The organism is Stenotrophomonas sp. LC732 (assembly GCF_052446685.1).
GTDB classification, from domain to species: Bacteria; Pseudomonadota; Gammaproteobacteria; order Xanthomonadales; family Xanthomonadaceae; genus Stenotrophomonas; species Stenotrophomonas muris.
Window position 1 is genome coordinate 4,497,018 of record NZ_CP199214.1, and the last position, 113,979, is coordinate 4,610,996.

Annotated in this window: 97 protein-coding genes and 3 pseudogenes (1 of these 100 cut by a window edge); 58 read left to right on the top strand and 42 right to left on the bottom strand. The window is 66.3% G+C overall.

Annotated features, from left to right (window positions below; genetic code table 11):
* Positions 1–38 precede the first annotated feature (38 nt).
* Genes yidC through rpmH form a run of 3 tightly spaced genes read right to left on the bottom strand, consistent with a single transcriptional unit; the run spans position 39 to position 2,394 of the window.
* The gene (gene yidC / locus ACT6SE_RS21135; protein ID WP_014648955.1) at positions 39–1,754 is read right to left on the bottom strand and encodes a membrane protein insertase YidC; all 1,716 of its coding nucleotides are present in this window, start codon (positions 1,752–1,754) and stop codon (positions 39–41) included.
* Complete coding sequence (gene rnpA, locus ACT6SE_RS21140) at positions 1,754–2,248, bottom strand: ribonuclease P protein component (protein WP_080053031.1); 495 nt, start codon at positions 2,246–2,248, stop codon at positions 1,754–1,756. The genes yidC and rnpA overlap by 1 nt, the downstream gene beginning before the upstream one ends.
* Before the next feature lie 5 nt (positions 2,249–2,253).
* A complete protein-coding gene (rpmH, locus tag ACT6SE_RS21145; RefSeq protein ID WP_005411729.1) occupies positions 2,254–2,394 on the bottom strand; it encodes a 50S ribosomal protein L34 in 141 nt (46 codons plus the stop codon).
* Between the two features lie 255 nt (positions 2,395–2,649).
* On the opposite strand from rpmH, the gene dnaA reads away from it, so the two are divergent.
* From dnaA to ACT6SE_RS21225, 16 genes are all read left to right on the top strand, one after another.
* Positions 2,650–3,981: a chromosomal replication initiator protein DnaA gene (gene dnaA / locus ACT6SE_RS21150; RefSeq protein WP_014645405.1), complete on the top strand. Its 1,332-nt coding sequence runs from the start codon at positions 2,650–2,652 to the stop codon at positions 3,979–3,981.
* A 275-nt stretch (positions 3,982–4,256) separates the two neighbouring features.
* The gene (gene dnaN, locus ACT6SE_RS21155; protein WP_005411731.1) at positions 4,257–5,357 is read left to right on the top strand and encodes a DNA polymerase III subunit beta; all 1,101 of its coding nucleotides are present in this window, start codon (positions 4,257–4,259) and stop codon (positions 5,355–5,357) included.
* Positions 5,358–6,348: 991 nt separating this feature from the next.
* Complete coding sequence (recF, locus tag ACT6SE_RS21160) at positions 6,349–7,443, top strand: DNA replication/repair protein RecF (RefSeq protein ID WP_046433401.1); 1,095 nt, start codon at positions 6,349–6,351, stop codon at positions 7,441–7,443.
* Positions 7,444–7,555: 112 nt separating this feature from the next.
* Positions 7,556–10,015, top strand: a complete 2,460-nt coding sequence (gyrB, locus tag ACT6SE_RS21165) for a DNA topoisomerase (ATP-hydrolyzing) subunit B (RefSeq protein ID WP_014645407.1) — start codon at positions 7,556–7,558, stop codon at positions 10,013–10,015.
* A gap of 67 nt (positions 10,016–10,082) precedes the next feature.
* The gene (locus tag ACT6SE_RS21170) at positions 10,083–10,931 is read left to right on the top strand and encodes a CPBP family intramembrane glutamic endopeptidase (RefSeq protein ID WP_046433405.1); all 849 of its coding nucleotides are present in this window, start codon (positions 10,083–10,085) and stop codon (positions 10,929–10,931) included.
* Positions 10,932–11,002: 71 nt separating this feature from the next.
* Positions 11,003–11,809, top strand: coding sequence for a M48 family metallopeptidase (locus ACT6SE_RS21175; protein WP_014645409.1), 807 nt, complete (start codon positions 11,003–11,005; stop codon positions 11,807–11,809).
* 132 nt (positions 11,810–11,941) lie between these two features.
* A complete protein-coding gene (locus tag ACT6SE_RS21180) occupies positions 11,942–13,135 on the top strand; it encodes a tetratricopeptide repeat protein (RefSeq protein WP_014035419.1) in 1,194 nt (397 codons plus the stop codon).
* A gap of 143 nt (positions 13,136–13,278) precedes the next feature.
* Positions 13,279–13,938 (top strand): energy transducer TonB, encoded by a 660-nt coding sequence (locus ACT6SE_RS21185; protein WP_444811053.1) that lies wholly within the window; start codon positions 13,279–13,281, stop codon positions 13,936–13,938.
* Between the two features lie 94 nt (positions 13,939–14,032).
* Complete coding sequence (gene exbB, locus ACT6SE_RS21190) at positions 14,033–14,794, top strand: TonB-system energizer ExbB (RefSeq protein WP_005411738.1); 762 nt, start codon at positions 14,033–14,035, stop codon at positions 14,792–14,794.
* A gap of 61 nt (positions 14,795–14,855) precedes the next feature.
* The gene (locus tag ACT6SE_RS21195) at positions 14,856–15,281 is read left to right on the top strand and encodes an ExbD/TolR family protein (protein WP_005421196.1); all 426 of its coding nucleotides are present in this window, start codon (positions 14,856–14,858) and stop codon (positions 15,279–15,281) included.
* A gap of 3 nt (positions 15,282–15,284) precedes the next feature.
* A complete protein-coding gene (locus ACT6SE_RS21200; RefSeq protein WP_005411740.1) occupies positions 15,285–15,698 on the top strand; it encodes an ExbD/TolR family protein in 414 nt (137 codons plus the stop codon).
* Between the two features lie 173 nt (positions 15,699–15,871).
* On the top strand, positions 15,872–17,332 hold the full coding sequence (gene cls / locus ACT6SE_RS21205; protein ID WP_032957944.1) for a cardiolipin synthase: 1,461 nt from the start codon (positions 15,872–15,874) through the stop codon (positions 17,330–17,332).
* A gap of 40 nt (positions 17,333–17,372) precedes the next feature.
* Positions 17,373–17,642, top strand: coding sequence for a hypothetical protein (locus ACT6SE_RS21210; protein WP_014645412.1), 270 nt, complete (start codon positions 17,373–17,375; stop codon positions 17,640–17,642).
* 9 nt (positions 17,643–17,651) lie between these two features.
* Complete coding sequence (locus ACT6SE_RS21215; RefSeq protein ID WP_014645413.1) at positions 17,652–18,395, top strand: pyridoxine 5'-phosphate synthase; 744 nt, start codon at positions 17,652–17,654, stop codon at positions 18,393–18,395.
* 142 nt (positions 18,396–18,537) lie between these two features.
* Positions 18,538–19,629, top strand: a complete 1,092-nt coding sequence (locus ACT6SE_RS21220; protein WP_088375546.1) for a PA0069 family radical SAM protein — start codon at positions 18,538–18,540, stop codon at positions 19,627–19,629.
* A 57-nt stretch (positions 19,630–19,686) separates the two neighbouring features.
* Positions 19,687–20,292 carry a hypothetical protein gene (locus ACT6SE_RS21225; RefSeq protein WP_229653730.1) on the top strand — a complete coding sequence of 202 codons (606 nt, stop codon included), beginning with the start codon at positions 19,687–19,689 and terminating at the stop codon, positions 20,290–20,292.
* 129 nt (positions 20,293–20,421) lie between these two features.
* Here ACT6SE_RS21225 and ACT6SE_RS21230 read toward each other — a convergent pair.
* Positions 20,422–21,563 (bottom strand): IS3-like element ISStma9 family transposase gene (locus ACT6SE_RS21230; RefSeq protein ID WP_087944428.1). Its coding sequence is split into 2 segments (ribosomal slippage): positions 20,422–21,326 and positions 21,326–21,563, totalling 1,143 coding nucleotides; the frame shifts between segments, so codons are not numbered across the junction.
* Between the two features lie 90 nt (positions 21,564–21,653).
* Here ACT6SE_RS21230 and ACT6SE_RS21235 point away from each other — a divergent pair.
* A complete protein-coding gene (locus ACT6SE_RS21235; protein ID WP_046427592.1) occupies positions 21,654–21,857 on the top strand; it encodes a hypothetical protein in 204 nt (67 codons plus the stop codon).
* Positions 21,858–22,064: 207 nt separating this feature from the next.
* Positions 22,065–22,583 (top strand): hypothetical protein, encoded by a 519-nt coding sequence (locus ACT6SE_RS21240; protein WP_141098666.1) that lies wholly within the window; start codon positions 22,065–22,067, stop codon positions 22,581–22,583.
* Between the two features lie 96 nt (positions 22,584–22,679).
* On the opposite strand, the gene ACT6SE_RS21245 is transcribed toward ACT6SE_RS21240, so the two are convergent.
* The 3 genes from ACT6SE_RS21245 to ACT6SE_RS21255 form a co-directional block, all read right to left on the bottom strand.
* Positions 22,680–23,390: a 2OG-Fe(II) oxygenase gene (locus ACT6SE_RS21245; RefSeq protein ID WP_014645415.1), complete on the bottom strand. Its 711-nt coding sequence runs from the start codon at positions 23,388–23,390 to the stop codon at positions 22,680–22,682.
* 108 nt (positions 23,391–23,498) lie between these two features.
* Positions 23,499–24,515 carry a class 1 fructose-bisphosphatase gene (locus ACT6SE_RS21250; protein WP_014035428.1) on the bottom strand — a complete coding sequence of 339 codons (1,017 nt, stop codon included), beginning with the start codon at positions 24,513–24,515 and terminating at the stop codon, positions 23,499–23,501.
* 259 nt (positions 24,516–24,774) lie between these two features.
* Complete coding sequence (locus tag ACT6SE_RS21255; protein ID WP_014645417.1) at positions 24,775–25,977, bottom strand: amino acid aminotransferase; 1,203 nt, start codon at positions 25,975–25,977, stop codon at positions 24,775–24,777.
* A 171-nt stretch (positions 25,978–26,148) separates the two neighbouring features.
* On the opposite strand from ACT6SE_RS21255, the gene ACT6SE_RS21260 reads away from it, so the two are divergent.
* Positions 26,149–28,242 (top strand): TonB-dependent receptor family protein, encoded by a 2,094-nt coding sequence (locus ACT6SE_RS21260; RefSeq protein ID WP_046427606.1) that lies wholly within the window; start codon positions 26,149–26,151, stop codon positions 28,240–28,242.
* A gap of 79 nt (positions 28,243–28,321) precedes the next feature.
* On the opposite strand, the gene ACT6SE_RS21265 is transcribed toward ACT6SE_RS21260, so the two are convergent.
* Positions 28,322–28,666 carry a hypothetical protein gene (locus ACT6SE_RS21265; RefSeq protein WP_046427608.1) on the bottom strand — a complete coding sequence of 115 codons (345 nt, stop codon included), beginning with the start codon at positions 28,664–28,666 and terminating at the stop codon, positions 28,322–28,324.
* A 145-nt stretch (positions 28,667–28,811) separates the two neighbouring features.
* On the opposite strand from ACT6SE_RS21265, the gene ACT6SE_RS21270 reads away from it, so the two are divergent.
* From ACT6SE_RS21270 to ligD, 3 genes are all read left to right on the top strand, one after another.
* Positions 28,812–29,210 (top strand): hypothetical protein, encoded by a 399-nt coding sequence (locus ACT6SE_RS21270; protein WP_014035432.1) that lies wholly within the window; start codon positions 28,812–28,814, stop codon positions 29,208–29,210.
* A gap of 164 nt (positions 29,211–29,374) precedes the next feature.
* Positions 29,375–30,295, top strand: a complete 921-nt coding sequence (gene ku / locus ACT6SE_RS21275) for a non-homologous end joining protein Ku (RefSeq protein ID WP_046427615.1) — start codon at positions 29,375–29,377, stop codon at positions 30,293–30,295.
* Positions 30,296–30,298: 3 nt separating this feature from the next.
* The gene (ligD, locus tag ACT6SE_RS21280) at positions 30,299–32,791 is read left to right on the top strand and encodes a DNA ligase D (RefSeq protein ID WP_046427617.1); all 2,493 of its coding nucleotides are present in this window, start codon (positions 30,299–30,301) and stop codon (positions 32,789–32,791) included.
* Positions 32,792–32,866: 75 nt separating this feature from the next.
* Here the strand turns inward: ligD and ACT6SE_RS21285 are convergent, their stop codons facing one another.
* The 4 genes from ACT6SE_RS21285 to ACT6SE_RS21300 form a co-directional block, all read right to left on the bottom strand.
* On the bottom strand, positions 32,867–33,259 hold the full coding sequence (locus tag ACT6SE_RS21285) for a hypothetical protein (protein ID WP_014645422.1): 393 nt from the start codon (positions 33,257–33,259) through the stop codon (positions 32,867–32,869).
* 127 nt (positions 33,260–33,386) lie between these two features.
* Positions 33,387–34,415 carry an alcohol dehydrogenase AdhP gene (gene adhP / locus ACT6SE_RS21290; RefSeq protein ID WP_014645423.1) on the bottom strand — a complete coding sequence of 343 codons (1,029 nt, stop codon included), beginning with the start codon at positions 34,413–34,415 and terminating at the stop codon, positions 33,387–33,389.
* 96 nt (positions 34,416–34,511) lie between these two features.
* Positions 34,512–35,150 (bottom strand): bifunctional 4-hydroxy-2-oxoglutarate aldolase/2-dehydro-3-deoxy-phosphogluconate aldolase, encoded by a 639-nt coding sequence (eda, locus tag ACT6SE_RS21295; RefSeq protein WP_046427620.1) that lies wholly within the window; start codon positions 35,148–35,150, stop codon positions 34,512–34,514.
* A gap of 117 nt (positions 35,151–35,267) precedes the next feature.
* Positions 35,268–35,858, bottom strand: a complete 591-nt coding sequence (locus tag ACT6SE_RS21300) for a cysteine dioxygenase family protein (protein ID WP_046427623.1) — start codon at positions 35,856–35,858, stop codon at positions 35,268–35,270.
* A gap of 240 nt (positions 35,859–36,098) precedes the next feature.
* Here ACT6SE_RS21300 and ACT6SE_RS21305 point away from each other — a divergent pair, with 240 nt between their 5' ends.
* Positions 36,099–37,154: a LacI family DNA-binding transcriptional regulator gene (locus tag ACT6SE_RS21305; protein WP_041862907.1), complete on the top strand. Its 1,056-nt coding sequence runs from the start codon at positions 36,099–36,101 to the stop codon at positions 37,152–37,154.
* Between the two features lie 106 nt (positions 37,155–37,260).
* Here ACT6SE_RS21305 and phhA read toward each other — a convergent pair whose 3' ends face one another.
* Positions 37,261–38,154 carry a phenylalanine 4-monooxygenase gene (phhA, locus tag ACT6SE_RS21310; protein ID WP_032958411.1) on the bottom strand — a complete coding sequence of 298 codons (894 nt, stop codon included), beginning with the start codon at positions 38,152–38,154 and terminating at the stop codon, positions 37,261–37,263.
* A 125-nt stretch (positions 38,155–38,279) separates the two neighbouring features.
* On the opposite strand from phhA, the gene ACT6SE_RS21315 reads away from it, so the two are divergent.
* A complete protein-coding gene (locus ACT6SE_RS21315; RefSeq protein WP_014645428.1) occupies positions 38,280–38,765 on the top strand; it encodes an Lrp/AsnC family transcriptional regulator in 486 nt (161 codons plus the stop codon).
* Between the two features lie 39 nt (positions 38,766–38,804).
* Here ACT6SE_RS21315 and ACT6SE_RS21320 read toward each other — a convergent pair whose 3' ends face one another.
* Complete coding sequence (locus tag ACT6SE_RS21320) at positions 38,805–39,797, bottom strand: patatin-like phospholipase family protein (RefSeq protein WP_032958418.1); 993 nt, start codon at positions 39,795–39,797, stop codon at positions 38,805–38,807.
* Between the two features lie 204 nt (positions 39,798–40,001).
* Positions 40,002–41,021: a TIGR00266 family protein gene (locus ACT6SE_RS21325; protein WP_046427635.1), complete on the bottom strand. Its 1,020-nt coding sequence runs from the start codon at positions 41,019–41,021 to the stop codon at positions 40,002–40,004.
* 157 nt (positions 41,022–41,178) lie between these two features.
* On the opposite strand from ACT6SE_RS21325, the gene ACT6SE_RS21330 reads away from it, so the two are divergent.
* Positions 41,179–43,449, top strand: a complete 2,271-nt coding sequence (locus ACT6SE_RS21330; RefSeq protein WP_046427638.1) for a TonB-dependent receptor — start codon at positions 41,179–41,181, stop codon at positions 43,447–43,449.
* A 171-nt stretch (positions 43,450–43,620) separates the two neighbouring features.
* Here the strand turns inward: ACT6SE_RS21330 and ACT6SE_RS21335 are convergent, their stop codons facing one another.
* Positions 43,621–44,460 carry an acid phosphatase gene (locus ACT6SE_RS21335; protein ID WP_014645432.1) on the bottom strand — a complete coding sequence of 280 codons (840 nt, stop codon included), beginning with the start codon at positions 44,458–44,460 and terminating at the stop codon, positions 43,621–43,623.
* A 258-nt stretch (positions 44,461–44,718) separates the two neighbouring features.
* Here ACT6SE_RS21335 and ACT6SE_RS21340 point away from each other — a divergent pair, with 258 nt between their 5' ends.
* Positions 44,719–45,597 (top strand): hypothetical protein, encoded by an 879-nt coding sequence (locus tag ACT6SE_RS21340; protein ID WP_014645433.1) that lies wholly within the window; start codon positions 44,719–44,721, stop codon positions 45,595–45,597.
* A gap of 11 nt (positions 45,598–45,608) precedes the next feature.
* Positions 45,609–46,811: a DUF4785 domain-containing protein gene (locus ACT6SE_RS21345; RefSeq protein ID WP_046427650.1), complete on the top strand. Its 1,203-nt coding sequence runs from the start codon at positions 45,609–45,611 to the stop codon at positions 46,809–46,811.
* A gap of 130 nt (positions 46,812–46,941) precedes the next feature.
* Here ACT6SE_RS21345 and ACT6SE_RS21350 read toward each other — a convergent pair whose 3' ends face one another.
* Positions 46,942–47,763: an ABC transporter ATP-binding protein gene (locus ACT6SE_RS21350; RefSeq protein ID WP_032962356.1), complete on the bottom strand. Its 822-nt coding sequence runs from the start codon at positions 47,761–47,763 to the stop codon at positions 46,942–46,944.
* A 151-nt stretch (positions 47,764–47,914) separates the two neighbouring features.
* Between ACT6SE_RS21350 and ACT6SE_RS21355 the strand changes: the two genes are divergently transcribed.
* The 5 genes from ACT6SE_RS21355 to ACT6SE_RS21375 all read left to right on the top strand — a co-directional run bounded on the left by ACT6SE_RS21355 (position 47,915) and on the right by ACT6SE_RS21375 (position 53,062).
* Positions 47,915–49,117: a DesA family fatty acid desaturase gene (locus ACT6SE_RS21355; protein ID WP_046427644.1), complete on the top strand. Its 1,203-nt coding sequence runs from the start codon at positions 47,915–47,917 to the stop codon at positions 49,115–49,117.
* Positions 49,114–49,446, top strand: a complete 333-nt coding sequence (locus ACT6SE_RS21360) for an EF-hand domain-containing protein (RefSeq protein WP_014645437.1) — start codon at positions 49,114–49,116, stop codon at positions 49,444–49,446. Before ACT6SE_RS21355 ends, ACT6SE_RS21360 begins: the two co-directional genes overlap by 4 nt.
* A 198-nt stretch (positions 49,447–49,644) precedes the next feature.
* Positions 49,645–50,463: a hypothetical protein gene (locus ACT6SE_RS21365; protein WP_032962360.1), complete on the top strand. Its 819-nt coding sequence runs from the start codon at positions 49,645–49,647 to the stop codon at positions 50,461–50,463.
* Positions 50,464–50,539: 76 nt separating this feature from the next.
* Positions 50,540–51,352: a bifunctional DNA-formamidopyrimidine glycosylase/DNA-(apurinic or apyrimidinic site) lyase gene (gene mutM, locus ACT6SE_RS21370; RefSeq protein ID WP_014645439.1), complete on the top strand. Its 813-nt coding sequence runs from the start codon at positions 50,540–50,542 to the stop codon at positions 51,350–51,352.
* A 105-nt stretch (positions 51,353–51,457) separates the two neighbouring features.
* Positions 51,458–53,062: a glucan biosynthesis protein gene (locus tag ACT6SE_RS21375; protein WP_046427647.1), complete on the top strand. Its 1,605-nt coding sequence runs from the start codon at positions 51,458–51,460 to the stop codon at positions 53,060–53,062.
* A gap of 525 nt (positions 53,063–53,587) precedes the next feature.
* Here the strand turns inward: ACT6SE_RS21375 and ACT6SE_RS21380 are convergent.
* The 3 genes from ACT6SE_RS21380 to ACT6SE_RS21390 form a co-directional block, all read right to left on the bottom strand.
* Positions 53,588–54,208: a thymidine kinase gene (locus tag ACT6SE_RS21380; RefSeq protein ID WP_046427657.1), complete on the bottom strand. Its 621-nt coding sequence runs from the start codon at positions 54,206–54,208 to the stop codon at positions 53,588–53,590.
* 9 nt (positions 54,209–54,217) lie between these two features.
* Entirely contained in the window at positions 54,218–54,787 is a 570-nt protein-coding gene (locus tag ACT6SE_RS21385) for a hypothetical protein (RefSeq protein ID WP_014645442.1), read from the bottom strand.
* Between the two features lie 198 nt (positions 54,788–54,985).
* Positions 54,986–55,657 (bottom strand): SEL1-like repeat protein, encoded by a 672-nt coding sequence (locus tag ACT6SE_RS21390; protein ID WP_046427660.1) that lies wholly within the window; start codon positions 55,655–55,657, stop codon positions 54,986–54,988.
* A 99-nt stretch (positions 55,658–55,756) separates the two neighbouring features.
* Here ACT6SE_RS21390 and ACT6SE_RS21395 point away from each other — a divergent pair, with 99 nt between their 5' ends.
* On the top strand, positions 55,757–57,733 hold the full coding sequence (locus tag ACT6SE_RS21395) for a UvrD-helicase domain-containing protein (protein ID WP_046427669.1): 1,977 nt from the start codon (positions 55,757–55,759) through the stop codon (positions 57,731–57,733).
* A gap of 532 nt (positions 57,734–58,265) precedes the next feature.
* Here ACT6SE_RS21395 and ACT6SE_RS21400 read toward each other — a convergent pair.
* Both ACT6SE_RS21400 and ACT6SE_RS21405 read right to left on the bottom strand, forming a co-directional pair.
* Entirely contained in the window at positions 58,266–58,622 is a 357-nt protein-coding gene (locus tag ACT6SE_RS21400; protein WP_014645445.1) for a hypothetical protein, read from the bottom strand.
* A gap of 504 nt (positions 58,623–59,126) precedes the next feature.
* Positions 59,127–59,510 (bottom strand): annotated as a pseudogene (locus ACT6SE_RS21405) (hypothetical protein); the annotation flags it as partial.
* Positions 59,511–60,014: 504 nt separating this feature from the next.
* Here ACT6SE_RS21405 and ACT6SE_RS21410 point away from each other — a divergent pair.
* From ACT6SE_RS21410 to ACT6SE_RS21430, 5 genes are all read left to right on the top strand, one after another.
* Positions 60,015–62,651 carry an RHS repeat domain-containing protein gene (locus ACT6SE_RS21410; RefSeq protein ID WP_052728142.1) on the top strand — a complete coding sequence of 879 codons (2,637 nt, stop codon included), beginning with the start codon at positions 60,015–60,017 and terminating at the stop codon, positions 62,649–62,651.
* A gap of 22 nt (positions 62,652–62,673) precedes the next feature.
* Entirely contained in the window at positions 62,674–64,029 is a 1,356-nt protein-coding gene (locus tag ACT6SE_RS21415; protein ID WP_444811054.1) for a hypothetical protein, read from the top strand.
* A gap of 60 nt (positions 64,030–64,089) precedes the next feature.
* Positions 64,090–65,231, top strand: a protein-coding gene (locus tag ACT6SE_RS21420; RefSeq protein ID WP_087944428.1) for an IS3-like element ISStma9 family transposase whose coding sequence is annotated in 2 segments (ribosomal slippage) — positions 64,090–64,327 and positions 64,327–65,231 — 1,143 coding nt in all. Because the reading frame shifts where the segments join, the coding sequence is not laid out codon by codon here.
* Positions 65,232–65,262: 31 nt separating this feature from the next.
* Positions 65,263–67,443, top strand: coding sequence for an RHS repeat-associated core domain-containing protein (locus ACT6SE_RS21425; RefSeq protein ID WP_444811055.1), 2,181 nt, complete (start codon positions 65,263–65,265; stop codon positions 67,441–67,443).
* Positions 67,440–68,027: a hypothetical protein gene (locus ACT6SE_RS21430; protein ID WP_046427663.1), complete on the top strand. Its 588-nt coding sequence runs from the start codon at positions 67,440–67,442 to the stop codon at positions 68,025–68,027. The genes ACT6SE_RS21425 and ACT6SE_RS21430 overlap by 4 nt, the downstream gene beginning before the upstream one ends.
* Positions 68,028–68,084: 57 nt before the next feature.
* Here ACT6SE_RS21430 and ACT6SE_RS21435 read toward each other — a convergent pair.
* Positions 68,085–68,516: pseudogene (locus ACT6SE_RS21435) on the bottom strand (transposase); the annotation flags it as partial.
* Between the two features lie 64 nt (positions 68,517–68,580).
* On the opposite strand from ACT6SE_RS21435, the gene ACT6SE_RS21440 reads away from it, so the two are divergent.
* Both ACT6SE_RS21440 and ACT6SE_RS21445 read left to right on the top strand, forming a co-directional pair.
* The gene (locus ACT6SE_RS21440; RefSeq protein ID WP_414616842.1) at positions 68,581–68,769 is read left to right on the top strand and encodes a hypothetical protein; all 189 of its coding nucleotides are present in this window, start codon (positions 68,581–68,583) and stop codon (positions 68,767–68,769) included.
* Positions 68,766–69,332 carry a DUF4304 domain-containing protein gene (locus ACT6SE_RS21445; protein WP_080052954.1) on the top strand — a complete coding sequence of 189 codons (567 nt, stop codon included), beginning with the start codon at positions 68,766–68,768 and terminating at the stop codon, positions 69,330–69,332. Before ACT6SE_RS21440 ends, ACT6SE_RS21445 begins: the two co-directional genes overlap by 4 nt.
* A gap of 123 nt (positions 69,333–69,455) precedes the next feature.
* On the opposite strand, the pseudogene ACT6SE_RS21450 reads toward ACT6SE_RS21445, so the two are convergent.
* A pseudogene (locus ACT6SE_RS21450) lies at positions 69,456–69,859 on the bottom strand (transposase); the annotation flags it as partial.
* 240 nt (positions 69,860–70,099) lie between these two features.
* Between ACT6SE_RS21450 and ACT6SE_RS21455 the strand changes: the two are divergent.
* Positions 70,100–70,624 carry a GNAT family N-acetyltransferase gene (locus ACT6SE_RS21455; protein WP_046427708.1) on the top strand — a complete coding sequence of 175 codons (525 nt, stop codon included), beginning with the start codon at positions 70,100–70,102 and terminating at the stop codon, positions 70,622–70,624.
* A 131-nt stretch (positions 70,625–70,755) separates the two neighbouring features.
* On the opposite strand, the gene ACT6SE_RS21460 is transcribed toward ACT6SE_RS21455, so the two are convergent.
* Positions 70,756–71,406, bottom strand: coding sequence for a YceH family protein (locus ACT6SE_RS21460; protein WP_046427683.1), 651 nt, complete (start codon positions 71,404–71,406; stop codon positions 70,756–70,758).
* A 101-nt stretch (positions 71,407–71,507) separates the two neighbouring features.
* Here ACT6SE_RS21460 and ACT6SE_RS21465 point away from each other — a divergent pair, with 101 nt between their 5' ends.
* The 5 genes from ACT6SE_RS21465 (at position 71,508) to plsB (ending at position 78,100) form a co-directional block, all read left to right on the top strand.
* Positions 71,508–72,431 (top strand): 5'-nucleotidase, lipoprotein e(P4) family, encoded by a 924-nt coding sequence (locus ACT6SE_RS21465; protein WP_032962372.1) that lies wholly within the window; start codon positions 71,508–71,510, stop codon positions 72,429–72,431.
* Positions 72,428–73,153: an orotidine-5'-phosphate decarboxylase gene (gene pyrF / locus ACT6SE_RS21470; protein ID WP_032962374.1), complete on the top strand. Its 726-nt coding sequence runs from the start codon at positions 72,428–72,430 to the stop codon at positions 73,151–73,153. The genes ACT6SE_RS21465 and pyrF overlap by 4 nt, the downstream gene beginning before the upstream one ends.
* A gap of 218 nt (positions 73,154–73,371) precedes the next feature.
* Positions 73,372–74,193, top strand: a complete 822-nt coding sequence (locus ACT6SE_RS21475; RefSeq protein WP_046427686.1) for a S1 family peptidase — start codon at positions 73,372–73,374, stop codon at positions 74,191–74,193.
* Positions 74,194–74,510: 317 nt separating this feature from the next.
* A complete protein-coding gene (locus tag ACT6SE_RS21480; RefSeq protein ID WP_046427689.1) occupies positions 74,511–75,464 on the top strand; it encodes a hypothetical protein in 954 nt (317 codons plus the stop codon).
* Complete coding sequence (plsB, locus tag ACT6SE_RS21485; protein WP_032962379.1) at positions 75,464–78,100, top strand: glycerol-3-phosphate 1-O-acyltransferase PlsB; 2,637 nt, start codon at positions 75,464–75,466, stop codon at positions 78,098–78,100. Before ACT6SE_RS21480 ends, plsB begins: the two co-directional genes overlap by 1 nt.
* A gap of 100 nt (positions 78,101–78,200) precedes the next feature.
* Here plsB and ACT6SE_RS21490 read toward each other — a convergent pair whose 3' ends face one another.
* A complete protein-coding gene (locus ACT6SE_RS21490; RefSeq protein WP_032962381.1) occupies positions 78,201–78,404 on the bottom strand; it encodes a YdcH family protein in 204 nt (67 codons plus the stop codon).
* Positions 78,405–78,495: 91 nt separating this feature from the next.
* Between ACT6SE_RS21490 and ttcA the strand changes: the two genes are divergently transcribed.
* Genes ttcA through ACT6SE_RS21505 form a run of 3 tightly spaced genes read left to right on the top strand, consistent with a single transcriptional unit; the run spans position 78,496 to position 81,197 of the window.
* Positions 78,496–79,416 carry a tRNA 2-thiocytidine(32) synthetase TtcA gene (ttcA, locus tag ACT6SE_RS21495; protein ID WP_032962383.1) on the top strand — a complete coding sequence of 307 codons (921 nt, stop codon included), beginning with the start codon at positions 78,496–78,498 and terminating at the stop codon, positions 79,414–79,416.
* 36 nt (positions 79,417–79,452) lie between these two features.
* On the top strand, positions 79,453–80,358 hold the full coding sequence (locus ACT6SE_RS21500) for a recombination-associated protein RdgC (protein WP_005411825.1): 906 nt from the start codon (positions 79,453–79,455) through the stop codon (positions 80,356–80,358).
* Positions 80,359–80,417: 59 nt separating this feature from the next.
* Positions 80,418–81,197 (top strand): M48 family metallopeptidase, encoded by a 780-nt coding sequence (locus ACT6SE_RS21505; RefSeq protein WP_032962385.1) that lies wholly within the window; start codon positions 80,418–80,420, stop codon positions 81,195–81,197.
* 325 nt (positions 81,198–81,522) lie between these two features.
* Here the strand turns inward: ACT6SE_RS21505 and ACT6SE_RS21510 are convergent, their stop codons facing one another.
* Positions 81,523–82,389 carry a methylglyoxal synthase gene (locus ACT6SE_RS21510; protein ID WP_014035467.1) on the bottom strand — a complete coding sequence of 289 codons (867 nt, stop codon included), beginning with the start codon at positions 82,387–82,389 and terminating at the stop codon, positions 81,523–81,525.
* A gap of 166 nt (positions 82,390–82,555) precedes the next feature.
* Here ACT6SE_RS21510 and ACT6SE_RS21515 point away from each other — a divergent pair, with 166 nt between their 5' ends.
* Positions 82,556–84,964, top strand: coding sequence for an ATP-binding protein (locus tag ACT6SE_RS21515; protein ID WP_046427697.1), 2,409 nt, complete (start codon positions 82,556–82,558; stop codon positions 84,962–84,964).
* Here the strand turns inward: ACT6SE_RS21515 and ACT6SE_RS21520 are convergent.
* The 3 genes from ACT6SE_RS21520 to ACT6SE_RS21530 all read right to left on the bottom strand — a co-directional run bounded on the left by ACT6SE_RS21520 (position 84,950) and on the right by ACT6SE_RS21530 (position 91,474).
* Positions 84,950–86,395, bottom strand: coding sequence for an FAD-dependent oxidoreductase (locus ACT6SE_RS21520; protein WP_032962391.1), 1,446 nt, complete (start codon positions 86,393–86,395; stop codon positions 84,950–84,952). The two genes, ACT6SE_RS21515 and ACT6SE_RS21520, sit on opposite strands and share 15 nt — an antisense overlap.
* A 61-nt stretch (positions 86,396–86,456) precedes the next feature.
* The gene (gltB, locus tag ACT6SE_RS21525; RefSeq protein ID WP_444811056.1) at positions 86,457–90,911 is read right to left on the bottom strand and encodes a glutamate synthase large subunit; all 4,455 of its coding nucleotides are present in this window, start codon (positions 90,909–90,911) and stop codon (positions 86,457–86,459) included.
* 173 nt (positions 90,912–91,084) lie between these two features.
* Positions 91,085–91,474, bottom strand: coding sequence for an I78 family peptidase inhibitor (locus tag ACT6SE_RS21530; RefSeq protein ID WP_014035471.1), 390 nt, complete (start codon positions 91,472–91,474; stop codon positions 91,085–91,087).
* Between the two features lie 111 nt (positions 91,475–91,585).
* On the opposite strand from ACT6SE_RS21530, the gene ACT6SE_RS21535 reads away from it, so the two are divergent.
* A complete protein-coding gene (locus tag ACT6SE_RS21535; protein WP_046427701.1) occupies positions 91,586–92,644 on the top strand; it encodes a DNA topoisomerase IB in 1,059 nt (352 codons plus the stop codon).
* On the opposite strand, the gene ACT6SE_RS21540 is transcribed toward ACT6SE_RS21535, so the two are convergent.
* A complete protein-coding gene (locus tag ACT6SE_RS21540) occupies positions 92,632–92,940 on the bottom strand; it encodes a hypothetical protein (RefSeq protein ID WP_014645461.1) in 309 nt (102 codons plus the stop codon). The genes ACT6SE_RS21535 and ACT6SE_RS21540 overlap by 13 nt on opposite strands.
* 218 nt (positions 92,941–93,158) lie before the next feature.
* On the opposite strand from ACT6SE_RS21540, the gene ACT6SE_RS21545 reads away from it, so the two are divergent.
* From ACT6SE_RS21545 to ACT6SE_RS21555, 3 genes are all read left to right on the top strand, one after another.
* Complete coding sequence (locus ACT6SE_RS21545) at positions 93,159–94,265, top strand: SDR family oxidoreductase (RefSeq protein ID WP_014645462.1); 1,107 nt, start codon at positions 93,159–93,161, stop codon at positions 94,263–94,265.
* 116 nt (positions 94,266–94,381) lie between these two features.
* Positions 94,382–95,797 (top strand): XVIPCD domain-containing protein, encoded by a 1,416-nt coding sequence (locus ACT6SE_RS21550; protein ID WP_014645463.1) that lies wholly within the window; start codon positions 94,382–94,384, stop codon positions 95,795–95,797.
* 3 nt (positions 95,798–95,800) lie between these two features.
* Complete coding sequence (locus tag ACT6SE_RS21555) at positions 95,801–96,613, top strand: hypothetical protein (protein ID WP_032957595.1); 813 nt, start codon at positions 95,801–95,803, stop codon at positions 96,611–96,613.
* Here the strand turns inward: ACT6SE_RS21555 and ACT6SE_RS21560 are convergent.
* On the bottom strand, positions 96,548–97,669 hold the full coding sequence (locus ACT6SE_RS21560; protein WP_046427774.1) for a serine hydrolase domain-containing protein: 1,122 nt from the start codon (positions 97,667–97,669) through the stop codon (positions 96,548–96,550). The two genes, ACT6SE_RS21555 and ACT6SE_RS21560, sit on opposite strands and share 66 nt — an antisense overlap.
* A gap of 191 nt (positions 97,670–97,860) precedes the next feature.
* Between ACT6SE_RS21560 and ACT6SE_RS21565 the strand changes: the two genes are divergently transcribed.
* The gene (locus tag ACT6SE_RS21565) at positions 97,861–98,247 is read left to right on the top strand and encodes a BlaI/MecI/CopY family transcriptional regulator (RefSeq protein ID WP_014645465.1); all 387 of its coding nucleotides are present in this window, start codon (positions 97,861–97,863) and stop codon (positions 98,245–98,247) included.
* Positions 98,248–98,250: 3 nt separating this feature from the next.
* Positions 98,251–100,251, top strand: coding sequence for a M56 family metallopeptidase (locus ACT6SE_RS21570; protein WP_046427723.1), 2,001 nt, complete (start codon positions 98,251–98,253; stop codon positions 100,249–100,251).
* Between the two features lie 66 nt (positions 100,252–100,317).
* On the opposite strand, the gene ACT6SE_RS21575 is transcribed toward ACT6SE_RS21570, so the two are convergent.
* The 3 genes from ACT6SE_RS21575 to ACT6SE_RS21585 form a co-directional block, all read right to left on the bottom strand.
* A complete protein-coding gene (locus ACT6SE_RS21575) occupies positions 100,318–100,632 on the bottom strand; it encodes an I78 family peptidase inhibitor (RefSeq protein WP_046427725.1) in 315 nt (104 codons plus the stop codon).
* 78 nt (positions 100,633–100,710) lie between these two features.
* Entirely contained in the window at positions 100,711–101,733 is a 1,023-nt protein-coding gene (locus ACT6SE_RS21580) for a ribonuclease H-like domain-containing protein (RefSeq protein ID WP_014645467.1), read from the bottom strand.
* A complete protein-coding gene (locus tag ACT6SE_RS21585; RefSeq protein ID WP_046427727.1) occupies positions 101,730–104,219 on the bottom strand; it encodes a DEAD/DEAH box helicase in 2,490 nt (829 codons plus the stop codon). Before ACT6SE_RS21585 ends, ACT6SE_RS21580 begins: the two co-directional genes overlap by 4 nt.
* A gap of 212 nt (positions 104,220–104,431) precedes the next feature.
* Here ACT6SE_RS21585 and ACT6SE_RS21590 point away from each other — a divergent pair, with 212 nt between their 5' ends.
* Both ACT6SE_RS21590 and ACT6SE_RS21595 read left to right on the top strand, forming a co-directional pair.
* On the top strand, positions 104,432–104,950 hold the full coding sequence (locus tag ACT6SE_RS21590) for a hypothetical protein (protein WP_041862924.1): 519 nt from the start codon (positions 104,432–104,434) through the stop codon (positions 104,948–104,950).
* Positions 104,951–104,990: 40 nt separating this feature from the next.
* Entirely contained in the window at positions 104,991–105,665 is a 675-nt protein-coding gene (locus ACT6SE_RS21595; protein WP_046427731.1) for a hypothetical protein, read from the top strand.
* Between the two features lie 59 nt (positions 105,666–105,724).
* Here ACT6SE_RS21595 and ACT6SE_RS21600 read toward each other — a convergent pair whose 3' ends face one another.
* The 7 genes in view from ACT6SE_RS21600 to ACT6SE_RS21630 are tightly spaced (at most 16 nt apart) and all read right to left on the bottom strand, a layout consistent with a single transcriptional unit that may run on beyond the window.
* Positions 105,725–107,533 carry a hypothetical protein gene (locus ACT6SE_RS21600; protein WP_046427734.1) on the bottom strand — a complete coding sequence of 603 codons (1,809 nt, stop codon included), beginning with the start codon at positions 107,531–107,533 and terminating at the stop codon, positions 105,725–105,727.
* On the bottom strand, positions 107,530–109,698 hold the full coding sequence (locus ACT6SE_RS21605; RefSeq protein WP_046427737.1) for a hypothetical protein: 2,169 nt from the start codon (positions 109,696–109,698) through the stop codon (positions 107,530–107,532). The genes ACT6SE_RS21600 and ACT6SE_RS21605 overlap by 4 nt, the downstream gene beginning before the upstream one ends.
* Entirely contained in the window at positions 109,695–110,816 is a 1,122-nt protein-coding gene (locus tag ACT6SE_RS21610; protein ID WP_046427739.1) for a BatA domain-containing protein, read from the bottom strand. Before ACT6SE_RS21610 ends, ACT6SE_RS21605 begins: the two co-directional genes overlap by 4 nt.
* Positions 110,813–111,709, bottom strand: a complete 897-nt coding sequence (locus ACT6SE_RS21615) for a DUF58 domain-containing protein (protein WP_046427741.1) — start codon at positions 111,707–111,709, stop codon at positions 110,813–110,815. Before ACT6SE_RS21615 ends, ACT6SE_RS21610 begins: the two co-directional genes overlap by 4 nt.
* Positions 111,710–111,716: 7 nt before the next feature.
* The gene (locus tag ACT6SE_RS21620; protein ID WP_014645475.1) at positions 111,717–112,700 is read right to left on the bottom strand and encodes an AAA family ATPase; all 984 of its coding nucleotides are present in this window, start codon (positions 112,698–112,700) and stop codon (positions 111,717–111,719) included.
* Between the two features lie 16 nt (positions 112,701–112,716).
* Entirely contained in the window at positions 112,717–113,424 is a 708-nt protein-coding gene (locus ACT6SE_RS21625) for a DUF4159 domain-containing protein (protein WP_005411842.1), read from the bottom strand.
* A protein-coding gene (locus ACT6SE_RS21630; protein WP_014645476.1) for a TldD/PmbA family protein crosses the window boundary here: on the bottom strand, positions 113,424–113,979 show its end. The gene runs 779 nt beyond the window's last position; 556 of the gene's 1,335 nt are visible here — the last part of the coding sequence; its start codon lies off the right edge, out of view; its stop codon occupies positions 113,424–113,426. The genes ACT6SE_RS21625 and ACT6SE_RS21630 overlap by 1 nt, the downstream gene beginning before the upstream one ends.

Sequence of the window (113,979 nt, forward strand, 5' to 3'; positions counted from 1 at the left end):
TTTGCTGGGGTCAGCCGGCCAGCGGCCGGCTCTACCGATTACTTCTTCTTGACCGGGGCCGGAGCGGTGGTGGCCGCAACCGGCTCGCCGCCATGGCGCTTGGTCATCCACCACTGCTGCAGCAGGCCCAGGCCGCCGTTGACCACCCAGTACAGGACCAGGCCGGACGGCATGAAGGCCATCATGACGCCGAACACCAGCGGCATGAACTGCATCATCTTCTGCTGCATCGGGTCCATGCCCGGTGCCGGGGTCAGCTTCTGGGTGAACCACATCACTGCCACGTTGATGACCGGCAGGATGAAGTACGGATCGCGTGCGGTCAGGTCCTGGATCCAGCCGAACCAGGGCGCCTGGCGCAGTTCGACCGATTCCACCAGCACCCAGTACAGGGCGAAGAAGATCGGCATCTGGATGAGGATCGGCAGGCAGCCGCCCATCGGATTGATCTTTTCCTTCTTGTACAGCTCCATCATCGCGGTCTGGAACTTCTGGCGGTCATCGCCATAGCGTTCCTTCAGCTGCGCGATGCGCGGCTGGAAGCGGCGCATCTTGGCACCGCTCTTGTACTGGGTCGCCGACAGCGGGTACAGCACCAGCTTCAGCAGCACCACCAGGCCGACGATCGCCCAGCCCCAGTTGCCGACCAGCTTGTGCACCTGGTTCAGCACCCAGAACAGGCCCTGGCCGATCACCGCCATCATCGAGAAGCGGCTGTAGTCGACCACGCGGTCCAGGCCCGGCACGTCTTCCTTGGCGATCAGGTTGACCAGCTTCGGGCCGACCCACAGGCGGGCCTCGGTGCTGGTGGACTGGCCCGGGGCCACGGTGAAGGCCGGGCCACGCGCTTCAATCAGGTCACGACCGGCCACCTGCGACAGCACGTAGTGCGCGGTCTGGTCCTTCTGCGGGATCCAGGCGGTGAAGAAGTGGTGCTGCAGCATCGCCAGCCAGCCGCCGGTGATGTTCTGGTTCAGTGCGCCGTCGTCCAGGTAATCCTTGAACGCACGACGCTGGTACTTCTTGTCGTTGTCGTACCAGGTGGCGCCGTTGAAGCTGAACGAATCCGGGTTGGTCATGCTCCGCGACAGGATGGTCGGGGTGCGGTCCAGGGTGCGGTAGACGTAGCCGTTCCACGGTGCGGCGCCGGCATTGCTGACTTCGTCCTTGAAGCGCACGGCGTACTCGTTGCGCGAGACGGTCAGGGTGCGCTTGATGGTCACGCCGTTGTCGGCGGTCCACACGAACGGGATCTGCAGTTCGTTCTGGCCCTTGGCCAGCACGAAGTCCTTGGTATCACCGACCAGCTTGAAGCCGTCAGCGCCGGGAACCGGGGTGTTCTTGTCTTCGCTGGCCCAGCCACTGATCGCGCTGTACGGATGCGCGGGGTCTTCGGTCAGCAGGCGAACCGGCGGGCTGCCTTCGTCCTTGGTCTGCGGGAACTGCAGCAGCTCGGCATCGAGCACACGGCCGCCGTCCAGTACCAGGCGCAGCACGTCGGTGGTGACGGTCACGCGCTGGCTGGCCGGGGTGGCGCTGGCCTGGGCCTGCACAGCGGCCTGGCCCGGCGCACCCGGGACCTGCGCGCTGGGGATGCTGCCCGGGGTCGCGCCCGGAACACTCTGTGCAGCAGCCGGGGCCGACGTGGTCGTCGGTGCCGGGGTCGGAGCAGCCTTTTCACGGCTCCACTCCATCCACAGCAGCACGGCCACCATCAGCCAGGCAAAAATGAGGAATACGCGGGTCTGGTTCATCAGCGGACAGGCTCGGCGGGGCCGGGACGCGATGCCGGCTCGGTCAAAGAAGGAGTTGCGATGCCATCAGGCGGCGGCATTGTGCCGTCCACGCCCGGCGCGGGCAATGCACGCAGGCGACGCAGCAGGCGCAGGAAGGCCTGGCGGATCTCGTCGTTGCTGGCGGAACGCGCAGCACTACGCGCCACGACGACGAAGTCGCCTGGCTGGATTTCGGTACGTGTCTGACGCAGGATGTCGCGCAGGACGCGCTTGATCCGGTTACGCCCCACGGCGTTCGGATCAACCTTGCGGGAAACCGCCAGACCCAGCCTGGCCGGCCGGTCAGCCGGCAGCCAGTGCAGGGTCATCAGCGGATCGGACACACGGCGGGCGCCGTTGAAGACCGTTGAATATTCGGCACGCGTGCGAACCCGCGCAGAGCGAGGGAATCGCTTGCGCGGGTCTGCAGTATTCACTGTCGAAGGGATTGCGTCTGCCGCGGGGTGCGGCATGGCAATCAGGCGCTCAGGACTTTGCGGCCCTTGGCGCGGCGACGCGACAGGATCTTGCGGCCGTCAGCGGTCTTCATACGGGCACGGAAGCCGTGGTCGCGCTTACGCTTGAGGTTGCTGGGCTGGTAGGTGCGCTTCGTGGCCATTGGGGGCCTCTCGTATGAATGGGACGGAAAGAACCGGAAATTCTAGAGAGGTACCCTACCCCGCGTCAACCCCTGGCAGCTACGCGAATTCACCGGGCTGTGCAATAGCTGTGGATGTTTTTGTGAATAAGTAGGGGACAAGCATTCCGAAGGCGGGCGCTCGGTGGTAGTCTGAGCCATCCATTTCCCCCCTTTCCGGCCTGTGTTTGGGCGCCTTGTCGCGTCCATGCCCCGGCCACCGGACGATTATTGCTGATGGATGCCTGGTCCCGTAGTCTCGAGCGCCTCGAAGCGGAGTTCCCGCCGGAAGACGTTCATACCTGGTTGAAGCCGCTGCAGGCCGATCTGCGCGTGGACAGCCTGGTGCTGTATGCACCGAATGCCTTCATCGTCGACCAGGTCCGCGAGCTGTACCTGGCCCGGATCCGCGAGCTGCTGGCGCATTTCGCCGGTTTCAGCGACGTTTTTCTTGAAATCGGCTCGCGCCCGCGCCCTGTGGAGGCGCAGAACGCGCCGGTTTCCACGCCGTCGGCGCATGTGTCCAGCGAACCGCAGGTGCCCTTCGCCGGCAATCTGGACAGCCACTACACGTTCGCCAACTTCGTCGAAGGCCGCAGCAACCAGCTGGGCCTGGCCGCCGCCTTCCAGGCAGCGCAGAAGCCGGGCGACCGGGCGCACAACCCGCTGCTGCTGTACGGAGGCACGGGCCTGGGCAAGACCCACCTGATGTTCGCCGCCGGCAACGCCATGCGCCAGGCCAATCCAGGTGCAAAGGTGTTGTACCTGCGTTCGGAACAGTTCTTCAGCGCGATGATCCGGGCCCTGCAGGAAAAGACCATGGATCAGTTCAAGCGCCAGTTCCAGCAGGTGGATGCGCTGCTGATCGATGACATCCAGTTCTTCGCCGGCAAGGACCGCACCCAGGAAGAGTTCTTCCACACCTTCAACGCGTTGTTCGATGGCAAGCAGCAGATCATCCTGACCTGCGACCGCTATCCGCGCGAAGTCGAGGGCCTGGAAGCGCGCCTGAAGTCGCGGCTTGCCTGGGGCCTGTCGGTCGCGATCGAACCGCCGGACTTCGAGACCCGCGCCGCGATCGTGCTGGCCAAGGCGCGCGAACGCGGTGCCGAGATTCCCGATGATGTTGCGTTCCTGATCGCCAAGAAGATGCGCTCCAACGTGCGCGACCTCGAGGGCGCGCTGAATACCCTGACCGCCCGCGCCAACTTCACCGGCCGCGCGATCACCACCGAATTCGCCCAGGAAACCCTGCGTGACCTGCTGCGCGCCCAGCAGCAGGCGATCAGCATTCCCAACATCCAGAAAACCGTTGCCGACTACTACGGCCTGCAGATCAAGGATCTGCTGTCGAAGCGTCGGACCCGCTCGCTGGCCCGTCCCCGCCAGGTCGCCATGGCCCTGACCAAGGAACTGACCGAGCACAGCCTGCCCGAGATCGGCGACGCCTTTGCCGGTCGCGATCACACCACGGTGCTGCATGCCTGCCGCCAGATCCGGACCCTGATGGAGACCGACGGCAAGCTCCGTGAGGACTGGGACAAGCTGATCCGGAAGCTGAGCGAATGATGCACGGATGCCGATGAGGCGTCATCGCACAAAACGGTGCAGAATCCGGTAGCAAGCGCGGGACACGTTGTGGATAAAAATGCCGTTTGAAATCGCGCCAGATTTATCCACAGCTTTCCCCACCCCCTGGGGGTCGGTAATGCAGAGGGTTTCGAGGTCTGAAATACCTTTAATTACAAAGACTTAGCATTGTTTTCCAGCGATTCTGTCTCTACCAGCACCACCAAGCTTTTGATTTATTCCACATTTTTTAAAGCATAGGGGCACGGAACCACATGCGTTTCACACTGCAGCGCGAAGCCTTTCTCAAGCCGTTGGCACAGGTCGTCAACGTGGTCGAACGCCGCCAGACCCTTCCGGTTCTGGCCAATTTCCTGGTCCAGGTGCAGAACGGCCAGCTGTCGCTGACCGGTACCGACCTGGAAGTGGAGATGGTGTCGCGGATCGCGGTTGAAGATGCCCAGGACGGCGAAACCACCATTCCCGCCCGCAAGCTGTTCGAGATCATCCGCGCCCTGCCCGACGGCAGCCGGATCACCGTCTCGCAGACCGGAGACAAGATCACCGTGCAGGCCGGTCGCAGCCGTTTCACCCTGGCCACGCTGCCTTCGAACGACTTCCCGTCGGTGGATGAAGTGGAAGCCACCGAGCGCGTAGCCATCGGTGAGGCGACCCTGAAGGAGCTGATCGAGCGCACCGCGTTCGCGATGGCCCAGCAGGACGTGCGCTACTACCTCAACGGCCTGCTGTTCGACCTGCGCGGCGATGCCCTGCGTACCGTTGCCACCGACGGCCACCGCCTGGCGCTGTGTGAAACCGATCTGGCCAAGCCCAGCGGGTCCAAGCGCCAGATCATCGTGCCGCGCAAGGGTGTGACCGAACTGCAGCGACTGCTGGAAAGCGGCGATCGCGAGATCGAGCTGGAAGTCGGCCGCAGCCACGTGCGCGTCAAGCGCGACGATGTCACCTTTACCTCGAAGCTGATCGACGGCCGCTTCCCGGACTACGAAGCGGTGATTCCGATCGGTGCCGATCGTGAAGTGAAGGTTGATCGCGAAGCGCTGCGAGCCTCGCTTCAGCGCGCCGCGATCCTGTCCAACGAGAAGTACCGCGGCATCCGCGTGGAAGTCTCGCCGGGCAACCTGAAGATCAGCGCGCACAACCCGGAACAGGAAGAAGCCCAGGAAGAGATCGAAGCCGATACCACGGTCAGCGATCTGGCCATTGGCTTCAACGTGAACTACCTGCTGGATGCTCTCTCCGCCCTGCGCGATGAGGAAGTCATCATCCAGCTGCGCGATTCCAACTCCTCGGCGCTTGTACGTGAGTCCAGCAGCGAGAAGTCGCGCCACGTGGTGATGCCGCTGCGTCTCTGACAGCTGCTGTTCCACGTGGAACCGAACGACGCCCGGGATCTTCCCGGGCGTTTTTTTTGCAGGTTCCACGTGGAGCATCGAGAAGACGCAGTTCTCCGGACGACGTCACTTCCGTCGATAGGCTCGGTTGAAATCCGTTGCCTTTCCGGGATGTTCGTCTCGATCGTTGAAAACAGGATCGCTGGATCGTAGCAATGACGAGTCGCGATTGATCGAAAGTCCAGGTGCAGGAACCGATACTCGTCGCCTGTCCCCAGATCTGGCCAGACAGGGACCGATGATCCTGCATCGCGGCGCGATGGACTTCCCTCTGCAAACGCCGCTGTCCACAGGGAAGATTCGATGCAGATTGGGGCAAGCCTAGCTTCTAAATCTGGGTATAAATCTAAAGCATGGTGGTGATGGTAGAGCCAGATCTCGTGGAAAAACACCTTATCTGACTGATTTAAAAGAAATTTATGCACCTGAAACCCCCTGTATATCGGCCTCCCAGCCTGGGGGGGAACCTGTGGATAGTTTTGAAGGCATGGCAAAAGGGCTTTTTTATCCACAGATTGCCCATACCTTGTGTATAAGTCATACAGGGCAGCTGTGGACAGCGTGGAACGATCGGTCTGAATTCTTTGAAATCTGTGGAACCGCCCAGGGCATGGGACCGTAGATTTCAAGGAATCTGCAGGTTCATCCGCTGGTACTCGCCGGCGACGAGGCAAGCGCTGTCCACGGCATCGCCTGAAATCGGCGAAATCCAAGGCTCACACCCCCGCTACCCTTCGCAGAATCGAAGGATTTCCGGGCTTGCCGAGACCCGCATCTGCTGGGATGAGGAAACAGCGCCACGTGGAACCAGCGGTCAGGGCGCAGGCAGACCTGCGGTAACTGCTCCATAGCTGGCCGGATAGCTGGCCGGGCACGTCCGGCTTGACCGATGCAGTAAGCTGATGAATTCCCTGCCCCTCTGCCGCCCCGTGCGGATGGTCTTTCGCGCCCCATGCTTATCCGCCGCCTCGCCCTGCACCAACTGCGTCGCTTCAATGCGGTGGAGCTGTCGCCCCAGCCGGGATTGAACCTGCTGACCGGCGACAACGGTGCCGGCAAGACCAGCGTGCTCGAGGCCCTGCACCTGATGGCCTATGGGCGCAGCTTCCGTGGTCGTGTCCGCGATGGATTGGTGCGCCAGGGCCAGGAAGCGCTGGAAATCTTCGTGGAATGGGACGAACAACGTGCCAATCACCCGCCGCACCGCCGAAAGGCCGGCCTGCGGCACAGTGGCCAGGATTGGAAGGGGCGCCTGGACGGCGAAGACGTGGCCCAGCTCGGCAATCTGTGCGCAGCGCTTGCGGTAGTCACATTCGAGCCAGGCAGCCATGCGTTGGTCAGCGGTGGTGGTGAACCTCGCCGCCGATTCCTCGATTGGGGCTTGTTCCACGTGGAACCTGATTTCCTGTCCCTGTGGCGCCGGTATTCGCGGGCACTGAAACAGCGCAATGCCCTGCTCAAGCAAGGTGGCCCGTCGCGGATGCTGGATACCTGGGATCACGAACTGGCTGAAGCCGGCGAACCGTTGACCAGCCGTCGGCAGCACTACCTGGAGCGTCTGCAGCAGCGCACCGTGGCGCTGGCTTCCAGCCTGGCCCCGCAGCTCGGCATCCAGGCGCTGGAACTCAGCCCGGGCTGGCGTCGGCACGAGCTCCCTCTGGCCGATGCGCTGCTTCTGGCCCGGGAACGTGACCGCCAGGCCGGATACACCTCGGTCGGTCCGCACCGGGCAGACTGGAGCGTGGATTTCCACAGCATTCCGGGTCGCGATGCGCTGTCCCGCGGCCAGGCCAAGCTGACGGCATTGGCCTGCCTGCTGGCGCAGGCCGAGGACTACGCGGAACAGCGCGGCGAATGGCCGGTGATCGCATTGGACGATCTGGGCTCGGAGCTGGATCGCACCCACCAGACGCGGGTTCTGCAGCGCCTGCTCGGTGGGCCGGCGCAGATCTTCATCACCGCCACCGAAACGCCGGCGGCGCTGCAGGAACTGACCCACATCGCCCGGTTCCACGTGGAACATGCACAGATCGTGGCTGTGCCATAGTGGGCACACCAGGGCCGCTCGACCCCGGCTGGTATAATTCGGGTTGAAATCCTTTCATTCTCGGCGCATCGCTCCAAGCGGTGGCCGACCTGCGGAGCCTACGGCAAGCGCAATGAGCGACGAACAGAACACCCCGGCAAACAACGGCAATTACGACGCCAACAGCATCACCGCCCTGGAAGGCCTGGAGGCTGTCCGCAAGCGACCCGGCATGTACATCGGCGACGTGCATGACGGCACCGGTCTGCACCACATGGTGTTCGAGGTTGTCGACAACTCGATCGACGAAGCCCTGGCTGGCCACGCCGATCACGTTGCAGTGACGATCCATGCTGACGGCTCGGTCTCGGTGTCCGACAACGGTCGCGGCATTCCGACCGGCAAGCACGAGCAGATGAGCGCCAAGCTCGGTCGCGAAGTGTCGGCCGCCGAAGTGGTGATGACCGTCCTGCACGCAGGCGGCAAGTTCGACGACAACAGCTACAAGGTGTCCGGCGGCCTGCACGGCGTCGGCGTCAGCGTGGTCAACGCGCTGTCGCAGAAGCTGCTGGTGGACGTGTTCCAGAACGGCTTCCACTACCAGCAGGAATTCAGCAACGGCGCCGCCGTGACCGCGCTGGCCAAGCTGGAAACCACCACCAAGCGCGGCACCACCGTGCGCTTCTGGCCGTCGACGGTCGCCTTCCACGACAACGTGGAATTCCACTACGACATCCTGGCTCGCCGCCTGCGCGAGCTGTCGTTCCTGAACTCCGGCGTCAAGATCGTCCTTGCCGACGAACGTGGCGATGGCCGTCGTGATGACTTCCACTACGAAGGCGGCATCCGCAGCTTCGTGGAGCATCTGGCCCAGCTGAAGACCCCGCTGCACCCGAACGTCATCTCGGTCACCGGCGAGCACAACGGCATCGTCGTGGATGTGGCGTTGCAGTGGACCGACTCCTACCAGGAGACGATGTACTGCTTCACCAACAACATTCCGCAGAAGGACGGCGGCACCCACCTTGCCGGCTTCCGCGGTGCGCTGACCCGTGTGCTCAACAACTACATCGAGCAGAACGGCATCGCCAAGCAGGCCAAGATCAACCTGACCGGCGATGACATGCGCGAAGGCATGATCGCGGTGCTGTCGGTGAAGGTGCCGGACCCGAGCTTCTCCAGCCAGACCAAGGAAAAGCTGGTCAGCTCCGACGTGCGCCCGGCGGTGGAAAACGCCTTCGGCGCGCGCCTGGAAGAGTTCCTGCAGGAAAACCCGAACGAAGCCAAGGCGATCGCCGGCAAGATCGTCGACGCTGCGCGTGCACGCGAAGCGGCGCGCAAGGCCCGCGACCTGACGCGCCGCAAGGGCGCGCTGGATATCGCCGGCCTGCCGGGCAAGCTGGCCGACTGCCAGGAAAAGGACCCGGCGCTGTCCGAACTGTTCATCGTCGAGGGTGACTCGGCAGGTGGCTCGGCCAAGCAGGGCCGCAACCGCAAGAACCAGGCGGTGCTGCCGCTGCGCGGCAAGATCCTCAACGTGGAACGCGCACGCTTCGACCGCATGCTGTCCTCCGACCAGGTGGGTACGCTGATCACGGCCTTGGGCACCGGCATCGGCCGTGACGAGTACAACCCGGACAAGCTGCGGTACCACAAGATCATCATCATGACCGACGCCGACGTCGACGGCGCCCATATCCGCACCCTGCTGCTGACCTTCTTCTACCGTCAGATGCCGGAGCTGATCGAGCGCGGTTACGTCTACATCGGCCTGCCGCCGCTGTACAAGATCAAGCAGGGCAAGCAGGAGCTGTACCTGAAGGACGACCCGGCGCTGGACAGTTACCTGGCCAGCAGTGCGGTGGAAAACGCCGCGCTGGTGCCGGCCACCGGCGAACCGGGCATCGAAGGCCTGGCGCTGGAAAAGCTGCTGCTGGCCTATGCCGCCGCGCTCGATTCCATCGAACGCAATGCCCACCGCTATGACCGCAACCTGCTCGAAGCGCTGGTCGATTTCGTGCCGATGGACATGGACAGCCTGCGCAATGCGGGCGAAGGCGAAGGCCTGGATGCGCTGGCCAAGCGCCTCAACCAGGGCAGCCTGGGCAGCCCGCGTTTCAGCCTGGAACTGCAGGAGGCCAACGAGGAGCGCCCCGCCGCCGTGCTGGTGACCCGTCGCCACATGGGCGAGGAGCACATCCAGGTGCTGCCGCTGTCGGCGTTCGAAAGTGGCGAACTGCGTGCGATCCACCAGGCCTCCAAGCTGCTGCACGGGCTGGTGCGCGAAGGTGCAACGATTTCCCGCGGCGCCAAGTCGATCGAAGTCGACAGCTTCGCGAAGGCGCAGAACTGGCTGCTCGAGGAGGCCAAGCGCGGCCGCCAGATCCAGCGATTCAAGGGTCTGGGTGAAATGAATCCGGAGCAGTTGTGGGATACCACGGTGAACCCGGAGACCCGTCGCCTGCTGCAGGTGCGCATCGAGGATGCGGTCGCTGCCGACCAGATCTTCAGCACCCTGATGGGCGATGTGGTCGAACCGCGTCGTGACTTCATCGAAGACAATGCGCTGAAGGTCGCCAACCTGGATATCTGACACAATCGGGACCTGGCCGGTGCGCGGGGAGCTGCACCGGCCTTCGTCCCTTGAACGCAGGTACCTGATGTCCGCATCCGCCCCGGTCTCCGCCGCTCCGCCTCCGGTTCCGCCGCCGTCTACCCCGCCGCGCGCCGTGGCACCGTTGGCAGGTTTCTTCATCGACCTGGGCATCGCCGCCGTCACCCTGGTCGGCCTGAGCATGGTCACCGGACTGTTCTGGGGCTTCTACCGTGCGATCGTGGTCAGCCGCGCCAACGTCGCGGCCAATGGCGGTGCACTCACACCTGACAGCGCCGGCGCGGCAGTGGGCCAGCCCGGGGCCCTGGCCCAGATCCTGATGGCCCTGATCGCCACCGGTGGTGCCGCGCTGCTGCTGTACTTCTGGCGGCGCCCGGCGAACGCCGGCGAACGCCTGGCCTCGCGACAGGCGCTGCAGCGTCCTTCCACCTGGGGCTGGACCCTGCTGGTGGCCACGCTGATCGTGGTTGGCAGCAACGGCGTCGCCTTCCTTTCCAAGCAGTTCGGCATCGAGCCGGTGCCGACCAACGTGGAACTGATGCAGAGCGCGATCGCGCGCTTCCCGTTGTTCCTGGTGCTGTTTGCGGTCGTCCTCGCCCCCGCCTACGAAGAGCTGCTGTTCCGTCGTGTCCTGTTCGGGCGCCTGTGGCAGGCCGGCCGCCCCTGGCTGGGCCTCATCCTCAGCAGCCTGGCGTTCGCCCTGGTCCATGAAGTGCCCGGTGTCAGCAAGAACTCGCTGCTGGGCATGGCGCAGCTGTGGCTGGTCTACGGCGGCATGGGTGCCGCCTTCTGCTGGCTGTACCGCCGCACCGGCACCCTGTGGGCGGCGATCACGGCGCATGCGCTGAACAACGCGGTGGCGCTCGCCGCAATGGTGTTCCTGGGGTCAACGTAACGCCGTGCCCGCTTGACGAAAGATTAAGCAGGTACGCTACACACTGCGCACATGAACACGGGGGCGGACCCATGAAACAACTGCTGCTGGCTCTAGTCATCACCACCGTGGTCAGTGCCTGTGCGACCACCACCTCGCCAACCGGAAGACGGCAGATGGTGGGCGGCGTATCGCAGGCACAGCTTGACCAGCTCGGCGCGCAGGCGTTTGCCGAGACCAAGCAGAAAGAGAAGATCAGCACCGATGGCCGCCAGAACGGCTACGTGCAGTGCGTGGTCAACGCGTTGGTCGCGCAGTTGCCGCCTCAGTACCGTGGCGTACGGTGGGAGACCGCCGTGTTCGTCGACAAGGAACCGAACGCCTTTGCCCTGCCCGGCGGAAAAGTGGGCGTGAACACCGGCATTTTCACCGTCGCCAAGAACCAGGACCAGTTGGCTGCCGTGATCGGCCATGAGATCGGCCATGTCATCGCGCGTCACCACGAAGAACGCATCACCCGGCAGATGGGCGCGCAGACCGGCCTGGCCGTGCTGGGCGCGCTGGCCGGTGCCGCCTATGGCGATGGCGCCGCCAGCACGGTCAACCAACTGGGTGGGATGGGCGCGCAGGCGGCCTTCCTGCTGCCGGGTTCGCGCACGCAGGAAAGCGAGGCAGACGTGATTGGCCAGCGGCTGATGGCGCAGGCTGGATTCAACCCGGCCCAGGCCGTGGACCTGTGGCAGAACATGATGGCCGCCAGCGGCGGTCGCAGCCCGCAATGGCTGTCCACCCACCCCGATCCGGCCAACCGGATCCAGGAGCTGCGACGTGATGCACCGGGCCTGACGCCGGTCTACCAGCAGGCGCAGGCGGCCGGGCTGCGGCCAAAGTGCGGATGAGTGCGCAGTTCTATGCTGTATTGCAGCACATAAAACGATTTCTCACGCCATCTGTTTCTGATACGTTTGGCGGCTCAGATTTTTCTGACAGTCCGACTTTGCCGCTATCCGGCGGTTCGATCGAGGTGAACGATGATTTTCCGTAACCACAAAGCTGTGCTTTCCGTCCTCGTCGCGACCGCCCTGACCGGCGCCGTGGTCACCGATGCCTTTGCGCAGTCCTCGCGTTCCTCCGACCGTGGCAGCCGCGGCGGTAGCAGCAAGCAGGCCAAGGCCGAACCGCTGTACCCGAATGCGACCCGCCAGGAGCCGACCGCCAAGGCCTCGGCCAAGATGGGCAGCAAGCTGCAGAAAATGATCGACAGCTACAACAAGGAAAAGTTCCCGGAGACGCGCGAACAGGCTGACGCGATCCTGGCCGACAGCGCTTCCAACGAGTACGACAAGTCGCTGGCCGCGCAGCTGGCCTCGCAGGCCGCCTACCAGACCGACGACGTGCCGGGCGCCATCGCGTATCTGAAGCAGGTGATCCAGTTCAACGGCCTGGACAACAACGGCCACTTCCAGTCGATGCTGATGCTGGGCCAGCTGCAGCTGCAGGAAGACAAGACCGCCGAAGGCCTGGCCACCCTGGACAAGTACTTCGCAGAGAGCAAGTCGACCAAGCCGGAAGAGCTGATCGCCAAGGGCCAGGCGCTGTACCAGCTGGAGCGCTACCAGGAAGCGATCCCGGTGCTGAAGCAGGCCATCGCCGGCGCCGCCGAGCCGAAGGACAACTGGAACCAGCTGCTGATGGCGGCCCTGTCCGAAGCCGGCCAGACCGGTGAGGCCGTGCAGGCCGCAGAAGCGCTGGCGGCCAAGAACCCGACGGACAAGAAGGCCCAGCTGAATCTGGCCAACATGTACATGCAGGCTGACCAGATGCCGAAGGCCGCCGCGGTGATGGACAAGCTGCGCAGCAGCGGCCAGCTCACCGAAGAGCGCGAGTACAAGCAGCTGTACTCGATCTATGCCAACACCGAGAACAAGGAAAAGGACGTCATCGCGGTCATCAACGAAGGGTTGCAGAAGGGCATCCTGAAGCCGGATTACCAGGTCTACCTGGCGCTGGCCCAGTCCTACTACTACTCCGACCAGGTGCCGCAGGCGATCGATGCGTGGCAGAAGGCTGCCCCGCTCTCCAAGGACGGTGAGACCTACCTGAACCTGGCACGCGTCCTGCATGCCGAAGGTCGCGTCCCCGAGGCCAAGCAGGCCGCCCAGCAGGCGCTGGCGAAGGGCGTGAAGAACCAGGCGGATGCCAAAAAAATCATCAACCTGAAGTAAGTAGGAATAACGCCTGAATGCCTGCTCAGTTGATGCGCAGGCGCTCAGGATTGGTATAAGCTTGGAGGTTCCTGCGGTGTCATGCACCGCTGATCAGGGATCCCGCCCCCGGGATTCCGGCCCCACTATTGAGCTCTTGGCGCATGACGGAACAACTAGTCGTTCACCGGTACGAACAACCCGATGACAAGGGGCTGAGCTGGCCTCGCATCGTCGGCATCGCGTTTGTAATTGCCCTGCATCTGGCCGCCTTCATGATGCTCCTCATTCCCGCCGTGGCTCCCAAGGCCGTCGCGGAGAAGGAGCGCAACGTCATGGTGACCATCGTCGACGCGCCGCCGCCGCCCCCACCGCCGCCGCCGCCGCAGGATACTCCGCCACCGCCGGTGAAGAATCTGTCGCCGCCGAAGCCGTCGCCCGTACCGCCGCCGCCGCAGGCGCCGGTCGTGGACGTGCCGGAGCCGCGCCCGAACGATATCGTCACCCCGCCGTCGCCCCCGTCGCCGCCGGCTCCGCCGACCTCGATCGAGGCCAGCGTGGACATCTCGTCGAAGGCCATGAATCCGCCGCGCTATCCGCCGGCCGCCTTCCGCGCGGGCATCCAGGGCGAAGTGATCCTGATCATTGATGTCGATGCCAACGGCAACGTCACCAATGTCACGGTGGAAAAGTCCAGCCGTAACCGCGACCTGGACCGTGCTGCGATGGAAGCAGCTCGCAAGTGGCGCTTCAACGCCGCTGAATCTGGCGGTAAGAAGGCGGCAGGTCGCGTTCGCGTCCCGGTCAACTTTGCGCTGAACTGATGCGTCCGGGTGGCCCTCCGGCCACCCCCGCTCCCGGTTCGATTGTTTAGCTTAGCTACACCCTTTATCACCACACACAACAAAGGTAAGCGTCATGCTGCAGGAAATTTTCATCGCCGCTGCTGCCGGGGGCAATCCGTCCAACGCCCTGTCGCAGATGGGCTTCGAGCACCTGATCCACGAAATGACCACCAAGCCGGGTGATTTCGCGGTTTCCTGGGTCGTGCTGCTGACCCTGATCGCCATGTCGGCCATGTCCTGGTACTGGACCGTCATCAACATCTTCCGTGCCACCCGCCTGAAGAGCGCCGCTGACCGCGTCGTCAGCCTGTTCTGGGACACCCCGAACGCGCAGGACGCCATCCGTGCGATGGAAGAGCAGCCGGCTTCGGAGCCGTTCTCGAAGATCGCCCTGGACGCTGCCCAGGCCGCTGCCCACCACCAGCGCGCTGAAGGCGGTGCTACCGGCGGCGTCGGTGAGAACCTGAGCCGTTCGGAGTTCGTCGACCGCGCTCTGCGCCAGGCCGTCACCCGCGAAAGCAACAAGCTGCAGTCGGGCATGACCCTGCTGGCCACCGTCGGCGCGACCGCTCCGTTCGTCGGTCTGCTGGGTACCGTGTGGGGCATCTACGGCGCGCTGATCAAGATCGGTGCCACCGGCTCCGCTTCGATCGACGCCGTTGCCGGCCCGGTGGGTGAAGCGCTGATCATGACCGCGATCGGTCTGTTCGTCGCAATCCCGGCCGTGTTCGCCTTCAACTTCTTCAGCAAGATCAACAGCGCGACCATCAGCAAGTTCGATACCTTCGCGCACGACCTGCACGACTTCTTCGCCACCGGTTCGCGCGTCCGCTAATTGCGGCGCGCGTCACCCAGCGACGAAGTAAGTAGTCACCAAGATCTAGACGGAGCCCGTTATGGCTTTCAGTAGTGGTAACAGCGGCGGCCCCATGGCCGACATCAACGTTACGCCCCTCGTGGACGTGATGCTGGTGCTGCTGATCATCTTCATCATCACGGCGCCCCTGATGTCCCACAAGGTCAAGGTGGATCTGCCGGAAGCCAACCTGATCCAGAAGCCGGAAGATGCTGAAAAGCGTCCGAACCCGATCACGCTGGCAGTCAAGGAAGACGGCTCGATCTACTGGAACGACGAAGAAATCAACAAGCAGACTCTCGAGTCCCGCTTGGCGACCGCCGCACAGCAGACCCCGCAGCCGCCGCTGAACCTGCGTGGTGACCGCACCACCAAGATGCGCGTCATCAACGACCTGACCAAGGTCGCGCAGGAACAGGGCATGCTGGACGTCGGCTTCGTTGCGACCAAAGAAAAGGGGCAATAAGCCATGGCATTCAGTAGTGGTGGTGGCAAGGGCCCCATGGCAGACATCAACGTCACGCCCCTCGTGGACGTGATGCTGGTTCTGCTGATCATCTTCATCGTGACCGCGCCGATCATGACGTACCCGATCGCCGTGGACCTGCCGCAGCGCGTGCTCAACCCACCGCCGCAGCTGGTCGAACCGCCGCCGCCGATCGAATTGAAGATCGACGCCAGCAACCAGGTCTCGTGGAACAACAGCCCGATCAATACCAGCGAGCTGCAGCAGCGGATGGAGCAGGAGGTCCAGCGTGACCCGACCAACCAGCCGGAACTGCGCATCGACGCCAGCCCGGATTCCGAGTACGACGTGATGGCCAAGGTTCTGGCCGCCGCGAAGAATGCTCAGATGAAGAAGATCGGATTTGTGCAGCAGTAAACGCTACACCGCAATACAACAGTCATGACGCGACTGCAGACGCCCCTGGAAACAGGGGCGTTTTTTTGTGTTCTCGTCGTGGCGCACGGGTTGGGCTCAGATCCCTTTTCCTGAGGAAAGGGATCTGAGCCCATCCGACCCCATCCGGCAGCAGGCGCCGCTATGATCGGCGGATGCTCGCCCTCTTCGACTCCCTGCGCCATTGGCTCGACGGCATCGCCCACCTCGGCACGATCCTGGCGGTGGCCTACCTGCTCTACCTGTTCGCGCTGGCGGGCTGGATCATGCTGCAGAAGCGCGAGCCGGTGGCCACGCTGAGCTGGATCCTTTCGCTGGCACTGCTGCCCTACCTCGGGCTCTTCATCTACTACCTGCTGGGGCCGCAGAAGGTGAAGCGGCAACGGCTGCGTCGTGGCCGTGCACGCTCGGGCATGGAGCACTACAGCGATGTCTGCCCGCCCGATTCGGACTGCACCGAGCTGGCCAAGGTTGCCCAGGCCACCACCGGACTGGCGCCCAGCAGTGCCACCGAGGTGACCTGGCTGGTCGACGGCGCAGCCACCTATGCCGCGCTGCTCGACGCGATCGCGCAGGCGCGCGACCACGTGCACCTGGAGTACTACATCTTCAACCCCGACCATGCCGGCACCGCACTGCGCGATGCCCTGGTCGAACGTGCGCAGGCCGGTGTGCAGGTGCGCCTGCTGCTGGATGCGGTGGGCTCTTCCGCCCTGCCCCGGCGCTTCCTGCAGCCACTGCTGGACGCCGGCGGCGAAGCGATCTGGTTCCATCCGCGACAGCTGCTGAAGCCGTTCAAGCGCCCGTGGCTGAACCTGCGCACCCACCGCAAGCTGGTGATCGTCGACGGTCGCCTCGCCTTCACCGGCGGCATCAACATCACTGACGAGGAAGACGAGAGCCGCAGGCCCGACGCTTATCGCGACCTGCACATGCGTATCCGCGGCCACGTGGTGCGCAGCCTGCAGCTGGTGTTCGCCGAGGACTGGCTCTATGCCAGTGGCCAGGACCACTCGCGTTTCGACATCGCCCGCCTGTGGCCGGCCGACATGCCGCTGCGTGCGGATGGACCGATCAGCGCCCAGGTGCTGGTGTCCGGGCCCGACTCGGGCTGGGAGACCATCCACCGCCTGCACGTGGCGGCGATCCAGGAAGCACACGAGCGCGTGTGGCTGGTGACGCCCTATTTCGTGCCCGGTGAAGCAGCGAGGATGGCGCTGACTTCGGCCGCGCTGGGCGGCCTGGACGTGCGCCTGCTGGTGCCGAAGATGAGCGACTCCTGGTTCGTCACCCAGGCCGCACGGTCCTACTTCGACGAACTGCTGCACGCGGGCGTGAAGATCTACGAGTACGGCCCGCGCATGCTGCATACCAAGGCGTTCATCGCCGACGACGATGTCTGCATCGTCGGCAGCGCCAACTTCGACCACCGCAGCTTCCGGCTGAACTTCGAACTGTCGATGATGATCAGCGACCGTGACCGCGTCGCTGCACTGGCCGAACTGCTGCAGGGCGAATTCGACCGTTCCACGCGGGTGCACGACCAGGCCGGCCGCTCGCTGTGGCTGCACCGCCTGCCCGAGGCCTTCGCCCGGCTGGCCTCGCCGCTGCTCTGACGCAGCGCTACACTGCGGCGATCATCCGGGGAGCCCGACTATGTACTGGTTGTACCTGCTGCTGGCGCTGGGCTGCTTTGCCTTCGCCCTGAAGACCCCGAGCGCGGGGTTGATGACCCTGTGCCTGCTGGCGGCGCTCGGCTTCCTGCTGGCCTGGGTGCGCGGCCGCTACGTGGCCCGCTTCGGTGACCTGCAGCGCGACCCGGCCACGCTGATCGATGCCGAGGAGCTGCGCCGCCTGCGCGAACAGGCCCAGGCCCGCCGCACTGACGACCACAACGACCACGACCCGTCCCCTCTTTCCAAGTAGTTCCGTTCCATGACCCAGCTCAGCGTCAACGTCAACAAGATCGCCGTCCTGCGCAATTCGCGCGGCGGCGCCGAACCGGACGTGGTGCGTGCCGCCCAGGCCTGCCTGGATGCCGGCGCGCATGGCATCACCGTGCATCCACGGCCGGACCGCCGGCATATCACCGCCGAGGACGTGCTGGCCCTGTCCACGCTGACCCGCGCGCGTGGCGTTGAATTCAACATCGAAGGCAACCCGTTCGCGCCGCCGCGCGAGGGCTACCCGGGGCTGCTGCCGCTGTGCGAACAGACCCGTCCGGCGCAGGCCACCCTGGTCCCCGATGATGACGGCCAGATCACCTCCGACCACGGTTTCGACTTCGAACGAGATGCCGAGCGCCTGCGTCCGCTGGTGGCTGCGCTGAAGGCCATGGGGTGTCGGGTCAGCCTGTTTGTTGACGCGGGCAACCCATTGCTGGAGCAGGCAGCTGAGGTGGGGGCGGACCGCATCGAGCTGTATACCGGGCCCTATGCAGAGGCGCATGCGGCGGGCGATGCCGATGCGATGCTGGCGCTGTTCGCCACTGCTGCCCGACGAGCGCAGGCCGTCGGCCTGGGTGTCAATGCTGGCCACGACCTGTCGCAGGACAACCTGCGCGACTTCCTGGCCCACGTGCCGGAGGTGCTGGAGGTGTCGATCGGTCACGCGCTGATCGGCGAGGCACTGTATGACGGGCTGGATGCCACCGTGCGCGGGTACCTGGCGCTGCTTTGATGCATTGCAGCCGAGCGTAGGCTCGGCTCCACAAGGTCTCTGCATCAACTGTAGAGCCGAGTCCATGCTCGGCTCAGCCTCGCCCTGAACCCTTCAGGCGGCCGTCGCAGCCATTGAGACGGCCACGACGTACCCTGCCGCAATGGGTATTGTGATCAAGGGCCGAGGTTCCACGTCCCACCTTGCCGGGCGCTTTGAAAGCACCGTCAGCGAGGCGGTGGACGACGGCTGGGCGGTCGACGAAAGCGAAGAATTCCTCGCCCCGCGCCTGCGCACCGAAGTACGCGCCGAAACCGCGCGCAGCATCATCACCCGCAACAACTCGCCCGACGTCGGCTTCAGTCAATCGGTGAATCCCTACCGCGGTTGCGAGCACGGCTGCTCGTACTGCTTCGCCCGCCCTTCGCATGCCTATCTGAACCTGTCGCCGGGGCTGGACTTCGAGACCAAGCTGTTCGCCAAGACCAATGCGCCGCAGCTGCTGCGCAAGGAACTGTCGAAACCGGGCTATGTGCCGCAGCCGATCGCACTGGGCATCAACACCGATGCGTACCAGCCGATCGAACGCAAGTTCAAGCTGACCCGCCAGCTGATTGAAGTGATGCTGGAGACCCGGCATCCGTTCTCGCTGATCACCAAGAACGCGCTGGTCGAGCGCGACATCGATCTGCTCGCGCCGCTGGCCGCGGAGAACCTGGTCAGCGTGCACTTCTCGGTGACCTCGCTGGACCCGCATCTTTCCGCGAAGCTGGAACCGCGTGCATCAGCGCCACATGCACGGCTGCGCGCGATGAAGCGCCTGCATGACGCCGGCATTCCGGTCGGTGTGATGGTGGCGCCGGTGATTCCCTGGATCAACGACAGCGAGCTGGAAGCCGTGCTGGAGGCTGCGCACGGCGCAGGTGCGAGCACCGCCGGTTACGTGCTGCTGCGCCTGCCGCTGGAAGTGGCATCGCTGTTCCGCGACTGGCTGGATACGCACCATCCCGATCGCGCTGCGCACGTGATGAGCACCATCCAGCAGCTGCGCGGCGGCAAGGACTACGACAGCCAGTTCGGCACGCGTATGCGTGGCCAGGGCGTGTATGCCGATCTGTTGAACAACCGGTTCAAGCTGGCACGCAAGCGTCTGGGCTTCAATGCACAGAACAGCCATTGGCCGAAGCTGGATTGCAGCCGGTTCCAGAAGCCGCTGCCGCCGAAGAAGGAGTCGCCGCAGGGCAGTCTGTTCTAGGGCTCTGGACCGCAGCGCGATCCACCGGTAACAATCCACACCCTGCCGCATCGCCTGGTGTTGTACACGATGAAATGCAGTCACTGCTTCCGTGCCAGTGGTCTTCTTCTCTGCCTTGCGACCCTGCAAGTCCAGGCCCGCGCCCTGCACGAATGCATCGTCGTTCCGCAGGCCGCGGTCGTCACTGAAATGCCGGCTGGCCTGGACGAGTTCGAACAACGTTTGTGGACAGCAAATGCAGGTCAGGTGGTCAGCAAGGGCACCGACACCCTTCTTCTGCTTCGCCTGTTCTCGGAATCACCGGGCGTGATGGATTCCCAAGAGTTCACCAAGGTCACCGGCACCCTGTCTGGATACACTCCGTCCTCTGAAGGGATTCCGGCCGTGCTCGGCGCACGCCTGAGCAGTGGCAGCGCGGGCTTCGCGCACAAGGGAGACTACTGGTTGTCCGATTCAGCGGATATCGAACTACATCGGCCGCACAAGGGCGACAGTCGGATCGAAGTCAAAGTGACGGCTGTTGGATGGAACAGCTATCGAAAGGAGGACCGTTCCTTCTATCTCCAGTTCACCTGTCAACTCGAGGAGATCCCCGTCGAGAAGCTCAGTGCCTGGCAAGGCGGCAACGGCAACCTCTTGGGATCCTTTGGACCTGCCAGATAATCGAGCGGATCAACCTTTACCCAATACTGGCTTATTTCGATGTATCTGGAACAATGCGATAACTGAAATGAAGATCATCCACCGGCTCGGCATCGCGTTCTGAATCGCCCAGGGTTTTCTAGACAGTCGTCAGCCGTTTAGTGCGTACTGCTTCTCGAACTCTACCGGGGACAGCCCGTCGTTGGAACTGTGCCGCCGTTTTGGGTTGTAGAACATCTCGATGTACTGGAAGACGTCGGCCCGTGCCTCGTCGTGATTGCTGTAGATCCTCCGCTTAATACGCTCCCGCTTCAGTAGCTGGAAGAAGCTCTCCATCGCTGCGTTGTCATGGCAGTTTCCTCGTCGACTCATGCTGCACACGATGTCGTGCTCGCGCAGGAAGCTCTGCCAGTCTTCGCTGGTGAACTGGGTTCCCTGGTCGGAGTGAAGCAGAAGCCCGGGGCTTGGCTTGCGCCGCCACACTGCAGCCAATAGCGCCTGCAAAACCAGGTCCGTATGTTGAGTTGGTCGGGTTGCCCATCCAACGACCTGACGCGAAAACAGATCAAGCACTACCGCCAAGTACAGGAAGCCGTCGTACGTGCGGATGTAGGTGATGTCCGTGACCCACGCGCGATTTGGCTCACTGACTTTGAAGCCGCGAGCCAGAACGTTCTTGGCGACTGATCCAACAGGGCCGCTCAATGGGCGTGGTCGCCGACCGTAGCCGACCATTGCCCGCAGCCCCTCGCTCTTCATCAAGCGTGCCACGCGATGACGACTACACGTCTCGCCAAGCTCGCGCAGATCTGTGGTCACTTTGCGGTGGCCATACACAGAGCCGCTTTCCAGCCAGCTGTGCTTGATTAGGCCGAGCAACCGCTGATCGTCCTTGTCGCGAGCGCTTGCCGGCTCTTTTAGCCAGGCGTAGTAGCCACTGCGATGGACGCCAAGCATCCGACACATCGCCGCGAGGCCGAACTCATCTGCGTGTTGCTTCATGAAGGCGTACTTTGCTCTTACCCCTTTGCAAAGTACGCGGCGGCTTTTTTTAGGATGTCTCGCTCTTCAGTGACCCTGCGTAGCTCAGCCTTGAGGCGGCGCACTTCCGCGTTCTGGTCCTGCTCGACACGCCGGCCAACATCGCCTTTGCCTTGTTGCCGCTTCCAGCCGTAAAGACTATGGATCGACACGCCCAGTCGCTCGGCAACCTCCGCTACCGGACGGCCGTACTCAACGATCTGTCGGACCGCCTCGATCTTGAACTCATCGGTGTACCGCTTCGTGCTCATAACCACCTCCGCCTAAGCCATAGTTTATGGCTGCGAGGTGTCTACGGAACCCTGGGCGATTCAGTTTGTGCGATCGCGATCTGGAGAGTGATGAAGATTCTACTTTGGGTACCTGTTGGTTTATTTGCTTTGCTGTCATTGAGAGCAATCGCGTTCGTCGCCTATCAAGGGCTAAATGGAACTGCCTTCGAGGAAGAGGAAATCATTGTCGCGGGGATCGGATTGGTCTGCGGCTGGATCGCCTGGGTCATGCACAAGACCTTGATCAGGCCAGGTAGGAAGCCGAGACCCTGATTCTGAGCCGGTGGTTCCGGGCGAGCTGGTCGGTGTCGACCGCCGTGGTTACGACGCGAGCGATATAAAAAATTCGCACCGTACAAGTAGATGTTTCTGGGGAGCGCGACTGTGCGAACGAGATTGTTGATTGCGCTTGTTCTAGGCTTGAGCTGCAGCGCGTGCGCGTCGCTGCTTCCTGGTAGCCATAAGATCAGCGCCTTCTACGTGTCTAACGCCAACTCTGATGTGACCGGCTGCGAAAGGTCTGACTACAGGGAAATTTCACTTGCGTGCCATCGGATTGTTGATGGCGACAATGTCGTAGTGGCATTGCGCGAGTACACAGCGACCAAGATTGAGAATGAAAGATACAGGAAGCTGACATTGATCCTTCCCCCGAATCTGGCGGAGGGCGATGTCTTCAGTTTGACGGAGGGTGATATCAGGGCGTTCTACAGCACTGGCCTTAGCCTGAGACCTGGCAGCACTGGATGCTACGGAAAGGCCGTTTCAGGCAGCGTCGAAATCCTCAGGAAATCCAATGATCTGATGCAGCTTCGCATCAACGCGCGCTTTGATCTCGATAGCCCCGCGGGCTGGAAGGACCACTGCAAGATGCGCGAGCTCAGCTATGAACTGAATGCCATCCGGAGACCGCTGGGTCAGGTGGGCGCCTGGGAAGGCGTGCACGCCCCTGGAGATTCTCTTATCAGCGAGGGCAGCCCGAGTAGCGGATTGCCTTAGGAGATAGCACCAACTGCCCGCACGACAGCACAGGATCTCGGGGGCCCGCTTCTTGATCCGGACAAGATGCTGAGAACATCGAGTGACCAGTTTGCTTCACCCTCCTCCAAACAACTTCTGCGCACTCTGGAACAGGATCCAACTGGTCGCGATGAACTTGTCGCCGCCCTGTGGCCGATTCCCGCGATGGGTGTGGGTGAACGCCGTCGGGGCGATCAACAGGCTGCCGGTACGTGGCGCGATCTTGCGGCCCTGGAACATGAACTCGGTTTCGCCCTCTTCGAATTCGTCGTTGAGGTACAGCGTCCACAGCACATGCCGGTGCAGGGTCTCGGCCTGCGCATCCTTCGGGTACAGCTCGCAGTGCCAGTACGGGTAGCCGCCCTCGCCCGCCGCATACCACTGCAGGTTGATCGCACCCGGGCGCAGGCAGGTGCGGGCCAGGTCGGCCAGCTGCTGCTGCGGCATGTCGGGGAAGTCCTCGGCAGACAGGCGTCGCGGTTGGCCGTTGCTGTCCTGGATCTGCAACATCAGTGGGGCGATCAACGCCTGTGGATAACGGCGTAGATAAGTCAGCAGGCCGTTGAACACCGCAATCTGCAGCTGCTGATCAACATCCCGCCAGCCGTCCAGGCCACTGATGCGCAGATCCTTGCTGTGCTTGAGTTCCGGGAACACGCCACTGCCCACCGCACCGGGCAGCAGGCCACGCGTCGCACGCATGCGCTCGACGATCGCCGCGCAGACCTCGCTGGGGACGGCGTTGTGGATGACTTCGATGAAATCGACCGGGCCCTGCTCGTGCATGCGTGCATTCCTTAGGCGGCAACGGCTTGATGGTGCCGTTTGCCGCCCTCGGTGTCACCCCACGGTCATGTCATCGATCTGCCATGACCGCTGTCAGGCGATCGGTTGTCAGCCCTGTGCGTCGTCGTGTGCGTGGTGGTAGCGCACGGCCTCGGCCACTTCCTCGCGCGAACCGAGGAACACCGGCACGCGCTGGTGCAGCTGGTCGGGCTGGATGTCGAGGATGCGCTCGCGGCCGGTCCAGGCGGCACCGCCGGCCTGCTCGACCAGCAGGCCCATCGGGTTGGCTTCGTACATCAGGCGCAGCTTGCCGGCCTTGGACGGGTCCTTCTTGTCCCACGGGTAGATGAAGATGCCGCCGCGGGTAAGGATGCGATGCACGTCGGCCACCATGCTGGCGATCCAGCGCATGTTGAAGTTCTTGCCGCGCGCGCCTTCCTTGCCTGCCAGCAGGTCGCCGACGTAGGCCTGCATCGGCGCTTCCCAGTGGCGCTGGTTGGACATGTTGATCGCGAATTCCTGGGTGGCCGCCGGGATCTGCATGTTCTCGGTGGTCAGCACGAACTCGCCCTTCTCGCGGTCCAGGGTGAAGGCGTGGGTGCCATGGCCGACGGTCAGCACCAGCTGGGTGCTGGGCCCGTAGATGCAGTAGCCGGCGGCGATCTGCTTGCTGCCCGGCTGCAGGAAGGCGTCGTCGCCCGGCAGCTCGACATTGGTCGGGCAGCGCAGCACGGAGAAGATGGTGCCGACGGAGACGTTGACGTCGATGTTGGAGCTGCCATCGAGGGGATCGAACAGCAGCAGGAAATCACCGCGGGGATAGATGTCCGGCACCGGCTGGCTGTGGTCCATTTCCTCCGAGGCGCAGGCGGCGAGGTGGCCACCCCAGGCGTTGGCTTCGAGCAGGATCTCGTTGCTGATGACGTCGAGCTTCTTCTGCGCTTCACCCTGCACGTTGCCGGTACCGGCGTCGCCGAGCACGCCACCGAGGGCGCCCTTGCTGACGGCGATGGAGATGCTGGTGCAGGCGCGGGCGACGACCGCGATCAGCTGGCGCAGGTCGGCATTGATGCGGCCGGCGTGCTGTTCCTGGATCAGGAAGCGGGTCAACGAAGTACGGGACATGAGCGGGCAGGTCTCGGCAGCGGGAAAACGCCTATTGTCGCCCGTCTGGCGGGGGCGTGCGTGAGCGCGGGAAGGCGTAATCGTTTCCAGATGCGTTGCGCTCGTGGCGCCTTCCTTCTGTAGAGCCGAGCCCGCGCTCGGCTGCTCTTCGTCCTTCATGCCGCACAAGCCGAGCGTAGGCTCGGCTCTACAGAGACCAGGGCGCAAAAAACAAAGGCGCCTTTCGGCGCCTTTGTCCTCAAGCTACTGGAGCGTTGCTTCAGCCCTTGGCGACGGTGGCCACGGCCTTGGCGACGTATTCAAGGTTGTTCTGGTTCAGCGCGGCCACGCAGATACGGCCGGTGCCGACGGCGTAGATGCCGAACTCGTCGCGCAGGCGCTCGACCTGCTCACGGCTCAGGCCGGAGTAGGAGAACATGCCGGCCTGCTCGTTGATGAAACCGAACTGCGGTGCACCGGCAGCGGCCAGCTTCTCGACCAGGCCGTGGCGCAGGGCGTGGATGCGCTCGCGCATCTCGGTCAGCTCCTGCTCCCACATCGCACGCAGTTCCGGGTTGGTCAGCACGCCGGCCACCAGTGCAGCGCCGTGGGTGGATGGGCTGGAGTAGATGGTGCGGATCACGCGCTTGACCTGCGATTGCACGGCCTTGGCGTCAGCGGCGGTCGGCGCCACCATCGACAGCGCACCCACGCGCTCGCCATACAGCGAGAACGACTTGGAGTACGAGTTGGCGACGATGAAGCTGTCGATGCCAGCTTCGGCGATGATGCGCACCGCTGCGCCGTCCTGCTCGATGCCCTTGTCGAAGCCCTGGTAGGCCATGTCGATGAAGGGGAACAGCTGCTTGTCCTTCAGCAGTTGCGCGACCTGCTTCCACTGGGTGACCGTGAGGTCAGCGCCGGTGGGGTTGTGGCAGCAGGCGTGCAGCAGCACCACGGTGCCGGCTTCCAGCTTGCCCAGGTCGGCCAGCATGCCGTCGAAATCGACGCCATGGGTGCCCGGGTCGAAGTAGGTGTAATCCAGCACCTCGAAACCGGCGGCGCTGAACACCGCACGGTGGTTTTCCCAGCTCGGGTTGCTCAGCGCAACGGTGGCGTGCGGCAGCAGCTTCTTCAGCACGTCGGCGCCGACGCGCAGCGCACCGCTGCCACCAACGGTCTGCGCGGTGGTCACGCGGCCGGCGGCCAGCAGCGGCGAATCCTTGCCGAACACCAGCTCACGCGTCGCCTGCGTGTACGCCGGCAGGCCATCGATCGGCAGGTAGCCGCGCGGTTTGGCTTCAGCGGCGAGCTGCTGCTCGATCTGCTTGACGGCGCGCAGCAGCGGAATGCGGCCGCTCTCGTCGTAGTAGATGCCCACACCCAGGTTGACCTTGGTCGGGCGGCTGTCGGCGTTGTACGCCTCGGTCAGGCCCAGGATCGGGTCGCCTGGGACCAGTTCCACGTTTGCAAAGAAGGACACGGCGGTACTCGTTCGGTAGACGGAAAGGGGGAGGAAGTGCGCTACGCGGTCCGCGGCTTTTCGGCCGGAAACAGCCCATCGTAACAAAGCCTGCCGGGGCTGGCCGCCGCCATCGTCATCCGCGGCCCCGTACCATGGCGTGCGTTGCCGCCCGATCCATCAACCTGAATCATGAATCCCGCCGCACGACGCCGTTGCCTGCCGCTGTCCGCCCTGCTGCTGTCGCCTTGGACGGCGGTGGCCGAGCCTGCGCCCACCGCCCTGCCTGCGGTGCAGGTACAGGCCGCCCGGGTGCCGGGCATCGATCCGTTCGCGCTGCCGGCCAGCCAGGACACGGTCTGGATCGACGCCAGCCGCGCGGGCACCGGTGCGCAGCTGTCTGAGGCGTTGGCCGGGGTCCCCGGACTGCTGGCACGTGACCGGCAGAACTTCGCCCAGGACACGCAGCTGTCGATTCGTGGCTTCGGCGCACGCTCGACCTTCGGCGTGCGCGGGGTGCGGGTGCTGATCGACGGCGTGCCGGCCACCATGCCTGACGGCCAGGGCCAGCTGTCGCATGCCAGCCTGTTGGGCGCCGAGCGCATCGAGGTGCTGCGCGGGCCGTTCTCGGCGCTGTACGGCAATTCCTCCGGCGGCGTGCTGCAGGTCTGGAGCGCGCAGGGCCAGGCTGGTGACCCGTGGCGGTTGCGCGTGAATGCCGGCGCCGACAACGCCCTCAGTGTCGGCGCACAGCTCAAGGGTGCCGGCCCAGCGCTGGACTACAACATCGCGGCCAACCACTTCCGCACCGATGGCTGGCGGGACCACAGCCGTGCGCGCCGCGAATCGCTCAACGCACGCATTGGTGGTGATCTGGGCGGTGGGCGGCTGGAGCTGCTGCTCAATGCGCTGGATGCCCCCGATGCGCAGGATCCGCTGGGCCTGAGCCGTGCCCAGGTGGCGGCTGATCCGCGCCAGGCCACGGCAGTCGCGCACCAGTACAACACCCGCAAATCGGTGCGCCAGCAGCAGGCTGGCCTGCGCTGGACCCGGGAGACCGGGGCACAGCGCTGGCAATTGATGGGCTATGCCGGCCAACGCACGGTGACCCAATACCTGCCGATTCCGCCGGCACCCCAGACCAACAGCCCGCTGCATGCCGGCGGCGTGATCGATCTGCAGGGCAGGTATGGCGGGCTGGACGCGCGCTGGGGCTGGCACGGCGACCTCGCCGGCCGGCCGCTGGACCTGGTGGCCGGGCTCAGCGCCGACCGCCAGCGCCAGCACCGCACCGGCTACGAGAACTTCGTGGGCAGCGCCCTCGGGGTGCGCGGGCGCCTGCGCCGTGACCAGATCGATACCGTGCAGAACGTGGACCAGTTCGCCCAGGCCTGGTGGCAATGGAGTCCGCGCTGGTCGCTGCTGGCCGGGGTGCGCCACAGCGCGGTGCGTTTCGACTCGGACGATCGCTACATCACCACCCGCAACCCGGATGACAGTGGCCACCGGCGCTACCAGGCGACCACGCCGGTGGCAGGCGTCAGCTTCGAGGCCAGCCCGCAGTGGCGCCTGCATGCCGCCGTGGGGCGTGGATTCGAGACCCCCACCTTCAACGAGCTGGGGTATCGCGCCGATGGTCAGGCGGGTCTGGCGCTGGATCTGGCGGCCGCCCGCAGCCGCAGCCTGGAGCTAGGCAGCAAGTGGCACGCACAGGATGGAACCCAGCTCGATGTCAGCCTGTTCCGTGCAGATACCGACGATGAGCTGGCAGTTGCCAGCAACATCGGCGGTCGCAGCACCTATCGCAACATCGGCCGCACCCGCCGCCAGGGTGTGGAACTGCAGTATCGCCAGCCGCTGGCCGAGCAGCTGGAGCTGCAGCTGGCGTGGACCTGGCTGCAGGCGCAGGCGCGTTCGCCGTACCTCACCTCCAACACCCTGGTTGCCGCCGGCAGCCGCCTGCCCGGGGTACCGCGCCAGCAGGCCTCTGCCCGGCTGCAATGGTCGCCCGGCCAGTGGCAGTGGGCGCTGGAGGCCTCCGCCAGCAGTGATACCGTAGTCAACGACGTGGCGACCGAACGCGCGCCCGGCTTCGCCCTGCTGCATCTGGAAGGCGGCCGTCGCTGGGCCCTGCCGGGTGGCGAGCTGCGCGCCTTCGCCCGGATGGAGAACGTGCTGGACCAGGCCTACATAGGCTCGGTGATCGTCAACGATGGCAACGGGCGCTTCTACGAACCGGGACCGGGACGGCGGGCCAACGTCGGCCTGCAATGGTCGTGGCGTTGAAGGGGTAGTGCCGGCCGCTGGCCGGCATCGCGCCGTGCAGGACGTCAGGAGGTTGCCGGCCAGCGGCCGGCACTACCCGTCAGTCGGGGGCCTTGGCTGGCACGAACGGCGATGTCGGGTCGCTGGCCGGGAAGGTCTCCTCCAGCGCTTCGTCCTGGTTGTCGCTGGCGCGCTGCTTGCGTTCGCGGCGCTTGAGCGGGCTTTCCTGGCCACCGCGATGGCGGTCACCGCCATCCTTGCGGTCCTGCGCCGCCTGTTCAGCCTCGTGCTTCACCGGCAGATGGTCGCTCCCGTGCTCGGCATCGAAGAACGGTGCGCCGGTGCCACGGTAGTCGGCGTTGTCGGCATCGCGTTTGCCGCGCTGCTCGCCCGGAATGGGCGGGTGGATTGCGCGCAGCGGGTCGCGGGAGGTCTCTCGGCTCATGGTCTGGCTACCTGCGCTCGGGGTTCCCACTACACCGCGACGCAGGTAAAGCCGCCGCGAACCTGGCGTCATGAACATCTCGCTCACCCGCTGGTAACGGCACCGCGCGTATTCCTGCCCACCCGCCCCGCTGCAGGAGCCGGCCATGCCCCGTCTTGAACGACCCGCACCGTCCGTGTTCAACGCCCTGCTCGATCCGCTCGGCCAACGTACCGCGCAGCGCCGCACGCGCCGCCATGAGGATCCGCAGGCGGTGGCCCAGGACTATCTGCAGTACATGCTCAGTGACTACGAGGAACGTCGCGGGCAAAGTCATCGCAACTGGCGTGACCTGTGCCCGGTCTATGCCTTCGCGTTGACCACCCATGCTGCCGACTGGCCGCGCGGTGACGCTGCCGATACCTGCGAGGAATTGGCCGAGCACTGGGAACAGATGCGCGGGCAGTCGCGGCTGGGCTGGTCGCAGGCGCGACCGGTGGTGGAGGACGCCTGGCGCGCGCTGGACCATATTCCGGCGGCGGCGGTGAGGCCGTTGCTGCAGTAGTGCCGGCCGCTGGCCGGCAACCCCAGGACACTTGAGGCCGCGAGCTCTGCCGGCCGGCGGCCGGCACTATCGCACCTGCGTGGAACCCACGTGCACGGTATCGACACGGGTGGTTTACACCGCCCATCTGAAGCTGGGTGCCCTGCCCCATCAGAGGTGCGTCCATGGCCCGCCCGATCTGGACCGGTACGCTGTCCTTCGGACTGCTCAATGTGCCGGTGTCGCTGATGTCCGGCGAACGCAAGGTTGACCTGCAGTTCCGCATGCTCGACTCGCGCGATCGCAAGCCGATCCGTTTCGAAAGGGTCAACGCCGACACCGGCGAGGAAGTGCCCTGGAAGGACATCGTCAAAGCCTATGAGTACGACAAGGGCAGTTATGTTGTGCTGGAGGAAGGCGACATCCGCTCGGCGGCGCCGGAAAGCCACGAAGCGGTGGAGGTGGAATCCTTCGTGGACGCAGCGCAGATCGACCCGCGCTACTACGAGAAGCCGTACCTGCTGGTGCCCGGCAAGAAGGCCGAAAAGGGCTACGTGCTCCTGCGCGAAACGCTGCGCAGTACCGGCAAGGTAGGCATTGCCCGGGTGGTGGTGCGCACGCGCGAGTACCTGTGTGCGGTGATGCCGCATGCGGACGCGCTGGTGCTGATGATCCTGCGCTATCCGCAGGAACTGGTGGATCCCGAGGACTACAAGCTGCCTGCCGGCAAGCTGTCCGACTACCGCATCACCAGCAAGGAAACGGCGATGGCCGAGCAGTTGATCGAGTCGATGTCCGGCGATTGGGACCCATCGCACTACCACGATGAATTCCGCGAGCGCCTGCAGCAGGTGCTGAACAAGCGCATCAAGTCCAAGGGCGGCACCACGCGGCTGGAAGATGAGCCCGCACCACACGAGGATGCGACAACGAACGTTGTCGACTTCATGGCGTTGCTGCAGAAGAGCCTGGATGCGAACAAGCGCACGCCGGCGAAGAAGGCCGCAACGCGCAAGGCAGCTGCAAAGTCGACGGTGAAGAAGGCCGCAAAGAAGACAACGAAGAAGGCTGCGAAGAAGGCCGCACCACGGCGCAAGGCAGGTTGAACCATGTCGCTGCACCAGTACCGGCGCAAGCGCCGGCTTGGCGGAGGCACAGGGCAGACGCCGGAGCCTGACGACACACCCGCACGCGGTGATCCGCAGCGGCGGCCAACCTTCGTCATCCAGCTGCATCATGCCAGTTCGCGCCACTATGACTTCCGCCTTGAGATGGACGGCGTGCTGAAGAGCTGGGCGGTGCCGAAAGGTCCTTCGCTTCGCGTCGGCGAGAAGCGGCTGGCCGTGGAAGTGGAAGATCACCCGTTGTCCTACGCTGGCTTCGAGGGCGACATTCCCGAAGGCCACTACGGCGCGGGGCACGTGGAGGTGTTCGATCAGGGCACCTGGGCCTGCGAAGGCGATCCACTGCAGGCGCTGGCAGCTGGAAAGATCGACTTCGTACTGCATGGACAACGCCTGGCCGGTGGCTGGAAGCTGGTGCGCACGGTAATGAAGGGACGCCAGGTGCAGTGGCTGCTGATCAAGCGCGACGACGAGCAGGCGCGCGATGCCGAAGCAGACGATCTGCTGGACGCGCACGTGCCCAAGCGCGCATCCACCGTGATGAAGCGCACTGGGGGGAAGGCAGGGCGTGCTGTGCCCGCCGCACGCACGGCTACCCGCAAGGCCGATGCACGCTGGCATGCGCGCGCGCTGAAACTGGACGGCGCACGTGACACGCCCTACCCGCATGGGTTCAAACCGCAATTGACCGATCATCGCGACAGCGCGCCGGACGGCGCGCGTTGGCTGCACGAGATCAAGTGGGACGGCTATCGCCTGCTGGCCGATCTGCACGACGGCGAGGTGAAGCTCCGCTCCCGCAATGGCCTGGATTGGACCGATGACTTCCCCGAGGTCGTGCAGGCCGTGCAGGCGCTGCCGGTGCGCGATGCGCGCCTGGACGGTGAGCTGGTGGTGCTGGACAAGGAAGGGCGCAGCGATTTCGCAGCGTTGCAGCGCGTGATCGATGGAAGCTCGAAGCAACCGCTGCGCTACATCGTGTTCGATCTTCCGGGTGTGGCCAACGCGGACATCAGTCGTGCGCCATTGCTGGAACGCAAAGCGCTGCTGAAGGATCTCATCGGACCGGTGCCCGGCATCCTGGCCTTCAGCGAACATGTGATCGACCAGGGCCCGCAGGCGTTCGATGCCAGTGGCCAGGCCGGATTCGAAGGCATCGTCAGCAAGCAGGTGGATGCCCCGTACGTGAATACCCGCGCGCGCAGCTGGGTGAAGGTGAAGCACGAAGACACCGACGAGTTCGTGATTGTCGGCTACACGGCCCCCAGGGGCTCGCGGGTGGGTTTCGGATCATTGTTGCTGGCAACGCCGGACAAGGAGGGTCTGCGCTATGTGGGCCGCGTCGGTACCGGCTTCGACGACGAGAACCTGCGCGCGCTGCTCAAGGCATTGCAGCCACTGGCAGTAAAGACGCCCGTGCTGCAGCTTCCGGCGCATGTGCCGTTCCGCGCCGCCAGCGTGCGCTGGGTGAAGCCGGTGACGGTGGCGGAAGTGGCGTTCCGTGGCTGGGGCAAGGAAGGCCTGCTGCGCCAGGCCAGTTTCAAGCGGCTGCGCAGCGACAAGCAGAAGGAGGACCTGGGAATGAGCAACGCAACAGCAGTTGCTGAAGCCGGGGGTGAGGTCCAGATCACGCATCCGGAGCGGGTGGTGTTTCCCAGTCAGGGACTGGGCAAAGGCGACGTGGCCGACTATTACCGGCGCATGGCGCGCTGGATCCTGCCCGAAATTGCCGGACGGCCGCTGTCATTGCTGCGCTGCCCCGATGGGGTGGGCAAGGCCTGTTTCTTCCAGAAGCATCATGGCCCCGGCCTGGGCGACGCGGTGCACGCGGTGCCCCTGCAGCAGAAGAGCGGCCGCGAGGACTATGTCTATATCGACGACGCACGGGGCCTGCTTCAGCTGGTGCAGATGAACACGCTGGAGCTGCATCCGTGGGGTGCGACCGTAGCAGACACCGAGCATCCGGATCGACTGGTATTCGATCTCGATCCTGGCGACGGCGTCAGCTGGGCACAGGTGAAATCGGGTGCACGTGATGTGCGTGATCGTCTGCAGCAGGTGGGCCTGGAGAGCTTCGTGCGGCTGTCTGGCGGCAAGGGGCTGCATGTGGTGGTACCGCTGCAGCCCAAGGCTGGCTGGGACGAGGCGAAGGCGTTCTGCGAGGCCTTTGCGCAGGCAATGGCAAAGGAGCAACCTGATCGCTATGTGGCGACGATGAGCAAGGCCAAGCGCAGTGGCGTCATCTTCATCGACTGGTTGCGCAACACCCGAGGGGCCACCAGCGTGTGCTCGTGGTCGCTGCGCGCGCGCGATTCCGCCGGTGTGGCAGTGCCGCTGCGCTGGGAGGAACTGGCGCGTATCAGTGCTGCCGACGCCTTTCCCATGGGCAAGGCGCTGGCGAGGGCGCAACGCCTGAAGAGTGACCCATGGCAGGGCATCGCGCAGTTGAAGCAGACGCTGCCGCGCATGGACCTGTAGAGCCGAGCCCATGCTCGGCTGCCTGTGTCGATGTGCATGAAAGCCGAGCATGGGCTCGGCTCTACAAAGGCGGCGTTACCCTGCGTCGCGCGAGGCGCGCCGGCCGAACCACCAACCGGCCAGCAGTTGCAGCGGCAGCGATGCCAGCAGCGAAATGACGAACCAGAACGGGAAATCCGCACCGGCCGTCCACATCGCGTAGCCACAGCCCAGCGCGATCAGCGACCAGATCGAGAAGCCATGCGAACGCGGCCAGCAGGGGGCGTAATAGGTGGCAAAGGAAACGCCCGCGATGCCACCAAGAACGCTGAAGGTGAGGTCCCAGCCCAGCTGCACGCTGTTGTTGTCCGGCGACAGGCCCAGCAACGGGGGCAGCCAGCTGGCGACGCTGCTGACCAGCGCAAGCGACAGGACGCCGCCGATCAGGGCGACGATGGACAGGAACAGGGTCTTGAGCAGGCCGGGCATGCGCGCATTGTACGGCGGCCACAGAGTGCCCGCGTTGCCGGCCAGCGGCCGGCACTACCGATGAATCGGCATGGCCGCCGCGTCCGTGGGAGAGGGGGACGGAGCGACGGCGGCCATGCACAGGCGGTCAGGCAGCGAAGTCGAGTACCACGCGGCCCTCAATGGTGCCCGCGTGCATGCGCGCGAACACGTCGTTGATGTTCTCCAGGCGGTCGGTGCTGACGGTGGCCGCGACCTTGCCTTCGGCGGCGAACTGCAGCGACTCCTGCAGGTCCAGCCGGGTGCCGACGATCGAGCCGCGCACGGTGATGCCGTTGAGCACCATGCCGAAGATATCCAGCGGGAAATTGCCGGGCGGCAGGCCGTTGAGCGAGACGGTGCCGCCACGGCGGACCATGCCCAGCGCCTGCTCGAACGCCTTCGGTGAGACCGCCGTGACCAGGGCGCCGTGCGCGCCGCCGATCTCCTTCCTGAGGAAGGCGGCCGGATCGGTGGTACGCGCGTTCACGGTGATCTGCGCGCCGAGCTGCCGGGCCAATGCCAGCTTGTTGTCGTCCACGTCCACCGCAGCCACGTTCAGGCCCATCGCACGGGCGTACTGCACCGCCATGTGGCCCAGGCCACCGATGCCGGAAATCGCCACCCAGTCGCCGGGCTTGGTGTCGGTGACCTTCAGGCCCTTGTAGACGGTCACGCCGGCGCACAGCACCGGTGCGATCTCGACGAAGCCCACGTCCTTCGGAAGCAGGCCGACATAGTTGGCATCGGCCAGTGCGTACTCGGCGAAGCCGCCGTTGACCGAGTAACCGGTATTGCGCTGTGTCTCGCACAGCGTTTCCCAGCCACCCAGGCAGTGTTCGCAATGGCCACACGCCGAGTACAACCAGGGGATGCCGACCCTGTCGCCTTCCTTGACGTGCCCTACCCCGCCTCCCACGGCCACGACGTGCCCCACGCCCTCGTGGCCGGGGATGAACGGCGGGTTCGGTTTCACCGGCCAGTCGCCCTCGGCGGCGTGCAGGTCGGTGTGGCAGACGCCACAGGCCTCGATCCTGACCAGTACCTCGCCCGCCCCCGGGCGTGGTACCGAGACTTCCTCGATCACCAGTGGCTTGCCGAACTCACGCACGACAGCGGCCTTCATGGTCGAATTCATGTTCGGATCTCCGTAGTGCGCTTGCCCACAGAATGACGCCGGCACGAGGCCGGCGCTTTGATCACGATCAAACCTTTGAAGATTCGCGGAGCAGGTTCAGCTGGCCAGCACGGACGCCTCGCGGGCCAGGCGTTCGATCGCCTCCCAGTCGCGGGTCTGCAGCAGTGCCGGGGTGGTCAGCCACGAACCGCCGACGCACAGCACGTTGGGCAGATGCAGGAACTGCGGCGCGGTCTGCGCACTGATGCCGCCGGTCGGGCAGAAGCGCACATCGGCGAACGGACCGTGCCAGGCCGCCAGCAGTGCAGCGCCGCCGGCCTGCGCCGCCGGGAAGAACTTGAAGGTGTCCTGGCCATGCTCCAGGCCCAGGATCAGATCCGAGGCGGTGGCGGCACCGGGCAGGTATGGCAGGTCGGCATCACCCGCGGCCGCATACAGCGCCGGCGTGGCACCCGGGGACACCGCGAATCGCGCGCCGGCCTGCTTCGCTGCGTGCATCTGCGCGGCGTCGAGTACGGTGCCGGCACCGATCACCGCATCCGGCACGGCCTCGACCATCGCCTTGATCGCATCCAGCGCCTGCGGCGTGCGCAGCGTCACCTCGATTACCGGCAGGCCGCCGCGGAACAGTGCCTGGGCGACGTCGACCGCTTCATTCACATCTTCGGGGGTGTACACCGGGATCACCGGTGCCAGCTTCAACAGCGCGCGCAGGCGCGGATCAGCGCTGGACATGGTCTTGCTCCTTGCCCGACGGGGCATCGCGGATCGCCGCCGGGTACGGCAGCGCAGCGGCGCATGATGCCACGTGGCTCACGAAGGTGCTGGCAGCGTCGCCCCGCCCTGCCCCGGTCAGGCCGGGTCGGCCTGCAGTGCCTGGATGCGGCGCTGGTACCAGTCGCCACCGAGCGGGTCGAACACCGCCGAGCGCTCCATCTGCGACTCGTACACGTGCACAGAAATCGCCAATGCGTCGTCGCTGGCGTTGCGCAGGGTGTGGTACTCGTGCGGCGGGATCAGGCTGCCGGCACTGCCGCAGCCTCCGCGCAGCGTGGCGTGGCGGTGGAAACGCCAGCGCTCGCCGGCGCGCTCCAGCAGCTCGTAACGGGTGATCTCCAGTTCGCCCAACCACACTCCCTCCACACACCACATGGCATCGTGGTCGTGCAGCGGCGTGCCCTGCCCTGGGCCCCAGCTCATGGCGATCACGCTGTAGCCGTGTTCGCGGCTGTGGTACAGCGGACGTCGCGCGTAATGATCACTGACCGGCCGATGCACGCACTCGGGCAATTCGATGCGGCTGTCGGTTATGGCTTCCTGCAGCGCCAGCTGCAGGTCGGCGGTGATGCGCCCGGCATCACCGGCGGTCACCGCGGCGTCGACCGCAGCGATCAACCGGTCGCGGCCACGGAACAGCGGAAACGGAGAGGTCTGCAGGCCCATGCACCTGACTGTAGCGGAGCATGGTTAAGGGAATGTTGGCGTTCGCGCGCGACGCGTCCGCATTCAGGGTGAACACGCGCAGAAGAACGGTTCAGATGCAGAGGCACTAGAGCAATCACAAGGGAACCTCGCGCAGCAAAACGTGTCGAACACGACGCGATTCAGATCCGCTGCGACGTTCCGCAACTTCGCATCCGACGGGTGCAAGGCTAGAATTCTCCGACTTACCTGGTTCTATACATGTCAGTGCGAAATATGAGCGATGCCGCGTTGCCGGCATCGAAAGGCAAGGCTGCCACGATCAACGACATCGCACGACTGTCGGGAGTTTCCAAGAAAACGGTTTCAAGAATCATCAACAACTCGCCGCTGGTGCGCAAAGACACCCGCGACAAGGTCGAGGCGTTGATGCGCGAGGTCGGTTACGTGCCCGACCCGCTGGCGCGCGGACTCGCGTTCCGCCGCTCCTTCCTGATCGGCCTGGTGTATGACGACCCCGGCGCCCAATGCATTGTCGACCTGCAGCACGGCGCGCTGGAAGCGCTGCGCGGCACCGGCTATGAGCTGGTGGTGCACCCGTGCAACAGCCAGGATCCGGACTGTGCGGACGGCGTGCGCCGTTTCGTGCAGCAGCAGAAACTGCATGGCGTGATCCTCGGCCCGCGCGCCTCCGAATCGATGGCGCTGGCGCAGATGCTCGACGCGATCGACTGCCGCCACATCCGCATCAACGCGCATGCGTCGGAAGAAGACGTGCAGGCGGTGGTCACCCACGATCGCGATGGTGCGGCGGCGGCTGCGGGCTACCTGCTCTCGCTCGGCCACCGCGACATCGCGGTGATTGCCGGTCCCGGTGACCGGCGCGCTGCCCGCGAGCGGACCCACGGCTTCCTTGATCGGCTGGCCCAGGTCGGCGTGACCCTGCCGGGCGAGCGCGTGCTGGAAGCGGGCGACACCTTCGAGTCCGGCGTGCATGCCGCCGAACGCCTGCTGATGGGCGGACAACGCCCCAGTGCGATCTTCACCGGCAACGACGAAATCGCCGCGGGCGTCTACCAGGTGGCATTGCGTGCGGGCATCGCGGTGCCGCAGCAGTTGTCGATCGTCAGCTACGACGACAGCCCGCTGGCGTCGCGGCTGTGGCCGCCGCTGACGTCGGTACGCCGCCACGTCTCCGACATCGGCCGCATGGCTGCCGCGATGCTGGTGCAGACCGACGTACCGGAGGCGCCGGCTGCGGCCAGCGTGCATCCGCAACTGATGGTGCGCGGTTCCTGCCGGGCCGTGGACGGCTGAGTGTCCTGCCCTCGCCTGCGCCGTCGCGACAGAACGGTGCAGGCAACAACGAAAACGGCGCACCAGGGTGCGCCGTTTCCACTGCGGAGCGGTGTGCGTTACGCGCTTACACGTCGCCGCCGTCGGCCCAGCCTTCACCCGTGCCCTTCTGGAACACGCGGTCATCGCCCTGCACCTCGCCCGCCGGCAGATGCGCCTGGTCGGCCAGTGCCGCGTAGATCGGGGTGAAGTCCGGCGACGTCGCCTGCATCAGCTGTTCGAAGCTGTCGATGACGAAGTAGGTCTTCTGGAAGGTGTCGATGCGGTACTTGGTGCGCATGATCCGCTGCAGGTCGAAACCGATGCGGTTGGGCGCGGGCGATTCCAGCGAGTACAGTGACTCGCCCTTCGACGACACGATGCCGGCGCCGTAGATGCGCAGGCCGTCGGGCGTATCGATCAGGCCGAACTCCACCGTGTACCAGTACAGGCGGGTCAGGTTCTGCAGTGCATCCGGGCCGATCGCGTGGGCCTTGACGCCGCCACGGCCGTACGCCTCCATGTAGTCGGCGAACACCGGGTTCATCAGCAGCGGCACGTGGCCAAACAGATCGTGGAACAGGTCCGGTTCGGCGATGTAATCGATCTGGTCCGGGCGACGGATCCACCAGGTCACCGGGAAACGGCGGTTGGCCAGGTGGTCGAAGAAATCCAGTTCCGGCAGCAGGCCTTCAACGCCGACCAGGGTCCAGCCGGTGGCGGCGCCCAGTACTTCGTTGAGCTGGTCGAAGCGCGGAATCATGTGTGCGCTCATGCCCATCTCGTCCTGCGCGTCCAGGAACTCCTGGCAGGCGCGGCCGACCAGCAGTTCGCGCTGGCGCTGGTACAGCGTGCTCCAGGTGGCGTGGTCGTCGGCGCTGTAGGTGTCCCACGGTTGCTCGACGAGCGCGGTGGTATACACCGGCACGTAGCCCTTGTCGGTCTGCTGGTGTTCGACGCGGCGGGGCTGGGCGAGGTCCATGGGGCACTCCTTGACGGGATACCCACGATGCTAGGGCAGGGCGCGCGCAACAGGGTTGCAAAAGTTGCGTCGATTGGCCTTGTTGGCGCAATATCCTTGCGTACTCACCATGTTGCGGGGCAACAATGGCCGGAGAAGTCCAGTTCGATCGCACGGATATACGTCTACTGGCTGAAATCCAGCGGGATGGGCGCGCCACCAACGCCGAGCTGGCGACACGGGTGAACCTCTCGCCCTCGGCCTGCCTGCGCCGCCTGCAGCGGCTGGAAAGCGAGGGCGTGATCGTCGGCTATGGCGCGCGGCTGGAACCGCGCCAGCTGCGCCTGGGCCTGCAGGCCTTCGTGCGCGTGCAGCTGGAAAAGCATGACCAGGCCGCCATCGGCCACTTCGTGGACAGCGTGCAAGCGTGGGACGAGGTGGTGGCCTGCCATGCGCTGACCGGCGACATGGACTACCTGCTGCACGTCTACGTGCGCGACCTGGAGCACTTCTCGCACTTCCTGCTGGACCGGCTGCTCAACGCCGGCGGCGTGGCCGATGCCAATTCCAGCTTCGTGCTGCGAACGGTGAAGGGTTTCCAGGCGTTGCCGTTGTCGCAGCTGGAGCCCTGAGCAGCCACCAGGCGTGCCCGGTGGCCTGGCATCAATGGATCAGCACTTGTCCTTGCGGCCCATCAGCTTGCCCAGGCGCGAGGCTTCCTCGCACTTTGGTGCGGCCACCGGCGCGGGTGCCGCTGCGGCGGCGCGCGCGCGCTGCAACTGCTGGATCTTCGCGCGGATCTGCGGCATGGCCGCCATTGCGGCCTTCTCGCCTTCCAGGATCGCGGTGCCGCGCTGGCTGAAATCGGCGGCGCCGATGTCCAGTACCTTCGGACGGATGACGATGTCGGCGCGCGCCAGCTCCTGCTCGCCCAGGCGCTGGCCCATGATCGAGATGGACTGGTTGACGATGCCCAGCATGTCCGTCGGTGCCTTGCCGCTGGCCTTGCTGGAGATGTCCACGGCGATCACGAAGTCGGCGCCGAGCTGGCGCGCGGCATCCACCGGCACCGGGCTGACCACGCCGCCGTCGATATAGTTGCGGCCGCCGATCTTCACCGGCTCGAACACACCGGGGATGCTGCTCGACGCGCGCACCGCCTGGCCGACGTTGCCGCGCACGAAGATCGCGCGCTCGCCCGTTTCCAGCTGGGTGGCAACGGCGGCGAACGGTTTCTTCAGGCGCTCGGCGGGACGGTTGGCGACCTGCTCGTTGACGTAGTCCTGCAGCTTCTGGCCCTGCACCAGGCCACCGGAGAACAGGCGCACGTCGCGGATGCTGGCTTCGTCCAGCGCGACTGCCTTGCTCTGCATCTGGAAGGCGTCCATGCCGCTGGCATACAGCGCACCGACCACGCTGCCGGCGCTGGTGCCGGAGACCACGGCCGGCTCGAAGCCGTTGGCTTCCAGCATCTTGATCACGCCGATGTGCGCGAAGCCCTTGGCCGCGCCGCCACCGAGGGCGATGCCGATCCTGATCGGCTTGGCCTGCGGCACCACGGTCGGCGCCGGCGGCGGCGTGGGGCGGACCGGGTCGCCACCGCAGCCGGCCAGCAGGCCGATCAGGGCGACGGACAGCAGCATGCGGGGGCGGAACAGGCTCATCGGCAGTGCGCTCGCGGCGCTGGATTCAGGAAAGGGCGCCAGCATACCGAAGCCGTGGCGGGGCGGGCAGGGTGGGGGGAACTCCCTATTCAGCAAAAAAAACGTGAATCGCTTCTGGTGGGTGCGGACCTTGGTCCGCACAAATGCCTGGTCGCGCGCTGAAGGAATGTGCCAACCAAGGTTGGCACCTACCAAATGAGTGGGTCAGAACCGGTTGTCACCATCCAGGATCCGGCCCAGGCCGCCCAGCACCGAGCCTTCGCCGCGGCTCTGGCCGCCGCCCTGCGGTGCGGCCATCCACATGCGGCCGGCCAGGCGCGAGAACGGCAGCGACTGCAGCCAGACCTTGCCGGGGCCGGTCAGCGTGGCCAGGAACACGCCTTCGCCGCCGAACAGCATGCTCTTGATGCCGGCCACCCGGCGCACGTCCATGTCCACGCTGGAGTGGTAGGCCACCACGCAGCCGGTATCCACGTCCAGGCGCTCGCCGGCGGCCAGCTCGCGCTCGATCACGCAGCCGCCGGCGTGGATGAACACCCAGCCGTCGCCTTCCAGCTTCTGCATGATGAAGCCCTCGCCGCCGAACAGGCCGGTCATGATCCTGCGCTGGAACTGCACGCCGATCTGCACGCCGCGCGCGCCGGCCAGGAAGCTGTCCTTCTGGCAGATCAGGCGGCCGCCGTGCTGGTCCAGTTTCATCGCCAGCACCGTGCCGGGGTAGGGCGCGGCGAAGGCGACCTTGCCCTTGCCATGCCCGCTCTGGGTGTAGACGGTGGCGAACAGGCTCTCGCCGGTCAGCACACGGCGGCCGGCGGCCATCACCTTGCCCATGAAGCCGCCCTGGTCACCGTTGGCAGCGCCAAACACCGTGTCCATCTGTACCGTGGCGTCCTTGAACATCAAGGCGCCGGCCTCGGCAATGGCGCTCTCGCCGGGGTCGAGCTCAATCTCCACGAACTGCATTTCATGGCCGACGATGCGGAACTCGATGTCGTCGGCGCGGCCGCTGGCGCCGGCGGCGACCGGGACCGGCGGCGGTGTGTTGGGCATGCCCGGGGCCGGAGCCTGCAGCTCGGCCACCTCGGCGATCGGCGTCCACCCGCTCATGCCCTGGCACCATGCCAGGGCGCGTGGATTGGCCTGCGCGTAGCGGCGTGCGGCCCCGTCATCAAGCGGGCCGATGCGCTCGGCCTGGGCGGAGGCATGGAAGTACCACTGGGTCATGGCGGCGGGTCCGTCGCGTGGAAACCCCGAGTCTAGCGAGCGCCCGGGGGTGCCGGCGACGGGGCCATGAACGGCGGGCATTTGCGGCGTAGGTGCTGTATTGCAACAATTATCTGGTAGCGCCGTTTTACCACCCCTCCAAACACAGCCTACCGCCATGTCCCCGACCCGCACTTCCCGTGGCCGATTTCCGGTCGCGCGCCCCCTCGTTGCCGCTCTTTCCGCCCTGCTGCCGCTGGTAGCAGCCGCCCAGGAAACCCCCGCTGCCAAGGATCCGGTTGCCCTCGACGCCCTGCAGGTGACCGCGCAGCGCCGTGTCGAGAACGCCAAGGACGTGCCGGTCGCGCTCTCCGCGATCCAGGGCGAGAAGCTGGATGTGCTCGGTTCGGCCGGCGATGACATCCGCTTCCTGGCCGCACGCGTGCCCAGCCTCAACATCGAGTCGTCCTACGGCCGTGCCTTCCCGCGCTTCTACATCCGCGGCCTGGGCAACACCGACTTCGACCTCAATGCGTCGCAGCCGGTTTCGCTGGTGTACGACGACGTGGTGCAGGAAAGCCCTCTGCTGAAGGGCTTCCCGCTGTTCGACCTGGCCAACGTGGAAGTGCTGCGTGGTCCGCAGGGCACGCTGTTCGGCCGCAACACCCCGGCCGGCGTGGTCAAGTTCGATTCGGCGCGTCCGTCGCAGGATGCCGATGGCTACATCCGCGTCGGCTACGGCAGCTACAACAGCTGGAACGTACAGGGCGCCTACGGCGGCCCGCTGACCGATCGCTGGTCGGCACGCGTCTCGGCGATCTACCAACGCCGCGATGACTGGGTCGACAACACCCGCGTCGGCGCTCCCAACAGTGGCTTCGAAGGCTATGACGAAGCCGCAGGCCGCGTGCAGTTCCTGTACGAAGGCGATGACTTCGAAGCGCTGTTCAACCTGCACAAGCGCAAGCTCAATGGCACCGCCCGCCTGTTCCGCGCCAACATCATCGAGAAGGGTGGCAACTCGCTGGTCGAGAACTTCGATCGCGACAAGGTGGCCAACGACGGCGTCAACTTCTCCGACCTGAAGACCTGGGGTGGCAGCGCGCGCCTGCAGTGGAACCTCGGCTCGGTGACGCTGCACTCGATCACCGGCTACGAAACCGCCGAATCGCTCAACCGCGGTGACATTGACGGTGGCTACGGCGCGGCGTTCCTTGGCGCCGGCAACTACGGCCCCGGCCTGATTCCGTTCTCGTCGGAGTCGGCTGACGGCCTGCCGCATCACCGCCAGTGGACGCAGGAAGTCCGCATCGAGTCCAACGAGTGGGGCCGCTTCGACTGGCAGGCCGGCGTCTTCTACTTCGATGAAGACGTGACCATCAACAACTTCAACTACGACTCGCTGGCCCCGGGCAATCCGCAGACCGGCCACGTGGTGCAGAACCAGCGCAACAAGGCCTGGGCGGTGTTCGCCTCGGGTGACTTCGATGTCACCGACCGCTTCAAGCTGCGTGCCGGCGTGCGCTACACCCAGGACAAGAAGGACTTCAGCGCCAGCGTGCTGCAGGCCGTTCCGTTCGGCACCCCGGTCAGTGGCCCGTACCTGGCCAACACCGACGTCAACGACGTCAGCTGGGATGTCAGCGGCGTCTACAAGCTGACCGACGACATCAACGCCTATGCCCGCGTGGCCAAGGGCTTCCGCGCGCCGTCGATCCAGGGCCGCCTGGCCTTCGCGCCAGGCCTGTCGCAGGCCGATTCGGAGAAGGTGATCTCGTACGAGGCCGGCATCAAGGCCGACCTGTTCGAGCGCCGCGCGCGCCTGGGCCTGAGCGTGTTCCGCTACAACGTCGATGGCCAGCAGCTGATCGCGGTGGGCGGCAGCAACAACACCGCCACCCTGCTCAACGCCGACAAGACCATCGGCCAGGGCGTCGAGCTGGACCTGGAGGCCTACCTGGCCGACAACGTCCTGCTGACCTTCGGCAGCAGCTACAACGACACCGAGATCAAGGACAAGAACCTGGCGGTGGCGATCTGCGGCGGTGGCTGCACCATCACCGACCCGACCACGGTGATCAACGGCCAGACCTATGCGCTGGTGAACGGCAACCCGCTGCCGCAGGCGCCGAAGTGGATCCACAACGCGACCCTGCGCGTGGGCTTCCCGCTCAGCGATGGCAGCGAGCTGTACGCCTACACCGACTGGGCCTACCGCAGTGCGGTGAACTTCTTCATCTACGAGTCGCCGGAATTCCGCGGCCGCAGTTCGCTGGAAGGCGGCCTGCGCCTGGGCTACAACTGGGATTACGGCCAGTACGACGTGGCGGTGTTCGGTCGCAACCTGACCAACCAGACCCGCGTGGTCGGCGCGATCGACTTCAACAACCTGACCGGCTTCCTCAACGAGCCGCGTACCTGGGGCGTGGAGTTCACCGCGAAGTTCTGATGCGGTGGCTGCGTTGATGCAATGCAGAAGGGCCGGCGCAATGCCGGCCCTTCTGCTGTGCGGGGTCAGAGCCCTTCCCTGCGGAAAGGGATCCGACCCCGATGGGGTCGGCATTCCGCGCCGGGGTCAGATCCCTTTCCGCAGGGAAGGGCTCTGACCCCGGACCATCACTTACAGCGCGCTCTGCGGGCGCACCTTCAGCACCGCATTCTCGGTGGCGCAGTCGCGGCTGGAGTGCCGACCGGCCTTGCGCGCCGCCTCGATCTCCTTGCGTGCGGCCAGCAGGTCCTTGTTGAAGGCAGCGTTGTCATGCAGGCGGGCCACGGCGGCCGCGCCCATGAAGCGGCCTTCGAGGATGTCGCTCTGCCAGTGCACGTTGCACACCAGGCGGCTCTCGCCGTAGTTGCGGCCGCGGGCCTGGATGGCATCGGCGCGGTCCGGCGCGATCTCCGACAGGATCAGGGCCCAGGCCCAGCCGATCGAGGTGTGGCCGGACGGATAGGAACCGTTCTTGCGCAGGCCGTCCTCGTCCTTCGGCGAGCAGGTCGGCTCACCGTTGACCATGAACGGGCGCGGGCGCTGGTAGTGGTTCTTGGCCGCCTTGGTGGCGGCGCTGGCGTCGATCCGGCTGCGCTCCAGCAGTCGGTACAGCGCCGGGGTCTTCACTGCATCGACGTCGATGTCGGCGGCGCAGGAGAAGTGGTTGGCGCCTTCGGGGAAGCCGAGTTCCGCATCGACGCCGGCCTGGGCGAAGCGTGGGCTGCCACGCAGCGCGCGGGCTTCACGGCTGACCTGTTCGTCCAGGGCGAGGGCGGCCGAACCGGCCGCCGGTGGTGCCGGCACCAGGTCCAGGCTGGCCGGAACCGCGCTCGTGTCCAGATAGCCCACCGCCTTGGTGGTGATGTTGGCTTCGACGGCGGTCGGCTTGCTGGCGGTGGCTGCGCAGCCAGCCAGGACCGCGACAACGGTGAGACCGAGCAGTGGGCGGGGGGTGTGGGAAATCAGCGACATGGACGGCTCCAGAGGAAAAACATCGCGTCATGATCGCAGCCCGTATGCGACACCGCAGTGGCCATCGGTCATACGGCCAGACCCGGCATGGTCATCGGGGCAGTATGAAAAACGTCATCGAGTGTCGTCAGTCTCCTGAATCCGGGCGCAGCGCACGGACTTTCACGCGCCTGCGCCGCGAGCATCGACACAACGGGGTCGAGAGGCCGTCCAGTTCCAGCCGGGTCGGGGGGATCCACTGACAGAGGGAGAGAAGCGATGCGCAGCACCGCAACAGGAAGTACCGCCCTGGCCCTGCTCCTCGGGCTGGCAACCGCCCCGGCGCAGGCCGCCGACGTGGTCGGCGTGGCCTTCGTGCATGGCACCGGCGCGCAGACCAATGCCACCCAGGACTACTGGCAGCCGGCGATCATCGACACCGTGCGCCAGGGCCTGCCGAACAGCAGCAACTACGTCGTCATCAACTGTGACTTCACCCAGTACATGTGGAAACCGGAAGCGGCCGGTTGCCTGGCCAACCAGCTGACCGGCTTCATCGACAGCCGTGGCATCACCCAGCTGGTGGTGATCACCCACTCCAACGGCGGCAATGTGATGCGCTGGATCCTGTCCAACCCGACCTACGACAGCCGCTATCCGAAGATCATCCGCACGGTGCGCAAGGTCAATGCACTGGCTCCGTCCTCGGCGGGCACGCCGCTGGCCGATGCGGTGCTCAACGGCAATACCTTCGAAACGTCGCTGGGCTGGCTGCTGGGCTACAAGAACGACGCGGTACGCCAGCAGCAGGTGGCGAGCATGGCCACCTACAACGCGCAGAACCTGTACGGCACGGCCGGTCGCCCGGCGCTGCCCAAACCGTTCCGTGCGGTGGTCGGCAGCGATGTGGAATCGGCGGTGTGGGACAGCAACAGTTACTGCGGTGGCTACGCCGCCAATGTCGGCCTGGAGTTCACCCAGAACTGGCTGTCGTCCTGCTCCGATGGCTTCCTGGAGTGCAGCAGCCAGAAGGCTGCCGGCACCACCTGGTTCACCGACAAGGCACGCACCCAGGGCGCCGAACCACTCAGCCACAACCAGAGCCGGCGCGAGTGCTTCGGCCTCGGCACCCTGCTGCGCAACGACCTGAACCAGTGAGGGAGATGACCATGACGAACCATTCCACCCTGCTGGCCAGTGCTTTGCTGGCCGTGCTGTCCCTTTCCGCAGCGCAGGCCGCGCAGCCGCTGCAGGCCGCCCGCGCGGGCGATCAGGTGCCTGCCGCACTGGTGGCCGCGCCGCTGCCCGCCGATGAAAGCGAGCATGCGCCGCTGTCCTTTGCCTGGGCGCTGGACCCGGCACAACCGCTGCAGGCGGCCACGCCGTATGCCTCGGTCAGCCGCAGCTACTGGCAGCAGGTCGATGGCACGCAGCTGCAACGCGGCCTGGACCTGCCGCTGACGGCGCCCGATGCGGTGATCCAGCTGAGCCCGGCCGCAGGTGCCCGCGCGCTGCCGGCCAACACCCTGCAGGTGCGCGACCCGGCCGGCCGCAGCAGCGTGGCCCGCAGTGTCGATGCGCGCGCGCTGCAGGATGCCGGCATGCCGGTGAGTGATGGCAGCAGCATGCTGCGCACCGGCGCGACCAGTTCGGCCGGTGCGTACACGCTGCAGAGCACGCAGGCGCAGGGCCGCTATGTGGTGCAGGTGCTTGAGCCGAACAGCCCGCTGCGGCTGGAAGTGCAGGCCAACCAGGCGCAGGTGCTGGCTGGTGGCAACGTGCAGCTGCAGGCACGCCTGCTGGAAGACGGCGCCACCACCGCGCAGCTGGCATCGCGCCGTGGCGGCCTGGGCGGTGAAGCCCTGCTGGTCGCACCGGATGGCCGCAGCTGGCCGCAGCGCCTGCTGCGCACCACCGACGGCAGCCTGCGCGCGCAGGTGCGCATCCCCGCCGATCTCGGCAGCGTGCAGGGGCTGTGGGAACTGCAGGTGTTCGCCCAGGCCGATGGCGTGCTGCGCGACGGCAAGGTGGCTTTCGCGGTGGCACGGCCGACCGCGCGCTTCAGTGGCCAGGCGGCACCGGACCCGTCCAGCCGCCAGGTGGCACTGCCGCTGCAGGTGGCCGCCGCTGGCCGCTACGAAGCACGCGGCACGCTGTACGCCACGGCCCGCGATGGCCAGTTGAAGCCGGTCGCGCAGGCACATGCGGCGGCGTGGTTCGATGGCCCCGGTGCAGGCCAGCTGGTGCTGCCGTTCGACCAGGCCGCATTGCCGGCCGGTTTCGGTGCGCCGTACGAACTGCGCGACCTGCAGCTGCAGGACCAGAGCCGGATGGCACCGATCGAGTCGCGCGCGCTGGCGTTGCGGTTCTGAGCACGGCGGTGGCGGGCCGGGATATCCGGCCCGCTGCATTGCATCCTGTAGAGCCGAGCCGATGCCCGGCTGCTGTTTGTCGTGATCAGGAGCAGCCGAGCATCGGCTCGGCTCTACAGTGGCATGTCGATCACCCCGCGTACGCGGTCAGCCGGCCTTCCTGCTCGCATACGGTGATCGCGCCGCCGAACACCGCCGACAGCGGTTCGTTGCGCAGCAGCTCGGCGCGGGTGCCGTCGGCCAGTACGCGACCATCGCGCAGCAGCACCACGCGCTCGATCTCGGGAATGATCTCTTCGATGTGGTGGGTCACCAGCACCAGGGTGATGCCCTGCTGCGCCAGCACCCGCATGGTCGCCACCAGCTGCTCGCGGGCGACCAGGTCCAGCCCGGTGGAGGGTTCGTCCAGCAGCAGTGCCTGCGGTCGATTGACCAGCGCGCGGGCGATCAGCACGCGGCGGGTCTCGCCGGCCGACAGCTCGGCATAGGCGCGCTCGCGCAGCGTCAGGGCGCCGGTCATCGCCAGCGTTTCACCGACGCGTGCACGCATGTCGGCGGTCACCTCGCGGAAGGCCGGCACCACGTAGCTGGCGAAGAAGCCGGACAGCACCGCCTGTTCCACGGTCAGGCCGGGCATGTCGGCCAGGTTGCTGCTGAGGTCGCCGGTGACGATGCCCAGCTGCGAGCGCAGCCGGTCCACCTGCCAGCGGTTCTGGCCCAGCACCTTCACCGCCACCGTGCCGTCGCCCTGCGCCAGTGGATACAGTTCGCGGGTGATCAGCTTGATGAAGGTGGATTTGCCGCAGCCGTTGGGGCCGAGCAGGGCGGTGTGCTGGCCCTGCGCGATGCGCAGGCTGAGCCCGTGCAGCACCTTCACCTGGCCGCGCACCACGGTGGCGCGGTCCAGTTCGATCAAGGGGGGCAGCTCCGCGACGGGCGGGGCGGCGGTCATGGCGCTGGCGCGTGGATCAAGGCTCGACAACTCAGGTCCCCAACTGTGAACGGTGCCACGGATGGCGATGCGATACATCGCCGCAGGGATGCAGTTTGCAACGCAAGCGGCCATCATGTCTGCCATCCCCGCGTCGATCCGGAGAGCCGTCATGCCTGATGCCCTGATGTCCCTGTTGACCGGTGGTGTGCTCGGCCTGGGGTGGTGGGCCATGCTGGCAGTGCTGCTGGTCTTCACCCAGATCACCATCTTCTCGGTGACCCTGTACCTGCACCGCAGCCAGGCCCATCGCGGGGTCGATTTCCACTCGGCGCTGGCCCACGTGTTCCGTTTCTGGCTGTGGCTGACCACCTCGATGATCACCCGCGAGTGGGTGGCCATCCATCGCAAGCACCACGCCAAGGTGGAGACCGAGGACGACCCGCACAGCCCGGTCACCCGCGGCATCGGCAGGGTGTTCTGGCACGGCGTGGAGCTGTACCGGGAGGCACGCGGCATGCGCGCGGACATCGAACAGTACGGGCGCGGTACCCCGGACGATGCGATCGAGCGCCACCTGTATACCCCGCACGCCACGCTGGGCCCGGTGCTGCTGCTGGTGATCAACAGCGTGCTGTTCGGCCTGCCCGGCGTGGCCCTGTGGGCGATCCAGATGGCATGGATCCCGTTCTGGGCAGCCGGCGTGGTCAACGGCCTGGGCCACTGGTGGGGCTACCGCAACTACGAGTCTGCCGATACCTCCACCAATCTCACGCCGTGGGGGTTCTGGATCGGTGGCGAGGAGCTGCATAACAACCACCATGCCTTCCCCAGCTCGGCGCGCTTCGCGATGCGGCGCTGGGAATTCGACATCGGCTGGAGTGCGATCCGCCTGCTGCAGGCGCTGCGCCTGGCCAAGGTGCTGCGGGTGGCACCGGCCATGGACGTGCGTCCGAACATTGCCGTGCCCGATGCCGAGACCCTTAAGGCGCTGCTGTCGCATCGCTTCCAGGCGATGACCGACTACCAGCGCAATGTGTTCATGCCGGCCCTGCGCGAGGAAGCCGCCCAGGCCGGAGCCAAGCTGCGCCGCCTGCTGCCGCGCCGGCTGCGCCGTGGACTGGTCAACGATGGTCGCTGGCTGAAGCCGGACAGCCGTGCCCAGCTCAGCGCATGGGTGGCACAGCGCCCGCGCATCCGCACCCTGGTCGAGTACCGCGCGCGGCTGGCGGCGTTGCTGGAAGCCCGAGGCCACGACGCCGCTGAGCGCCTGCACCAGTTGCAGGCGTGGTGCCGCGAGGCCGAGGAAAGCGGTATCGCGGCGTTGCAGGCCTACGCCGCACGCTTGAAGGGCTACAGCCTGGTGGGCGCGTGAGGGCAGGGTACGGGCTTCTGCTGGCGGCACTGCTGCCGGGCGCGGCGCTGGCCCAGGTCACCGACACCGCCAGCTATCTGCAGCGGATGGACAGCGATGGCGACGGCAGGGTCAGCGAGGCCGAGTACGTGCAGTGGATGCTGTATGCCTTCGACCGCATGGACCGCAACGGTGATGGTGTGCTGACGGCCGAGGAGCTGCCCGGTGGCAAGGGCAGGGCGATCAGCCGCGAGCAGCAGCGGCAGGTGATCGTGCAGCGCTTCCACAAGCAGGATGCCAACGGTGATGGTTTCCTGGATGCGCGCGAACTGGCGGCGCCTCCGCGCTAAAGATTCCCGGCGTGCTGCCGATGGTGGGTTCGACGCGATCCCGGGTACCGGTCGATCCGCACGGGTAAGGCGATCTGGCATGTCGACCGCGATGGATCGCGGTAGGGGGAAGGACATGGAAGGGAGTGCGGTGCCATTGCGATGATCGATGCCGAACGGAATCGCCTGCACTGGCCCGACACGACCCAAGGATCCCCCATGAAATCGAACCCACCCCTGCTGGCGGCCGCGCTGCTCGGCAGCCTCGTCATCGCCTCGCCTGTGCTGGCCAACGAGCCACCCCCGACCGCCCCGTCCGACACGGCGACGGCTGCAGACGTTCCCGCCGCTGATGCCGGCGTTGTCGCCGCCGTGGCGGAGCTGCCTGCCTGGGAAAGCCGGGTGCCGGTGAGCGTGAAGCTGCAGATGGGCGCGGATGGCCAGCCAGTCGGCGACAAGACGCTGCGCCTGGTGCAGCGTTCCACCACCGGCAAGCTGGTGGCCGCGCAGGTTGCCGTGTCATTGTTTTCCGGCACGCTCGGCGGCAGCTCGTTCAAGAAGGACCAGCTGAAGGGAACCCGGGTGGAGACCGTTCCGAACCCGGCCTTCGGTTACCTGCAGGACCAGGTGCGCATGCGCCTGGCCGAGTACTTCACCGCGCATCCGGGCGCTGTGCCGGCAGAGGTACGGCCGGTGCAGATCACCGCCGATGGCTTCACCCTGATCTACAAGGAACTGGGCGATGCCGATACCCAGTACGAGCTGCGCCAGACCCAGCACGTCGGCTTCCCGTATACCCGCAAGCTGTTGCGCCTGGTCGGTGGCGAAGGCGTGCAGTGCCAGGTCGACGCACCGGTGGCCGCACCCCTGGAAGCCTGGCAGGCCGACGACTATGCGTTGGTCAAGCAGACGGCCGAGCGCTACAGCGACCAGTGCCTGGCCCGGTTCGTGGAAACGCTGCCGTCGCTGTTCCCGGACCGTTCCGCCGCGGCGGCACCGGTTCCGGCGGAGCCTGCGCGCGCCGGGCAGGACGCCTGACACCGGTCGATGCCGGGGATCATTCCCCGGCATCGACGGCCAGGTGCCGGCCGCAGAGCGGGGATAGAATCCCTGCATGCCTGAACTGCCCGAAGTCGAAACCACCCGCCGCGGCCTGGCGCCGCACCTGCAGGGCCGCCGCGTGCATGGCGTGATCCTGCGCCGCGCCGACCTGCGCTGGCCGATTCCACCGGAAGTGGCCGAGCTGCTGCCGGGGCAGCGCATCGAGGACATCCGCCGGCGCGCCAAGTACCTGCTGCTGGATACCGCCATCGGCAGCGCGGTGCTGCACCTGGGCATGTCCGGCAGCCTGCGCGTGCTGCCCGGTGACACACCGCTGCGCGCCCACGACCATGTGGATATCAGTCTGGACAACGGCCGCCTGCTGCGCTTCAACGACCCGCGCCGATTCGGCAGCCTGCTCTGGCAGCCCGCCGGTGAGATCCACCCGCTGCTGCAGGGGCTGGGCCCGGAGCCACTGGACGAGGGATTCGACGGCGACTACCTGTTTGCGCGCAGCCGTGGCCGCAGTGCGCCGGTGAAGACCTTCCTGATGGACCAGGCGGTGGTGGTGGGCGTGGGCAACATCTACGCCGCCGAGAGCCTGTTCAAGGCCGGCATCAGTCCGCTGCGCGAGGCTGGGAAGATCTCGCGCGAACGCTACCAGCGGCTGGCCGACGCGGTGAAGGAGATCCTGGGCTATGCCATCACCCGTGGCGGCACGACCCTGCGCGATTTCATCAGCCCCGATGGCGCGCCGGGCTACTTCGAACAGGAACTGCTGGTGTACGGCCGTGACGGGCTGCCCTGCCCGAACTGTGGCCGCGCGCTGAAGCACGCCACCATCGGCCAGCGCGCCAGCGTCTGGTGCAGCCACTGCCAGCGCTGAGCCGGCAGCCAGCGGCAGCTGAACGGGCAGGGCGCGTCTCCGCTGCCCGTTAACGTTTGTCTGCCTATGATGGCCGACCTTCCTCCCTGTGCCTGACGCGCCTGCATGCAACGACGCGACTTCATCCGCAATGCCTCCCTCGCCCTGGCTGCATTCGGCCTGCCGTCCCTGCCCGCGTGCGCGGCCAGCAGGAGCGGCCAGATGGGGCTGCGCCGCCTCGGCCAGCCGCAACCGTTCGACTTCGCCACCCTGAAGGGCCAGGCGCGCGCGCTGGCGCAGGCGCCCTACAAGAGCCACAAGCGGGTGCTGCCGGGCCGTCTGGAAGGACTGGACTGGGACCAATACCAGTCGATCGGCTACCGCCAGGACCATGCGCTGTGGGCCGACCAGCCCGGCAAGTTCCAGGCCAAGTTCTTCCACCTGGGCCTGTACTTCCATTCGCCGGTGCGCATGTTCGACGTGGTCGACGGCAAGGCGCAGGAGCTGGCCTATGACGGCGCGGCGTTCAACTACGGCAAGAGCGGCATCAAGGATGGCGAGCTGCCGGCCGACCTCGGCTTCGCCGGCTTCCGCCTGAACACCCGCAAGGACACTGACCGCGACTTCGCCGCCTTCCTCGGCGCCAGCTACTTCCGCGCGGTAGGCAAGGAAGGCCAGTACGGCCAGTCCGCGCGCGGCCTGGCGATCGACACCGGGATGGGCAAGCCGGAGGAATTCCCGGATTTCATCGCCTACTACCTGGAACAGCCATCGGCTGATTCGGACACGATCGTGGTCTACGGCCTGCTGGATTCACCCAGCGTGGCTGGCGCCTATCGCTTCGCGATCACCAATGGCGACGTGCTGCTGATGGACATCGACAGCGCGCTGTACCCGCGCAAGCCGATCGAGCGGCTCGGCATCGCACCGTGCACCAGCATGTACCAGGTGGGCGAGAACGACCGCCGCATGGCATGGGACTGGCGCCCGGAGATCCACGATACCGATGGCCTGTCGCTGTGGACCGGCGCTGGCGAATGGATCTGGCGGCCGCTGCTGAACCCGCGCAACCTGCGCTTCAACATGTTCGTGGACCGCAATCCGCGCGGCTTCGGCCTGCTGCAGCGCGACCGCAATTTCGACCATTACCAGGACGACGGCGTGTTCTACGAGAAGCGCCCGTGCCTGTGGGTGGAGCCGAAGGGCGAATGGGGCGAGGGCTCGGTGCAGCTGGTGGAGATTCCCACCGTGGACGAGACGTTCGACAACATCGTGGCGTTCTGGAACCCGAAGGATAAGCCGCAGCCGGGCCAGGAGCTGCTGGTCGGCTACCGCCTGTACTGGGGCGCCGAACCGCCGGCGCGCCCGCCGCTGGCGCACTGCGTGGCCAGCCGCACCGGCCTGGGCGGTGTGGTCGGCAAGAAGCGCGAGTACTTCAGCTGGCGCTTCGCGGTGGACTTCGAAGGGGGCGAGCTGGCCAGCCTGATCGACAAGGGTGAGGTCGAGGCGGTGGTGGAAGCCAGCCGTGGCCGGGTCGAGATCGTGTCGGCGCGCCCGCTGCGCGAGATCAACGGCTATCGCGCGATGTTCGACCTGGTGCCGCCGGAAGGCAGTACCGAGCAGATCGACATCCGCCTGTTCCTGCGCAGTGGTGGCAAGACGCTTACGGAAACCTGGCTGTACCAGTACACCCCGCCGCCGGCGGGTGCGCCGGAGCGCACGCTGTACTAAGAGAGGGTTGGGTTTGCAGGGCTTGCAGCCCTGCACCTACAGAGGCCAGAGCAACAGCAACAGCCGAAGCAGAAGCTGGTTTCCTGAGGGCAGGCGGGGTGGGTCCGGTGGCGGGAGACGCCGTAAACCCGTCCATGGGGGCTTGGCCGCGGCATCCTTGCCGCGGACACTCCCGCCACCGGACCCACCCCGCCTTCGACAGATCGCCGCGATCTGTCGGAATTGCTCATGGGGTCAGATCCGTTTTACGAAGGAAAACGGATCTGACCCCGGAATTTCATTCGATATCTGACAGATGTGTCGACCACGGTCGACACCTACCAACAGCCGCGGCCAACTGTCAGAGGTGGGGCGGTGTCGGAGTGCGGGGTGTCAGCCGCATGGATGCGGCTGCCAAGCTTACAGGGACGTACTTGCAGCGTCCCCGCACTCCGACACCGCCCCGCCATCCCACGGAATGCCCGCTGTTGCCGTTGCTGTTGTCTCTGCAGGTGCAGGACTGCAAGCCCTGCAAAAGAACACCCCTTACAGCGGCAGGGGTGCCTGCGCCGGATCGATCCGTCCTTCGCCGCGGGTGATCTTCTTGAACTCCGCACGGCTGACCGACACGTAGCGGTCGTTGCCACCGATCTCCACCTGCGGGCCATCCTGCACGGCGTGGCCATGCTCGTCCACGCGCACGGTCATGGTCGCCTTCTTGCCGCTGTGGCAGATGGTCTTGATCTCCTGCATCTCGTCGGCCCAGGCCAGCAGGTACTGGCTGCCTTCGAACAGCTCGCCGCGGAAGTCGGTACGCAGGCCGTAGCACAGCACCGGAATTCGCAGCTGGTCGACTACCTCGCTGAGCTGCCAGACCTGGCCGCGGGTCAGGAACTGCGCCTCGTCCACCAGCACGCAGCCCATCGGGCCGTTGGCCGCCAGATCCTGCTCCACCCAGCGCTCCAGGTCGGTATCGCGGTCGAAGGCCATGCCATCGGCGCGCAGGCCGATCCGCGAGGCGACCACGCCGGCGCCGGCACGGTCGTCCAGGCGTGGGGTCAGGATCGCCACCCGCATGCCGCGCTCGCGGTAGTTGTGTGCGCTCTGCAGCAGAGTGGTGGTCTTGCCGGCGTTCATCGCCGAGTAGTAGAAGTAGAGCTTGGCCATCGGCCAATTCTAGTCGCCACCCGGCCCGCCGTCGCGGATCTGCTGCGGTGCACCGATCTCGATGCTGGGCGCAAGCGCTGGCCGCCAGTAGTTGTCCTGCAGGCACCAGTAGTCGGCGGCCTTCCAGTAGTCGTTGTCGTAGACGATGTTGCCTGGTGTTGCGATGCCCTGCTCGTCGCCGCGGCGCTGCACGACGACCAGGGCCGAGCTCACGTAGCCGACGCGGCTGCCGGTGATCTGCCGGCGCCCGTCGCTGAGCGCCCGTTCCATGCGGGGCTTGGCTACGCGGTCGCCATAGTCGGCGTACACCTGTTGGCCGCGCTCGATCGCCTGTGCCTGCTGCAGCGGATCAAGGCGTGCCCAGTAGTGTTCCCGCAGGACCAGGAAGTCGTGGTACATGCGCTCGGCGGCCAGGTCCATCCAGATGTAGGCCATCACCGGGTCCGGCGCAGTGCCGATACCCTCCTGGTACAGCCTTGCCACCATTGCCTGGGAGAACTTGTCGGCGTAGCGCGCCGAGCGTTTGTAGTAGACCAGGGCCCTGGCGGGCTGTTTATCCTGTTCGGCCCGTTGGGCCATGCTTCGCCAGAAGAGGTCCGGGTGCGAATCGAAAAACCCTCCGGTCAGGACGGTGGGCGGAATCCGTCGCGGGGCCTCAACCGGACATTCCTTTGCGGCGACGGCAGCGGCCGTCGACAGAAGCAGCAACAGGCAGAGTGGAGCGTGTTTCGCCTTCATGATCGCCCTCCTGGCCATGGCCATGGAAAAAAACCAACGTCATCGCCCCGACTTCGCCAACGCCTCGTCCTGCCATTGCCGGTAGGCCACCGGATCCCAGTAACGGGCCAGCTGGTGCTTCTCCGGTTGCAGCACGCGCGGCCCGGCATCGCCACGGCCCTGGCTGCGCATGGCGCCGTTCCAGCCGGCGCGGCTGCCGGTCTGCTGCATGCTGCCGGCGCGCAGTTCACGTTCCAGCCGCGGCGTCGCCGCCGGGTCGCCGAACTCGGCATACAGCGCGCGGCCCTCGCGCACCGCGCGCTCGCGCTCGTCGGCGGACAGCGCCTCCCAGAAGCGCTCGCGCTGTACCACCAGCCACTCGGTGCCGCGCTCGGCCGCCAGGTCCATCCATGCATAGCCCAGGGCGCGGTCGACCGGACCGCCTTGCCCGTTCCAGAGCATGTCGGCCAGCGCTGCCTGTGACAGCTTGTCGCCGTAGCGCGCGGCATTGCGGAAGTCGATGCGGGCTTCTTCGTGGCGGCCCCGTTCGCGGGCCTGCATGCCGAGCCCACGGAAGCGCAGGTCCGGATGGTAGACGAGGAACTCGTGCGACTGCAGCACGATCGCTTCATAGGCATCCGTGCGCGGCGGCGGGCCGGACCCGGCCGCAGGCAGGGCCAGCAGGCCGAGCAGGGCGGCCGCAAGCGGACGGGCGATGACAGTCGGGGACATGGACCACGCTCCTGTGTTCCGGTGCCGATTCAATACCTTACGGGCGGGCGCCATGCAAGTCAGGTGGGCCTGCCGGCACCCCGCTACAATCCTGTCCCCATGCACGGTCTGAATCCTCCCCAAGCTGCCGCGGTCCTGCACGTCGAAGGCCCGTTGCTGGTGCTCGCCGGCGCCGGCAGCGGCAAGACGCGCGTGATCGTGGAGAAGATTGCCCACCTGATCGGCTGTGGCCGCTACCCGGCCCGCCGCATCGCTGCGATCACCTTCACCAACAAGTCGGCCAAGGAAATGCGCGAGCGCGTGGCCAAGCGCCTGCGCGAGCAGGACGCCGACGAGGTGACCATCTGTACCTTCCATGCGCTGGGCCTGAAGTTCCTGCAGATCGAACATGCCGCCGTGGGCCTGAAGCGCGGTTTCTCGATCTTCGATGCCGATGATGCCGCCGCGCAGATCAAGGACCTGATGTACGGCGCCAAGCCCGATGACATCGAGGACATGAAGAACCTGGTGTCGCGCGCGAAGAACGCTGGCCGGTCGCCCGAACAGGCGATGGCCGCCGCGCGCAGCAACCGCGAGAAGGAAGCGGCCAGCGTCTACGAGCGCTACCAGCTGCGGCTGACCGCGTTCAATGCGGTCGACTTCGACGACCTGATCCGCCTGCCGGTGCAGATCCTGGAAGAGAACCCGGAGATCGCGCTGGCCTGGCGCGAGCGCATCGGCTACCTGCTGGTGGACGAATGCCAGGACACCAACGACGCGCAGTACCGCCTGCTCAAGCAGCTGGCCGGTGAGAAGGGCAACTTCACCTGCGTCGGCGACGATGACCAGTCGATCTACGCCTGGCGCGGCGCCAACCCGGAAAACCTGCAGCAGATGGGGCGCGATTACCCCACGCTGGAAATCATCAAGCTGGAGCAGAACTACCGCTGCTCCAACCGCGTGCTGCGCGCCGCCAACGCGCTGATCGCCAACAATCCGCATGAGCACCTGAAGAAGCTGTGGAGCGACCAGGCCGACGGCGAACGCATCCGCGTGTGGGAATGCCGCAACAGCGAACATGAAGCGGAAAAGGTCGCGGCCGAGATCGCCTTCGTGGCGCAGTCGCGCAACGTGCCGTGGAGTGACTTCTGCATCCTGTTCCGCGGCAACTTCCAGTCACGCCCGCTGGAAAAGGCGATGCAGCTGCTGCGCATTCCCTATCACCTGACCGGCGGCACCATGTTCCTGGAGCGCCAGGAAGTGAAGGACACGCTGGCCTGGCTGCGCCTGCTGGTGAACCCGGATGACGACACCGCGTTCATGCGTGCGGTGCAGTCGCCCAAGCGCGACGTCGGTGCCGGCACGCTGGCCAGGCTGGCCGAGCTGGCCCAGGAAAAGGACATGCCGATGGCGCAGGCCGCCGAGGCGATCGGCGCCCTGCAGCAGTTGCCGCCGCGTGCGGCCAACAGCCTGGCGCGCTTCACCGACATCCTGCGCGACCTGCGTGCGCAGATGCGCCAGGTCAGTTCCGGCGACATGATCCGCAAGGTCGCCAAGGAGTCCGGCCTGCTCAGCGAACTTCGCCAGCAGGCCAAGGAAGAAGCCAGTTACCAGCGCCGTGCCAACAACATCGAGGAACTGGCGCAGTGGTTCGAGGGCGGCCCGCGCGGTGCCACTGCGGCTGACCTGGCCGGACAGCTGGCACTGCTGTCGCGCAGCGACAAGGACGAAGGCGGCAACCAGGTGCGCATGATGACCATGCATGCCTCCAAGGGCCTGGAGTTCCCGTACGTGTTCATCGTCGGCTGCGAGGACGGCGTGCTGCCGCACCAGGTCAGCCTGGACGAGGGCAACCTGCAGGAAGAACGTCGCCTGCTGTACGTGGGCATCACCCGCGCCAAGATCCAGCTGTGGATGAGTTACAGCAAGCTCACGCGCAAGTTTGGCGAGCACGTGCGGCTGAAGCCGAGCCGGTTCTTCGAGGAGATTCCGGCCGAGGAGATCCAGCGCGATGGCGCGGACCCGGTGGCGGATGCGGCGCGGAAGAAGGAGCGGGCAAGTGCCGGGTTGGCGGCGATCGAGGCGTTGTTCGACTAAGTGGGGTCTGAACACTCCTCGTTGAGCGCAGCATTCCCTCTTTAGAGTCGAGCCACGCTCGACTATTGCGTGCCACATCGCGCCCCATCGGGCACCCACCGGCAAGTATCCACCGCACCCGATCCATCAAAACAGGCTCCGGCACGCCAGCAAGCACCTGTTCCAGGTAGTCCAATGGATGCATCTGTCGTTGCAGCAGCGCCCGTAACTGCAGAACGTCGGGCGCTCGCTGTTTCGCATCCAGTGAAACCCGCAGCAGCAAATGCTGCGAGCGCCTATCCAACCACAGCACTGGAACGTCTCTGCAGTGAATCCGGAAAGCGCCGTCTGCATGTCGTTCGACGAGCTGGAATCCCTGCCTCGGCTGTGCCTTCACGAACTGGACCGCTTGGCGACGCAGCTGCGAATAGCGCACGCCAGAGAGGCTCTGGAACGCGAGAGGTGAGGGTATGGACGGTACCGACCACTGGCGCGGTACCGCAATCACTGGGGCGAGGCACAGCGCCATCGCCACCCAAGGGTGCCGCACCACTCAGCCCTCCGGCTGCAGGCGCGTGCTGGCGTGCGCGGTGAGTCCCAGCCCGGCCATGATCAGACCTTCCATGACCCGCGGGCCGACGTACTGCTCCAGTTCGCCGTTCTCGCGGGCGCGCTGAGCGGCCAGCAGGATCTCCAGCACCACGCGCAGGCCCGCCAACGAACAGTCGGTGTCGGCCAGGGCCAATCGTCGGCCGGGCATCTGATGCCGTTCCGGCCAGGGTTGGCCATCGGAAGCAGCGCCGGAGCCGATGCTGTGCAGCAGGGCAATGAGGGTGCTCGGATCCAGCGCCGGCCCGTTCGCGGGCACGTCGTGGATTGGGTGCGGGGCAGGGGAGTGGGGCTGGGTCATGGCTGGGCTCCTTGCGTGCAGGCAGAAGCCGCCACCGATAAAGGTGGCGGACGATGCATGGTTCGAAACCCCGTGTGTGGATGACCGGGCAGGCTCTAGGCCTCCACGCATCGCCCGCCATAGCCGGCCGACGGATTGCCAGCCGGCACCGCACGAGGCGGTGCCGGCTGGCAACGTGCAAACAACATCCACACAACCGGGGTTTCGAATCCCGACCACCAGTGCTCGGTGGCACGGCAAGGAATACGCGGACCTATGCGTGATGCCAATGCAGTAGGGCCGATGCCGTCATCACTTTCAACATTTTCAGAATCGTTGCATATGGTGTAACGGGGCCGGAGCCCAGCGCTGCAAGGCTATCGGCGATGTTGGTTGTGGATGCCAGCGGACTGTCGACATCCGCCCGGCGGGGTCATAAACGAGGCGGATGCGACAGGGGCGCCTGAGACTGTTTGGTCTCAGCACCTCTTCAGCGCGGCTTTGATCAGCTCCAGCCATACGGCATGTCAGGATGTAGGGATCGTCGCCCAATGGCGAGCTGACCGCCTGCTCGAGCAGGGTCCTGGCTTCGTCTGCCTGGCCGGCATCCAGCAGCGTCATGCCCAAGCGAACGCGGTTCTGCACGGTGGGCGTGCGCGCAAGTTCGGCGCGAGCGTTGCGAAGGTCCTGACCCGGCTCAATCAACTGCTTGGCAGAGCGAATGGCCTGGCGGGCGCCGCGCGAGTTGCGGGCTTCCGGGAAGTAGATCGCGAGGAAGTAGACGACACTGCCGAGCAGCGGAAACGAGAAGAGCAGGATGAGTCAGTAGAGGCTCTGGCCCGAGCGAATGGCGCGCACCGCGAAGTAGATGGCTGCCAGTACGTGGAGTCCGATTCCGATATAGGGCATGTGTGCCGCCTCGTCCGTGTGGGGGTTGGCACAATAGTGGGTGTGGGGTCGGGTGCCATCGGGGGCGACCTGGCATGACGCGTCAGTTAATGAGCTCAAATCCTATGGAGAGCTATCTGATGGGGTGGTGTTGATGAAAAGGGTTTCACTCCGATATGGCTGGCGATTGTAGAAGAGCCTCAACCTCCCGATCTTGCCGCATCACCCGGATGAGCAGGCAAAAGACGCCTGGTGTCGTTTTTGGCGCATCGGTTTGCGGAAGTGCAGCAGGAAATTTGATGAATCGTGAATTCCTCACGAGATCGCCTCGGAATAGGTTGAGAGGATGTTTCACTTCTGGCTGCGGCCAATCCGTAGGAGATTGCCGTAGCTCCTGATCGGAAAATTAGTGGGTCATTACAGCTCCGCTCAATAGGGGTTTGACAACGCGAAGCTATAGGCGTAGTTCTTTGCTCAAACAGCAGCTGATTTTCCTTTCACTCCTTATCCAAGGATGTAGCGAAGATGATTTCTGCCAAGGACAGGCGGGAGGGAAAATCCCCCCGTAGTAATTATCTTAATTCGCGACTTTGCTCGATCATCACGGGCGCAGCGCTTACGTTGGGGGCTGGGTTCCACGCTTCGGCGCAAGATGGGCTCTTCAATTACCAAGAATATGAGAAGCGGATAAAGAGCGCGCAGTCGCTCGCCGCTATCTCTACCGATGAGGTGTTTGGCGATCGGACCGCAGGCTTCGACGGTAGTACGGAGTTCTTCATTGAGGACGTGTCCATTCCCGGCAATTTTGACCTTCCTGTGAGCGTCGCTCGACGCTTTTCGGTGGAGGCGACTAACCGAGGATTTCGCGATAGCGAGACCAAGGGTCTGACACTGTTCGATGATTGGGAAATCGTCGTGCCTTATATGTCGGGCGTGTGGACCAAAAGCGCTGGATGGATCACGGGTGACCAAGGGGCTCAGACCACGCAGCGTTGTTCGGTCAACACCGCGCCCTTGCTGCTGGAGACCTGGGGCTACACCGACATCGGCTTTGGCATCGATGTGAAGTGGAATGGCGGAAACGGCGAGGAACTTCTGATTGCCGATGACCCGTCCTATGCCTCTGCGCCAGGCCTTGAGGTACCCAAGTGGATGACAGCGTCCAGAGCGCGATTCACTTGTCTGTCTGCAACGCGCAACGGATACCCAGGCGAGGCGTTCGTGGGGCATACGCCCGATGGCAAGAAGTACTTCTTTGACTGGGGAGCGGAAAAGCCCTACGCCACAGCCAAGGCCGGGAGTCGCATGATGGCGCGTAAGCGCGTCTACCTTCTGGCATCGCGTGTTGAGGATCGTTATGGGAACTGGGTGTCTTATAGTTACGACGGGTACCGGCTCACCAGGATTGAGTCCAGCGATGGACGCCGGATTGACCTGAGCTACGATGGCGACGGCCGGGTGACCACAGTCACGGCCAATGGGCGAGTTTGGCGGTATGCCTATGTGGGCGATACGGAGGGAAATGACGGCGGCTTGTCCCAAGTGACACTCCCGGATGGCTCTGCTTGGACCTACAGTCATCGCGGGCGGCTTCAATCAAGCCTTCCTTTGCGTGGCGGTGACGATGGGGGCGGGTGCGAGATCCGCGCGGGCAATGCCCCTCCACCCACGCAGATGACGGTAACCTCTCCGTCAGGTGCTCAAGGCATCTTCGACTTTGAAATGGAGCTGTTTATCCGCTCTGATCCTTGCAACGGACTCCTTCCGTCGCATTACGATGCATGGTCCTTGAAGAAGCGCAGCATCATGGGGCCCGGACTGCCTTCGATGGTGAGTACGCGAGGCTACAACCTGCAGTTGCCGGGAGGTGGGCGCTGGTCCAGCCTGACCAAGCCGGATGGCACGCAGATTCGCGAACGCTATGGCGCAGATCCGGGCTTGAACGAACGAAAGCTCCTCCAAAAGCAGATTCTGGATGCGGCCGGCCAGGTGCAACGTGATGAGCTAAGCACCTACACCTTTGGTTCCGAGACAGGTCCGTTTGCCGTCCGGGTAGGACGGTCAATTGGACTTCAGTCAGGCCAGTTCTTGGCGGGCACGCTGAGTGCGCTGAGCGAGAGCCAATTCAGTCAGGATGGCGATACCTATCGCGTGGTCTACAGCGACTTCAATCGCAATGCCCGTCCGGCACGCGTGACTTACACTGGCCCCTCCGGATCCAAGGCCGAGATACGAGAGCATCTTGATACGCCCAACCCTTGGGTCTTGGATCAGGTGTTGAGCGTCAAGGAGGTTGCGTCCGGGAAGGTCACCACGCGATATAGCTATGACGCCATGGCCAAGCCGAATGCCGTCTATCGCGCTGGAGCGCTACTGCAGAGTGTGACTTATGCCGCGGATGGCACGATCAGTACGGTGCGTGACGGAAAGGGAAATACGACCCAAATCCAGGACTGGTATCGGGGTGTACCGCGACTGGTCACCAATCCTGATGGCACCACCAACAGCATGTCGGCCGACGGAAACGGGTGGATCACCTCAACCACGGATGCGCTGCAGAGGACCACGTCCTATCAGCACGATTCGATGGGTCGCGTGAAGGAGGTCCAGCCACCAGTCGATGAGAACCAGTGGACCAAGACAACCATCTCGTTCCAGCAGGTCGCGGCCGATGAGTACGGCCTTTCGCCGGGACACTGGCGAGTCGATAACGCTCAAGGGGCACGGCGTCAGGAAACCTATCTCGATGCGCTTTGGCAGCCGCTCCTGGTGCGCGAATACGATGCAAACGACATCGCGGGGACCCAACGGTGGGTCAGGAACAGCTACGACAGCGAGGGTCGCCCGATCTTCACTTCCTACCCTTCAAAGGATAGCAATGTGGCGACCGGCACCTGGACTGAGTACGACGCACTTGGGAGGAAAACTTCCTCGGCCCAGGACAGCGAGCAAGGCCTGCTGATCACGACCATTGCCTACAGCAGCAATGCTACGACTACCGTCGTTGATCCGCTCGGCCATCAGACGATTACCCGGTTTGATGCCTTTGAAGGACCGGACTATGAACGGCCTGCGCAGATCATTCGTGCCGACGGAAGCAAAGTCAGCATAAAACGGAATGCATTTGGCCTCACTACCGAAGTGGCCCAGTCCGCAAACTGAAACCACGTCAAGGATGGCATTCGTGAACACTGAAAAACTGCGCATGGCCGCGGCGGTTCTGCTGGGGCTGATGATCATCTTCCTGTGCCAGGTGGCACACGCTGACGCTTGGATTGAACTCACTGGGCCAGCCCAAATCTCCTACACGGCACCAGCAACCTATCAGTTGCAGCTCAAAAGTGGCGTCACAAGCACTGGCCCCAAAGCTGAGTATCTGGAAGACATACAGCTCACGCGCAATGGCCAAGTGATCTCCCGACTTCCGAACGGGACCTATACCGAGAACGGCCTGTCGGCGGGTACGTATCAGTATGTCTACAAGGCATTTGGCGTGCGCAACTTCAACGGCAATGAGTCTTACAGACAGCTGATCTCACCCACGATCACGGTCACGGTGGCGGCACCGCCAACCCCTTTTGACGGCGCGGAGTACGTTTCCGCAAGCTGGCCTAATTCGGCCGATAGAGGAACCCCGTTCAGCGGTACTGTCACCTTCCGGAACACGGGCAACACAACGTGGCGAGCAGGGGAAGGCTATCGACTGGGTCAGGCCGAGCGCTACGTTTCCGGCGCTACGAAACTCGGAATTGCCGAGGTTGCCGTACCCCACGACGTGGCTCCGGGTGGCACAGCAACGTTCGCGTTCAGCGGAGTAGCGGCCAGTGAGAACGGACCGACAACGCTCCAATGGCAAATGAACCGGAATGGTGCTCGCTTTGGTAGCACCAGCAGCGAGCAGATCTTTGAGACGACCGGAAGGCTCAATCGCGGCGTCATGTATGAGCAAGAGGTCCCGACCAGCATGGAGACCGGGCGGACCTATCGAGTCAAGCTGAAGTTCACCAACACCGGTAACACGACGTGGTCGGCGTCGGCGGGCTATGCATTGGGGTCCTGGAATCCCAATGACAATGTTCGGTGGGGCAGGGCGCGGGTTCCAATGCCGAATGACGTCAGTCCACAGCTGCCTGCGTTCTTTGAATTCGACGTGGTAGCTCCTTCATTGCCAGGTGTCTACAGCTTCCAATGGCGGTTGCTGGAAGAGGGTAAGGAATGGTTTGGTCGGGAAAGCGACAATGTCCAGGTGACGGTCAACGGGCCGCCGTCCAAGGTAATCGGCAACATCGATGGTGTCACCAGCGACGGGCAGATCCGAGGCTGGGCGTGCTCGACGGGCATTGATTCGTCGATTGACATTCATGCCTACACTGGTGGAGCCGCCGGCAGTGGTGGGACGATCTTCCTGACCGGCAAGGCCGACTTGGCGAGTGAGCCGGCGGTGGCTACGTCCTGCAAGGCGGGAGGCAATCATCGCTTCTCGCTTCCAATGAGCAACGAGCAGCGCCGCCAGCGTGCCGGACAACCGATCTATGTCTGAATCGCCCAGGGTTCCGTAGACACCTCGCAGCCATAAACTATGGCTTAGGCGGAGGTGGTTATGAGCACGAAGCGGTACACCGATGAGTTCAAGATCGAGGCGGTCCGACAGATCGTTGAGTACGGCCGTCCGGTAGCGGAGGTTGCCGAGCGACTGGGCGTGTCGATCCATAGTCTTTACGGCTGGAAGCGGCAACAAGGCAAAGGCGATGTTGGCCGGCGTGTCGAGCAGGACCAGAACGCGGAAGTGCGCCGCCTCAAGGCTGAGCTACGCAGGGTCACTGAAGAGCGAGACATCCTAAAAAAAGCCGCCGCGTACTTTGCAAAGGGGTAAGAGCAAAGTACGCCTTCATGAAGCAACACGCAGATGAGTTCGGCCTCGCGGCGATGTGTCGGATGCTTGGCGTCCATCGCAGTGGCTACTACGCCTGGCTAAAAGAGCCGGCAAGCGCTCGCGACAAGGACGATCAGCGGTTGCTCGGCCTAATCAAGCACAGCTGGCTGGAAAGCGGCTCTGTGTATGGCCACCGCAAAGTGACCACAGATCTGCGCGAGCTTGGCGAGACGTGTAGTCGTCATCGCGTGGCACGCTTGATGAAGAGCGAGGGGCTGCGGGCAATGGTCGGCTACGGTCGGCGACCACGCCCATTGAGCGGCCCTGTTGGATCAGTCGCCAAGAACGTTCTGGCTCGCGGCTTCAAAGTCAGTGAGCCAAATCGCGCGTGGGTCACGGACATCACCTACATCCGCACGTACGACGGCTTCCTGTACTTGGCGGTAGTGCTTGATCTGTTTTCGCGTCAGGTCGTTGGATGGGCAACCCGACCAACTCAACATACGGACCTGGTTTTGCAGGCGCTATTGGCTGCAGTGTGGCGGCGCAAGCCAAGCCCCGGGCTTCTGCTTCACTCCGACCAGGGAACCCAGTTCACCAGCGAAGACTGGCAGAGCTTCCTGCGCGAGCACGACATCGTGTGCAGCATGAGTCGACGAGGAAACTGCCATGACAACGCAGCGATGGAGAGCTTCTTCCAGCTACTGAAGCGGGAGCGTATTAAGCGGAGGATCTACAGCAATCACGACGAGGCACGGGCCGACGTCTTCCAGTACATCGAGATGTTCTACAACCCAAAACGGCGGCACAGTTCCAACGACGGGCTGTCCCCGGTAGAGTTCGAGAAGCAGTACGCACTAAACGGCTGACGACTGTCTAGAAAACCCTGGGCGATTCATAGTGGGCAGTGGTGCCAGCGGCTCTCTTGCTGCACCCATCGGTGCTGGAACGAGCCGGTTCACTCTCACTGTAGACGGCGATGTGATCGCTAGTGCACTTACCACCGCAAGGAGGGCTCCCATAGCGCCTGTCGACCCAGAAAATCCGGCGCCGACGGTTTCCCGGAGATACGTCTACGACGACAACCTCCGGCTGTGCAAATCAATTGAGCCCGAAGTCGGTGCAACGGTTATCGAGTACGACGCTGCCGGTAATATTGCCTGGAGCGCACAAGGGCTTGATCTCTCTGATTCCTCCCGGTGCGATCGCGATGTAGCTTTTTCCTCGACTCGACGCGTGGCGTATGCTCATGACGCACGTAATCGCATCGTCCAGACGACCTATCCTGATGGGCTTGGCAACCTCCAGGTCCAGTACACCGCCGATGGCAAGCTGAAGTCAGAGACGGCTGTCAACCAGAATGGCGTCACCGTCATCACCGGGCTCAGCTACAACTCGCTGGGCTTGGTCGTTGGCCACTCCAGAATTGTTGGGACAGCAAGCCCAAGGACCTCCACCTTTGCCTACAACGGGCTTGGTCAACAGGTGCTCACGCGCTATCCGGACGGCTATGAGGTTCAGCAGACTCTGAACGCGCTGGGGCAACCACTCAAGCTGCAGGATGGCCAAGGCACCGTGCTGGCCAGCGAGGTGAGCTATGCACCCAGTGGCAAGGTCTCGAGCATGACCTATGGCAATGGAGTCACTCGTCGCGTACAGGAAAATGCTCGTCAGCTGGTGAGCGAGGTGCTAGACGTCGAGGTTGTCAACCTAAATTACAGCTACGATTCGGCAAGGAATATCGTCACTATCCATGATGGCCTGCGCGGCGACGCGGGCACTGTATCGCTGGGCTATGATCGACTCGACCGACTGGTACGAGCCAACTCACCTTCGTTCGGTGGTAATGGGCATTATGTGTTCGCCTACGATACCTTAGATAACATCATCTCGATGCGCCTTCCGGGAAAGCGCGAGCGCACGTATCACTACGATGCGTGGAATCGCCTGCAATTGCTTCGCGACCATGATGGCAACGGCGTATTTGCAATCGGGTACGATGCGGCAGGCAATATGACGACTCGAAATGGCCAGGTGTTCGAGTTCGATGTTGGTGGGCGGCTCCGCGCTGGCGGACTCGTTTCCAAGTACCTGTATGATGGTGGCGGCAATCGCGCTGCCGCGGAAGGCGAGCTGTACCGTACTTGGAACTACTTGGCAGATGGCAAGCTGATCGAGTCGACAACGGGGCCAGATGTGTCCGACTACATCTATTTGGGGAGCAGCCTGCTTTCCATTCGAACCAGTACCCCCAATGCAGTCAAGATGGTCTACCAGCATTACGATGCGCGCTCGACACTTGCTGCGACCAGCGACACCAGCGGCAAGGTGTTATCCCGCCACATCTGGTCACCGTACGGCGAGCCGGACATTGCGCCAGACGCCTCGACGCCAGGTTACGCGGGACATCTCACCGATCCCGATACAGGCTTGGTATACATGGGGCAGCGCTATTACGATCCAGCGATCGGGCTGTTCCTGAGCGCGGATCCGGTTACGGCGCACAGTGATCCTGCAGGAATGTTCCACCGCTACAGATACGCAAACAACAATCCCTACAAATTCATCGACCCCGATGGTAGGCAGGCAGTCCCCGTCCGCCCGCTTGTCTTCTACCAAATCACAACGCGCACCACGACCGACAGCGGAGCGGTCAACGTCGCCAGGACGAATGTTTCGAACTACGGAATCGTCCACGGTGCGCAAACGGAAGTCCGCGGGACCGTCACGCTTCTACCCCAAAAGTCACTAGGCGGGACACCGGCCAACCCCGGGCCTGCCGTGACAACCAGATTGCTTAATTTCAGCGATAAGACCCAGCAGAACATTGAAGTGACGAGCGGCCAAAGAACCGTGGAGCAAAACCAGGCTGTGGGCGGTGCGACTCGGAGCCAGCACCTGCAGGACAACGCGGCAGACATTCGGATCAGTGGGAGCACGCCGAAGCAGACCGCTGATGCGGCCCATAGCTCCGGTGAGTTCAACAGAGTCAATCAATATACTGACGGCCGCGGCGTGCATGTAGATCTTAAGCAAGGCGGAACGCAGGGACGATTCACTGACTGGAAACCTCAAGAATGAAGATTATCTACAGTGCCGCCTCGGTTCTGATGCTGGCGGCATGCAGCCCCGCCCCCTCTGACGTGCTGGAGGAGGCAAAGCACGCACCCGTTGAGGCTGCCTCCGCAGCGGCGACAGCCATCGACACCAGCCATGGTTCAATCGCAGGTCTCCGTACGGGTATGACCAGGGACCAACTTGTCGCAACCGGGCACGCCATAATTGAACGCTTGGTCATGCAAGAAGGAGACGAGTACGTGGTCATGGACGTCTCATTGCGCGACGGCGTAACCGTCGAATGCTGGATTGACGATGGCAGGATTGAGCGGATGCGAACTACAGCCGAAGGCATGAGCGACAAGAAGGGAGTTGGCGTCGGCTCAACTCTGGCCGAGTTGAAAGCCGCCTACCCCGGTGGCCGTCTGATTGTGGGAATTGAGGACGGGAGACGCTATGCCAACTTCGTCAACCACTCAAGGCTAGTCTTCGAGATGGACATGGACGCGCTTCCGAAAGCATGTTTCGATGACGAAAGTGACGGATGTGAAATACACCCGGACTTGCGGGTGCGTAGCATTGTCATGTATTCCAGCCCCGCAGGTTGAGCGAAAAGCGCGAAGTGCAATTCCGGCGGAGTCCTGATTGCCCAAACACACACCTAACTAGCACGATGCTTCAGCCGGAAATACGGGCACATCTCGCAGTGTCCGTTCCGGCCACGGGGTGATCCGTGCGGCAGCGCGGAGCGGGCGCGGCACCAGCGCCGACAGGTCGAAGCGTCGGTTGGAGCGCCATTGCGCCTCGGCCAGATAGCGATGAGCGTACTTGCAGAATCTGAAGGCATGGTAGGTGCCGTCCAGCGCACGCTTCAGATTGGACAACACCACGTTGACCCAGCGCGCATTGGGTTGCTCGCACCCAATATTGCCACTGGCTTGGGTCACCGTATGGGCATGCTCGTTCTCCAGCACACGAAAGGCGCCTAATCCGTCGCTGTAAACATCCGATTCCGGTTGCAGCTGCCGTGCACTTCATTGGGCCAGGGCGGCTCTGCATGCGCGCGGCGGAGAGAATGCTGCCGCTGCAACTGGACGCGCAGCTCACGCCGCTCTAGCCCAAAGGATTGCAGCGAAACCTGGCTGGCAGTCTGAGCCGCGAATGATTGGAGCTGACGGTAAGGTCTACAAACCTGATGCAGTCACACCGAATGGTCGAATCCTCGAGTTGAAGCCGAATACACCTTCTGGTATGGCAGCGGGCGCTCGGCAAACTGCAAATTACGAAAAGCAGCTCGGCATGCGTGCACGAGTCATCTATTACGACCCGGATAAATTTAAAAAGCCATGACAATAAAGAAACTCATTGCGCGCACAGATGAGGTCCTTGCACCCCTTGGATTCAACCGAAAGGGCGCACTTTGGAATCGCACGATTGATTCAATTGTTGAGGTTATTGATATTCAGGTAGGTAAGTCTGGCGATACTGCGACGATTAATGCCGGTGTGTTGCAAGTCGACGCCTTCGAGAAAGCATGGGGCTACAAGCCTCAAGGATTTGTGGAAGAGCCCTTTTGCATCGTGCGTGCTCGCGTTGGAGAGATCGTCAACAATCACGATCTCTGGTGGCCTCTGAATGATGACCAAACTCCAAAGAACGTCGCCATGACACTGGGAACACATGTTCTCCCTTTCTTGGAAAGGTCGCGAACTCAAGAGGCAATGGAGGCATTCTTGGAAGCCGTACATGGAAATTACCCCCTGCCGAAGATCTATCTGGCGATCCTCAAATGCCAAGGCGGGGACATTCAAAGTGCATGCGCTATTCTTCGTAAGGTGCATGAGAAAGCGCGTGGGGACTGGAGTGATAGATCCATGGAAGTTGCACGAAGGATTGGGTGTGATATCGGTTGAAGGTTCTGTAAAGTCGAGCAGGAAATACATAAGAGCCGCCTGGACAATCCCGACATTCCATACGTGCTGCTCAGCACGCCTGTCTGCGGCGGTATAGCCACTGTCGCCGAACACCCAGTCTTATTTGCCATGCAGCAGCTCATGGGTGACCGTCATGTCACCGACATCGGCCGCAGTACACTTCACGTGATGCACCAGGCCTGAAAACTCATCTACACCGATATGGACCTTCATGTCGAAGTACCACGGGTTGCCCTTGCGGGTCTCGTGCATCTCAGAATCTCCCGCCCTTGCGGCGTTCTTGGTTGAGCTGCCCCGTGGATGATGGAGGCGATCCACGATCGTGCCTGCGCGCAGGCTCTGGCCCTTTCGGGCAGGTGCGCGTTCACCGCTTCAAGCATCTTCGCCGCCAGGCCGTGTAGCTCCAGCAGACGACGGACATTGAGGATCTTGGTTTCATCCGGAATCGCATCAGGACCGCCGGGCCGGGCGAACAACCGCATCGAGGCGATCTCATGCAATGCCATGGATGGCTCCTCAACATGAGCCGCATTGTCTCTCGGGTTGCCGGCCAGCGGCCGGCACTACCCGGGTAGTTGTTCAGAGCATCCTCTTTCGCGCCATCCATGGCGCCGGTACCCCCGCGAACCCGCCCCACCCGGCCTCTGAAGGATTCCGGGCGCGTCCTACCGCGGCAACGCAGAGAAAATCAAAAGCAACAGCCGGGGGCTGGGGCACAATCGGGCTTTCTGTTGGAGGGTCTGGGCGTGCATCCGATTGAAAGCGAACGTCTGCGGCTGCGCCGGATCGATCCGGAGCGTGATGCCGTGCAGATGCTGGCGTTGTTGAACGATCCGGGCTTCGTGCGCTTCATCGGCGATCGTGGCGTGCGTACGCAGCAGGAGGCGCGTGATTACGCGGCGGCAAGGGTGCTGCCGGCCTATGCGCTGCATGGCTATGGCATGTATGCCATCGAGCGGCTGTCCGATGGCGCCTGGCTGGGCAATGCCGGGCTGGTGCGGCGGGATGGCCTGCCGGGGCCGGATATCGGCTATGCGGTGCTTTCGGAATTTGCCGGGCAGGGCTATGCCGGCGAGGCGGCGCGGGCAGTGTTCGCGCATGCACGCGGAGCGCTGGGCCTGCACGATCTGTATGGCATCACCGACCTGGACAACGTGGTGTCCGGAAAGATCCTGCTGGGCCTGGGCATGCAGGAACGCGGGGTGATCCAGCTGCCGGGCGTGGACAGCCCGAGCCGGCTGTATGCCACGCCGGGCGCGGCCGAGGTTTGATCATGGTGGGTGCCGACAGTTGGTCTGCACTGCATCGGCAGGACATCCGGTAGTGCCGGCCGCTGGCCGGCAACCCAGGATAGCACTGGGGTCAGAGCCCGCCTTGCGGGATCCGACCCCAGTAGATTGCTTCAGACGCGCAGTTCGGCCAGCTGTGCCTGCAGCTCGGCCACGGCCGCTTCCAGCTGGGCCACGCGCTCGGCCAGGCCCGGGTCGGCCGCATCGCTGCTGCCGCTGCTGCTGGCGTACTTCGCCGCCAGCGCCGCGCCATCCACCTCGCCGCACAGCAGGTGCATGTAGCGGTCTTCGCGCTGGCCACTGGCACGCGGCAGCACCACCAGCAGGGCACGCTGCTGCAGGCGCTCGATGGCATGGCGGGCTTCGTCGGTGTCGGCGAAGCGGTGCAGGCGCTCGCTGCGCGTGACCAGCTCGCCCAGCGTCTGTGGACCGCGCAGCAGCAGCAGCGCCAGCAGCACGGTCTGCTGCCGGGTCAGGTCCAGCGCGGCCTGCAGGCGGTGTTCGTAGCGATCGGCGCGCGAGGAGAAGTGCTGGCGGGCCAGGCCCAACGCCTCCAGCTGGCGCAGCGCGTGCTGCACGCTGCCAGCGTCCACGTTCATCACCGGCTCGCGCGCGGTCTTCTGGTTGGCCGCCGATTGGGCCGCGTTGACCGTCAGCGGGTAGGTGTCCGGGGTGGTCGCCTCCTTCTCCACCAGGCAGCCCAGCAGGCGGGCCTGCACGGCGTCGAGCAGGGGGACGTCAGGGGTCTGGGCGGAATCGGTCATGGCGGCCTCCGGAAGGGCAACGGGTCAACCGCCAAGCATAGCCGTCCCGGGGCCGGCTTTGCCGGTAAAATGCGCCGGTATATCTGATTGCCGGTGAATCCATGCGTCGTCCCGTTTCCCTGTCCCTGACCCTGCTCGCCACTGCGGCGCTGGGCCTGTCCGCCTGCAAGCGCGTGGAGGCGCCCGCCGCCGAAGCCGCGGCCCCGCAGGCGCCCGCTGCCGCCGCCAAGGCCGACGGCGCGCTCGATGCCACCGCCAACGACAACCTCAACGCAGTGCTGTGGATGCAGCGCGCGCAGGAGTACAGGGCGATCACCGAGCAGACCTACCGCGCCGCCGCCGACCACCTGGATGCGGCGTTGAAGGAAGCCCACTGGGATGCGCTGGTGCCGGAAGAGCGCGGCAACGACGCCAAGGGCCTGAAGCCGGCCGTGGTGCTGGACGTGGACGAGACCGTGCTGGACAACTCGCCCTACCAGGCGCGCCTGGTGCGCGACGGCAAGGAATACGACGAACTGACCTGGGACCAGTGGGTAGCCGAAAAGAAGGCCAAGGCGATCCCGGGCGTGGTCGACTTCGCCAAGGCCGCCAATGCCAAGGGCGTGACCCTGCTCTACATCTCCAACCGCGCCGTGCACCTGAAGGACGCGACCCTGGCCAACCTGCGCGAGCAGGGCCTGCCGGTGGCCGACGACAGCGTGTTCCTTGGCCTGGGCACGGTGGTGCCGGGCTGCGAGCAGGCCGGCAGCGAGAAGAACTGCCGCCGCCGCCTGGCAGGGCAGAAGTACCGCGTGCTGATGCAGTTCGGCGACCAGCTGGGTGACTTCGTCGAAGTGACCGCCAACACCAACGACGGCCGTGACGCGCTGCTGCAGCAGTACCACGACTGGTTCGGCGAGCGCTGGTGGATGCTGCCGAACCCGACCTACGGCGGTTTCGAGCCGGCGCAGTTCAACAACGACTACAGCCAGTCGCGCCAGGCCCGCCACGACGCCAAGCGCGCCGCCCTGGACTACGCCCCGTGAGCCGCGCACCGCTGCCGTTGCGCGCCGATGAGCGCCTGATCTTCGCGCTGGACGTGCCTGATCGCGTGCAGGCACTGGACTGGGTCGATCGCCTTGGTGACAGCGTGGCGTTCTACAAGATCGGCATGGAACTGCTGGCCTCCGGCGAGTACTTCCAGGTGCTGGATGAGCTGGCCCGCCGCGACAAGCGCGTGTTCGTCGACCTGAAGTTCTTCGACATCCCGGCGACCGCTGCAGCGGTGATCAAGCGCCTGTCGCAGTGGCCGGTCAGCTACGCCACCATCCATGGCTGGCACCCGGCGATGATGGAGGCCTGCGCGGCCGCCAACAGCAGCGACATGCGCCTGCTGGCGGTGACCGTGCTGACCTCGATGGGGCGCGCCGATCTGGCGCAGATGGGCGTCGACCGCGAGCCGGTGGACGTGGTGGTCGAACGCGCGTTGGCCGCCCAGGCAGCGGGCGTCGATGGCGTGATCGCCTCGGGCCAGGAGGCTGCACCGATCCGCGCCGCGACCGGTAGCGGGTTCTCGATCGTCTGTCCGGGCATCCGTCCCGGTGGTCCGGTCGGCGATGACCAGAAGCGCACCGTTGGCGTGGCCCAGGCCTTCGCCGATGGCGCCGACGCCATCGTGGTCGGACGCCCGATCCGCCTGGCGGCTGATCCGCAGGCCGCTGCGCGGGCAATCCAGCAGGAAATCGCGTCGGCTCTGGCTGCACGCTGAGCCCACCGCTGACGCCGGTCACGCCGGCACCACGAACGCCATTCCGATCCATGCGGGATGGCGTTCGCAATTGTTGGCCTGCGACTGTCGCAGGCAGCGCATTGCACCGAAACTGTGCGCGCGTTCGCGCTGCAGGCTTCATCCCTGCTTCCCAATCGATGCACCGGCACGGACCGCGGCCGCGCCGGTTCCAACCATTGATAGAGGAGTACAGGGATATGTATCGCAGCACCTCTTTGTTCATCGGCCTGTTGTTGGCCGCGTCCGCCGTACCCGCCTTCGCTGCGCCACAGGTGCGCGAAGCACCGCGCATCATCGGCGGTGAAGCAGCGCCGGCTGGCGAGTACCCGTTCATGGTCAGCATCCAGGGCATCTTCGACGGCGATTCGGATCATGACCGCCACTTCTGCGGGGGCACCCTCATCTCGCCTTCGTGGGTGTTGACCGCCGCGCACTGCATGCAGGGGGAAGCGCCGGGCGGCATCGCCGTCGTCGGCAACGCCGCGGCCCTGTCCACCGAAGCCTCGCCCCGCGCCTCCAACGTCAAGGCGATCCACGTCCATCCGGCATTCAACAGCGGCAACTCGCTGGAGCACGACGTGGCCCTGATCCAGCTCAACGCCCCCCTGGACGGTGCACAGCCGGTGGCGCTGCGGCTGCGGCCCGACGCCAGTTATCTCAAGCCGGGCCGCGAATTCACCGTGATCGGCTGGGGCGACACCGACATCGGCGATGGCCGGGTCTACCCGACCCAGCTGCAGACCGTGCAGGTGCCGTTCGTGGCATTCGATGAATGCCAGCAGGCCTACGGCGGGGAACTGTCGCGCGGCAAGGTGATCTGCGCCGGCCGCGAGGGCATCGACAGCTGCCAGGGGGACTCCGGCGGGCCGCTGCTGCTGCGCCTGCGTGAGGGCTGGACCCAGTTCGGCATCGTCAGCTGGGGCGAGGGCTGCGCGCTGGCCGGCTATCCGGGGATTTATGCCCGAATCGCCGAAAAACACGCCGCAGATTTCATTGAATCCGTCTGGCAGCACGATTGATTCAATAAAATCAAATACATACATGGCATTACGTGAAGTGTTGCCTTAACTTGAAGGGCAGCGTAGGATCGCCGCCATCCGGTCCTCGGACCGGACATGTGCCACAACACTGTCCTCCGGCCCCGTGCCGGTTTGAAGAGCCTGTGATCCCCGTGATCCGGGCTCTTTTTTTTATCCCGCTGGTGGTTCTGGGGTCAGATCCCTTCTGCCTGCCGGCAGAAGGGATCTGACCCCCTTGGTTGGAAACGTGACCGCACGGCTTGCCGCTGTCACGTCGCAGGCCGCAAGATGCGGGCCGGTCCGGGGAGTCCGAGTGCATGAGCGTGGCGGTGCGAGGAAGGTCTGCGCGTGGATGGGGGCTGGCGGCCATGCTGCTGCTGGCCGTTGCGGCATGCCGCGAGTCTGTGAACGATCCGGCCAGGCCGGCGGCCGAGCCGGTGGCTGCGGTGCAGGCGATGGCGTTGCGCCTGGCCGAAGATGATCTGGTCGGCTACGCAAAGCTGTCGGTACCGCCAGGCCAGTATCAGCGGCTGCAGCAGGCCTGGGCGGAGGGACACAGCCGGTGGCCGCTGACCGAGCTGCCGCTGGGGGACCAGCTGCTGCCGATGCTGGCCGCGCTGCGCAAGCCCGATGCCAGCACCGAACTGCAGCGCAGCTTCGACCGCCAGCTGGCCGGCCAGGCCAGCGCCGTGCGCCAGGCCGCGCAGTCGATGGGCAATTTCGGGGTGCAGTACCTGCGCCATCAGAAGGGCTACACGCCCGGCCAGCAGGCCCATTACATCGCCCTGGTCGAAACCCTTGCTGTCTGGGCGCAGGGCGCGCCGATCAGTGACCGCGCCCGTGCACGCAGCACCATCGCCGCGCTGGTCGGCGCGGCCGGCAAGGTCGGCTTCGATGACGAGGCTGGCCTGCAGGCGGCTGGCATGGAGGGCAGCCTGCAGCAGCTGGCGCCGTTCATCCACACCCTCAAGGCGGTGCTTGGCAGCTACGGGCTGGGCGTGGATGACGCGCTTCGCAGCGTGCGGGGCGAGCTGCTCTCGGTGGAAGGCGACAATGCGCTGGTACGCCTGCACTACGACCTGGCCGGCCGCGAGATGAGCCTGCAGCTGCCACTGAGCCGGCGCGAGGGCCACTGGTACCTGACCCGTACCCTGGCCGACACCGACGCGCTGCTGCGCAAGGCCGACGCGGCCCGCGCGGCTGCGTCGCCGGCAGCCGCTGAAGCCCCCGCCGAAGGTGGGGAAGCGGCAACGCCGCCGCCTAAGCCATAATGGCGCCGATGTCGAAACAGAACCCGCTGCCGTTCCCCGGCGAAGAATCCCAGTCGACGCCCGCCGATACGGTGCCGGCGTCCCCCTCGACCGGTACCGGCCCGAACCCGGTACCGCCGCCCGCGCACGCGCGTCCGGCCGGCCGCCGCCCGCTGTGGGCTCGTCTGCTCGGCCGTCTGGTCGAGCCGTGGCTGTCGCTGAAGATCGAACCGGAAGACCCGGGCCAGTACAACGATGGCCGCCCGGTCATGTACGTGCTGGAAGACTACGGCCTGTCCAACGCGCTGATCCTGGACAAGGCCTGCCGCCAGGCCGGCCTGCCGTCGCCGCTGGTGCCGCTGGCCGGTGACCCGACCGGCCGCAAGCGCGCCTACCTGGCGCTGTCGCGGCGCAGCTCCAGCAACTCGCTGATTCCCGAGCAGCGCGGCGCCAAGACCCACTCCGACTCGCTGGCCAAGGTCCTGCAGGCGCACCGCGTGCGCGATGACCTGGACGTGCACCTGGTGCCGGTGTCGATCTTCGTCGGCCGCGCCCCGGACAAGCAGAGCGGTTGGTTCGCGGTGCTGTTCTCGGAAAACTGGGCACTGGTCGGCCGCTTCCGTCGCCTGCTGGCGGTGCTGCTCAACGGCCGCAGCACCATCGTCCGCTTCGCCCCGCCGATCTCCCTGCGCAACACCGTGGATGAAGGCCTGGAGCCGGAGCGCACGGTGCGCAAGCTGCAGCGCGTGCTGCGTACGCACTTCCGACGCATCCGTGAATCGGTGATCGGCCCCGACCTGTCGACCCGGCGCCTGCTGGTGGACCAGGTGCTGGCCGCCGAGCCGGTACGCGAAGCGATCGCCGCACAGGCCAAGCGCGACAACTCGAAGCCGGCCGATGCCTGGAAGAAGGCACACGCCTATGCCTGGGAAATCGCTGCGGACTATTCCAGCCCGGTAGTGCGCTCGGCCAGCTTCATGCTCAGCCACGTGTGGAACCGCATCTATGCGGGCGTGCTGGTGCACCACCTGGACAAGTTCAAGGCCGCCGCGCCGGGGCACGAAGTGGTCTACGTGCCCAGCCACCGCAGCCACATGGACTATCTGCTGCTGTCCTACCTGCTGTACGACCGTGGCATCGTGCCGCCGCACATCGTGGCCGGCATCAACCTGAACCTGCCGGTGGTCGGCACCCTGCTGCGCAAGGGCGGTGCATTCTTCATCCGCCGCTCGATCCGTGGCAACGCGCTGTACTCGGCGGTGCTCAGCGAATACGTCGCGCAGCTGGTGGCCGGCGGCTACTCGCTGGAGTACTTCGTCGAAGGCGGCCGCTCGCGTACCGGCCGGCTGCTGCAGCCCAAGGGCGGCATGATCTCGATGACGCTGCGCGCGTTCCTGCGCCAGCCGCGCAAGCCGGTGCTGTTCCAGCCCATCTACATCGGCTACGAGAAGCTGATGGAAGGCGGCAGCTACCTGGACGAACTGTCCGGCCGGCCGAAGGAAAAGGAATCGATCTGGTCGCTGCTATGGGGCATCCCCAAGGTGCTCAAGCAGAACTATGGCCAGGTGGTGGTGAACTTCGGCGAGCCGATCGCGCTGAACGACGTGCTGGCCGAGAAGGCGCCGGAGTGGAAGGGCGAGGCGGTGTCCGAGGACGAAAAGCCGGCCTGGCTGTCGACCACGGTGGACACGCTGGCCGAACGCATCCAGGTGCGCATCAATGGCGCCGCCGACGTCAACCCGATCAACCTGCTGGCGCTGGCCCTGCTGTCCACGCCGAAGCACGCGATGGGCGAGGCCGACCTGATCGCGCAGATCGAACTGTGCAAGACCCTGCTGGTGGAGATGCCGTACTCGGACCGGGTGACGGTGACGCCGCACTCGCCGGAGCGGATCATCGCCCACGCCGAGGAAATCAACGTCCTCACCCGCATCAAGCACCCGCTGGGCGATGTGCTCAGCGTCAGCGGCGACACCGCAGTGCTGCTGAGCTACTTCCGCAACAACGTGGTGCACCTGTTCACCGCCTCGTCGTGGGTGGCCTGCTGCTTCCAGAACAACCGCCGCATGAGCCGCACCGGCCTGGTCCAGCTGGGCCGTACGGTGTACCCGTTCCTCCAGGCCGAGCTGTTCCTGCCGTGGAGCGAGGACGAGTTCGCCCAGCGCATCGACCGGACCATCGATGTGTTCGTGCGCGAGGGCCTGCTGCAGAACGTCAACGATGACGACGGCGGCATCCTGGCGCGCAACACCGGGCAGACCGACGAGGTGTTCCGCCTGCGCGCGATCGGCCATTCGCTGCAGCAGGCGTTCGAGCGCTATTACATTGCCATCTCGGTGCTGGTGAAGAACGGCCCGGGCGTGCTCGGCGCTGCCGAGCTGGAAAGCCTGTGCCAGCAGGCCGCGCAGCGGCTGAGCCTGCTCTATGCGCCGGCCGCGCCGGAGTTCTTCGACAAGTCCCTGTTCCGTGGCTTCATCCAGAAGCTGCGCGAACTGCGCCTGGTGTGGCCGGACGAGAACAGCAAGCTGCTGTTCGACGAGCGCCTGGATGCCTGGGCCAAGGATGCCAAGTTCATCCTGGGCCGTGAGCTGCGCCACACCATCGAACGGGTCAGCCCGGAAGCGGCCCGCCCGGACGAGCCTGCGCCGCAGGATTGAAGGCAGCGCCGGGTCCTGCCCGGCGAACGGCATGCCAACCAAGGTTGGCATCTACCGGGGCGAAGCAGTAGGTCCACGCCATGCGTGGATGGGCCACCGCTCAGGCCGGCTCGTCGGGAATCTGCAGGCTTTCCAGCCTGGCGATGCAGTCCTTCAGCTGCAGCTTGCGCCGCTTCAGGCGCTTGGACTCCAGCTCGTCCTCGCCGTTGGCGGCCATGCGGGTGATCTGTTCATCCAGCAGGCGGTGCTCGGCGCGCAGGGCGACGAGGCGCTCGACGATCTCGGCGGGGCTGTAGGTGTCCACAGCCTCCGAGCATACACAGCGATGATGACCGCCGGGAGAGGGGAATCCCGATCCCCGGCCGGGGCGGCTCCGAGCCGTTAGAATGGAACCCATGAGTGCCGTGATTTCCCTTCCCGATCCCCCACCGCGCGCCGCCCGCGATCCGCGCGTGGCCGAGCGCGAGCAGCACAAGCTGGCCAAGCGCCTGCGCCGCCAGGTCGGCGAGGCGATTGCCGACTTCGGCATGATCGAGGCCGGCGACAAGGTCATGGTGTGCCTGTCCGGCGGCAAGGACAGCTACACCCTGCTGGACGTGCTGCTGCAGCTGCAGAAGAAGGCGCCGGTGCCGTTCGAGCTGGTGGCGGTGAACCTGGACCAGAAGCAGCCGGACTTCCCCGAGCACGTGCTGCCGGAATACCTGGCAGGCCTGGGCGTGCCGTACCACATCATCGAGCAGGACACCTATTCGGTGGTCAGCCGGGTCATCCCGGAAGGCAAGACCATGTGTTCGCTGTGCTCGCGCCTGCGTCGTGGCGCGCTGTACAACTACGCCGAGACCCACGGCTTCACCAAGATCGCGCTGGGCCACCACCGCGACGACATGGTGGCCACGTTCTTCATGAACCTGTTCCACCACGCCAAGCTGTCGGGCATGCCGCCGAAGCTGCGCAGCGACGACGGCAGGCACGTGGTGATCCGGCCGCTGGCCTACGTGCGCGAGAGTGACATCGTCGAGTACGCGCAGGCACGCCGGTTCCCGATCATTCCCTGCAACCTGTGCGGCAGCCAGGAGAACCTGCAGCGCCGCCAGGTCGGCCTGATGCTGAAGCAATGGGAAAAGGACCACCCGGGCCGCATCGAGCAGATCGCGCGCGCCATGGGTGAAGTCCGGCCCTCGCAGCTGGCCGACACCACCCTGTTCGACTTCATGGCGCTGGGCCGTCGCGACGACGCGCCGCTGCCCGACGCCCATGCCTGGCTGGCCGGCTCCCCGGCCGACGCCGACGCAGATCCCGAGACGCCCACCGTTTAAGGTCGGGCGCCCTTCCTCTTCGCCATCCGGAATTCCATGTTCTTTCGCAACCTGACGTTCTTCCGTTTCCCGACCACCACCGATTTTTCCGAAGTCGACACCCTGCTGCCGCACGCCCTGCTGAAGCCGGTCGGCGCGCTGGAAATGAATTCGCGCGGCTTCATCTCGCCGTTCGGCCGCGAGGAGAAGGAACTGCTCTCCCACCGCATCGCCGAACACCTGTGGCTGACCGTGGGCGGCGAGGACAAGATCCTGCCGGCGGCGGTGGTCAACGACCTGCTCGAGCGCAAGCTGGAGGAGATCGAGGAGAAGGAAGGCCGCCGCCCGGGTGGCCGCGAGCGCAAGCGGATGAAGGACGACCTGCTGCATGAACTGCTGCCGCGCGCCTTCGTGAAGTCCTCGCGCAATGATGCCTTCATCGACCTGCAGCACGGCTACGTGGCGGTGGATACCTCCAGCCGCAAGACCGGCGAGTACTTCATGTCCGACATCCGCGGCCTGCTCGGCAGCTTCCCGGCGATGCCGCTGAACGCCGAAGTCGCACCGCGTTCGATCCTGACCGGCTGGATCGCCGGCGAGCCGCTGCCGACCGGGCTGAGCCTGGGCGAAGAGTGCGAGATGAAGGATCCGGTGGAAGGCGGCGCCGTGGTCAAGTGCCAGCACCAGGAACTGCGCTGCGACGAGATCGACAAGCACCTGGACGCCGGCAAGCAGGTGACCAAGCTGGCGCTGATCTTCGAGGACAACCTGTCCTTCGTGATCGGCGACGACCTGATCGTGCGCAAGCTGAAGTTCCTCGACGGCGCACTGGACCAGCTGGAGCATGCCGACGAAGACGGCCGCCGCGCCGAGTTCGACGCCCGCTTCGCCCTGCAGAGCGCCGAGATCCGCCGCCTGTTCCTGTTGCTGGAAGAAGCGTTCAAGCTCAGCAAGGCTGACTGAACAGGCACCCTGTGGGCCGCCGGTCATCCGGCGGCCCGAAGCAGCGCTATGCTGGGCGCATGAGCCGTCTGCTGCGCCGCCTGATCAGCCCGACCCCGCCCGCTACCGTGCAGCGCGACACCGTTCGCCTGCGCCTGGAGGATGCCGAGATCGAGGTGCTGCGCGTGCGCGATCCGCGCGCGCGCCGGATCAAGCTGAGCGTGGACGAGCGCGGCGCACGGTTGACGCTGCCGCCGCGGGCCAGCCTGGTGATGGGCGAGCGTTTCCTGGAACAGCACCGCGACTGGTTGGCGCTGCAGCTGCGCCAGTACCAGAGCCAGGGCCTGCCCGCCCCGTTGCAGCCGGGCGAGGACGGCGTGCTGCCACTGCGCGGCGACCTGTTGCCGCTGCGCTGGCAGGAAGGCCGCTATGCGCGGCTGGAGATCGACGAACACGGCGCCTGCGTGCAGTGGCCGACCCGTGCCGGCGATGCCACCCTGCGTCGCCTGCTGCGCGAGTTCTACGAAGCACAGACCCGCGCCGATGTCGGCCGCTGGCTGCCGAAGTACCTGCCCACCCTGCCACGTGCACCCAGCCGCCTGCGGCTGAAGGTGATGTCTTCGCAGTGGGGCTCGCTGGCGCCGGACGGCAGCATGGCACTGGACCTGGCACTGGTGCTGGGGCGCCCTGAAGCATTCGAGTATGTGCTGGTGCACGAACTCTGCCACCTGATCCAGCCGAATCATTCGCCCGCGTTCTGGCACGAAGTGGAACAACGTTTCCCCGCGTGGCGCGAGCAGCGCGACTACTTCCAGCTGGAAGGGCGCAGGCTGAAGGCGATGCTTCGCCAGCTGCTGTAGAGCCGAGCCGATGCTCGGCTGACGCGCGTGGCGCGGATATCCAGCCCTCGCGATCGACAGCAGCCGAGCATGGCTCGGCTCTACAAAAGCGCGCGCAGCGCGCGACCCGCTCCTGCTCTTCCTTCTTTCTTCCGTGATGGGCACACAGGAAACTGTCCGTGGCCGGGCGGGGTGGGTTGCGCAGGGGCGTGAGCCGCATGGATGCGGCGACCGAGCTTGCAAGGACGTACTTGCAGCGACCCCTGCGCAATCCACCCCGCCCGGCAGAGCACGGCTTCTGATTTGAACGACCCACCACGAGGGGCTCAGCCGTTGGCCGAAACCCTCACCCCGCCCGCAACGCCGCCGCTGCCGCCCAGCGTGCCGCCACCCGCGGCGCCGTGATGCACACCGCCTGGTCGGTCACCGTCGTCACCGCGCGCTCCAGCAGCTGGATATCGGCCTCGTGCTGGCGTGCCACATGCGGGTCCTCGAAGAAGATCGCGCGCTGGCAGCGCCCCTCCAGCACCCGGTCGGCAATCTGTGCATCGCCGCCCATCGGGCCGCTCTGGTAACGCGTCACCCACGGCGTATCGCTGGGCCAACCCCGGCTCCAGGCCAGCTCGTTCAAGCGCTGCCCGGTGGTGCCCGTCGCAACGCGTTGGCCAAACCGGGCCAGCACATCGAAGTGTTCATCGGCGAAGGCCAGCATCGCCGGCTTCATCGCATCATGCGCGATCAGCGCCAGCGTCTGCCCCTGGAAGGCATGCAGGTCGTCGGCACCGGTGTCGGCAGCCAGCCCGGCGTGGATGCGCTCCACCTCGATCCAGTCGCGTGCAGTGGCCACGGTTGAAATGAACGGCTTGCCGTGGATCACGCACTGCCGCTTGAGCGCGGTTGCTTCCGGAAACACCGAGGACGGATCGACCGGGTCGATCAGGTAGATCGCACCGTCCAGTGTCCGCTCCGGCCCCATGCCGACCACTTCGGCCACCAGCTTCATCAGGCCTCCCTCGCGCCCGTAGGGATACCGGTGCAGGCCGCCGTAGCCGGCCAGGAATCCCTGCCGTTCGATCGCATCGTGGGTGCGCCCGACCGCATGCAGTGACACCCCCAGTTCGCGCAGGCCTGCCTCGCTGGCACGCAGCCAGCGGAACAGCGCCGCGCGCGCATCGTGGTGATGGAGACGGTTGGCGGCCAGGCCGATACGCATCGAGCGCTCCGTAGGACGGGTAGAAGCGGCAGTGTATGTCGGCATTCGCCGATGCGGATGCTTTTCCAATTTTTCTCATTGTCGCGGAAGCCTGCCTCGCTAGCGTGGCTGGCAGCGGTACCGCTGCGCGGCCGTGGTTCCTGCCCGCGAAATGAGGACGTCTACCGTGAATGTCGCCGGCCGCCGCGCCGTCGCCGCCGTCATGGCATCGCTGTTGCTGCCCGGCATCGCCGCTGCATCCGGTTGTACGGGCCCCCTGCAGGTGGCATGGCGCTCCGACCGGGCGCCCCTGTCATACAGCCAGCAGGGCGAGGTTGCTGGACTGGCCGCGGATTACCTGCCGCTGCTGGGCATGCAGGCGGCGCAGCATGCGAAGCCGTTGCCTGCGACGGTACTTACCGAGGGAGCACTGCCGGCCGGCACCCAGGTGCTGCTGGGCTGGCCGCGCGCACAGCTGCCGACAGGCTGGGTGGCCAGCAGGGCCTACCTGGAGGTGCCGCAGGTGATCGTGCGGCGCGAGGGCGCCGCTGCGGTGCTGGGGCTGGAGGGCCTGCGTGGCCGCAGCGTGGCCAGCCCGGACCGGCTGCCGCTGGAGCCATTGCTGGCCGAGCAGGCCCCGGGGGCGCAGCTGCTGGCCCCTGCGCCGCTGGACCACGCGCTGTCACTGCTGCGTGCCGGGCTGGTCGACGCCGTGGTCGCCAATCTCGCTGAACTGGAGGCCGCGCTCCGCGCGGAGCCAGGCGATGCTGTGGTGATCGCGGCACCCGCGGGCTTCGGCGATGCACTGGTACTCGCGGCCGTGCCGGCCTGTGCCGAGGTGGTCGCTGCTTTCGACCAGCGGCTCCTGCAGGAGAGCGATGCACATCGCGCGTCGAGCCGCAGCGCCTGGCTGCCGGACCGGCCACGCGCGCGGCTCACCGGTTCGGCGCTGCGCTGGCTGGTGCCGGCGTCGCTGATCCTGCTCGCGCTCGTGCTGCTGCATGCCTTCGGCTACTGGCGCGTGCATCGCGAGAGCGTGCGCCGCCGCGTGCTGGAGCAGCGGTTGCACGACGTCACCGCGAACCTGCCGGCGGTGGTCTACCAGGCCCGCCGTTCGGCAACCGGCCACTACAGCCTGGCGCAGATCGCCGGTGACGTGCAGGCGTTGTTCGGCGTAAGCGTGGAGACTGCGCGGATCGACCATCTGCAACTGCTGGCCGCGGTGCATGCCGACGACCGCAGCCGGGTGATGGCGTGCATCGAAGCGGCCGCGCTGGTGCGCGGTCCCATCGACGTTACGTTCCGCACCCGGTCGGCGCAGGGCTGGCGCTGGGTCCGCTCGCAGGGACGACCGCTGCAGTGCGATGACAGCAGCGTGGAGTGGAGCGGCTACTGGTTGGATGTCAGTGAAGCACAGGCGCGTGCAGTAGCGCTGGCCGAGGCGCGCCGCGCGGCCGAGCAGGCGGCGCTGGCCAAGAGCCATTTCCTGGCGACCATGAGCCACCAGATCCGCACGCCGATGAGTACCCTGCTGGGCATGCTGGAGCGATTGGCTGCCAGTGACCTGGATGCGGGCCAGCGGCAGGTGCTGACCACCGTGGGTGATGCCGCGCAGATGCTGCGGCAGATCCTGGACGATGTGCTGCACAGCCAGCGCCTGCAGCCAGCGCCACTGCAGCTGCGGCCGACCGATCTTGCGGCGCTGGTGCGCGCGGTGCAGCAGCTGTTGATGCCCGTCGCGGCCAGCCGCGGCCTGCACCTGCACAGCGAGATCGACCCCATGCTGCAGCAGTGGTCGCTGGCCGATGGGCTGCGCCTGCGCCAGGTCCTGTTCAACCTGGCCGGTAATGCACTCAAGTTCACTCTGCAGGGAAGCGTGGTGCTGCAGGCCCATGTGCTGCAGCAGCGCGATGGCGGGCAGCGGTTGCGCCTGCAGGTGACCGATACGGGCGTGGGCATCAGCATGGAGCGGCAACAGGCGGTATTCGCTGCCTACGAGCAGGCCGAGACCTCGACCACGCGCCGCTTTGGTGGCAGTGGGCTGGGCCTGTCGATCTGCCGCGAGCTGGCGGCATCGATGGGGGGCCAGCTGCACCTGCGCAGCGCGCCGGGCAAGGGAACCACCGTATGGCTGGAACTGGTGCTGGCGGCCTGTGCGGCACCGACGGTGGTACCGGTGCTCACGACGGCCGTGCAACGCCCGCTGCCGCCGGCGCGGGCACTGGTTGTTGAAGACCATCCGACCAACCTGCAGTTGCTGGTGCAGCGCCTGCGCGAGCTGGGGCTGCAGGTACACGCCTGCGACGACGGCCAGCAGGCATGGGAGGCCTGGCAGGCGCAGCCCTTTGATCTGGTCATCACCGACTGCCATATGCCGCACATGGACGGCTTCGCGCTGGCACGGGCGATCCGTGGCGATACCTGTGCCATCCGTGCGCAGGTGCCGATCGTCGCGCTGACTGCCAGTGTGCTGGAACGCACACGCGAGGCCTGCCGTGATGCGGGCATCGACCATTTCCTGGCCAAGCCGGTGGCGCCGTGCGAACTGCGCGCGCTGCTGGAGGAGCTGCTGTTGCCGGACTCAGTGCGCCAGTAGGCGGACGATGCTGGCAGCGGCATCGCGGCCTTCGGCCACGGCGGTCACCACCAGGTCTGCACCGCGTACCGCGTCGCCACCGGCGAACAGGCGTGGATGCGCGGTCTGGAACGGCAGGCGGTCCTTGCCCCCGGCGACGATGCGGCCGTTGGGCTGGCCTTCCACCCCCAGGTCCGCCAGCCACGCCGGCACGCTCGGCGAGAAGCCGAAGGCGATGATCACCACGTCCGCTTCCAGCAGGGATTCACTGCCTTCGATCGGCACGGCGTTCTGGCGGCCATTGGCATCGGGTTCGCCCAGCCGGGTTTCGACCACGGTCACGCCGATCACTTCATCGTCGGCGCCGGCTTCGATCGACAGCGGTTGGCGGTTGAACAGGAAGCGCACGCCCTCTTCGCGCGCATTGGCCACTTCGCGAGCGCTGCCGGGCATGTTGGCTTCGTCGCGCCGGTAGGCGCAGGTGACCTTGGCCGCGCCGAGGCGCACCGCGCTGCGCACGCAGTCCATGCCGGTATCGCCACCACCGAGCACCACCACCCGCTTGCCGTTGAGGTCGGGCAGGGCGATGGTGTCTTCCCAGCCGGCAATCGGCCGGCCCTTCGGGTCATCGCCGCCGACGATGCGGCTGTTCTGCACCAGGAACGGCAGCGCCGGCAGCACGCCCTTCAGGTCCTGGCCGTCGAGGCCACCATCGGTGTAGCGGTAGGCGCCGGTACCGATGAACACCGCATCGTGGGTGTCCAGCAGCTGCTGCACGCTGAGGTCGCGGCCGATCTCCACGCCGAGGCGGAACTGCACGCCCATGCCCTCCAGCACGTCGCGGCGCCGGTGGATCACGTCCTTGTCCAGCTTGAAGCTGGGAATGCCGAACTGCAGCAGGCCGCCGATCTGCTCGTAGCGGTCATAGACCACCGCGGCAATGCCGGCGCGGGCCAGGCGGTCGGCGCAGGCCAGGCCGGCGGGACCGGCCCCGATCACCGCCACGCTGCGGCCGGTCGGCTGCACCGCGCCCAGGTCAGGGCGCCAGCCGCTGGCCAGCGCGGTATCGACGATGTATTTCTCCACCGCACCGATGGTGACCGCACCGAACTCTTCCAGCGTGCAGCTGCCCTCGCACAGGCGATCCTGCGGGCAGACCCGGCCGCACACCTCCGGCAGCGGGTTGGTGCTGTGGCACAGCGTGGCGGCTTCGTGGATGCGGTTCTCCTGCACCAGCTGCAGCCACTGCGGAATGGCGTTGTGCACCGGGCACTTCCAGCTGCAGTACGGGTTGCCGCAGTCCAGGCAGCGGCCCGCCTGGTACTGGGCGTCCTCCTTGCCGAACTTTCCGTACAGCTCGCCCCAGTCGCCGGACGTGCGCAGTTCCACCGGGATGCGCTGCGGCATGGTGCGGGGCAGGTCGAGGAACTGGAAGGCGTGCTTGCGGCTCATGGCGGGCTCTGGAATGCGGGGGGGAACGTTGCCGGCCAGCGGCCGGCACTACCGGAAAACATCACGCGGCGCGTCGCAGGGTTTCGGTCAGCGACTCGATGCTGGCGGCCTTGGGTTTGACCAGCCAGAACTTGCCGATGTAATCGCGGAACTCGTCGAGGATCTGCTGTGCCCAGATGCTGCCGGTCAGCTCGCGATGGCGGCCGATCAGGCGGTGCAGGTGCTGGCGGTAGTTCTCGAAGCCTTCGGCGGACACGCGATGGATGTCGATCAGCTCGTGGTTGTAGCGGTCGACGAAATCACGGTCCACGTCCAGTACGTAGGCCAGGCCGCCGGTGAAGCCGGCGCCGAAGTTCAGCCCGACCTTGCCCAGCACCAGCACCACGCCATCGGTCATGTACTCGCAGCAGTGGTCACCGGCACCTTCGACCACGGCCAGTGCGCCGGAATTGCGCACCGCGAAGCGCTCGCCGGCGCGGCCGGCAGCGAACAGCTCACCGCCGGTGGCACCGTACAGGCAGGTGTTGCCGATGATGGCGGTGCTGCGTGCCTCGAAGCGCGCGCCACGCGGCGGCCGCACCACCAGCCGGCCGCCAGCCATGCCCTTGCCGACGTAATCGTTGGCTTCGCCTTCCACTTCCAGGTGCAGGCCACCGACATTGAAGGCGCCGAAGCTCTGCCCGGCGCTGCCACGGAAGCGCAGTTCCAGCGGTGCCTCGGCCATGCCCTGGTTGCCGTGCGCGCGTGCCACCGCACCCGCCAGGCGGGTACCGATGCTGCGGTCGGTGTTGTGGATCAGGAAGCGATGCTCGCCGCCGCGCTTGTGCTCGATGGCCGGGGCCAGCAGGCCATCCATCTGCGTGGCCAGGCTGTCCGGCGATTCGTACAGGCGCTGCGCGGCGCAGTGGCTGCCCTCGTAGCGGCTGTCGGCCAGCAGGCGCGACAGGTCCACGCGCACGCCGTCGCGCGGCGCGGATTCGATCTGGCGCAGCAGGTCGGTACGGCCGACGATCTCTTCCAGCGAACGCGCGCCCAGGTAGGACAGCCAGCCACGCACTTCCTCGGCCAGCAGCCGGAAGAAGTTCTCCACGCGCTCGGGCTGCCCGGTGAAGTGGTTCTCGCGCAGGCGCTCGTCCTGGGTGGCCACGCCGGTGGCACAGTTGTTGAGGTGGCAGATGCGCAGGTACTTGCAGCCCAGCACGATCATCGGCGCGGTGCCGAAGCCGAAGCTGTCGGCGCCCAGCAATGCGGCCTTGACCACGTCCAGCCCGGTCTTCAGGCCGCCATCGGTCTGCAGCAGGGTACGGCCGCGCAGGTCGTTGGCGAGCAGCGCCTGGTGCGCCTCGGCCACGCCCAGCTCCCACGGCACGCCGGCATAGCGGATCGAGCTGACCGGCGAGGCACCGGTGCCGCCATCATGGCCGGAGATGGTGATCAGGTCCGCACCGGCCTTGACCACGCCCGCCGCAATCGTTCCGACGCCGGCATGGCTGACCAGCTTCACCGACACCAGCGCGGTCGGGTTGACCTGCTTGAGGTCGTAGATCAGCTGCGCCAGGTCCTCGATCGAATAGATGTCGTGATGCGGCGGCGGCGAAATCAGGCCGATGCCCGGGCGCGCATAGCGCAGCCGCGCGATCAGTTCGTTGACCTTGTGCCCGGGCAGCTGGCCACCCTCGCCGGGCTTGGCACCCTGCGCGACCTTGATCTGCAGCACCTCGGCATTGACCAGGTACTCGGCGGTCACGCCGAAGCGCCCGGAGGCCACCTGCTTGATCTTGCTGCGCCTGGCGGTGCCATAGCGTGCGGGGTCTTCACCGCCTTCGCCGGAATTGCTGCGGCCCCCCAGGCGATTCATCGCAATCGCCAGCGCTTCATGCGCTTCCGGTGACAGGGCGCCGAGGCTGATCGCCGTGGTATCGAAGCGCGGGAACAGTTCGCTGGCCGGGGCCACCTCATCGAGCGGTGCGGGCGTGGCGGCAGGGACCAGTTCCAGCAGGTCACGCAGTGCCGAGGGCGGGCGCGCATGCACCGCATCGCAGTACTGCTGCCAGGCACGCGGATCGCCGCTGCGCGCCGCGCGCTGCAGGGTGGTGACCACGTCCGGGTTGTACATGTGGTACTCGCCGCCGTGCACGTACTTCAGCAGGCCGCCGACATCCACGTCCTGCTGCGCGTCCCACGCCTGCGCGCACAGCTCGCGCGCGTCGGCATCCAGGCGCGCGAAACCCGCGCCACCGATGCGCGAGGCGGTATCCGGGAAGCACAGATCGACGACCTCCGGTTCCAGGCCGATGATCTCGAACAGCTGCGCGCCGCGGTAGCTGGCCACGGTACAGATGCCCATCTTCGAGATGATCTTCGACAGCCCCTTGTAGACGCCCTTGCGGTAGCGGCGGCCGATCTGCGACTGCTCACCGCCCTTGCTGAGCTTGAGGATGCCGCGGCGGCCCAGGTCGAACAGGGTCTGGTAGGCCAGGTACGGATACACCGCCGTGGCGCCGAAGCCGAGCAGGCAGGCCATGTGGTGCGGGTCGCGCGCGGTGCCGGTCTCGACGATGAGATTCACGTCGCAGCGCAGGCCCAGCCGCGAGAGGTGGTGGTGGATGGCGCTGGTGGCCAGCAGCGCATGCACCATCGGCCGCCCGGCCACCGGGTAGCGGTCGGACAGCAGCAGCATCACCATGCCGTCGCGCGCGGCCTGTTCGGCCTCGGCGCAGATGCGCTCGATGCCGGCACGCAGGCCCTCGTCTTCGCTGTAGGACAGGTCGAGCAGACGGTTGGCCTGCGCGTACTGGTCCATCTTCAGCAGCTGGCGCAGCTTGCGCTGGCTGAGCACCGGCGAATTGAGGATGACGTGGTTCACCGTCTCCGGACCGGCATGGAAGATGTTGGTCTCCTTGCCGAGCTGGGTGGACAGGGACATCGCGCAATCTTCGCGCAGCGGATCGATCGGCGGGTTGGTGACCTGCGCGAAGGCCTGGCGGAAATAGTCGTACAGCGGGCGGCTGCGCTGGCTCAGCACCGCCATCGGCGTGTCGTCGCCCATCGAGCCGGTGGCTTCCTGCTCGGTCTCGGCCAGCGGCCGCAGCACCTGCTCCACTTCCTCGCTGCTGAGCTGGTACAGCTTGTGGTAGCTGTGCAGGGTGGCTTCGTCAAACGGCTCTTCCACCAGCGACGGGTCGATCAGTTCGGTCTGCAGGTAGGTCACGCCCTGCTGCAGCCACTGCTTGTAGGGCGCGCGGCCGCGGTTGATGCGGTCGACCGCATCGGAGTCGAGCAGGTCGCCGCGCTTGAGGTCGATCGCGATCATTTCGCCGGGGCCAAGCTTGCCCTTGCGCACCACCCGCTCGGTGGGCACTTCCCACACGCCCGCTTCAGAGGCAACCAGGAAGTGGCGGTCGGCGGTCAGCATCCAGCGTGCCGGGCGCAGGCCGTTGCGGTCGAGGGTGCAGACGGCGTAGCGGCTGTCGCAGGCAACGATGCCGGCCGGGCCATCCCACGGCTCGCTGTTCAGGCCGTGGAACTCGTAGAACGCGGCCAGGTCCGGGTCCTTGAACTCCAGCGACTGGGTGGCCGGCGGCACCAGGATGCGCAGCGCCTGGATCAGCTCCATGCCACCGGCGACCATCAGTTCCAGCATGTTGTCCAGGCTCTGCGAGTCCGAGCCGTGCATGGAGATCACCGGGTCGAATTCGGCGATGTCGAAGCGCGGCGTCTTCCACACCTTGCTGCGCGCCTGGGCCCAGCGGCGGTTGCCTTCGATGGTGTTGATCTCGCCATTGTGGGCGAGCATCCGGAACGGGTGGGCAAGCGGCCAGCGCGGCAGCGTGTTGGTCGAGAAGCGCTGGTGGAACACGATCGCGCTGGAGGCCAGTTCGCGCCGCTGCAGGTCCGGATAGAAGCGGCTGAGCTTGTCCGGCAGCACCATGCCCTTGTAGCTGATCGCATCGGGGGTGAGGGTGGTGACGTAGAAATCAGCGTGATCGCGCAGCTGCTGTTCGCTGCGGCGACGGGCCAGGAACAGCGCCAGCGCGAAGCCGGCATCGTCCTGGCCGACACCGGCATCGACGAACACCTGTTCGATGCGCGGCAGGGTATCGCGCGCCAGCTGGCCGCAGACGCTGTCATCGGTGGGCACCTCGCGCCAGCCGGCGACCTTGCAGCCGACCGCTTCCACCTGCGCCTGCAGCTGGGTACGGCAGGCGTCGGCGGCCTCGGTGTCGTGCGGCAGGAACACCAGGCCGGCAGCGAAGCGCGCGGCGGTGGTGATGCCGGCTTCGCTGGCCAGCAGTTTCAGGAATGCATCGGGGCGGCGCAGCAGCAGGCCACAGCCATCGCCGGTCAGGCCATCGGCGGCGACGCCGCCACGGTGGGTCATGCGCGAAAGCGCGGCGATGGCGGTATCAACCAACAGGCGCGAAGGTTGATCGTCGAGCTGGGCGACCATGCCAAATCCACAGGCATCGCGCTCGGAGCGCGGGTCGTAAAGCCCTTGGCGGTTGCGGGGGGCCATCTCTACCTCGATGCGTATAGGGTTGGCGGCGACACTCGTCCCCGCTCATTCCCTGGAGCGCATCGTGAGGCCACCGGATGCCTCGACTAGATCACAGGTTGCTGCAGCGCCGCAATACACGGTTGCAGGTGCAACAGAACGCGCCGGCAACCCGTGCCGGCGCGGGGTCGGCCTCAGCCGCAGCGCACGCCGCTGACCAGGCCCTTGTCGTCCACTTCGATGTTCAGGCGGTCGCCGAGGAATTCCATCGTGGCCACGTCGTTGGGCTTCATGACGCGCAGCTGGTGGGCACCGGCATCTTCCTGCGCCTGCTTGCCCAGCGCGTCGGCGTAGGCCTGGCCGACCAGGCTCTGCACCTGGCTGGCATCGCAGGTGCCGACCGGCGGTGCCTCGGTGGCCTTGCCGGCTTCGTCGGCCGGTGCCTTGGCGGCTTCGGCAGCCTGCTGGGCATGGGCCGTGGCCGAATCCTGTTCATCCAGCGCCGGTGCCTGGCAGGCGGTCAGGGCCAGCACGGCCGGCAGCAGCAGGGCGGAGAGCGAACGGGCGCGAATCGGGAACGACATCATGACTCCGGAAGGGATTGTGAAAGCCCGAGCATAGCGGCGAACCGATCCTCACGTGTTTGTCTTGTGTTATCGACAGGATCGCGGCAGCGCGGCAGCGACACTGCGCGCATGCCGACCCCCTCTACCCCCGAACGACAGGCCGCGCGCGCTGCGGGCCTGCGCTATGTCGATGACACCCAGCCGGGCATCAGCCGGCGCCGCGCCGGCAAGGGCTTCAGCTACCGCGATGCCGATGGCCACGCGGTGCGCGATGCCGCCACCCTGCAGCGCATCCGCGCGCTGGCGATTCCACCGGCCTATACCGCCGTATGGATCTGCGCCCACGCCAATGGCCATCTGCAGGCCACCGGCCGCGATGCCCGCGGGCGCAAGCAGTATCGCTACCACGCCGATTGGGCCGCAGTGCGCGACGCCGGCAAGTTCGACCGGGTGATCGCCTTTGGTGAAGCACTGCCCGCGCTGCGGCGCCGGCTCAGCCGCGATCTCAAGCACAGCGGCTTCCCCCGCGAAAAGGTGCTGGCGGTCGTGGTCGCGCTGCTGGCCGACACCCTGGTGCGGGTAGGCAATGAGTCCTATGCCAAGGAAAACAGATCCTTTGGCCTGACCACGCTGCGCAACCGGCACCTCGACCTGCTGCGCGGCGGGCGCGTACGGATGCGCTTCCGCGGCAAATCCGGGCAGCTGCACGAAGTGACGGTAGGTGACCGCCGGCTGGGCACGCTGGTGCGCGGCGTGCAGCAGTTGCCGGGCCAGGCGTTGTTCCAGTATCGCGACGACGACGGTGCCATCCAGCCGGTCGACTCCGGTGCGGTCAACCATTACCTGCGCGAGGTGATGGGCGAGGAATTCACCGCCAAGGATTTCCGCACCTGGGGCGGCACCCTGGCCGCGGTGCAAGCGTTCGCGGCCACCGAGTTGCCCGAACCGGCCAGCCAGCGTGCGCTGGCCAAGGTACAGCGTGAGGTGGTGTGCAAGGTGGCGACCCAGTTGGGCAATACGCCTGCGGTGTGCCGCAAGGCCTACATCGACCCCTGCGTGTTTGCCGGCTGGGAGCGCGGTGAACTGGCGGAACTGGCCGGCCTGCGTGGGCCGCGCCAGTGGGAGCAGGCCACCCTGCGCGTGCTGCGCAGGGCGCGCCGGCTCAGCCGCAGGCGTCAGCCGCAATAGATCGCGGTGATGTTGTTGGTGCGGCCCTTCTCGATGGTCAGGCGGTCACCGCCTTCGTGTGCCGGCGGCACGCGCGGGCCGTCATGGCGCAGCACCTGCACGTGCAGGCTGTCGCTGTCCACGCGCGCGCGCTCGACGGTTGCGGCGGAGGCGGCCAGGCCGAGCGCACCACGCACCCTGTCGCTGTGGCACTGGCCGGAAATCACGCCGTCGATCGGCTGCACCTGGGCCACCGGCGTGCTGCTGCAGGCGGCGAGGGCGAGACAGACGGCGGCGGTGGCGATGGCATGCTTCATGGAAGGATTCCTTGGTGTGGTTGCGTGCAGCGTGCGACGGCGCACGTGGTGGCGGAATGAACACCGTGCACATCGTGGATACGGTGCGCTCACCCCCGCCAACAGCCTGGGTGGAGACACTGCAGTCGCGGCGGATGCCGCCCCCGGTACTGCGGCGCATGCGCCCGGTAGTGCCGGCCGCTGGCCGGCGATCCCATTCCCCCCCCGAGGAGACCTGCATGGCCACCACCCGAAAGACCCCCGCCCGCCGCAAAGCCTCACCCAAGGTGCGCAAAGGCAGCACCGCGACCCAGACCGCTGCCGACCCCGCTCGCCCGCGGGTGGTGAAGACCGCAACCCGCAAGGCCGCGGCTGGTGATCCCCGCGCCGCCCGCGTTGCCGCCCGGCAGCGGCGCCTGCAGGACCAGGAAAAGGCCAAGGACGCCCGCGCGGCCAAGAAGGCCACGAAAAAGACCGCGACCCAGGCCGGCGCACGCCGCCAGCCGGAGGCCATGCCGGCCCAGCAGCTGGCAAAGCCGGGGCACGAACACGAACTGGAGCTGGCACCGCGCTTCCTCGCGCCGGACTACACCGGCAGCGGCAAGCTGCAGGGCATGCGCGCGATCGTCACTGGCGGTGATTCCGGCATCGGCCGTGCTGTGGCCGTGCTGTTCGCACGCGAAGGCGCCGATGTGGCGGTCCTGCACCTGGACGAGGCCGAAGATGCCGACATCACCCGCCAGCACGTGGAGCGCGAAGGTGGCCGCTGTGTGGTGATCGCCGGTGACGTGCGCGACCCGCGCTTCTGCAACAAGGCGGTCAAGCAGGTGGCCAAGGCCTTCGGTGGCATCGACATCCTGGTCAACAACGCCGCGTTCCAGCTGCACTGCGAGCGGCTGGAGGATCTGGAAGACGCGCACCTGCAGGAGACGCTGCAGACCAACATCGGCGGCTACATCCAGATGGCGCGTGCGGTACTGCCGCATCTGGGCGAGGGCGCCAGCATCATCAACACCGGCTCGGAAACCGGACTCTTCGGCAGCAAGGCGCTGATCGATTACTCGGCCACCAAGGGCGCGATCCATGCGTTCACCAAGGCCCTGGCCAGCCAGCTGCTGCCGCGCGGCATCCGGGTCAACTGCGTGGCGCCGGGGCCGGTGTGGACGCCGCTGAACCCGGCCGACAAGCAGGCCGGGGATGTCGCCGAGTTCGGGAAGGACAGCGACATGGGCCGGCCTGCACAGCCTGAAGAGCTGTCACCGGCGTATGTGTTCCTGGCCTCGCCGGTCTGTGCAAGCTACATCAGCGGGGCGATCCTGCCGGTGATGGGTGGGCCGCGCGGCTGAGTCGTGTCGGTTCCCGCCTGGATCCGGCGGCAGCGAAGGTGTGCGGCCTGTCAAAGGCCCCACACCGTGCGATTGGGGTAGGCTGATCCTGTACCGACCATGTTCAAGGACCGACCATGCCCGAAATGGATATCAATGCCGCAGCCAACGAGGTCGTCGCCCTGCTGCGGCGGAACGATGCGCGTGCTGCCGCCACCCGCCTCCAGGCCCTGCACGACGGCCAGAGCGCAGTGGTGCAGGAATCGCTGGATCGCTATATCTCGGCGCGTGCGGCCGCCGAGCTTGAGGGCTTGCGCCGGAACGGGGGCGTGGCCGCAGCGGATGCAGCTACGGTGAATCCGATGCTGGATCGCTTGGGCGAGGCGACGCGCCCGCCGCGGATGCCCGATGCTGCCGAGACAGCGGGATTGAGCCAGGCCCAGCAGTACGACGTTTATGGCAGCATCGTGGCCCAGCGCGGCAACATCGCAGCGAACGATGCAATGGCAACCCAGGACCGCGTGGTGCTGGGGTTGCGCGATGAGAACCGCACCACCGAGGCGCGCGGACGTGGGGTCTACGATGACCGCATCGTGGTGCTGTGGAAGGATGCGCAGGGCCGCGGCCATGTGCGCGAGTTCAACCAGGCCACGACCGAGCCGACCGCCCAGTACGACGGCCATGCCAAGACCGCGCCGCGCAGCCCGGGCTTTGGCAATGTGGCGCCGCGTGCCAAGACCGAGGGTGAGGACGTCAACGGCGACCGGGTCAAGGATCTGGGGCGCCTGGGCGAGGGCACCATCGAGATGCGCGCGACCACCCATCCGCGCAATGGCCATCCCGATGAGTTCGCGCTGCGTCCTTCGCAGGACGCGATCACTGCGGGCGCCGGACGGGTGGAGCGCGACAGCAATGGCGATGGCTGGTTCGATGCGCGTGATACCCAGGGCGTGCAGGACCTCAACGACACCTTCAAGATCCATCGTGGCAGCCGTTCCAACACCGATTCGGCCGGTTGCCAGACCATCGGTGGCGGCGAGTATGACGACTTCGTGTCGACGGTGCGCGGCACGCCTGGGCAGAACCGCTGGCAGTACGTGCTGACCTCGGTTGCACCCGGCCAGACGCGCGAATTTGGGCAGGACGTGCCGCTCGCGGCCAACGATGACCCCCGTCAGCCGCAGCATCGCGATCATGCCCTGCAGCAGCAGATCAGTACGCGCCTGCAGGCCCTGGGCGGACGCTACGCCGAGCATGCCGAGGACTACAGCCTGGTGATGCTGCGCGAAGCGAAGGCCGCGGGCATCACCCGGGTCGACCAGATCGTGGCCAGCAATCCCAGCGCCGGCCGTGCGGCTGGCGAGACACTGTTCCTGGTGCAGGGCAGCCCGGGCGATCCTGCGGCGCTGCGCGCAGGGGTCAATGCGGCCGAGGTGCGCGAGACCGCGGTGGAATCCAGCCTGCGCCAGCTGCAGCAGCAATCGCGCGAACAGGCTGCACCTGCGCCCGCGCCGGCACAGCAGCAGGACGCGCCGGTGATGGGAGGGCGTTGATCGATGATCCGATCGCAGCTGACGCCGAGCGTTCCATTGATGCTGCTGCTGGCCTGCAGTGCCTGCGCGCCCGCTGGAGAGCGCGTCGCGCCGGTGGCGCCCACTGCCAGCTCGGCCGCGAAACCGGAGGCCCTGCCTGCGCAGACCCTTCCCACGGACCGCGGACTGCCCGCATTGCCGAAGGCTTCCGGCAGCGGCCATCCCGGCGGCCGCTACGCTACGCTGCCCGAACCTGCCAGGCAGGTGCTGGCGCAGTTGAAGTGCAACGTGGAGAGCGCCAGCAAGGTGCAGGTGCTCTCCATTCCCGCGCAAGATGGCCAGCAGGATTTGATGGTTACTGATCGCAGCGGGCCGCGTTTCCGCTATTGGATGCGGTCGTTCTCCGGCAGTGGCGGTACCACCGGCTATCTGGTGCAGCTGCAGGGCTGCCCGGCAACCACCACGGGCATGCGCGCCTACATCGCACAGGGAGCCGCACCGCTGCAGGATGTCACCGCATCCATCCTGGCGCAGGCCGGATTGCCCGATGCGGCGACCATGACGGCCTACCAGGAAAAGGGCGCGGGCGATCTGTTCGCCTTCATCGGCGTGCTGGACAAAGTGCCAGTACTGCGCTGGGTGGCCGAAGCCGACCCCGAACAGCCACTGGCCGCCGATGCACGCAGCTTCGACCATGGCAATGCCATCCACGGCGGTTTCCTGCACTGGAACCAGGATCACTTCGAAGTGGCCAGGGCCGTTCCCGCCGCGCTATGGCCCTGCGATGACAGCCCCTTGCGGCCGTGCAAGGCCGACCCGTTCGTGACGGGGCGTTGAGGCATCGCGCACATAGAAGTCGGCAATGCGCGGAATGAACTGCTGCGGATTGGCACCGACAAGATTGGTCAGCACCACGACCGCCACGCCGCGCTCGGGATAGACCACAAAGGCCGAGCGCGCACCGCCGATACCGGCCACCTGAAGGTCGGGCGATGCGCGCAGTACCGCCCAGCCACCCGCCCACGGGCCGGCGCGGCCATCAGCGAGGCGCTCTGCGCTCCACATCCGCTGCCGGGCCGGGTCCTGAAGCAAACGGCCTTCGGTCAGCGCGACCAGCCAGCGCGCGGTGTCGTCGGCGGTGGTGAGGATGCCGCCACCGGCCCAGAGCGAAGGCGGTATGTCGTAGAACCAGTGCGACAGGCGGGACGGTGCATCCACAGCATCGGTGGCACGCGGGGCCAGGCTGTACATCGTCGCCGCATCCGGAATCAGGTCGTAGCTGTCGCCGAAGGTGGTGCGGGCCATGCGCGCGCTGCTGAACTGGCGTGTGGCCAGGAAACGTTCGTAGGACATACCGGATTGCTGCGCGATGATCCGTGCCAGCAGGACATAGTTGGTCTGGTTGTAGGCGAAGCGCTGCCCGGGCGCCGCTTCCAGCGGCCGCGCTGTCACCGCCGTCCACGCCTGTGCTTCGGAGCCACCGCCCAGCAGTCCGTTCGCATCAAGGATGTCCGGAAGGCCTGAGGCATGCGCCAGCAACTGGTGTACGCGCACGTCTCTCCACGCTGGCGGAAGATCATCCAGGTAACGCGAGGCCGGCGCGTCCAGATCCAGTCGTCCCTCCTGCGCCAGCTGCGCAGCCGCCACGCCGGTGAATGCCTTGGTGGCCGAATTGAGCGGGAAGCGGGTGTCGCGCGTGGCAGGCACGCCATTCTCGACGTTGGCCAGGCCATAGGCCTCTGACAGCACGATCTGTCCCTGCTTGACCACGGCGACCTGCAAGCCGGGGATGCGCTGTTCCAGCATGACCTGGCGGATCAGGCGGCGGGTCTGGTCGTTGGCCGGGTCGTGGCTGGCAGAGATGGCAGCGAAGGGCAGTGCACTGATGAGCATGAGCAGCACTCGGAGCGTGGGACGGAACATGCGGCATTCCACTGGGACGTTGCGGATCGGATGCAGACGGCGCGTCAAAGGTTTAAGGGCGCGGTGGTGCCTACCGTTCGTCGGCCCATGACTTCCGGGGGGTTGACTACAGTTGTCGTCACGCAGACAGTGGCGACACGTGTAGTCAAGGGAGTGGTGTCATGCGTGGCAAGACGATCGGGGACCAGGAGCTGGCCCTGCTGCAGTACATCGATGAACATGCGCCGGCCACGGTCGGCGAGGTCGCCAGTGGCTATGGGGAGGCCCGTGGGCTGGCCCGCTCCACCGTGCTGACGATGATGGAGCGACTGCGGGCGAAGGGGTATCTTCAGCGCCAGCAGCAGGACGGTGTCTACCGCTACCAGGCCACGCGTGGCCCGCAGAGCGTGCTGCAGGGCGCGGTGGCGCAGTTCGTCGACAACACCCTGCAGGGCTCGGTGTCGCCGTTCGTGGCCTACCTGTCGCAGCGCCAGCAGGTCAGCGACAACGAGCTGGCCGAACTGGAAGCGCTGGTTGCCCAACTCCAATCGCGCCGCCACGAGGGCTGAGCCATGGACACCACGATGCTGATCCCGATGTTGGAACGGCTGGGCTGGACCAGCCTGCAGACCGTGCTGCTGGTGGCCCTGGTGTATGGCGTATGCCGCGCGCTGCCGTCGCTGTCGGCGGCGACCCGCTGCCGCCTGTGGTGGCTGGTCTCGCTGCAGGCTGTGCTCGGCCTGTTCTGGAGCCAGCCGTTGCAGCTGGCCTGGCTGCCGGCGCCGCAGGCGGTGGCGATGAGCGCGACCGATGTGGCCGCCGACATGGTCTACCCGCTGGCCCCGGAGGCCTCGGCACAGCTGTTGGCCGCAATGCCGATGCCCGCCGCGGATGTGCCGGCGGTGGCATGGTGGGCCGTCGCACTGGCCACGCTGTGGATGTCCGGCGTGCTGCTGATGGCCCTGCGTACCTTCGGTGAGTGGCGTCGCTGCCGCGCGCTGCTGGCAGCGGCCTATCCCTGCGAGGACGAGGCGCTGGTGCAGGCCCTGCAGCTGGCCTCCGATGCGCACGGCGTGCGTCCTGCGCCGCGGTTGTGGATGAGCACGCAGGTGGACGCACCGCAGCTGGTCGGGCCGTTCCGCCCGGTGCTGCTGCTGCCGGCGGGCGACAACGCCCTGCAGGGCGACGCGCTGGACCTGGCCCTGACCCACGAACTGCAGCACCTGCAGCGGCGTGACCTGCAATGGGGCCTGCTGCCTGCACTGGCCCAGCACCTGTTCTTCTTCCACCCGCTGCTGCGCCTGTCGGTGCGTGAATATGCACAGGCGCGCGAGGAAGCGGTGGATGCAGCGGTGGTTGGCCAGCACGGTGCCAGCCGCCAGGCCTATGGCCGTCTGCTGCTGCAGCTGGGCGTGGCACCGCAGCCGCATCTGGGCGTGGCCAGTGCCGCACCGGATACCACCAGCCTCAAGCGCCGCCTGCTCTCGCTGCAGTCGCGCCGGTCCTGCCCGCGCATCCTGGCGATGGCGTTGACTGCGGTGGTGCTGGTGGTGGGCGTGGCGCCGATGCGGCTGGTCGCAGCGCCGGTGCCGCCGGCACCGCCCGCGCCTCCTGCGGCGCCGAAGGTCGTGCCGCCGCCGCCGCCGAAGGCTCCGAAAGCGCCGCCCGCACCGCCTTCGTCCGCGCGCGTTCCGGCCGTGCCGGTGGCGCCCGCGCCGCCCGCCGAGCCGGCTGATGTCGAGGCGTTGTCAGGTCCGGACGATGCGGATGTGGCGGTCGACGTGGATGCGGATGTCGATGTCGATACCGGCATGCACAGTGAACACACGACCTCCCGCACCACTTCCATCACCACCTACGGCCGCCTGGACCTGGGCAAATCGCCGCCGGAGGCCTTCGTGCTGGTAGATGGCGATTCGACCTTCGCCAACGGCGGCATGGACGACGTGACGGTGGCCCGCAGACAGCTCGGCAAGGGCCCGGCGCTGTGGTTCCGCAAGGGCGACAAGCGCTACGTGGTGCGAGACCCGATGATGATCCAGAGCCTGCAGCGTGCCTACAGCGGCGCGGCGGATCTGGGCCGCCAGCAGAGCGAACTGGGCCGCCAACAGAGTGCGCTGGGTCGCCAGCAGGGCGAACTCGGCAGGCAGATGGGCGAGATGGGCCGCCTGCAGGGCGAGGAGGCGCGCCGCATGGCACTGGCCGCTGCCGAGGCTGCGCGCAGCGCGGTGGCCGCGCATGACATCAACCGCGAAGCGGCGGCAGAAGCGGCGAAGGCGGCGCGGGGCGCGACCAACGATGCGGCCATTGCACGTGAGGCTGCACGTGAGGCTGCTGCAGAGGCACGTCGTGCGATGCAGGAAGTGGACAACGAAACCGCGCGGGCCACCCACACCCGCGGCATGCAGCGCCTGGCCAGCCAGCAGTCTGAACTGGCCAGCCGCCAGGCGGCGCTGGGCAGCCGGCAGGCTGCGTTGGGTGAGCGTCAGGCACGCGTGCATGAGCAGGCGTCGCGGCAGGCGCAGCAGGTGATCGCGCGCGCACTGGCCAGCGGTAAGGCCGAGCGACTCTGACTGGTAGTGCCGGCCGCTGGCCGGCAATGTGGGGTGCCGGCCAGTGGCCGGCACCCACTGGGTTGATCAACCGCAGCTGGCGCGCTCGATCCGGTTCTGACCGTCCACCTGCACCGTCACGCGGTCCTGGCGGAAGTCCATGGTTACCGCCATGCCCGGCTTGACCACGCGCGCGTTGCGGGCACCGCTGTCGGCGACCAGTTTCTTGATGGTGGCCTCGTCGGCGGTCTTGCCGGTGAAGGCTTCCAGCGCTTCCGGCCTGCATTCGTGGGCGGCATCGGCCACCGGTGCCGGTGCGGCATCGTGGGTGGTGCTGCTGCCGGCGTGGTTGCAGGCGGCCAGCGGCAGGATGGCGAGCAGGGCAAGCGGATTGAGGCGCATCGTCGGGCTCCAGGCGTGGATGGTGGCGGCAGTGTCACCGCTGCCACCGTCAGGGCATGTCAACGCGGCCCTTGGCCATTACTGCCCGACCAGCGCCAGTGTTTCGCGCTCGCGCTGCTCCTCGCGCACCAGTCGCTGCAGCAGCAGGGCCAGGGTGACCACGTCCTGATGGTTGTGGTCGGCCACCCGACGCAGGTTCACCGCATCGCCGCCGCGCAGGAAACGCAGCCATGCGCCCGGGGCTTCGGAGCCAGGCAGGTCATCCTCGCGCACCACGCGCAGCAGCTGGCGCTCAATGGTGGACAGCTTGCAGTTCTCCCACGTGCCGCGATAGCGGCGGCGGGTCGGGTAGAGCAGGTCGACGTGATCCAGCGCGCTGATCGGGCAACGCTGGCGGGCCAGCCGGTAGCGCGTCTTCAGCAGCGGCGCATCGTAGCTGCGCCCGTTGTAGCTGCAGAACACGGTGGACGGCTGCAGCCAGCGGGCGAAGGTGGCCAGCATCGCGTCCTCGGCGGCCATCGTCGACATCAGCAACTGGCGGATGCGCAGGCCTTCGCCACGCTGCGGGCACACATGCCAGTCGGCGGCGCCGATCATGAAGGCGCGGGTGCCAGTGCCGCCGGCCAGGCCGGTGGTCTCGGTATCGAAGAACAGCAGGTCGCGCGCGGCGACGTGCTCGTGCTCGCGCCTGGCGAAAGCCAGGGAAAGCGGTTCCGCGGGAATCGATTGCGGCTGCAGCGACTCGATCAGGAACAGTCCCGGCGCGATTTCCTCGCCGGGGAGCTGGCGATCCTGGGCACTGGCGCGTGCCGGTGCGGCTCCACCACGCGAGCGCAGGCCGAGCAGGCGGTGCAGGCTGCCCACTTCCGGTCGACGCAACGGTGCGGCGGCCGTCACAGGCGCGGCAGCGCCGGTCGGCTTGTGGCGGATTTCCTGTTCGACCCAGGCGAACACCGAGCGCTCCGCCGGTGGCTGCCGTGCATCGTTGGCGGCTACCGGGGCCGGCGCCGGGGGGGGCGGCTCGGGTGCCACCGGCGTGACTGCTTTCGGGTCGCCGGCCTGCTTCCGCAGCAGGCGCAGCTTGTCCAGGCTCAGGCTCACGGTGCCAGCAGCTCCATCGGCTCGCGCGTGGTCACCACCACGTCGCGCACGTGCTGGCAGGCTTCTGCGTCGAACAGGTCGAGCACGCGCAGCGCCAGCGCGCGCGGCGAGGTTTCATCTTCCTCCTGTGCAGCCAGCACCGGGCCGACACAGGCCGGGCAACCGGCCTTGCAGTCGCAACGCTGCACCAGTTCGCGCGCGCGCTGCACCAGCTCGGCCTGGCGCTGCCACAGCGGCTCGCTCAGGCCAACGCCGCCAGGAAAGTTGTCGTACAGATAAACGGTCGGCACGAACTCCTGCAGCAGCTCCACCGCGCCAGGGTCGCCTTCGCTGCCGCGCAGCTGGCCACGGCCGCTCTGGTCGGCGATCGCGAACCAGGCACCATCGCCGTTGCCGACTGACTTCTGCAGATCGCGCGCATCGGCCATCACCGCCACGGTGGCGACGATGTGCAGGGCATACGCGGCGCCAAGGAAGCCATCCAGCGCATCCTGCTTGCTGGCGAACGCGCGCAGCAGCAGCGCCTGCGGCAGCTGCCACCACACCGCAGTGGTGTGCAGTTCCTGGTCGGGCAGGTTAACCGGCCCATAGCCGATGTTCTCGTGGGTGTAATAGCGGATCTTCTTGTAGCCGGCCACGCGACGCACCACGTGCACTTCGCCATGGTGCGAATCGCCACGGCCGGCCACGCCACCGTCGAAACGGTCCAGCACCTTGAGCTTGGTGAAGTCGATGCTGTCGGTGTAGTAATCCACATGGGTGCGGGTGACATAGGCCTTGCGGCCGTCCCAGTCCAGCGTCTCCACCTGGTAGGGCGTGGACTGCACCATGTGGATGGCGCCTTCGTACAGGGTGAGTGCGGCGGCGGAATAATCGACCTCGGCGATGATCTGCTGGCGGCCGTCGCTGCGGTCGACCACCACGAAGTTGCCGTCGGCCACCGCGCGCAGGCTCACCGCGTTGGCCGGATAGCTGTCGGCGATCCATTCCCAGCGCTCGCCTTCGCGGTGGATGACTTCGGTTTCGGCCAGCGCTTCCAGGAACACTTCCGGATCGATCGGGCCGAAGCCATCGCCAACCCGGAACGGCAGTTCGAAGGCTGCGCAGCGGATGTGGTCGAACAGGATCAGCGGCTGGTCAGGTGCAATGCGTGCATGTTCGGGCGAGGCCTCGGCGAAGAAGTCCGGATGCCGCACCACGTACTGGTCCAGCGGCTGCGAGCTGGCCACCATCACCCCCAGCGCGGGCTGCTGGCGGCGACCGGCGCGGCCGAAGCGCTGCCAGGTGGCGGCCACGCTGCCGGGATAGCCATTGAGAATGACCACGTCCAGGCTGCCGATATCCACGCCCAGTTCCAGCGCCGACGTGCTGACGATGCCGTCGATGTTGCCGGCGCGCATCGCACGCTCGGTCTCGCGGCGCTCGGTGGGCAGGTAGCCGCCACGGTAGGCGCGGATGCGCGGCGGCTTGCGCGGGTCGTGGTCGAAGATGTCCTTCAGGTACTTGGTCAGCACTTCGACCATCAACCGGGTCTGCGCGAACACCAGGGTCTTCAGCCCGGACTTGATCGCGATGCGCGCGATGCGGTTGCTCTGCGAGCGTGCCGAGGCGCGCAGGCCCAGGTCCGGATTGATCACCGGCGGGTTCCACAGCAGTACCTGTTTCGGTCCGCTGGGCGCACCGGATTCGGTGATCGCGGTGACCGGTGCCTCGATCAACGCCTCGGCATGCGCCTGCGGATTGCCGATGGTGGCCGAGCACAGGATGAACTGCGGTTGCACGCCGTAGAACGCGCAGATGCGCTTGAGCCGGCGCAGCACGTTGGTGACGTGGCTGCCGAACACGCCGCGGTAGGTGTGTACTTCGTCGATGACGATGTAGCGCAGGTTCTCGAAGAACTGCGCCCACTTGGTGTGATGCGGCAGGATCGCCTGGTGCAGCATGTCCGGGTTGGACACCACGATGTCGCCATGCAGGCGGATCGCCTGGCGCGCATCACCCGGGGTATCGCCATCGAAGGTGAAGGCCTTGACGCCCAGATCGCCGGCACGGTTGAGTTCCAGCAGCTCGGCCACCTGGTCCTGTGCCAGCGCCTTGGTCGGGAACAGGTACAGCGCCTTGGCCTTGTCCTGCATCGCCGCGCTGACCACGGGCAGGGTGTAGCACAGCGACTTGCCGCTGGCGGTGGGGGTGACGATGGCCACGTGCTCACCAAGCTGGCTGGCCTCCCAGGCCTCGGCCTGGTGGCTGTAGAGCTGCTCGATGCCGCGTGCCTTCAGGGCCGCGGCCAGGGCCGGCGGTACCGCATCGGGAATGGGGGCGTAGCGGCCCTCGCGGCCGGGAATGGCAAAGCTGCCGGTGATGCGGTCCTGGTAGCGGCGCTGCAGGCGCGCGCTGAGCAGGGCGCCGTCACGGGCGGGCAGGCCATCGCGGGTGGCGAGCTTCTGCTCGGCATCGGCGGTGCGCTTGGCGAGTTCGTAAGCCATGGAAAGTGGAGCCGGGACGGATTGCGAGGGGTCACATGGCACCACATCCACGTCTCAGGATGTGAGACATCGCACACGGAGGGCGTGAACCGTTCAGTGCTCGCGTCCCGTGGCGCCGCCGCATCTCCCCTGGCTGAACAGCTGCCAGTGCAGCAACGAAATCTGAAGCCGGCATCCGTATCCTTGGGCGCTGGACGCAACCAACAGGGCGGATGGCTGTGGCACGACGTGGAACGCAGGGAGCACTCCTGGCCGGCATGCTGCTGGCCGGCATCGCGCAGGCGCAGCAGGCCGCGCCGGTGTCGGTGCCCGATCCTGCACCCGTTCCCCCTGCTGATGCCCCGGCAGCAGCCACCGCGCCGATCTCCACCGCCCTGCCGCAGGACAACGTCACCACCCTCGGCGAGGTGCGTGCACTCAAGCCCGACGACGAGCCGTTGGACCTGTACCGCTTCAAGAACCCGGTGAAGTTCGGCGACAACCGCTTCAGCCGCGACTGGAGCGAGCCACCGTCACCGGAGCAGGTCAGCATGGGCGGCGGCTACATCATGATGGGCGTGGTCAAGGGCGTGCTGGCGGCGGGTCGGGGCCTGAACAAGCTCACCGGTGGCCCCGACCAGATCCAGTCCGCCATCGCCCGGCCACCGCCTGAGCTCAGTCCCGAACAGCGGCAGCGTGCGCTGCGGTTCTCCCAGCAGCAGGATGCCGGTGATGCACCGCCGGTGAAGTAGGCCGGTATATCCTGCCGGTTCCTCAACCGATAGCGCTGCCATGTTCCTGCGTTCGTTCTGCCTGCTGGCTGCATTGCTGCCCGCGTCCGCCTTTGCTGCCGGCATCGCCGGTGATGGCGCGTGCCGCAATGGCGCGTTCCCCTCCGAACAGAGCCGGTTCGCGCTGGCGCGGGTGGTCGACGCACCGCGCCTGTATCTGCTCGGCGACATGGACGGGTGCCCCGCCAAGGGCGAACCGGCCTGCAGCCAGCGCAGCTATGTGGTCAACGGCGATACGGTGGTGACCGGTCGCGACCTTGGCCGCTACCGCTGTGCGTTCTTCCCGAACAAGGTGGGCGGCAGCGCCGGCTGGGTGGACCGCAGCAAGCTGCAGCCGTTGCCGGTGGCCGTGCCAACGCTGCAGGACTGGGTGGGCCACTGGAAAGACGGCGACAACGGCCTGCGCATCACCGTGCAGGGTGGACAACTGCATGTGGATGGCGACGCCTACTGGCCTTCTGCCAACCCCACGCCGGAACAGCGCCCGTATGGCCCGAACATGGGCCAGGTGGAAGCGCGCGCGACGCCGCGTGGTGCTGATGTCGAGTTCGTCGAGGACACGTGCCGGGTGCGCGTGCACTCGCTGGGCGAGGTGCTGATCGTGGCCGACAACAGCGAATGCGGTGGCATGAACGTGCGCTTCAACGGCGTGTACCGGCGCGCGGGGAAACGCTGAAGGACGCATGACGGAGGGGGTCAGAGCCCTGTCGTGGGCGAAAGGGATCCGACCCAGGGTCAGCGCCGCCGCTCCAGCCACCACAGCAGCGAGGCGCACACCGTGAACGCCAGCCACCAGGGCCAGCGCGAGCCCGGCACGGGCTGCATCATCGCCGTGTTCGTCGGCCCGCTGACGGCCAGCGCCCGCGTGGTTGCATCGATCATCGCCTGCTGGTGCAGTGCAGGTGCGGCCTTCGGGTCGAACACATAGCGCCAGACCGTGGTGTCGCCGTGCTGCAGGCGCTGCCAACCCGCCTCGCGCGGCCACCAGCCGGCGCAGCGCAGGGTCGACGTTGCGCCGTCGACGATCAGGGGCACGCTGTCTCCGCGCGCGTTGAAGACCTGCAGTGGCGCCTGCACGCCGCACAGCGCCTGCCGTTCGCCCGCCCAGCCGAGCGTCTGCGGCGACCACAGCGCATCACCGCTGCCCTGCGCGCGCGCCAGCGTGGCGACGACGCTGCTCCAGAGTTCACCGTGGCGATCATCGCGTCCGGCCAGCACCCAGCGCCAGCTGTCGGTGATCGGCAGCAGGCCGATGCGACCCTTGCCGGCAGCGCGCCAGCCGCCGACGGCCTTGCCCGACCCATCCCGCAGCAGGGCGTTGCTGCCTGGCGCCTGCAGCGCCAGTGCTTCCAGCGCGGGCAGGGGCGCACTGTGCGAGCTGCGGTCAGCCTCCTCGCCGTAGCCGGTCGGCAGCGTTCCGGCGGCGAGCGGGCCGCGTCGTGCGGCGAGGACCGCGCTGTCGCCATCGCCGGGAAGTTCGAGGGCGTGGCTGCTGCCATCGCCCTGCACTGGCAGGCCCAGATCCTGCAGGCGCTGGCGCGCGCCGGCTGCAGGTGCGCCTGCACTACGCAACAGAACGCCAAGGCCGTCGCGCAACGCCTGCCGCACGGCAGCCAGCTGGCCGGCACTCAATGCGGTCAGGCTGCGCTCGTCCAGCAGCAACAGATCGCTGCGCGCGAGTGACGCTGCATCCAGCGCGACCGCGCCATCCCCCACGCTGACACCTGCCCCGGTATCGGCCTGTACCTGCACGCGGATGCCGGTATCGGCGGCCCAGCGGCGCAGGTACTTCAGCTCCGGGCCCGGCGCACTGGCACGCACCAGCATGCGCAGCGGTGCCGCCGGCAGGGTCTGCTGCGGTACCGGCGCGCTGTCCACCACATGACCGCCGGCATCGAGCAGGCGCAGCTGGAACACGCTGCGGCCCTCGGCGCGGGCGATGCCGCTGAGCTGCACATGACCGTCCTCGGCAACGTCCACGCGATCGACCACGCTGTCGGCGGGGTCAAGCAGTTCCGCCTTGGCCTTGGCGACGCCGCGCGCCTGTGCATGCACGTCGAAGCGTGCGCCGGGCGCGGTGTCGGCGGGTGGCTGCAGCGCGATCCACCCGCGCGTCGGAGCTACCGGCTGCCAGCGCACGTCGCGTGGCAGTACCGCGTCGCGGTCACGCGCGACCAGGCCGGCACCGACCAGCGTCAGCGTGGAAGCCGGATGCTGGCGCAGCGCCGTGGCCAGGTCCGGCACGCGCTGGCCCCCAGGCACATCGGCAGCCTCAGGCAACAGCAGCCGCGGGCCTGCGCTGGCCGGCAGCGCGCCGGCCTTGTCGGCATCGATTCCCAGCACGACCAGGCCGACCGCGGGTTGCTGGCCGGTGGGCGGGACCAGGCAGAAGTACAGCAGCGTGGCAGCGATCAGCTGCAGCGCAATCACGATCCACTGGCGGCCACGACGCGCGGCATTGCCACGCAGCTGGCGCACGCTGGCGATGACCACGATCAGGACGAGTGCCAGCGCAATCCACAGGTTCACAGCGGAGGCGTTCATGGCTGCACCTCCAGCGCATCAAGGTACCGCTGCCCCATCGCATCGGCGGCGTTGCGCCGCATTGCCTGCGGCAGGGGTCGCTGCAGCGCGCGCCATACCTGTGCGCGCAGGCGCTGGCGGCAGTCGCGGCAGCCGGGTTCGATGCGCAGCTGCTCGATGGCCGCGGCCAGGTCCAGCGCATCGGGCAGATAGGCGGCGTTGCGCTGCTGCCAGCTGGCGAGTGCGTCGAGGTCGGGCACGCTGGTGTCATCGCCGAGGCGCTGCCACGCTTCGACGATGGCCGGATCGGGCGGGGTGCGGGCGGCCAACGGCAGTTCACGGCTGGCCAGCCCAGCGCGATCGCCACCCAGCCGGCGGCCTTCATCGATCGGCGGCAGCTCCGGCCCCACCCGTGCCAGGTAGATGCGCTCGGCCTGCTGCACCTGCTTGATGAACCCCAGTGCCTTGTAGGCGAACGGCAGTGCCTGCTCCGGACGGCCCTGGCGCAGCTCGCCTTCGGCCGACCACATCTGGTCCAGCGCGGCCTTCAGCGTGGCGCGGGTCTGTGGGTCGAGCAGGGTCGCGGCCTCGGCATGGTCGTGGGTGTGGCCGTACTCCGACAGCACATCGGTGGCGCTGCCGAACACCGGTGGCGCATCGGCATTGGACGCCTTGCCGCCGTGGTCGTGGCCATGCGCGTCGTGCGCACCGGCCTCGGCGCCATGGTCGTGATCGTGTTCGTCGTCGTGGCTGTCTGCGGTCGGCGCATCGCTGGTGGGCAGGTCGCTGGTCGGCGGTGGCTTCGGTGCACCTTCGCTTTCTTCGCCCAGGAACTGGCCATAGCGCAGGCGCAGGATGCGCTGGTCGACACCGATCGCATCGCTGCGTTTCACGAAGTCCTCGGCGGCAAGGCTGCGTCGCTGCCGGATCAGCGCTTCGGCATCGATGATGATCTGCCGCTGGCTGCGGAAATAGGCCGGCAGGGTCTTCTTGATGCGGCCTTCCAGTTCGGCACCGAGTGCAACCTCGGCGCTGGGCAGGCGCAGGATCACGCTGCTGCTGCGCCCGGTCTGCGGTGTTGGCGCGTGGTTGTCGCGCACTTCCAGCTGGGCGATGACATCGTTGCCCGGTTGCGCGCCCAGCGCAGCCAGATCAAGCGTGTGGGCGAAACGCCGCGCGGTGGCTTCGCCGCTGCCGGCAAGCGTCACGCTGCGTTTCACGAAGGTGATGTTCTCACCGCTGCCCTGGGTGGTGGTGATCGACAGCGTTGCCTGCGCGGCCACGCCATAGTCGTCGGTGGCCTCGAAGCGCAACGACCACTGGCGTTGCCCGGGCGTGCCCAGCACCAGGCTGGCGGCCGGCTCCAGCACGCGTACGCCGGGCGCGCGGTCGGCGACCACGTCCAGACGATGCAGGTCGGTTCCGGCCAACGCCGGCTCGCTCACCACGCGGTACAGCACCGGCGTGCGCGCCACATCCTGTGCCTGCCACTGGCCATCGTGTTCGTTCAGCGGCAACCGGCGACCATCGTGGAACTGCAGCCATGCCTTGTCCGGTGCGCGATCGAAGCGCAACGACCACGACAGCCGGCTGTCGGCGGCGACCTTGGCATCCAGTGCGTTCTGGGTGAGCGTGGCCTGGCCGGTATAGGCCGGCGCGTCGATGCGCATGCGGGTGGACTGCAGGTGCAGTGGGCCCGCGGCAGTCGTGCTGCCAGGCGCCGACGCACGGGCCGGCGCGGAGCCGGGGCTGGAACGTGGCCAGCCGAATGCCAGCGCAACGATGGCCAGGCCTGCGATCCAGCACAGCGCCAATGCTCCACGCGGCCAGCGCGGACGCAGTTCCGGCATCGCGCGTTCCAGCGTGGCCAGCACATGCGCGCGCTGGCGCTGCTGCAGCGGATTGAGGGTAAGCGCATCGGCAAACAGCAGGTCGGCACTGTCCTCACTGGCGCCGCTGCCATCGAGCTGGCGCTGCAACCACTGCGGGTCCAGCTGGCGGGAGCGTGCCGTGGCGAGCGCTGCGCAGGCAAGCAGGCCGATGGTGCCGATCACGCAGGCCATATCGAAGCCCGCCAGTCGCAGCGCCAGCACCGTTGCGGCCAGCGCCCACGGCAGGCCCAGCAGCAGGGTGACGAGCGCACGGCGGCGGCGCGCGTGCTGCCAGGCGAGCTGCAGGGTGTTCATGCGGGCCCCCTGCGTCGATGACTGCTGGCCATCCAGCGTTCCAGCGCGAACAGCAGCACGATGGCCAGCAGCAACCACGGGGTGAGCTTGCGCAGCGGCGGCGTTGCCGCAGGCAGTGCTGCCTGGCGGGGGGCCTGGTCCTGGGCATCGCCGAGGCGTGGCAGCGGATGCGGCTGCAGAGCCAGCAGCAGCGCGCGTGGCAACTGCGGATCGCGCAGCGCAGCGTTGCCTGAGGCATCCCAGTCGCCGGGCAGAGACAGCAGGACACCGTGGCCGATGCGTTGCTGCCACAGCAGCGGGGAGCCCTCGGTGTTGCGCAGCAGGATGCTGGCCTCGGCGGCAGGCTTGCCGGCAGTCACTACACGTCCGCCGTCCTGCAGCCACGCCTGCCATTTCGCCGGCAGTGCGCCAGTGCGGCTCCACACGCCGATCTCGCCGCGTTCGGGCAGCGCATCCGCCACCAGAGGCGCGAGCGGCGCCTGCCTGCCCCACGCGCGCTGCAGTGCATTCAACCAGTGCTGGACGGCGGCCGAAGCATCGCTGTGCACGCGCAGGCGCGGCAACGTTGCGGCACTCGGTTGCTCACTCACCGGTATCGGCTGCGGGCGCCACTGCACCTCGCGCGACAGCTGCAGGCGTGCGCCGTCCAGGCCGGGCAGGGGATCGGGAACGTGCACGGTCAATGCGGTGCCCGCAGGCAGCTGTGCGTCCAGTTCGCGCAGCAGGCTGGGCAGGGAAGCCGTGGACGCGGGTGGCACTTGATCAATGGCCGGGAAGCCGGGCGCCAGCCAATGCCAGTTGCCCGCTTCGGCGGTGCCGCGTAGTGCGGTCGCGTCCAGCCCTGGGGCTACGACCGTCCACGCAGTGGGGGCTGGCGCAGGCCCGGTCAATGCAGGTCGTGCCAGCAGCAAGGCCAACGCGGCAAGCAACAGCAGGCGCACCAGCAGCAACGGCCAGTCGTCGAAGCGGATGCGCTGGCGCGGCCGGATCTGTGCACGCAGCCAGCGCAGCGCGGCGAAATCCAGCGGTGTGTACGGATGGCGGCGGGCGAGGTGGATCAGCAGCGGCAGCAACCCTGCAGCGAGCGCGGCCAGGCCCAACGGGAACAGCAGGGTCATGCGCCGCCCCTGCGGCCAAACAGTGCCTGCAGTGGTTGGTCCAGCGGCTGGTCGAGCCAGCCAGTGGCACTGGCGATGCCGCTGGCCTGCAGGCGCGACTGCAATGCGTTGCGTGCGTCAGCGAAGCGTTGCAGGTAGTCGGTGCGGATCGCCGCGCCATCGCCCAGCAGTTCCTCGCCGGTCTCCGGATCGCGGAAGCGATGGCCTGCGCCGAACGGGAAGTCACGCTCGTCGGCGGTGAGGATCTGCAGCAGTGCCACTTCGCGGCGTGCGCTGGCCAGTTGTTCCAGCAGCACAATGCCGGCCTCGTCAAAACCGTCGCCGATCGCCAGCAGCAGGTCGCCCGGGCGCACGCGCTCCCACAGCGGGCGCAGGCGATCGGCCACAGGCCAGCCGCCACGCGCCTGCAGCGCATGCAGTTGCAGGTGCACGCGATCACGCTGGCGTGCGCCGTTCGCTGCGGGCACCAACTGCAGTCCATCGCCATTGATCGCCAGCAGGCCGAAACGGTCGCCCTGCTGCAGGGCCAGTTCCACCACGCAGGCGGCCACACCGCGCATGTGGTCCAGGCGGGTGCGCTGCGGTGCCGCGCGATCGGCCTGGCCGGCCGAGGCGGTGGCATCAAGCAGCAGCCAGACCGTGATCGGGCTTTCGCGTTCGGATTCGCGCACGAAGAAGCGGTCCGAGCGTGCATACAGCTTCCAGTCGATCTGGCGCAGCTCATCGCCTGGTTCGTAGGCGCGGTACTGGGCGAATTCGAGGCCGGCACCGCGGCTGCGGCTGGCGTGCTGGCCGATGCCACTGGCGCCACTGGCCAGGCGTGGCCGCACGCGGAGCGTGCGCAGGCGCGCACGCAGTTCCGGTGGCAAGGTCAACGGGGTACCGGCGTTCACGGGTGGCTCAACCCGGGAACGGCACGGCCTGCAGCAGGGCGGCGACCACGTCGTCGGCACGCTTCTGCTCGGCCTCGGCGGCGAACGACAGCAGCAGGCGATGACGCATCACCGGCGCGGCCAGTGCCTGCACATCCTCGCGGGTGGCGGCAAAGCGGCCCTGCAGCAATGCGCGCGCTTTTGCCGCCAGCACCAGCGACTGTCCGGCGCGCGGGCCCGCGCCCCACTTCACCCACTGGTTGATCGCGGCGGGTGCGCCTTCGCCTGGGCGGCTGGCGCGCACCAGGCGGGTGATCCAGGCCAGCACATCCGGGCTGACATGCACCTGGCGTACGGCGGCCTGCAGCGCGATCACCGCCTCTGCATCCATCACCTTCGGCACCGCGTCGGTGGCGCCGCCGGTGGTCTGTTCCAGGATCTGCCGCTCCTCGTCCTCGCTGGGGTAATCCACCAGCACGTGCAGCAGGAAGCGGTCCAGCTGCGCTTCCGGCAGTGGGTAAGTGCCCGCCTGCTCGATCGGGTTCTGTGTGGCCAGCACGAAGAACGGCGCCGGCAGTGCGTAGGTGGTGCCGGCGTAGCTGACCGTGCGTTCCTGCATCGCTTCCAGCAGTGCGGCCTGGGTCTTGGGCGGGGTGCGGTTGAGTTCGTCTGCCAACAGCAGGTGGGTGAAGATCGGGCCCTGCTGGAAACGGAAATGGCGATGGCCGGTGCCGTGGTCTTCCTCCAGCAGCTCGGTGCCGAGGATGTCGCTGGGCATCAGGTCGGGGGTGAACTGCACGCGCCGGAACTGCAGTTCCAGCGCCTGCCCGAGCGAGCGCACCAGCAGGGTCTTGCCGAGCCCGGGCGCGCCTTCCAGCAGGCAGTGGCCGCCGGCCAGCAGGCCGATCAGCAGCTGCTCGACCACGGTGTGCTGGCCCACCACGGCGCGTGCAAGCGCGGCGCGCAGCGCATCCAGGCGTGGCAACAGGGAATCGAGGTCGGGGGAAGTCATGGGCGTGCAGGTCCTATCAATTGTTCAACGCGTACATCACGATGTTGACGCCGAAGCGGGTGTTGTCTTCGGCCAGGAAACGCTTGTTGCGCCAGTCGTAGTCCCACTCGCAGCCGTAGTCCTTGTTGCTGTAGAGCAGCCCCAGGCGACCATCGACCTCGATGCCCTTCAGGTAGTCGTGCACCAGGTCGTCGCCCCAGCCGTTGAGTTCGAAGCTGGTGGCCGGCGGGCCATCGGGGAAACGGAAGAAGCTGCGGTACAGCGGGTGGCTGTTGGGCAGCTTCTGCAGTGCCCTGGGACCAAACAGGCGGCCCATCTGTGCCTCGAACGAGGTGGCGAACAGCCCATCGATATCGTGGTTGCAGTCGTCGACGAAGACGAAGCCGCCATTGCGCACATAGCGCACGAAGTTCTGCCGCTCGGCGGCATTGAACTCCACCAGCGTGTGGCCGGCCAGGTAGCAGAACGGCGCTTCCAGCATGCGCGGGTCGGCCAGTGCCACCACGTGCTCCTGCGGGTCCACGCGCAGCGAGGTGTAGTCGATCAGCGAGGTGATCAGGTTGGACGGCATGCGCGCGTCCACGTCCCAGTCACCGGAGTCGTACTGCAGGCGGGTGAACCAGAAGTCGTAGCGCGAACTGCGCGGGCCTGCCTGTGCCCAGGCCGGCAGCGCCGCCGCCGAAGCGGCAGCGGCCAACCAGCGCAGGCAGGCCCGGCGATCCATCAGACGGCGTCGGACAGCGAGGTGAAGGTGAAATCGCGCAGCTTCATCGGCGGGATCATCATCACGTAGCTGGACTCATCACCGGCCACACGCACCGGCTTGCCCAGCTCTTCGATGTTGTTGAGCATGATCACCGGCGACTCGTTGAAGCGGAAGTTCTTCACCGGGTGCTTGATCTGGCCGTTCTCGATGTAGAAGGTGCCGTCGCGGGTGAGGCCGGTCAGCAGCACCGTCTGCGGATCGACCATGCGGATGTACCAGGTACGCGTGACCAGGATGCCCTTCTGGGTGCCACGCACCAGCTCGGCGGTGCTTTTGTCGCCACCGCTCATCAGCAGGTTGCCCGGCGAGGCCTTGGCGGTCTTGCCCTGCTTCTGCGCCCAGAAGCGCGAGTAGTCCAGGTTGGCGATCTTGCCGTTCTCGATGATGGCCATGCGCTCGCGCGGCAGGCCTTCGTTGTCCCACGGCAGCACCGGTGCGTCCGGATGCCACGGATCGGCGATCATGGTCACGCGCGGGTCGTAGACCTGCTCGCCCAGCTTGTTGCCACCACCC

Bases quoted from the DNA above. Each gene is read 5' to 3' on its own strand.
- yidC (WP_014648955.1), bottom strand. From the start codon at position 1,754: ATGAACCAGACCCGCGTATTCCTCATTTTTGCCTGGCTGATGGTGGCC.
- rnpA (WP_080053031.1), bottom strand. From the start codon at position 2,248: ATGCCGCACCCCGCGGCAGACGCAATCCCTTCGACAGTGAATACTGCA.
- rpmH (WP_005411729.1), bottom strand. From the start codon at position 2,394: ATGGCCACGAAGCGCACCTACCAGCCCAGCAACCTCAAGCGTAAGCGC.
- dnaA (WP_014645405.1), top strand. From the start codon at position 2,650: ATGGATGCCTGGTCCCGTAGTCTCGAGCGCCTCGAAGCGGAGTTCCCG.
- dnaN (WP_005411731.1), top strand. From the start codon at position 4,257: ATGCGTTTCACACTGCAGCGCGAAGCCTTTCTCAAGCCGTTGGCACAG.
- recF (WP_046433401.1), top strand. From the start codon at position 6,349: ATGCTTATCCGCCGCCTCGCCCTGCACCAACTGCGTCGCTTCAATGCG.
- gyrB (WP_014645407.1), top strand. From the start codon at position 7,556: ATGAGCGACGAACAGAACACCCCGGCAAACAACGGCAATTACGACGCC.
- ACT6SE_RS21170 (WP_046433405.1), top strand. From the start codon at position 10,083: ATGTCCGCATCCGCCCCGGTCTCCGCCGCTCCGCCTCCGGTTCCGCCG.
- ACT6SE_RS21175 (WP_014645409.1), top strand. From the start codon at position 11,003: ATGAAACAACTGCTGCTGGCTCTAGTCATCACCACCGTGGTCAGTGCC.
- ACT6SE_RS21180 (WP_014035419.1), top strand. From the start codon at position 11,942: ATGATTTTCCGTAACCACAAAGCTGTGCTTTCCGTCCTCGTCGCGACC.
- ACT6SE_RS21185 (WP_444811053.1), top strand. From the start codon at position 13,279: ATGACGGAACAACTAGTCGTTCACCGGTACGAACAACCCGATGACAAG.
- exbB (WP_005411738.1), top strand. From the start codon at position 14,033: ATGCTGCAGGAAATTTTCATCGCCGCTGCTGCCGGGGGCAATCCGTCC.
- ACT6SE_RS21195 (WP_005421196.1), top strand. From the start codon at position 14,856: ATGGCTTTCAGTAGTGGTAACAGCGGCGGCCCCATGGCCGACATCAAC.
- ACT6SE_RS21200 (WP_005411740.1), top strand. From the start codon at position 15,285: ATGGCATTCAGTAGTGGTGGTGGCAAGGGCCCCATGGCAGACATCAAC.
- cls (WP_032957944.1), top strand. From the start codon at position 15,872: ATGCTCGCCCTCTTCGACTCCCTGCGCCATTGGCTCGACGGCATCGCC.
- ACT6SE_RS21210 (WP_014645412.1), top strand. From the start codon at position 17,373: ATGTACTGGTTGTACCTGCTGCTGGCGCTGGGCTGCTTTGCCTTCGCC.
- ACT6SE_RS21215 (WP_014645413.1), top strand. From the start codon at position 17,652: ATGACCCAGCTCAGCGTCAACGTCAACAAGATCGCCGTCCTGCGCAAT.
- ACT6SE_RS21220 (WP_088375546.1), top strand. From the start codon at position 18,538: ATGGGTATTGTGATCAAGGGCCGAGGTTCCACGTCCCACCTTGCCGGG.
- ACT6SE_RS21235 (WP_046427592.1), top strand. From the start codon at position 21,654: ATGAAGATTCTACTTTGGGTACCTGTTGGTTTATTTGCTTTGCTGTCA.
- ACT6SE_RS21245 (WP_014645415.1), bottom strand. From the start codon at position 23,390: ATGCACGAGCAGGGCCCGGTCGATTTCATCGAAGTCATCCACAACGCC.
- ACT6SE_RS21250 (WP_014035428.1), bottom strand. From the start codon at position 24,515: ATGTCCCGTACTTCGTTGACCCGCTTCCTGATCCAGGAACAGCACGCC.
- ACT6SE_RS21260 (WP_046427606.1), top strand. From the start codon at position 26,149: ATGAATCCCGCCGCACGACGCCGTTGCCTGCCGCTGTCCGCCCTGCTG.
- ACT6SE_RS21265 (WP_046427608.1), bottom strand. From the start codon at position 28,666: ATGAGCCGAGAGACCTCCCGCGACCCGCTGCGCGCAATCCACCCGCCC.
- ACT6SE_RS21270 (WP_014035432.1), top strand. From the start codon at position 28,812: ATGCCCCGTCTTGAACGACCCGCACCGTCCGTGTTCAACGCCCTGCTC.
- ku (WP_046427615.1), top strand. From the start codon at position 29,375: ATGGCCCGCCCGATCTGGACCGGTACGCTGTCCTTCGGACTGCTCAAT.
- ligD (WP_046427617.1), top strand. From the start codon at position 30,299: ATGTCGCTGCACCAGTACCGGCGCAAGCGCCGGCTTGGCGGAGGCACA.
- ACT6SE_RS21285 (WP_014645422.1), bottom strand. From the start codon at position 33,259: ATGCCCGGCCTGCTCAAGACCCTGTTCCTGTCCATCGTCGCCCTGATC.
- adhP (WP_014645423.1), bottom strand. From the start codon at position 34,415: ATGAATTCGACCATGAAGGCCGCTGTCGTGCGTGAGTTCGGCAAGCCA.
- eda (WP_046427620.1), bottom strand. From the start codon at position 35,150: ATGTCCAGCGCTGATCCGCGCCTGCGCGCGCTGTTGAAGCTGGCACCG.
- ACT6SE_RS21300 (WP_046427623.1), bottom strand. From the start codon at position 35,858: ATGGGCCTGCAGACCTCTCCGTTTCCGCTGTTCCGTGGCCGCGACCGG.
- ACT6SE_RS21305 (WP_041862907.1), top strand. From the start codon at position 36,099: ATGTCAGTGCGAAATATGAGCGATGCCGCGTTGCCGGCATCGAAAGGC.
- phhA (WP_032958411.1), bottom strand. From the start codon at position 38,154: ATGGACCTCGCCCAGCCCCGCCGCGTCGAACACCAGCAGACCGACAAG.
- ACT6SE_RS21315 (WP_014645428.1), top strand. From the start codon at position 38,280: ATGGCCGGAGAAGTCCAGTTCGATCGCACGGATATACGTCTACTGGCT.
- ACT6SE_RS21320 (WP_032958418.1), bottom strand. From the start codon at position 39,797: ATGAGCCTGTTCCGCCCCCGCATGCTGCTGTCCGTCGCCCTGATCGGC.
- ACT6SE_RS21325 (WP_046427635.1), bottom strand. From the start codon at position 41,021: ATGACCCAGTGGTACTTCCATGCCTCCGCCCAGGCCGAGCGCATCGGC.
- ACT6SE_RS21330 (WP_046427638.1), top strand. From the start codon at position 41,179: ATGTCCCCGACCCGCACTTCCCGTGGCCGATTTCCGGTCGCGCGCCCC.
- ACT6SE_RS21335 (WP_014645432.1), bottom strand. From the start codon at position 44,460: ATGTCGCTGATTTCCCACACCCCCCGCCCACTGCTCGGTCTCACCGTT.
- ACT6SE_RS21340 (WP_014645433.1), top strand. From the start codon at position 44,719: ATGCGCAGCACCGCAACAGGAAGTACCGCCCTGGCCCTGCTCCTCGGG.
- ACT6SE_RS21345 (WP_046427650.1), top strand. From the start codon at position 45,609: ATGACGAACCATTCCACCCTGCTGGCCAGTGCTTTGCTGGCCGTGCTG.
- ACT6SE_RS21350 (WP_032962356.1), bottom strand. From the start codon at position 47,763: ATGACCGCCGCCCCGCCCGTCGCGGAGCTGCCCCCCTTGATCGAACTG.
- ACT6SE_RS21355 (WP_046427644.1), top strand. From the start codon at position 47,915: ATGCCTGATGCCCTGATGTCCCTGTTGACCGGTGGTGTGCTCGGCCTG.
- ACT6SE_RS21365 (WP_032962360.1), top strand. From the start codon at position 49,645: ATGAAATCGAACCCACCCCTGCTGGCGGCCGCGCTGCTCGGCAGCCTC.
- mutM (WP_014645439.1), top strand. From the start codon at position 50,540: ATGCCTGAACTGCCCGAAGTCGAAACCACCCGCCGCGGCCTGGCGCCG.
- ACT6SE_RS21375 (WP_046427647.1), top strand. From the start codon at position 51,458: ATGCAACGACGCGACTTCATCCGCAATGCCTCCCTCGCCCTGGCTGCA.
- ACT6SE_RS21380 (WP_046427657.1), bottom strand. From the start codon at position 54,208: ATGGCCAAGCTCTACTTCTACTACTCGGCGATGAACGCCGGCAAGACC.
- ACT6SE_RS21385 (WP_014645442.1), bottom strand. From the start codon at position 54,787: ATGGCCCAACGGGCCGAACAGGATAAACAGCCCGCCAGGGCCCTGGTC.
- ACT6SE_RS21390 (WP_046427660.1), bottom strand. From the start codon at position 55,657: ATGTCCCCGACTGTCATCGCCCGTCCGCTTGCGGCCGCCCTGCTCGGC.
- ACT6SE_RS21395 (WP_046427669.1), top strand. From the start codon at position 55,757: ATGCACGGTCTGAATCCTCCCCAAGCTGCCGCGGTCCTGCACGTCGAA.
- ACT6SE_RS21400 (WP_014645445.1), bottom strand. From the start codon at position 58,622: ATGACCCAGCCCCACTCCCCTGCCCCGCACCCAATCCACGACGTGCCC.
- ACT6SE_RS21410 (WP_052728142.1), top strand. From the start codon at position 60,015: ATGATTTCTGCCAAGGACAGGCGGGAGGGAAAATCCCCCCGTAGTAAT.
- ACT6SE_RS21430 (WP_046427663.1), top strand. From the start codon at position 67,440: ATGAAGATTATCTACAGTGCCGCCTCGGTTCTGATGCTGGCGGCATGC.
- ACT6SE_RS21440 (WP_414616842.1), top strand. From the start codon at position 68,581: ATGATTGGAGCTGACGGTAAGGTCTACAAACCTGATGCAGTCACACCG.
- ACT6SE_RS21445 (WP_080052954.1), top strand. From the start codon at position 68,766: ATGACAATAAAGAAACTCATTGCGCGCACAGATGAGGTCCTTGCACCC.
- ACT6SE_RS21460 (WP_046427683.1), bottom strand. From the start codon at position 71,406: ATGACCGATTCCGCCCAGACCCCTGACGTCCCCCTGCTCGACGCCGTG.
- ACT6SE_RS21465 (WP_032962372.1), top strand. From the start codon at position 71,508: ATGCGTCGTCCCGTTTCCCTGTCCCTGACCCTGCTCGCCACTGCGGCG.
- ACT6SE_RS21475 (WP_046427686.1), top strand. From the start codon at position 73,372: ATGTATCGCAGCACCTCTTTGTTCATCGGCCTGTTGTTGGCCGCGTCC.
- ACT6SE_RS21480 (WP_046427689.1), top strand. From the start codon at position 74,511: ATGAGCGTGGCGGTGCGAGGAAGGTCTGCGCGTGGATGGGGGCTGGCG.
- plsB (WP_032962379.1), top strand. From the start codon at position 75,464: ATGGCGCCGATGTCGAAACAGAACCCGCTGCCGTTCCCCGGCGAAGAA.
- ttcA (WP_032962383.1), top strand. From the start codon at position 78,496: ATGAGTGCCGTGATTTCCCTTCCCGATCCCCCACCGCGCGCCGCCCGC.
- ACT6SE_RS21500 (WP_005411825.1), top strand. From the start codon at position 79,453: ATGTTCTTTCGCAACCTGACGTTCTTCCGTTTCCCGACCACCACCGAT.
- ACT6SE_RS21505 (WP_032962385.1), top strand. From the start codon at position 80,418: ATGAGCCGTCTGCTGCGCCGCCTGATCAGCCCGACCCCGCCCGCTACC.
- ACT6SE_RS21510 (WP_014035467.1), bottom strand. From the start codon at position 82,389: ATGCGTATCGGCCTGGCCGCCAACCGTCTCCATCACCACGATGCGCGC.
- ACT6SE_RS21520 (WP_032962391.1), bottom strand. From the start codon at position 86,395: ATGAGCCGCAAGCACGCCTTCCAGTTCCTCGACCTGCCCCGCACCATG.
- gltB (WP_444811056.1), bottom strand. From the start codon at position 90,911: ATGGCCCCCCGCAACCGCCAAGGGCTTTACGACCCGCGCTCCGAGCGC.
- ACT6SE_RS21530 (WP_014035471.1), bottom strand. From the start codon at position 91,474: ATGTCGTTCCCGATTCGCGCCCGTTCGCTCTCCGCCCTGCTGCTGCCG.
- ACT6SE_RS21535 (WP_046427701.1), top strand. From the start codon at position 91,586: ATGCCGACCCCCTCTACCCCCGAACGACAGGCCGCGCGCGCTGCGGGC.
- ACT6SE_RS21540 (WP_014645461.1), bottom strand. From the start codon at position 92,940: ATGAAGCATGCCATCGCCACCGCCGCCGTCTGTCTCGCCCTCGCCGCC.
- ACT6SE_RS21545 (WP_014645462.1), top strand. From the start codon at position 93,159: ATGGCCACCACCCGAAAGACCCCCGCCCGCCGCAAAGCCTCACCCAAG.
- ACT6SE_RS21550 (WP_014645463.1), top strand. From the start codon at position 94,382: ATGCCCGAAATGGATATCAATGCCGCAGCCAACGAGGTCGTCGCCCTG.
- ACT6SE_RS21555 (WP_032957595.1), top strand. From the start codon at position 95,801: ATGATCCGATCGCAGCTGACGCCGAGCGTTCCATTGATGCTGCTGCTG.
- ACT6SE_RS21560 (WP_046427774.1), bottom strand. From the start codon at position 97,669: ATGCTCATCAGTGCACTGCCCTTCGCTGCCATCTCTGCCAGCCACGAC.
- ACT6SE_RS21565 (WP_014645465.1), top strand. From the start codon at position 97,861: ATGCGTGGCAAGACGATCGGGGACCAGGAGCTGGCCCTGCTGCAGTAC.
- ACT6SE_RS21570 (WP_046427723.1), top strand. From the start codon at position 98,251: ATGGACACCACGATGCTGATCCCGATGTTGGAACGGCTGGGCTGGACC.
- ACT6SE_RS21575 (WP_046427725.1), bottom strand. From the start codon at position 100,632: ATGCGCCTCAATCCGCTTGCCCTGCTCGCCATCCTGCCGCTGGCCGCC.
- ACT6SE_RS21585 (WP_046427727.1), bottom strand. From the start codon at position 104,219: ATGGCTTACGAACTCGCCAAGCGCACCGCCGATGCCGAGCAGAAGCTC.
- ACT6SE_RS21590 (WP_041862924.1), top strand. From the start codon at position 104,432: ATGGCTGTGGCACGACGTGGAACGCAGGGAGCACTCCTGGCCGGCATG.
- ACT6SE_RS21595 (WP_046427731.1), top strand. From the start codon at position 104,991: ATGTTCCTGCGTTCGTTCTGCCTGCTGGCTGCATTGCTGCCCGCGTCC.
- ACT6SE_RS21600 (WP_046427734.1), bottom strand. From the start codon at position 107,533: ATGAACGCCTCCGCTGTGAACCTGTGGATTGCGCTGGCACTCGTCCTG.
- ACT6SE_RS21605 (WP_046427737.1), bottom strand. From the start codon at position 109,698: ATGAACACCCTGCAGCTCGCCTGGCAGCACGCGCGCCGCCGCCGTGCG.
- ACT6SE_RS21610 (WP_046427739.1), bottom strand. From the start codon at position 110,816: ATGACCCTGCTGTTCCCGTTGGGCCTGGCCGCGCTCGCTGCAGGGTTG.
- ACT6SE_RS21620 (WP_014645475.1), bottom strand. From the start codon at position 112,700: ATGACTTCCCCCGACCTCGATTCCCTGTTGCCACGCCTGGATGCGCTG.
- ACT6SE_RS21625 (WP_005411842.1), bottom strand. From the start codon at position 113,424: ATGGATCGCCGGGCCTGCCTGCGCTGGTTGGCCGCTGCCGCTTCGGCG.